We start from the raw sequence: 115,343 nt of genomic DNA, 5'->3' as shown, positions 1-115,343 counted from the left end.
ACAGTCATAATCGTTACTTTATCTAAATATTGAATATAAGGCTTTATAACATCTATAGGTGTTTCAGGATTAAGAACAACACCTACTTTTTTATTATGTTCATGAATTTTATTAATTATTCTATATGCTATACCGTTTATTACTTCTGCATGTACGCAAATATAGTCTGTTTCAATCTTTAATAATTCATCAACCCAAAAACTAGGGTTTGTTACCATGAGATGTACTGATATAGGAACATCAGATATTTTTTTCACTTGTTCTATAAACCAAGGTGACAATGTAATGTTTGGTACATAATGGCCATCCATAATATCGATATGGTATGAATCAACGTGATCGTTTAAAAATTTTATTTGTTCATTAAATTTATCTAAATCCATCGTCATTAAAGATGGTGAAAATTCAACATTATTCATTCTTTTATGCCTCCTAATATACTTTTATATCTCCTAACTCAATATCTTCTTCTTCAATTTCATCAACCATTTCTTCCGATTCATTTACAGGTTTTTTCAATATAACTAAAACAACTGCTGTTACAACTACGTTTGCAATAATTGCTAAAATGAATCCTATTGGTTGTGACATTGTTGGTAGTGCTAACATACCGCCAAATGGTACTTTTGAATCTGCATTAAGTACCATCGAAATAGCACCCCCAACAGCTCCCCCTATACCAGTTGCTATAACACATCTAATAATGTCATTAAGTACTATTGGTAGAACACCTTCCACAATTTCAATTATTCCCATTGGGAAAGCTGTCTTCAATGTTTCAACTTCAACTTTTTTGTATATATTTTTACGTAATAATCTTCCTACCCAATAAGCTAAAGCAAATCCTATAGGCGTTGCTGTATTTACAACAATTAATGCAGTAATTGGTTCATGAATACCCTGAGCTTGTAGCGTTAAGACGAATGCAAATACAGTTTTATTGATTGGTCCTCCGTAATCCACACTCGCTAGAACACCTATGATAATTCCATAAATTAATTTAGAAGTACCACTTAATGATTGAAGGTATTCAGTCAATATGTTTGTGAATTGTGTAATAGGTACGCCTATTACATAAACCATAATTAAACCACCTATTAATGATGCTAAAAATGGAATTACCAACATCGGCATAAGTCCTTTAGCCCAATTCGGCATTTTTATATACTTAATAGTTAAGACAACAAGATACCCTGCTAAAAATCCTCCTATTAAGCCACCAATAAAGCCAGCTCCAACAGCATTTGCTGTCAGTCCGATAATCAAACCAGGAGCAATCCCTGGCTTATCTGCTATTGAATACGCAATCCCAGTCGCTATAACAACTGGTAACATACCTAATCCTTCTCCACCAAGCGTTGCTAAAACATCCCAAAATGAATATCCCGGTTTAGTTAAATCAGTCGATGAATCTCCGCCAAGTGCCATACCAATAGCTATCATAAACCCAGCCCCACAAACTACTGGAATTAGATAAGAAATAGCAGTTAATAAATGGCCTTTCAAATTTAAACGATTGAAAAATGCTTTCATGTTATTGCCTCCTTTATCCTTCTGATAAAATAGATACAATTTCAGATTTATTTTTAGAATTTATTAATTGTTCAACCACTTCATCATTACTCAACCTTCTGGCTATTAACGATAATAATTTCAAATGCTCTGTAGAATTATTTTTTTCATCACCTACAGCAATTAAAATAACTACTTTTACTCCTCTATCATCTAAAGAAGGCCAATCAATTTCATTCTCCAAAACCGCAATTGAAAGACCAACTTTTTCAACACTTTCACTTTTTCCATGTGGTATAGCTACTAAGTTTCCTATTCCTGTAACCCCTTCTTTTTCTCTTTCATAAACTGCTTCTAAAAATTTATCTTTATCTTCTACATAATTTTCTTTAACTAATAATTCGGCTAATTTTTCTAAAGTTTCTTCGCGAGTCTGAACATTTACTTCTGACAAAATCGTATTAATGTCAACAACCTCATTTAATTCCATAAGATACCTCCTATTATTGCTCTGATATTTGTTCTAATTTTTCAACAAGTTTATTTGGTGATTTTATAGCTACATCTGTAGGAATTTCCACTACTTTTTTCCCTTCAAATCTTTCTTTGTCGCTTACTTTCACATCAACTGCTAATAATACAATGTCTGCATTATCTATATCAGCTTGTTTTAATTCATTTTCTACGCCGATAGTACCTTGTGTTTCTATTTTTATATTATGACCTTTCTTCTCTGCAGCTTTCTCCAATTTTTCTGCAGCAATATACGTATGAGCAATCCCCACTGTACAAGCACAAATACATACAATATTCATTTTCAATTCCTCCTATTTCATTAATCCTTCAATAAAATCTTCATCTGCTAAGTTTTGTATAAATGATTTAATTTCTAACAAATTATTTTTTGTTTCTGTTTCTCTTAAATTTATCAATATTATTAGTTTTATCGATTTATCATGCCAAATTATTCCAAAGTCTTTGTTTTTAATAATAAAAATTTGTGATTGCATTATATTATTACTCTGGATATGAGGTAATATAACACCTGGATATATTTCGATATTTCCGTTTTCTTCTCTTTCCATGACTTCAGATTTAAACTTATCTCCTGACTTTATAAATAAGTTTTCTTTTAAATAAAGACTTAATTCATCAATTACATCCTCGTAAATCTGTTTTTTTAAATAAATATTTTCAATAAATTTATTTCTCATTATAATCACCTAATAACTCAATCATCTTTCTAAGTTTAATTTGATCATTTTTATTAAACATTGCACTGATAACTACCACTGGGATTCCTTTAATATCAGGTATATTTACTGTAGATATAATTAGTTCAATATCTGTTAAGTCTTCATTTGATAGATCAAATGTAGATTTAACATCTTTAATCTCAATATCAGATACATTTCTAGAAATTTTTGTTTTTAGAAGTTCCGATGTTCCTATACCTGTTGTACAGGTTATAAGTGTTTGAATTTTCTTCGGATTTCTTTCTATTTCTTTTGCAAAATATAAAGTTAAATAGCCCACTTCATCTTCATTTATCGAGTTACTGTTTCTTTCATTTGTTATTTCACTCGAAATTTTCTTAATAGCTAAAAATATATCTGGGTATTCTTTCTTTATTTGCTCAATTAATGTGTTTTTTACAAATAATCCATGTTCAATACGGTTTAACATAGGTTTTATATGTTTCATTAATTGTTGTTCTAAATCTTTATTTTTAAAAGAATATCCTAATACATTACTAGCTCTATTAATATAATTTTTTGTTATAGAAATTACTTCATCTGAATATTTAATTTCTTGTTGTTCATTATCGACATTTTGAGATTCAAAACGTGAAGATATAAGGTATTCAAACAAATATATTTTTTCATTTTTAGGTAACTTGCTATGCAAGTAACGTTCAATATTAGATATAATCATGTCACTAGTTCTATAAAAAGATTGATATTCATTAATTAAATGATGCATTTCTTCTGTATAATGATTTTTATCTACACTAATTACACCTCTTTTTCTAAATCGCATAATTAATATATATAAATGTGAAAATATATTGACGTTGTAGGGATAAGGTATAATTATCCCTTGATAATTTTCTATAATATTAATTTGTTCTTGTACAAAAAAAGCATCTCTATCCTCTAATTGAGTCATATCATTATAAGATAATAAACTTGTTAATTTACTCTCTTCCATTAACTCTAATAATGCACGTCTTATATTGGTTTCATCACCTCTTATTGATAAATGTCTATTGCGTCGAACTAATTTCAAATTAAAATTTTTAAGCATTTCTTCAATTTTTCTCTCATCTGAATTTAGAACACTCTCAGAGACATAGAATCTCTCGATTATTTTAAATACTGATAGGCTCTTTGGAGAAATTAATAATAAATCTTTCGTAATAGTATTTCTTCTTTCTATGGGAGTAAGTAAATCGTTTTGATGTTGCATCTGCACTTCTTGTTTATCCAATAATTCTCTGTCGTCGATTCGATAACCTTTACCTTTTTCAGCAATTATCAAAGGTATTGAATACATTTCATTTATACGTTTTACTAGACGATAAATTGTTTTAGTTGAGACGTTTAAATTATTAGCTAATGTTTTAGAATCGACATAGGTATGTGCATTAAGCAAATAAGATATTAATTTATCTTCATTATCTACTTTCATCTTTTACGACCTCCCTATACTTATATGATAACTCTAATTAATGAAAGCGCTTTACTGAATCTTGTCCATTACAATGGACACTTAAAACTTAAATAATGACTATATTACTATTATTTAAAAATTTATGGAGAGATTATTAGAAGTGTTTATTTTTTTATATATTTATTAGAGAAATTAATTAATATCCAATTTAATTAAAATACACCTCAAAAGTCATGGCTTTGCGTAACTTTTGAGGTGTATTTTAATAAGAACTAGATTTGGGGCTTTATTATTTAAAACCATATTTTTTTATCTCATCGACAATAGTATTATATTTATTCGTTTTATATCTTGAGTTATTTGATACTATAAAGAAGTTTCTATATAAGTCTACTTCGCTTGTTTCTATATATTTTCTATCGGTTGATTTGATAGAGAAATTAGAGAGTATTGTATAGCCCATATTTTGTTTTACTAATTCTAGTATAAGTTGATTGTCATTAATGACGACTTTGCGTGACGGCAAATTCAGTTGTTGTAATAGTTTGTCTTGGTAATATCTAATTCCTGATCCTGTTTCTCTTACATAACATCTTAATTCATTTAAAGGTTTTTTATTTTGCTTATTTTTTATGATTAATAATCTATCTTCTGTTAATACTTCACTGTTAATTTTATCGTCGATTACAGGTTTTTCTATTATTCCTAAGTCAATCGTATAATCTTTCAAATGCGTAATAATATCTGCAGAGTTGTAAATATAAATATGTATGTTCAGATTTGGATATTTCGTTTGTAAGTATAGCGTAAGATCTAATAGTTTAGATTGTCCGAATGTATGGCTTGTACCTATAACAAATTTACCTTTTACTTCTTCTTTATTTGCGTTTATTCTCGTGTGTAATTGTTCATCTAATAACGCCAATTGACAGGCATAGTTATACAGTTCTTGCCCCTCTTCTGTCAATATGATTTCTTTTCGTGTATTTTCAAAAATTTTAATTTGGTATTTTTGTTCTAAATTTTTAATATCTCGACTTATGGATGGTTGTGATTTGTATAATTTATTTGCTGCATTAGTAAATCCGTCTTCTTCTACGATTGCTTTTAATATATTGAGTTTATCTTCCACAAAAGTACCTCCATAACATTTTTGTTATATTATATATTTAAAAATGGCATTTCACAAATAATCGTTCTCATCATAGAATGTATGTGAGGTGAAGACAGTGAGTATTAAATTAAATAAAGCATTTTTCCTAGGTGTCGGTTTTACGCTAGTTGTTGCAGTTGCCAGCATATTATTATCAAATTTACCAATTTTAAATAAAGTTGGCGCACTTGCGATAGCTATCATCACTGCGATTTTGTACAGACATTTCCTAGGATATCCAACAAGATACGTAACAGGTATCGAATTTTCTTCTAAAAAACTGCTACGTTTAGCTATAATTTTGTATGGGTTAAAATTGAACTTGTCTACAATTATTAATGAAGGCGGGACATTATTATTACTAGATGTCGGTGTAGTTGCTTTTTCAATATTCTTTATTATTTTCTTAAATAAAATTATTAAAGGAGATAAAAACTTAATTCTATTATTAGGCGTTGGTACAGGGGTATGTGGTGCTGCAGCGATAGCAGCTATTTCTCCTATTTTGAAATCTAAAGAAAGTGACGTTGGCATAAGTGTTGGATTAGTAGCAATAATGGGAACGATATTCTCATTAACATATACACTTCTATATGCTTTATTCCCTATGGATCCTGAACTTTATGGTATATGGTCTGGTGCTAGTTTACATGAAATAGCACATGTTGTATTAGCGGCAGATGCAGGTGGTAGTGAATCTCTAGCTATTGGTTTATTAGCTAAATTAGGCAGAGTATTTCTATTAATTCCTTTAAGTATTATTTTCTTAATAATCGTTAATAGAAAAAGAACAAATAAAGTTTCTCAAAAAATTGATTTTCCATACTTTTTACTTGGATTTTTAATTATGAGTGCGGTAAACACATTTGTAGCTATTCCAGAAGGTGTATTAAGTGTAATCAGTACAATTACTAACGTCATACTTATTATGGCAATGGTAGGATTAGGATTAAATGTTTCATTTAATGACTTAAAAACAAAAGCATTTAAGCCAATGGTTGCAATGGCAATAACTTCAGTAGTACTTTCAGTTATTGTATTTTTTGTCGCTACGATTTTATAAGATGATTAATGGGTATAACAAAGATATCATTTAATTTCGAGAAAGATTGTGATTAAACTATGTTATACCTTAAATTATATTTAGTGCTTCTCATGTCATTGTTTAATTATATCTTTATTCCTCATGACGAGCCTATAACTTATAAAGATACATTCACTAAAGCAACACATTCAGATTATAGTGATGCTTTTAAAATAGGTTCACAAATACCGAACGATTTATTAACGCTTAAACTATACAACACACATAGTAAAAACCACATTGAAGCAGTAGGTAAAATATCATCAGATGAAACTGGTAAATCAGGTAACGGAGCAACTGCCTTTGTTATAGATGATTATACAATTATTACCGCTTCACATGTAGCAAGTGATAAAGTTGGTAATAAAGAAACAAAGAAATTTTATTTCTATCCTTCAAAAGCAGATCAACGTGTACCTATTAAATTCAAAGTTAAAAATTTTCATAAGTCATCTGAAAGAGATGTGGCTGTACTCATCACTCAACAACGTTTGTCAGCAAAGATTAAGCCATTAAAAATTGCATCAGAACAAGAAATAAAGGATTTGAAACCTAAAGAACCGCTTTATATGTTAGGTTATCCAAATAAAAAACCATATAACGGACAATTCATGTATCAATCAAAAGGATATTACCTTAAATCAACTAAAGATTACATTGAGTATATCGGACATTTACACAGAACAACTGGCTTTTCAGGATCTCCAGTATTAAATGAACACAATCACGTGGTTGGTTTGCATGCTCATGGGATAAGTCCTGAAATTAATACGAAGCATCAATCCACACGAGACATATATACAGGCGGCCCATTAATAACAGGAAAAACACGTGATTTTATCAATCAGCATCGAGAGTAATACTATATTAGTATTTTCAGAACACTTATTCGTTGTAAATAAGAACTAAATAGCGTTTCTAACTCATCATAAAAACTTCGAGAATCAGACGAAATCTTGATTCTCGGAGTTTTTTATTTAGATACATAAGTACTCGTTTCTCTTTATTTGTAATTTGTTATATGTTCCCTTACAATAAACGGAGAGGTATCCGTTTATTTAATTTAAAATCCCTTCAGAGGTGAAACAATTGAGGAAAGATGCAATAGAAAATCGATTAAGAATTGAAAATACAGCTAAAGAATTATTTGAAATATATGGCGTTGAAAATACGAGCATGAATCGTATATCTAAAGAGCTAGGTATTGGAATGGGCACCTTATACCGTCATTTTGAAGATAAAAGTGCTCTTTGTTATAAATTAATCGAAAATGATTTTGATAGACTTTTCAAAGAGATGGATTATGCAGAACAAAATAACCATATAACGAATTATGAAAAATTTGGAATTTACTTAGAACTCTTTATTGATTTTAAATCGAAACATTTAGACACTTTAAATTGTGTAGAGAAAAAGGAGTTTCATGGCGACTTTAGAGATACGCCAACATTTCAGAAATTATCCGAGAAATTTTGGAACACTTTCGATAATGAAGAAAGTCCAGAATGGAAGACATTTAAAACTGATATGTTATTGAATGCTTTGTCCACTAAATCTTATCAATATCAAGTGGATAAGAGAGGATTAAATAATGAACAGTTAAAACAATTTTTACAGAACTTATTTAATATGACTGAGGATTTTTAATAAAAGTGTTTGAAACTGAAGCGATGCCTCAATAAAACTTAATATATTTTTATATATAATATTTACTTTTTATACAAAATTCTATTAATTAATCGGAGGTTTTATCATGAATAATAATAAAACAATTTTAGTAATCGGCGCATCAGGAAACCAAGGTAATGCAGTAGCTACAAATTTACTGTCTGATGGTTGGGCAGTACGTGCTATGACACGTAACCCGGAACAACCCTCTATACAAGCACTTAAAGAAAAAGGCGCTACTGTGGTTAAAGCGGATATGGATGATGAACAATCACTTTCAGATGTAATGAAAGGTGTTTACGGTGTGTATAGTGTGCAATCATTCGATAATAATGATCCTGAAAAAGAAATACGACAAGGAAAAAGAGTTGCTGACTTAGCTAAAAAAGCTAACGTTTCTCATTTTGTATATAGTTCAGCAGCAGGTGCAGAAAGATATGATGGAGCTCGAAATTTTGCAACAAAATGGCAAATAGAAGAGCACATCCGTTCTTTAGATTTACCTTCTACAATTTTAAGACCAACATTTTTCATGGATAATTTTGAAGGATTTGCAAAAGGACAAGATGGAAAGGTTGTCATCCAAGGGTTTATGGATCCTGAAATCAAATTACAAATGATAGCTGTACAAGATATCGGTGCTTTTGCTAATATTGCTTTTAAAAATCCAAAACAGCTTATAGGAGAATCTATCGAAATAGCTGGCGAAGAAAAAACATTAACTGAGATATCTGAAAAAATAAGTAAAGCATTTGATGCTCCTTGCGAAATTGTAGATTCACGAGAAAAGTTCCAAAAAATGATGAAGATGTTTGAATGGTTTGAATTCGGAGGTTATGAAGCCAACATTTCTAAATTACGTGAGATAAACCCTCAGCTTCTTGATTTTGATGCTTGGGTTAAACACTCTGGATGGAATCCTCTAAAATAATTTAAATGATTAAATATAATTTTTTAAATTTTTAATTAATATTTTTACCATTGCTAATTTAACAATATAATCTAGAATTGGTTATGTACTTATTTTAATGGATTAAGGAGGAATGGCATTGGACGAATATATTAACGAGCGCCTAACTCAATTACTAGAGCGCAACGAAGTCAGTGATTTTAGAGAAGGATTTTTACACTTGCACGCCTATGAGCAAAGTGAGTACTTCGATTCGCTTTCTACAGAAGAACAGAAAAAGGTTTTCGAACTTCTATCTCCTGATGAAGTAGCAAACTTCTGGAGTTACTTAGAATTAAGTCAAAAAGAAGAAAAATCAATGTTCGATGAAATGAATGCAAACTATGCAAGTGAAGTTCTTCAAAACATGTCAGATGACGATGCTGTTGACGTACTTAATCTATTAAGTAAAACGCAGCGCGTTAGCTTGTTAACGATTATGGATAAACATAAATCTGAGTCATTAAAATCATTACTTAATTACGAGGAAGATACTGCCGGCGGTATCATGACTACTGAATATGTTTCGTTAACGCCTGAAATGAGTGTAAGAGAAGCACTTATGCACGTTAAAGAGAAATCATCTTCAGCTCAAACAATTTATGCACTTTACGTTGTTAATGATCAAAAAAAATTAATAGCCGTTATGTCATTACGTGATTTAATTAACGCCGATATGGACGACCATGTTAAAAACGTAATGAACGAAAACTTTGTGAGCACAGACGTTGCAGAAGACCAAGAAATTGTTGCTCAAACAATTCAAGACTATGACATCATCGCCATTCCAGTTGTAGATTATCAACATCATTTACTAGGTATCATTACAGTTGATGATATCTTAGACGTAATGGAAGAAGAAGCTAGCGAAGACTATTCAAAATTAGCTGGTATTAATGATGTAAAAGAGACAAAAGAATCTGTTTTACAAACTGCAAAAAAACGTTTGCCGTGGCTTATCTTACTTACATTCTTAGGTATGATAACTGCTACAATATTAGGTTCATTTGAAGACACACTTGAACAAGTCGCACTACTCGCAGCGTTTATCCCTATTATTAGTGGTATGTCAGGTAATACAGGAACACAATCATTAGCCGTTTCCGTACGAAGCATTTCTACTGGTGATATGGAAAAAGAAAATAAAGTCAGACACGCATTACACGAGTCCGCGAGTGGTTTTATTTCTGGTTTAGTATGTAGTCTTATACTGTTTTCTATCATTGTAATACTATATGGCCAACCATTATTAGCAACTATCGTTGGGATAAGCTTAACAACAGCTATGACAGTTGGTACAACAATCGGATCACTTATCCCATTGTTTATGAACAAAATAGGCATTGACCCAGCAGTAGCAAGCGGTCCATTTATTACTACAATAAACGATATTGTCAGCATGTTAATCTACTTTAGCCTAGCAACTTCATTTATGAGTTATTTAACATAAATATTGCGATGAGCAAGCATGCACTTTTAAAATCAAATATATAAATAAAACTCCCGATTCCGACATTCAAAGTCTATCGAATTGGGAGTTTTTTTATAATGGATATTGATGTCTAATGCTATTTTTTATTTTGAGGTTTATCTTGTTGCTTCACTTTGGTATAGTCAGAGATTAAGTATATTAAACTTTAAAATTAAAATTATAGTATTGAAGGAATGGTTTTATGAATTTATCGGAAATAAACATTGAACTTTTTAGAATGTTTAATGATTTAGGGAAAGAAGTTATGTTTTTAAATCCAATCATGATATTTTTTGCTAAGTATATGAAATACTTTTTACTTTTCGGGATTATCATGTATTGGTTTACTAGGAAACGGGAAAATAGGATTATGATTATTAGCAGTATGTTTGCTTTTGTGGTCGCAGAAGTATTTGGAGCTATAGCGGGAGCGATTCATTCCAACAATCAGCCATTTGCTGAGTTAAGCAATGTTAATCAACTTATTGGTCACGCGATTGACAACTCGTTCCCGAGTGACCATGCAATAGAATTTTTCTCGATATGTATTACCTTTTTACTTTTCAAAAAGAATTTAAGATACGTATGGTTAGCAATAGCTATTCTAGTGAGTATTTCACGCGTCTGGGTAGGCGTTCATTATCCTGCAGATATATTAGTCGGAGCAATATTAGGTATAATAGGCGCTGCACTCTGTTATTGGATTATCCCTCAACTAAATGTCATTAAAAAACTATTAGACATCTATGAACTAGGCGAAGATTACGTCCTCTCCAAAGTCTCCAAGTAATTAAATTCTATATGAAAGTAACCATTGTTTCATTTTTCTATAAAGTGGTATTGATATGTATAGATATTATGAAAGGATGAATTGTATATGCCTTGGACAATGGACGATTATCCGCAAAGTTGGAAGAACTTCGAAAAATTAAAACGAAAAAAAGCAATTGATATCGGTAACGCTATGCTTAAAGATGGTTATAAAGAAGAAGATACAATCCCTATTGCAACTGAACAAGCGGAATCATGGTATAAAGATGCATCTAAAAAAGAACTCGATGAACTCAAAGACAAAAAAATTACTAAGCACGAAGAAGACGAGTCATCAAACCCTGAATTAAATGATCGAGATGTCCACGTTTATTATGAAGATGATAAATGGAAGATTAAAACAGACGGCGCTAAGCAAGCCAGTGACTCCTTTGATAAAAAAGAAGATGCACTGAAACGAGCAAGAAACATCACATCTAACCGTGGAACACAGATTATAGAACATAAAAAGAATGAAAATTAATTAAAATAGCAAAGAAACTTCTTTAATTCTAAAAGAAGTTTCTTTTTTTATATTCATTCAATTTTTGGAACTTTTAAAACAATCATCACTCAATTATTAAGTGAAAAAATAAAAGAAATATAACAAGCATCCAAATAACAATGCGACACTAACAAAATAAATAATCATCTTCTTTTTTTCAGAAAGATTTTTCTCTTCTTTAGATAACATCGAGTACACATCGCTATCTTTTCCCATAAGAATCGCTAAGGAATATAGAAGCATCAAGAAGGTCAAAATAATTAATATTATAAATGCTATAAACATATTTGATCTCCTTTCTTCATATATGAGACCTGTTATAGTTTCAATATAGCCAATATAAAGGTGCCAATTTATGATATATTTTAAACTTTATCAACGATCACTTTTCCATTTTCATCTAACAAGGGTGTAATTGAGCTTCCCGCGCTAGCAAACTGTAAATAATTCACGCCTGTTTCACTGTCAACTAACACAATTACTTTACCTAACGCACCTAAATTTTCATTAGATTTTATATAAAATCTTTTATCCTTTTTGGGATTATTTGTTTTACCAAACATATTTTCCACTCCTTATCATATATCATGTTACAATACTTGTTATTATAATCAAATCAGAAGGTGATAATATGGAAATCATTCAAAATTTCGATGAATTCAACACTATCATTCATTCGAATGATTTTGTATTAATTTATGTATCAAGTGAAAACTGCTCTGTATGTAAAGCAGACCACCCTATCGTTCAAGATATAGTAAATGAATATAATATACCCGCTTATGAAATTGTAGCAAATGACGTACCAGAAGCAGTAGGACAATTGAATTTGTTCACGTCTCCTGTTGTTATGCTTTTTTATAACGAAAAAGAAGTTCATAGACAAGCACGTATTTTAGACTTCAATGAACTACGTTATCGCATAGAACAAGTAGTAGGATAAAATATAAGTTTTTAGTGTTCTAAACTGCACCATCATATCTTTTTAAATATTGGTATGAAAAAGCTATTGCTATGCTTAATAACGTCGTAAGCAAGAATGATATTAAATAGAAATAATTATGAATATCAAATAATATACCCGATATTAAAATTCCTGCGGGCATCATAATTTGAGACATTGTTTGATGCAAAGCAAGATATTTTCCTTTAATATTTTCGGGTACATTTTTTTGAACATAAATATTGATTGGGATATTACTCAATATGATTCCTATACCCATAATAAACATGCTTACAAAATAAATAATGACTACAAGCTGGCTAGTTAAACCTATTGTTAAAGGCGTACATAATATAAGAAGACCTAAAGCTAGTATTATCATTGCGCATTGCATATTAAATATTAATGATTCTTTATTTTTAATTCGAGGATACACAACTCCAAATATAATTCCTGCTATTGGCATAGCGGTCTCAATTAACCCTAGTTGTTTAGAATTCATATTAAATAAAGTAACAAAACTCCCGGGTATGCCAACTGTTATAAACCCAAACATAAAATTAATAATAGCCCCTGATAAAATAATTATAAATAAATCTTTTTTCATCTTTAAAAAATTAAAAACTGTCTTATAACTATTAAAAAATGTATCTTTCATTTCTTCTATTTCATTTTCAACATTTAGTTTATTGAAACTAATAAATAATACGAACAATAAAGAAATTAATTCAGTTATCAACATAATAATCGTAAAAGTTTTTATATCAAAATATGCATAAATAATACCACCTAATACTGGTGCGCCAATTTGTATAATATTTTGTATGACATTTCTATACGAAACGGTCTTATCTAAATATTCTTCACTTACTAAAGTTAGAAGTCCACTATTAAAAGCCAAAGTCACCGCTATATCTGTGATGGTAAGTATGGTAACAATGATATATATGTATATAAGTTGATTAAGACTATTAGGAATTACATATATTCCAATAATTGAGATTACTGAAATACACTGCATTGATATAATAAAAAGTTTTTTATTAATTTTATCTATGTAATAACCCATAAGTGTACTACCTAGTATAAAAACAACAGAATAAATAATGACGATATTCGAGAAACTTTGAACACTTCCAGTAATATTTAAGACGTGAAAAGATAAAGCGAAAGTAAATAATTTACTTCCTATAATACTGAAAAAAGTAAATAAAATTATGAATAAGAAGTTTTTTTTCAAGAAAAATCACCACTTTAAGTTTTTATACATTATACATATAATACACTAAAGGTGCTATATTATATCTTCGTTTTATATTTATAAAAAGTTAGAATACTTGTGAATAAAATAAGCCCTATTAATAGAATAAGCCACACAACATCAAATTCCCCTGTTGTGAATTTTGTATATAAATTGTATATCACTAGCACAATTAAAAAATATGCTGTTGTCCATTTTGAAGCGATATAAAAATGCCGTTTCTCCATTTCGTCTTGCTTTTTCAATTTGATTCCTCCTAAAGTTATTTATGAAAACAATTCATCTACTGTTACATTAAATTCTTTAGCCAATTTGAATGCCAAAGCTAATGTAGGATCGTATTTGTCGTTTTCTATCGCATTTATTGTTTGTCTTGTTACTTTTACATTTTTACTTAATGTATCCTGTGAAACCCCTAATTTTTTACGATATTCCCTAATTCTGTTTTTCATTATTTTCCCGCTTTCAATTGTACTTTTTATTTACCATTATTACATTTATACAATAGTTAACAATTAATACAACTAAAAATACTATTTCAAGATTTTCCATAAATACATTATGAGCATCACCTTTAAGTCCTGATATTTTTAAGGCGATGTAGGACATAATGACAAGAAACATGAATCCAAATGTTCTTGATAATACTTCTAATCTCATTCTTAGCGCTCGTTCATCTAATCTTTTTTCTCTTCTAAATTCTTTAGTATCAATCGTAATGAATTTAAAATAAAATTGCCACATCACAAATGTGATTATAATAAAAGCTATCCACTTCAGTACGATCATAAATTACTACTCCTTAATGTCAAAAGTATTTTACATTTTTATGCTAACATTTCAGAGATATATGTCAAATACTTTTTACATTTATAATTTAAAAAAGCCTATCTCAAATTGAGATAGGCTTTTGCTATATGAGAGGTTTTGCTAATTATCCTAATACTTCTTTTGCTTTGTCATCTTTGACAATTAGAAATACTTTACCTTCGTCCATTTTTTCTTCGTTTTCTTCCGCTTGTTCTTTTGATAAACCAAGCTCTTGTAATTTAGCTCTTAATTCGTCACCTTGCTTGTCGAATTTTTGACCTAAGTCTTTGTTATTGTAGTCAATACCAGAATAATCTGTGTGTTCTACAATACGTGCCGTACGATCATCATCGTGTGATAATACAAAAACATTTGACGGATCAATATTCACATCTTTTAGTTTGTTAATGTCGTTCTGTAACGCTTCGTCATTATTATAAGTTTTTACTACTGTCATGAATAAAGCCTCCATTTCTATATTATATTATTAGTATTCCCACTGAAGAATTGTTCAAACATCATTTTGGCATATATTTCCTATTCAACGATTTTTTTGTTGTTAAAATTCAAAAGTAAATAAAACCTCTTGTATACATTTTAAGACTCTATTTATTCTTATTAAATTTTGATATTGTATCTATTTATCTTTTTACTATAAAAAACTGTATTTGATAAGGGTAATTTAATATTTTAATTATTCTTATAATACTACTCTATTTTCTCACCTTTTAATCCCGAATATACTTATCAGAATTACGTTGACACTAGCTTATTTAAAGTGGTAATCTTTAATGCATATTAAAACTATCGGATTAGAATGTTTAGGAGGATATTATGACAAAGAATACACACATCAAACTCGGACTTTTTTTAGCAGGATATGGTCATCATGTTGCAAGTTGGCGCCACGAAAACGTTAATGAAAAAGGACCCATGGATTTAAATCATTTAATTCGTACGGCTCAACTAGCAGAGAAAGGCTTATTTGATTTAGCTTTTCTTGCTGATAGCTTATTTGTCTCTGAGAGTTCACATCCAAATATCTTGAGTCGCTTTGAACCTCTAACTTTATTATCAGTATTATCAACACATACCACTAATATAGGATTAGCTGCTACAGCTTCTACTACATATAGCGAACCTTTTCATATCGCACGTCAATTTAGTTCTTTAGATCACATAAGTAATGGGAGAGCAGCATGGAATATCGTCACTTCTTCCATTCCATCTACCGCAGAGAATTTCAATGGAACTAAGTTAATGGAGCATGAATTACGATATGAACGTGCTAACGAATTTGTTGATGTAACAAATAAACTTTGGCATTCATGGGAAAAAGATACACTTATTAGAAATAAAGAAACAGGAAAGTTTATTGATGGTAAAAAACTGCACACTATTAACCATGAAGGTAAACATTTTAAAGTAAGAGGACCATTAAATATTGAACGTTCACCTCAAGGAAGACCATTATTAATTCAGGCAGGATCGTCACCTACTGGAACTGATTTAGCAGCAAAAGTAGCTGATGTTATATTCACTGCACAAAGCCAATTAACTGATGCAAAAGACTTTTACCAAAAGTTGAAAAATAAAGCGATTAATGAAAATAGAAATCCAAATGACATTTTTATTATGCCTGGTTTGTTCCCGATTTTAGGTGAAACAGTCGAAGAAGCTGAACAAAATTATCAAGAAATTCAAGACTTAATTTTGCCTCACGTAGGATTAAATATATTATCACCTTATGTGGGGAATATTGATTTATCTCAATACCCGTTAGACAAAAAATTTAGTGAATTAGATTTAACAGTTGGTGATGGTGTACAAAGTCGTTTTGAAGTCATTCATAAAGAAGCAATTGCTAAAGACTTAACGCTAGAAGAAGTTTATAAAAAAGTTGCTGGTTCTAGAGGTCACCATATATTTGTAGGAACACCTAATCAACTAGCCGATAAGATGGAGAAATGGTTTAACTCATCTGGAGCAGATGGTTTCAATATTATGCCTCCTATATTACCCTCTCAATTTGAGTTATTTATTGAAAAAGTTATACCAATTTTGCAAAAAAGAGGATTATACAAAACATCTTATAACAAGGGAACTTTAAGAGAAAAACTGGGATTGAATAATGAATAGAGGTGCAATATGGAACAAACTATTAGAAGAGCAAACAAAAAAGATACTAAGGCATTAAAAGAACTTATGTTTCTTGCATATGAACCTATACGCACTTTAGGTATTAATTTTCAATCTGCAAATCCGACAATAGAATCTATAACTAAAAATTTAGAAGAAAACTTATGTTATGTATTAGAAATAAACAATGAAATAGTGAGTACGATTTCATTACGCATGCCATGGAGTAATAATCCTGGACCTTATTACTTTCCACACATTTGGTGGTTTGCTACTTCACCTAAATATAAAAACAAACATTTTGGCTCAAAATTATTAACATATGTAGAACAAAACATTTTACTCAACGAATTAAACTCACCTGCTGTAACTTTAGGTACAGCTTCTAACCATCCTTGGCTAAGTAATATGTATTTAAATAAAGGTTATCAAAAATTCGGGAAACAGGATTTAAAAAAAGGGCACATTACACAATATTTTATAAAAATATTAAATAAACAGAAATTCAAAGGTGAACAAGAATTAAAGAAAAAGTTTACTCAAGTCAAATTTGAAGAAGGTGAAACAATTGAACTTTGACCCAATATATTTTTTTGAAACATTTCCAAAGCTTATGCCTTACTTACCTATAACTTTAATGTTAGCTATTGTTTCATTAATTCTATCTATAATTGGCGGTTTAATCATTGCGCTAATATTACGCGCAAAAATTCCTGTATTGAAAGAAATAGCCATTGTGTATATATCATTTTTTAGATCTATACCAAGTTTAGTACAACTATTTTTAATTTATTATGGATTACCACAACTTATACCCGGGATGCGTGTAATTGATGCTTTAACTGCCGCAATAATTGGCCTTAGTATTAAAAATGCTGCTTATTTAGCTGAAATCTTTAGAGCTGCAATTACTTCAGTTGATAAAGGACAATTCGAAGCCGCTCATTCAATTGGCCTTAGTAAAACACAAACTTATATAAAAATTGTATTACCTCAAGCTACACGAAACGCTATACCAGCATCAGGTAACATTTTTATTGGCTTAATTAAAGAAACATCACTCGTATTTACACTAGGAGTAACTGAAATTTTTGCGAAAAGTAAATTATTATCGTCCGCTTCGTATAAATATTTAGAAACATTCTTAGCGGTTGCTATTGTTTATTGGTTGATTACTATTATATATACGTATCTACAAAGTCTATTAGAGAAAAAATTAAACAAACCATATGAAAGTTAGGTGAAGGTTCTATGATTAAAATCGAAGGAATCAAGAAATCTTTCAACAAAACAACTGTTTTAAAAGGTATAGATATTGAGTTAAACAAAGGGGAAGTTTTGGCAATTATCGGACCTTCTGGATCAGGAAAGTCAACTTTATTACGATGTCTTAATTGGTTAGAAACACCAGATGCAGGTACTATATCAATTGACGATGTTTCAATAAATGCTGAAAGTTATAAGAAAAAACAAATACAACAACTCATTCAAAAATCAACAATGGTGTTTCAGCATTATAACCTATTCAAAAATAAATCAGTATTAGAAAATGTTACACAAGGATTGGTTACCACTCAAAAAATATCTAAACCAGAAGCAATTCAAATTGGAGAAAAATACTTAGAACAAGTTGGTTTATTAAAATTCAAAGATAAATATCCTGCCACATTATCAGGGGGCCAACAACAACGTGTAGGTATTGCTCGTGCACTGGCTATGAATCCACAATTATTATTATTCGATGAACCAACTTCAGCGTTAGATCCGGAGCTAGTATCAGGCGTATTAAAAATTATAAAAGACGTTGCATCTATGAAGAAAACAATGATACTCGTCACTCATGAAATGTCATTTGCTAAAGATGTTGCCGATAAAATAGTGTTTATGGAAGATGGCGAAATAGTTGAAAGTGGTACGACAGAAGAAATTTTCGACCCATCTTCTCACAATCGTACCCAGTCTTTCATTAAAAAAGTAGATACTCTTAATGATGAAGAGGTTATTCAATGACAAAGACTAAACAACTCATCAATACGATATACAATCGTTCTCAATATATTACACCCAAAGATCGCGATAATGGATTAACAGGCATTCTAGATTTTATTTCGACTTGTTTTGCTGCACAAAATAAAGAAGCAGTTCACTCACTTATACAATTTGCTATTAATGAAGATGGTAAAGGGAAATCCTCAATCATAGGCTACGAAGGTGAAGTAACTTCTTCTAATGCAGCGCTAATAAATGGATTTATTGCACATATTCTAGATTTTGATGATGTACATTCAAGTATGAGGGGGCACCCTAGCGCAATTATTTTACCTAGCTTACTATCAATATCAGAACACAATAACCAAACTTTTAATCATTTTATCGATAGTTATATTATAGGTGTTGAAATGGCGACACAAATAGGAGAAACAATAGGTTCTGAGCATTATGAAAATGGTTGGCATGCTAGTTCTACAATTGGTTTAATAAGTGCTACTGTAGCTTGTAGTTATTATCTAAACTTGGATACTAATGATTTTGCAAATGCAATCGGTATTGCTGTTACTCAAGCTAGTGGATTACGTGGGCAATTCGGTTCAGATATTAAAGCATTACATATTGGACTAGCTGCACAAAAAGCCTACTGGTCAACAAGAGTGGCACAGAAACAAATTTTAAAAGGTAACCAAAATATGCTAGATGATTTTTACGGTACTTTTGGAAATTCACAACACATGCCTGAAACACTAATAGAAAAATTCGGGAAAACATGGTCAATAACAAATCCTGGTTTATGGTTTAAACTCTATCCATGTTGCTCTGCTAATTATCATTTGATCGATGCTATTAATAGTATTAAAGCAACTAATGTCATTCCTATAGATAAAATTGAAACAATTGATATTATTTTCCCTTCAAATGGAGATGCAGCACTTAAATACACTCATCCAACAACTGGTCAAGAAGGAGCTTTTAGTGCAGAATATGTGTCCTCCTTATTACTATTAGGCAAGCATTTAAACCCTGAACAATTCTTAAACAATCCTATTCAGTCAGAAATACATGAATTAATGGCTAAGGTACATAGACTGTATGATGACACAATTGTTCCCAATAAATTTGCATTACCCAAAAATCGATTTACAATTGTAAAAATCAAAATGAATGATGGGACTATTTATAAGAAAAGAATAGATACACCTAAGGGCAGTCCATATAACCCATTAGCTCCAGAAGAACATTTAAATAAGTTAAAACATTCTTCTCCCATACATTGGGAGAATATCAAACAGTTTTACCAAATTATAAACACTGACGCTTTACACCAATTTATACACAAAGGAGTTTGCTGAATGAAAAAAATATTCACTTTATTAATCATTGGTTTAATTATACTAGCCGGTTGTTCAAATGATTCAAGTAAATCCGGTAAAGATAAAGGTACCATTGTTGCAGGTACAACAGGACAAAGTTACCCAAATTCTTATGAAAAAGACGGTAAATTAGTAGGTTATGATATAGAAGCTTTCGAAAAAGTTGCACATGAAGCAGGATATAAAGTTAAATGGGTAAAAGCTGATTTTTCAGGCATTATGGGTCAATTGGAATCAGGAAGAGTAGATACAGTAGCTAATGCTGTTGCAACTACTGATGAGCGCAAAGAAAAATATTTATTCTCTGATCCGTACTCATATATCGGCAGTCAAATTGTGACTTCTTCTAAAAATAAAGATATTAATAACTACGAAGACTTAAAAGGAAAAACAGTATCAGGTATATTAGGGTCAAATCACACAGAATCACTTGAAAACTTTAATAAAGAAAATAAATATGGCATCAAAACAAAAACATATGAAAATCGTGAAGGCGCCCTACTCGACTTAGAGAATAGAAGAATAGACGGTTACGTAAACTCAGACTCAGTATTATCTGCAGACAAAAACAAACGTGGAAAAGATATTAAGTTCGTAGGTAAACCATTTAATGTTGTTGGCACAAGTTTCCCATTCACAAAAGAAAATAAAGACTTGCGCGATGAGCTAAATAAAGAACTTAAAAAGCTCAAAGAAGACGGTACACTAGCCGATTTATCTGATAAATATTTTGGCACAGATACAACAACTAAAAAATAATAATTAAATACAGGCCGATAAAATTATCGGCCTGTATTTTGTATTTGCTGTTCGATAATTCCTTTTTATCGAACCGTAAATTCATCTCCAAGGCTTTTATTAGTAATCACACCTATATAAGGGTATAATTATACAAAAGTTTTATTTTCACATCTGTACTTTTATTTTGCTCTGCTTTGTCATACATGGCAAAGTTGATGTGACAAAGTTACATTTAGTATTCATTGTATATAGACTCGCTTCTCCGTAAGATAAAGGTACAAATACTTTTACGTAAAGGAAGGTGTGTTTTACATGGCAGAACAAACTGAAAAGAAAAAGGGTATAGGTCCGAAAGTCCAAGCCTTTGGTTCATTTTTAAGTAGTATGATTATGCCTAATATTGGTGCTTTTATTGCTTGGGGGCTCATAACTGCACTATTTATTGAAGATGGTTGGTTACCTAACGAAGAACTTGCAACTATGGTAGATCCAATGATCAAATATTTAATACCATTACTTATAGCATTTAGTGGTGGTCGTTTAGTACACGGTTTACGTGGTGGTGTCGTTGGTGCCACTGCTACAATGGGTGTTATTGCTGCATTCCCAGACACACCAATGTTAATTGGTGCAATGATTATGGGACCGCTTCTTGGTTGGTTAATGAAGAAAGTTGATGATTTCTTAGTACCAAGAACACCTCAAGGCTTTGAAATGTTATTTAACAACTTCTCAGCTGGTATTCTAGCATTCTTAATGGCAATTGTCGGTTTCAAAGGATTAGCGCCATTAGTTGAAGGTTTAATGAAATTACTTGGTATGGGCGTTGATTTCTTAGTATCTCATCACTTACTACCTTTAGTAAGTATCATCATCGAACCTGCCAAAACAGTATTCTTAAATAATGCGATTAACCATGGTGTGTTAACACCGTTAGCTTCTGAACAAGTTTCAGCAGCTGGTAAATCTATTTTGTATACTTTAGAATCTAATCCTGGTCCAGGTTTTGGTATATTACTTGCTTACATGGTATTCGGTAAAGGAACAGCTAAAGCAACTTCATATGGTGCTGGTATTATCCACTTCTTAGGTGGTATTCACGAAATTTACTTCCCATACGTATTAATGCGTCCTTTATTATTAGTAGCTGTTGTACTTGGTGGTATGACAGGTGTTGCAACATTTAGCATGTTTGGCTTTGGTACGACAGGTCCTGCCTCTCCAGGTTCTATAATTGCGTACTTCGCCATCACACCTAAAGGCAGTTATTTAGTCATGTTACTAGGCATATTTCTTGCTACACTCGTTTCATTTATCGTCGCATCGATTATCTTGAAATTCACTAAAGACCCTGAAGGCGACTTAGAATCTGCAACTGCAGATATGGAAGCTCGCAAAGGGAAAAAATCTTCAGTAAGCAGTGCTTTAACAGCTGATAACACAGGAACAGAAGATGAAGCAACTTCTGAAAATGAAGAAGAAAAAGATGAATCTGAGGAATTATTAGATAAATACGATACTGAAAACATAGATGCTCACGATTTCTCTAACGTTCAAAAAGTGATATTCGCTTGTGATGCTGGTATGGGCTCAAGTGCAATGGGTGCAGGTATGTTAAGAAATAAATTCAAAAAAGCTGACCTATCAGATATTGAAGTTACAAATACTGCAATCAACCAATTACCTGACGACGCAGATGTTGTTATTACTCAAAAAACATTAACAGATAGAGCGATTAAGAAAAATCCTAAAGCAATTCATATTTCAGTAGATAATTTCTTGAATTCTCCAAGATATGAAGAACTTATCAATGAATTAAAAAAATAATTTTAAACAAAGGAGTGAAGGTTAATGATGATAAGTAATCGGGAAAAAAGTGTTCTCAAGTTACTATCTGAACGCCTTCACTCTTTTTTAACGATTCATGACATTGCCCAAACTCTAGGTATTTCTTCAAGAACTGTTCATAGAGAAATGAAAAGAGTAGAAAAGACTTTAGAAAATTATCATTTATCTTTATCTAGAGTGCCTAAATTAGGTTTACGTATTGAGGGTGCCCCCGATGATATAGATCAATTTATGCAAGCACTCAATGAGCAAGATACAATCGATTTGTCAGATGAAGAAAGAAAAGTAATTATTCTATACAATTTAATACAGTCTAAAGATCCAGTTAAACTTTATAGTTTGGCTAACGAAATTGGTGCATCCACACGAACTTTAAATAAAATTTTAGAACAGTTAGAACCTGAATTAACACTTTATGATTTATCTATAGAAAGAAAACGTGGCGAAGGTTTATTGTTAATTGGTGAAGAAGTTAACAAGCGACAACTATTAGCTCGTATCATGTTAGAAAAATTAGATAGTGATAGTGTATATTCTGTTGTTGAAGACCACTTCGTCTATCACTCTTTAAACGAAACGCATTTACAAGGCATCGTAGATATAGATAGATTGTTTAACGTTGAGAGACTTCTAATGGACGAACTCGGTGTTCTACCCTATACGTTAACGGAAGCTAGTTATTTAACATTAACTATCCATATCGTTTTATCTATAGAACGCATTAAACAAGATGGTCATGTTGAAATTGAAAACGATATTTTAAACGAATTGATTTCAACTGAAGAGTTCAAAGTTTCAACTCGCTTAACTAATGTATTAAGTGACATTTACGATGTGACTTTTAACAGTTCAGAAATTGCTTTTATTACGATGCATTTAAGAGGCGCAAGAAGACGTCATGAAACAACTTATGAAAATAGCGAGATTCACGAACAACGTGTAACTAGATTAATTGATTTTGTAAAATCACGTGGTTTCTCTTTCAAAGATGAAACGTCTTTATTCAATGGTTTAAATTTACATTTAGAACCAGCTATTAATAGACTTGAAGCAAACATTGAAACCTACAATCCGCTTACCGAAATGATCGAAACTTATGATAAAGAACTTTTTGAAGCTGTTTCGTCAGGTTTAAAGATTGTACTCAGTGATTATCATTTTCCTAAAAGTGAAATTGCTTATATTGCATTACACTTTGGTGGCATGCTCAATGAAAAACAAAGTCCTTCACTTCATGTGTTAGTCGTCTGTAGTAGTGGTATAGGTACAAGTAGAATCTTATCTAATCGATTGAAACAACATTTTTCTGAAATAGCAGAGACAACAGAAGTTTCAGTAAGTGATTTAAAATCTATTGATTACTCTAAATATGACGGTATGATTTCAACAGTTTCTTTAGATACGAAATATCCACATATTACAGTTAATCCATTATTACCTGAACAAGATGCCGAAAGTGTTAAATACTTCCTAGATTTACAACAAAATATACATTACGCATTAAAAGATGATGTAGGTGAAAAGTCTCAGCTATCACATAAAGATTATGATCAAACAGTCAACTTTATAGAAGATAGTTTAACTTTGATTCAAAACATGATTTTCGAACAAAGAAAAGTAACCAATCTTACTCGATATCTAGTACAAACACTGACAAAACACCACGTCCTTGAAAATAGTAATGATTTTATTGAAAAGTTTGAACAAAGAACAGCGTTACAAGGATTTGCACTTACAGGGTATCCAGTAGCAATACCTCACCTATCAGACGAATCAATAAAGAAACCTCAGCTCATTATTACAGAATTAATAAAACCATTAAGCTTAAAGACGATAGAAAATAAAGAGCAAGAGGTTAATTGGTTAGTTTCAATGTTTATACCGGCTAATTCAGAACAAGGACAACTAATGAGCGAAGTATCATCTTTAATTACAGAACATTTAGATGACATTAATCATCTATTAAACGATCGTGTATTAATAGAAAATACACTTAAATCATTTTTCTTAAATAAACTAAAACAAAAATTAACGAAAACGGAGTGACTTATCATGACACAATTATTTAATCCAGAAAACATTATTATGAACTTATCAGTAAATTCACAAGAAGAAGCAATCGAAAAAGCAGGACAAGTATTAGTAGAAGATGGAGCAGTAACAGAGAAATACATCACTGCTATGAAAGAACGTGAACAAATTGTAACAACTTATATGGGTAATTTCTTAGCTATTCCACATGGCACAGACGAAGCTAAAAACGAAGTATTAAAATCAGGGTTAGTTTTACTACACATCCCAGAAGGCGTTGATTGGGACGGTAACGAAGCTAAAGTTATTGTAGGCATTGCTGGTAAAGATGGCGAACATTTAGACATCCTTTCACAAATCGCAATTACATTTAGTGAAGAAGAAAACGTTGAAAAAGTTATAAATGCTCAAACAAAAGAAGAAATTCTTGCAGTCTTTGAGGAGGTTGAGCTTTAATGAAAGCCATTCATTTTGGAGCCGGTAATATCGGCCGTGGTTTCATTGGCAAAGTTTTAAGTGATAATGGTTACGAAGTTACTTTCGTAGACGTAAACGCGGATGTTATCAATCAAATTAACGAAGAACAAGCTTATAACGTCATTATAGCTAATGAAGAAAATACTAAAGAACCTGTTTCAGGCGTCAAAGGTATTAATAGCATTTCAAATACAGAAGATTTAAAAGCAGCAATCCTTGAAGCAGATGTTATTACAACAGCTGTAGGTGTAAATATTTTACCTATCATTGCTAAATCTTTTGCAAACTTTTTAACAGAACGCGAACCTGGTAAAAAACTTAATATCGTTGCTTGTGAGAATGCAATCATGGCTACAGATCAGTTGAAAGAAGCAATATTAAATATAACTGGTCCACTATCAGAAGATATTTCATTCCCAAATTCAGCAGTCGACCGTATTGTTCCTCAAGGTCAAAAAGAAGGTTCATTAGACGTATTAGTGGAACCATTCTTTGAATGGGTTGTCGAAGCGTCAAAATGGCAAGGAACACAATTAGAAGATGTACATTACGTCGATGATTTAACGCCATATATCGAAAGAAAATTAATGACAGTAAACACTGGTCATGCTTACTTAGCGTATTATGGACAATACAAAGGTTACAATACAATTCTTGAAGCCATTCAAGATAAAGAAATTAAAGCCGGTTTACATGAAGTACTTAACGAAACAAGTGAGTACCTCATATCAACATTTGATGAATTCACTAAAGAAGACCAAGCTTATTATGTTGAAAAAATAATTGGTCGCTTTAATAATCCTTACCTATCAGATGATGTTACAAGAGTTGGTAGAGGTGTACTACGTAAAGTTGGACCAAATGATCGAATCGTTAAACCTTTAATCGAATTAGCAAAAAGAAATAAAAAGCATTCTGAACTTGTTAAAGCTGTTTGTTATTTACTAGAATACAAAGATGTAAATGACAAAGAAACTGTCGAAAAAGACACTTATATCAAAGAACATAGTGTGGCAGAATTCTTACAAAAATATGCAGAGTTAGATGCTGAAACAATTGAAGAAGTCATCATACAATACACAGAAATTGAAAAGTAGTTTTTGAAAAGCCGTATAATATACGGCTTTTTCTTTTCATTCTATAAATAATACAATTAATATCTCATCATTTCGTTATGTTTTATTTATTTTATTAGAAGAATTAATATTTTTTGCACACTTAAATTTCTTAACATTATATTATGTGTGACTTTCGTTTGTGACATTTATATTATTTGTATTAATATTTAATTAAATCCTACTCTTATTAGTTTACATATAGCTATATTTGAGCTAAAATAAGAAAATAATTGATTAACTAAAATCATAGTTTTGAAATACAAAAAGCTTTTTATTGAATGATACAAGGGGTTGTATTACTTTGTGTTTCTTCAAAATTTAAAAAACCATTATCTAGGGGGATTCAAAATGGCAATTTCTAAAATAGAAAATTGTTCGGATTTATTATCGCTTGTAACGTATGTGGACAAATTAAAGTCAATCATTAAAAAAGATTTTTCACTAAGCTTCGAAGAGTTTGCTGTACTTACTTACATTAATGACACGGATGAAGAAGAATATCATTTAAAGAAAATCATTAATAAACTCAACTATAAACAACCGCAAATTGTTAAAGCTGTAAAAAACTTATCACAACAAGACTATTTCACTAAGAGAAGAAATGAATATGACGAACGTACTGTATTAATTTTAGTTAATAAAAAACAACGCAAATCTATAGCTGACGTCATCGCAAAAATCGATAAAGAAATAGCTAATACTGATATAAATGATTAATTTTGCATCAAGCATTAAATATTCTTGATACAAATAAAAAGGTACACCAAAATTATTTGGTGTACCTTTTTATTGTATAAATTTATTAAGACATAATACTTATGATATTGATTGTTTCATAGAAGTGCATTGTTTTAAAAATTTAGTAACTACTTTTTTAAATTTTTCACTTTCTTCGATAAAAGGTGCATGTCCTGAATTTTCAAAGAGTTCTGTATGTGCATTTTTAATATGATTTGTTTCATCTTCATCTAAGAATGGATCATGTTTCCCTTTTATTATAAGTGTTGGGACTTTAATATCATCTGACTCAATATTAATACCATTAATTGTTCGCACTGATATAGCATCTTGTTCTTCTGTCATTCGATAATATTTTTTCACTTCTTGGTACCATTTGAACGTTGTATCAGTGTTATAAAAAATTTCATTAAACAAAATTAACATCGCTTCTTCTTTACTAAAGCCGGCAACTTTATCTCTATGTTTTGCAATTAATTTAATGAGAGGCTGTTTTCCTTTATTAGAAATAGATGATATTAAGATAAGTTTCTTAACACGTTTGGGTTGTTGTATCGTCAATTCTTGAGCGATTACACCACCCATATCGTGACCTACAATATATGCTGATTCAATGCCTTCAGCATCCATTAAATCAATGATGTCATTGATATGTTCTTGTATTGAAATTTCTGTTGGTTTATCTGATTTTCCATGTCCTCTGGAATCAATTGAATATATTTTAAAATCGTTTTTTAACTGTTCGACTGTAGAATGAAATGCTGCTAAATTCATACTCAATGCATGCAACATAATTAATGGAGTCCCGTTTCCATTTTTCTCAAAAGCGATTTGAGTACCATCCCTTGTTATTAGTTTACCCATAAGTAATCCTCCCAACTTTACAGTAATAATATACCCGATTAACACAATTTCACACTTTTATATATTTAATTTAATAAAATGAAAATGAATCAGGCTGAGACATAAAATAAATGTCTCAGCCTGATTTTAATATTATTTAGTTAAACGTATCTTCTTGTCGAATATCTCATTACGAAGAATAAAATAATCATCAATATAATTGCCCAACTAGCAATAGTCACGCTCATAATTATCGTTTCATTAGTTGTCACAGATGAGATTGTTTTTTGTAAAACAATAAATCCCATTGCAGCAACTTCTAATTTACGTAGGAAAATCGCGAGAATTAACAACATAAGGCCTATTACGAATATCGCTTGGAAAATGACTAACGGCAAAACATAAATGCCTAAGTTCAAATTAAAGATTTTTAATACACAAAGGATAAGGCCTATACCAAAAACAGTAATATTGGTAATCATCAATTTTCTATTGGGATACAAATAACTGTTCCGTTTTATTGTTAAATATACACCTAGTGATGTTGTTAATATAAAAATTACATATAATACATATAATCCTGTCACAGCACTAAATAAAACCAATTTCTTATCAAGTAAATATGCAAATAATAAGAAATTTAATGTATAAAAAAGAATAGGGTTATAGCTAACAATTGCTAAATTTCGTTGTATAATTTGAAGAATTTCAGCGTGTGATTTATGTCTGTATTCAGCATAATCAACTTCTTTTTCGTCTGATTTTTTCATATCTTTCTTTAATGAATGCTGAACTTTGTCTATTCGCTCAGGCAATACACCTACATGTTGTAAATAATCATTCACATTTTCAAGTAATACTGTATTGTTAGGACGCATTAACACACCACCTTATTCTCATATTGTATAAATTAATCCCCCATTATGCAATATGTATATTACAATAATAGGGGATTCGTTTAAGCTATTGAGCTATCAAGCTATTTAATATTGGCCTAAATCAATACGATACACTTTATAATCTTTACTGTCTGGTGTAGCTTTCGATAGTTGGAAATGCGCTTTATCATTATTCACGTAAGCATAACCGCCAGTATATTTATTATCTTGTACACGTTTAGTAGTATCTTCACCTAAAAGGTCTACTAACTGATTTAAATCTACATTAGTCAGTTGATCATAAATCATTGTAATACGTTTAACTGATTCATTCTGACCTTTGCCTGTTCCTGTAATAATCATATGACCATTTTTTGTGTCAAATTCATAATAGTTTTCTTTTTCATTACTGTCATCAGAGTATGAGTACATTAAATTAGGATATTTGTTTTTAATTTTTGAAACTTTATCTCCAATTTTAATATTCTCAATGGCTTGAGTACCCTCTTTATATGATTCTATATTCTTCTCATTTATATCTAAGTGGGTATCATTTGCTGCTTGTGCCTCAGTAAACGGTGAAAATGGTAAAACCATAAGTAACATCGCAATAGTTAAGAGACATTTTTTCATATGAGGTTCTCCTCCATTTATCTGTCTTTTTAATTATGCATCCAACCTGCGATTATTATAACATACTCATTACAATTTGACTACTTTTATTACAATCATGTAACAAAATGATTAATTTTGAGGAATTCCACTTAGAAATTCATTCATTTCACTAATGAATTTCTCTTTTTCTTCAACAAATGGTAGTTCTCCAGACTGCTCAAATAATATAAATTCACTATTTGGTAGCAGTTCGCTTATTTTTTGACCTTCACTATATAAGATTTTTCCATCATACTTTCCTGAAATGACAAGTGTTTTCACTTTAATTTCATGTAATAAAGCAAGAATATCAAAATCTTTGAATGAACGTTTTATTGTGATTTCTTCTTCCATTGTTTGTAATGCATGAGAAGGTATATGCGATTTTACAAACTTTTTAGCTTTTTTAATGTTTTTATATCTAAATTTCATTAAATATTTTTCTTTTTCTTCATCATTCATTGTTCTTATTTCATCTGCATGTCTATCGTAAATACGGTTTTCCGGGAAAGTTTTATGATTATCTGTAGGATTAATCAATATTAAACCTTCTACTAAATTTGGACTTTTATAAGCAAGCCCTAGTGCTACAGTTGAACCTAGTTCTAAACCAATAACAAAAGCTCGATTAATAAATAATCCATTTAGTAATTGCTGGATATCTGAAACGTAATCATCAACTCTACTATCAAATGGTGCATCGCTTAAACCATGCCCTCTCATATCTATAGATATCACTTGATACTGTTTACTCAAATTTTTGATAAGAGGTGCAAATACTTCCATATCTTGAAAAACACCGTGCAATAATATTATCGGGAAACCTTTTCCTTTTGTTTCATAATGTATTGCTACATTCTCTTTAGTTAAGAATAAATTCATGATTATTCACCTCTTTGAATTTGTTTACATATCTCTATTAAATCACTTAAATTTTCAATTGTATAATCTAATTCATTTTCTTCAGGTGTTCCTAATACCGAATTAGCAACCCAAGCATTTTTCATCCCCATCGCATAAGCGGGAGCAATATCATTGATTGGACAATCACCAACATATAATACTTGTTCTGGCTTAACACCTAAATGTTTCATATTATCTTCGAAAATAATAGGATCTGGTTTCATCGCACCTACATCTTCTGAAATTGAAATATAGTCGATGTATGGATCTATACCAATAGCGTTGATTACATGTGTAACTTTCTCGCTTTCACCATTTGCAATAACACCTAGTTTATATCCCATACTTTCCAATTTGTCTAAAGTAAACAATGTATCGTAAAACGGAAAGTGGTATCTATAATAATGCATTTTATAGTCATTATAAAACATCTTCCAAGTAATTTTTTCAATGTTTAATCTCTTAACGAGTTCTTGATAAACCCATTCTATATCCTCTAAACCGTAGGGATTTAACGTTAAATATACCTTTTCAAAATCACGTCTTTGGACTGTAACCATCAATTCATGAAATCTTTCAAATTGTTCTTCCAAAAATTTTAATCGTGACTTTTCACGATCTACAAGCGTATCTTCTAAATCAAAGATAATTGCTTGAATGTCACATGAATCCATGTCATCATCCCTTTCATAGAAATATTTTAAACTATTCTATTCAGAAAGCAACAACAATTTTATAGCTAAAAACACCAATTTGTTAGATAAACTACTAACAAATTGGTGTTTACTATATGAAATATTACAACATTAAAGGTTGCCTTTTTCTTTTTTGCGTTGTTCCGTTATCATTAGATACATCATAACGGGTATAGCGATAATTGACAATACAATACCTACTGGAATTTGTATCGGACTTATAATGACACGGCCTATGGTATCTGCTATTAATAACAACGATCCACCTATTAAAATATTAAGTATCATTTTAATGAACATAGGCACTCTATATACTCTCCTTACTACTTGGGGTACAATCATACCTATAAAGCCAATAATGCCTGTGAAACTTATTATAACGGCCGTCATAACTGCAGCTATTAATAAGCAGAACCATGATATAAATCTAACATTAACACCAAGCGTAATAACTTTATCTTCACCTAGTTGTATAAGCTTGATTACATGGCTCATACCTAATAATAAGACAATACATATAATAGTTACGACTCCAGTTATTTCGACGGTTATTCTCTCAGCTGAAGCAACACTTCCAAACATATATGAAACCATGTTATTAACTTTGTCTGGCTTTATTAACAGTAGTATATATAATGCTGCACTAAAAAATGCGCCAATAAATATACCCGATAAAATCATCGTAGCTACATGAAAAGTTTTTACCATTGTTTCCGTAACTAATACGATGATTATTAACGTTAACATGCTAAAAAATATTGAAAACAACGGCACAAACCAAATGGATACACCAAGAAATACTGCAAGTGCACTTCCAAATGTTGCGCCACTAGCAAGACCTAATGTAAAACTATCTGCTAATGGGTTATTTAATATTGTTTGATAAATATGACCACTCATTACTAGTCCCATACCAGCAATTAAAGCCAGTAATGTTCTCGGAACTCTTAATTTATAAAAAATCGTCCATTCTAGTTGATTATCAAATTTCCATGTTATACCTGTAGAACCTATAAACAAAGACACTGCAACAGATAACAACAGAACGAGAAACCAAATCAAAATATACTTAAAATGACTAGATTGATTAGTCGTATATTTTGTCTGCAAGCTCTTCTAATCCTTCAGCTAGTCTTGGACCTGGTCTTGATATTTTATCTGCGTTTAATGCGTAAACGCTGTCGTTTTTAACTGCATTTACTTGATCAAACCCGTCTCTATTGTTATTCAATTTTTTATATTCTTCTTCGCTTTGCCCGCTCGTTGTTATCATAACGTCTGGATTGCGTTTCAAAATACTTTCTTTATCTGTTTTAATCCAGCCTTCTTCATCATGAAATACATTTTTAGCTTTAATTGAAGTTAACATATCATCATAAAATGTGTTTTTACCTGATGTATAAATATCTGGTTGTGATGAAATTTCCATAAATACTTGTTTGCCTTGTTTATCTTCAGGTATATCTTTTTTCACCTTTTCGATATCGTTTTTCACTTTATCTACAAGCTTATTAGCTTCTTTTTCTTTACCTGTAACTTTACCGACTTGTTTAAATGTTTGGTACATTTCATTGATGGAATTAGCATCATCTATGTATACGACTTTAACGCCAGCATCAATTAATTTTTTCAAATCTTTTTCTTGTGTAGATTTATTAGATTCATGTGCCAATATTAAATCTGGTTTAGCTTTCATTAATGCTTCTGTATCTAATTTAAATGCATCAAATTGTTTTTTATCTTTCACATCTTTAGGATAATCATCCACTGTAGAAACCCCTACAACTTTATCACCAAGACCCAGTTCATATAATATTTCTGTATTACTTGGAATTAATGAAATAATTCGTTTGTATTCTACTTTCTCCTTTGATTCTTGTTTTGCTTCATTTTTTTCATTGTCTGTATTACTTTGACAGCCTGAAAGTACAATTATTGCTGCAAATAATAAATACACAACTCTAAATAATTTCATTTTATCTCTCTCCTATCTTTACTTAAAAAATGATACACAAAAAGGCGCAACTCAAATAAGCTTGAGCTGCACCTCAATTAAAACAATATATTAAATTACATTGATTCTGGGGCAGAAACACCAATTAGTTTTAAAGCGTTACGTAAAGTAATACGTGCTGCTTCGATTAAAGCTAAATGTGCTTTTGTCTTTTCTATATCATCTGTTAATACTTTTTCAGCGTTATAGAATTTATGGAATTGTGCAGCTAAATCTTGAATATAATTCGTCATACGATGTGGACTACGTGATTCTGCAGCTGATACAATCGTTGGTTCAAACTCAGCAATTTTCTTCAATAATTCAAAAGCTTTATCATGCGTAATTAAAGATAAATCAACATCTTTATCTAGCTTAATGCCTTTTTCTTCTGCTTGGCGAATAATAGATGATATTCTCGCATGAGCATATTGTGCATAATAAACTGGATTATCTTGAGATTCTTTCTTCGCAAGTTCCATATCAAAATCGAAATGAGTATCAGGACTACGCATAGTTAAGAAATAACGCGCTGCATCAACGCCAACTTCATCCATAATATCTCGTAAAGTAATAGCATTACCCGTACGTTTACTCATTTTAACTTCTACACCATCTTGTAATAATCTTACCATTTGCATAATTTGGATTTCAAGACGGTTTGAGTCAACGCCAAATGTTTCTAAAGATGCTTTAAGACGGTTTATATAACCGTGATGATCAGCACCGAATAAATTGATTAATTTATCAAATTTACGTTCTACTTTATCATAATGATATGCGATATCTGGTAAGAAGTAAGTGTACGTACCGTCTTGTTTAACAAGTACACGATCTTTATCGTCACCAAATTCAGTAGTTCTTAACCATGTTGCGCCGTCTTTCTCAAATGTATAACCAAGTTCAGTCATTTTATCAAGTACAGCTGTAATTTCATTTGCTTCATATAAAGATGTTTCACTAAACCAACTATCAAAATGTATATTAAAATCATTTAAATCATTTTTTAATTTAGCCATTTCATAATCTAAACCAAGTTTACGGAAAGTCTTAATTCTTTCTTCCTCTGGTTGGTCTTTAATTTCTGGATGTTTCTCAGCTAAATCTTTCCCTATTGAGATGATATCTTTGCCATAATAACCATCTTCGGGTAATTCAGTGTCGACACCCATTGCTTGATCGTAACGTGCTTCTATAGAATGTGCTAAGTTTTCAATTTGTTTACCTGCATCATTTATATAGTATTCTCTAGTTACATCATAGCCTGCTGCACTTAAAATATTAGATAGCGTATCACCAACTGCAGCATTACGAGCATGACCGATGTGTAAATCACCAGTTGGATTTGCAGATACATATTCTACTATAATACTTTCGTTCTTAGATTCATCCGCTTGACCAAAAGTTTCTCCTTTATTTAAAGCTGTTTCAATAACAGTTGTTAAATATTGTTGATCTAAGTAAAAATTAATAAATCCAGGCCCAGCGATATCTACTTTTTTTACATTTGCTTTTGTAGTATCTAAATTTTCTACAATTTGTGTAGCAATGTCACGTGGATTTTTACGCGCTATTTTTGTTAATACCATTGCAATGTTTGTTGAATAATCTCCGTTTGTTGAATCTTTAGGTGTTTCAATTTTAATCTCGGGTACTTCGTCTACAAGTTGAGCTTTTAATATACTCGCTTTAATTTCTTCTATTAATGTTTCTTTAACTTGATCAATTATATTCATACATTTATCTCCTTGTAATTTATTTGAAATTGATATGTTCCGAGTAAGCCTGATGGATCACTTAATTGATAGTGTATTTTTAATTTACCTTTTTCTTCATCTATAAAGTGTTTGATTGACAATGTTTTGACGTTCAAAGTCATACGACCCGCTTCAGTTTCATAATAGCTAACCGTATCCTTACCTTCTACAAAATGAAAAGTTGTATTAACTGTACCCGTACGGTGAATTTTAACGCCAGTTTTGTCTATTTTAAGCATGTTCTTAACAACTTGGTCATCTATTGTTTCTTCATACCTAATAATATCACTATTCCTTTTGTGATATGTACCTGTAGTATTAGTTTGAAATGTTGATTTATCGCCATTTTGTTTAACTACTTGTCTGACATTAACGCTGATATTTTCTTTCATCATATCTCACCTCACCGTTTTAGAACCGTTATAATTATAGCATATATGACAAATAAAATTAAAAAAAGCAGGGCTAAAAGCGCCTGCTTTCTTTAGTGTCCTAGCTATAGTAGCTATCAACTATTTTACTGATGAAATTCAGAAAAGACAATAGCAATTTACTTTTATTGCTATAATTCACAATTAAGTCACAAAATAGTCACAATTAGTCTGTCTCTAATGATGCCTTTAATTCATCGCTACTATTATTCCACATTTCCATGTTATGTTCTTGAAGGAATTTTTTGAGTACTTTACGATTTTCATCACCAATTTGGTCAATTTTAATTTGGTGTTTCATGGATTTATCCATCATATTAACATGTTCAGGCATACTCTTAAATCCACGTTTCTTCGGTTTATTTACTAATAAGTAACATCCCGTTAAACCTGCATAATATGGACCTTGTTCTCCACGTTCAGTCGTAACCCAACAAAGCCAATATTCTCTCGCGTCTTCGCCTTTGACTTCTTCCGTATCTTTAACCCACTTAACTCGCTTTTCAACTTCAGCTCTTGCATGCATTGCACCTACATCTATAAAAGCTGTTTGTTCAGTTACATCAACAAATACAGGGGCTACATTATCTAAGCTTATTGATCCTATATTCGTACCTTTATGTCCATCTAGTGGGTCATTTTTAATAATGTTAAATTGAAAGCCTTTCTTTTCAGCCATTATTTCACCTCATTTAATTCTTGTGTATATCATACTAGAGTTTAAGATTAATATTCAAGTTTGTAAATTATACCAATTCGTTTAATAAATTGATGATATCTCCCTTAATATCTTCATCTTCCATTTCTAAAATGAGTTCTTTCGGGTAATATAATTTATAATCTAGACGTTTAATTCCAGTAATACTATGAATAATTACTGACTGGCTGCTTATCTCTTTAATATGACCTGTCTTTTGTAATAAATGTATTGGTTGGCGATTTGAACCAGGACGATCATAGTCGTATGGCAAATCGGAAAATGAATCACAAACAAAGTAATATTCCGGATCGATGCCACCTTTTTCGAATAACTCAGTTAATTCACCTATTGTAATAATAGATCCATCGAAAGGTAAATATTTAAATAAGTCACGATTGACGAATCGTTTACTTAAATCACTTAATATATCATCGTCTTCTTCAGTCCATTCTTCTAAATAGTACATAACAACTGATTCATCTAAACGAATATAATCTTTAATTGTTACATCACCTTCGAAAAACGGTATTAAATATTTCGGTGCTTCTTTAAATGAGTATCCATTATCATAAAGCACTTTAGCACGTTTAAAACATCTATTTAATAACACTTCTCCACCACGGCTAACTGGATGAAAATAAATTTGCCAATACATTTGATATCGGCTCATTAAGAAGTTTTCAACTGCATGCATACCGCTTTCTTTAATCAGCACTTCATCTTTAGAAGGGCGCATCAAACGTAATACGCGTTCCATATCAAATTGACCGTAGCTCACACCCGTGAAATAAGCGTCTCGTTGTAAATAATCCATTCTATCGGCATCTATTTGTGAAGAAATCATAGAAATAACAAGTTTATTTTTATGGGTCTTATTAATTACATCCGCAACTTCAGTTGGAAAATCTGGAGATACTCTGCTCAGCACTTCATTTACTTCAGTATCACCTTTAATAATATCTTGCGTAAATTGTTCATGATCTGTTAAAAATATTTTCTCAAAACAATGAGAAAAAGGACCATGTCCTAAGTCATGTAGTAAAGCTGCACACAAAGCAAGTGGTCTATCTTTATTGTCCCACTGCGCTCTTCCAACAAATACTTCATCTATCATTCTTCTTACGATTTCATAAACACCTAAGGAGTGACCAAAGCGACTATGTTCAGCTGTATGGAAAGATAAATATAATGTTCCAAGTTGTTTGATTCTTCTTAAGCGTTGAAATTCTTTAGTTTTAATTAAATCCCAAATTAATTGATCGCTCACATGTATATAACGATGCACAGGATCTTTAAAAACTTTTTCTTCTGTTAATTTTTTCGTCCCATAATCTTCATAAGTCACTTAGTTTCCTCCTTTCGAAATTATTACTCAACTGTAAACTCAATGTTACCAACATTTTCATATTCTGCTTTATAAACCCCTTGAGTTAAAGGTTTAGGCAGTATAAATGTGCCGCTAGAAACAAACATACCTGGTTTCAATGAACGGTTATATTTTTTAATTTCAGAAATCAGCCATTTTACTGCTTTTGCTGGATGGCCTTCAACTTCTGTACTATTACCATAAGCAATTTCTTTACCATCTAAATATAAAGTCCCTTTAATATTATTAATATCTTCATATGATAATTGTTTAGGCTCACCATATACAACACCACCACTCACTGCACTGTCAGCTATAATTTCAGTGACACTCAAGTTAGGGAACCAATTACTAAATCTTGAATCTGGTATCTCTATGCCTGGTGCGATTAAGCACTTATTCATAATATCTTCTAGACTGTCTTGTTCGTTTAACTCTTCTTGAACGAGAAATATAAGTTCCATTTCAATAAGTGGTTCATTTAAGTCGTTTAACTGAACACGTTTACCGAAAATCGTTGTATCTCCCATCGCACCATATAAAGGGGTTGTAGAAGAAAATATATCTCGTGTTTCTTGGCTTGTTAAACTAATCTTATATCCTTTATGCAACTCAGTTTCTTCTTTACGCTGAAGAACACCTTCTTGAACATCATAAGCAGCGTTCTCTGTGATATTCGAAGGTAAAACACCATTAGGAATAATCGTCTTATTCTCATATGCTTCATAAAATTGTGCTACCCATTTATTAAGTGATTGTTCCATTATCCTCTACCTCCTAGAAAGTTTTTTTCATTAGCGTTGTATGCATCGTTTCTCCGAAAAGTAACTCTTCATATTCACGCACTACTTCGAATCCTTCTTTCTTATAGAAAGCAATGCCGATATCATTTTTGCCATCTACTTCTAAATATACTTCATGATATTCACCTTTATAACTATTCAAACCTTTATACAACAAGGCTTTACCATAACCATCTCGCTGAGCTTCTGGCAATACGTAGTGGGATGATAAATATAGCTCAGTACCTTTAATGAAATTAGCAAAGCCAATAATCTTTCCATCCTCTTCAGCAACATAGAAATCAGAATCATTAATGCGCTTCTCTATCATCTCTTTAGAATAAGAAGCGTTTAAAAATGCTGTTACAGTACTTGCTGTATAAATATTCGTATATGTGTCATACCAAGCTTTAGACGCTACATTTTTAATTCCAGAATAATCCCCTACTGTTGCTTTCCTTACCTTTGTCATAAATACCTCTCCTCTATCTACCATCCACGCCATTCACTGGCCTTTACTATATTAAACGAATGACAATTATTAAATTACTTTAAAATCCTATCTTTATTTATAATTATATCATTTATATACAAAAAACTATAATATTCAGAATACTTAATTATAACCGAAAAGCCTGTGGAAAGGTATTATTTGTTAAGAATGTTAACACATATTAATAACATTCGAATAAAATATTTAAAATTTAAAAACCTACGAACTAATTTTTTTAGCTCGTAGGTTTTCTTTTTACTTTTTCAATTTTTTATTAAGCTTTTCGTCTAATTCTTTTTGTCGACGTTTTCGTTCTTCGTTTCTAAGTCGTAATCTCTCTTCTTCTTCTGGATTACGTTTTTTCTGAAGTTGTTTATGGATTTTTTCCATTAGTTCATCTTCTGTTAAAGCGGCACACGGGCGGTTATTAACGAATGCGAATGTCTTTCTGCGACCTGGACCACAATATGATTGACATGCTACTTCAATTTCCGCATCTGGATCTAATTTTTTAATTTTCTTCATTAATGATGGAAGATTGACAGCTTGGCAGTCATCGCATAATTGAAATTTATTTCGCACTTGTTTCCCCACCTTTCATATTTTCTGTTTTAGCAATAAATTATTATACCACCTTCACAGATTTTTGAGAATGTCATTTTATTATTTTTGCATATTGCGTATCATTTTATTATTACGCTCTATCATGCGTTCGAAATATTTATCGTATAACGCCCATTCTTCTGTGGAAACTGGGTCCATATTTAAAGTTGCACCTAATGTTTTAAGGCTTCCTAATAATTTAAATAATATATCATTTGTCGTGTATTCTGTATTCAATAGTTCATTTATAGAAGCCATGCAATCAGGAATAATTGTAGGATAAATAAATTTTGTTTTTTCGTTTTTCAGAGCATGTTGGTAGAATTCCTTCATCATTTCAGCTCTTTCTGAACCTGATCCTTCAACACACAAATATATTTGCACTGCTATGCCACCGCGTACTCTTCTTTGTGATATGCCTGCAAATTTTTTGTTATCAATACTTAAGTCATAACTTCCTGGGCAATATGATGCTGTGATTTCTTTATTTACAATTTTATCTGTTTCATCTTTGAACATTTCACGTATAAGACGTAACATCACTTCATAGCCTGTATCAATTGATACATCATGTCTACCTTTAAATATTAAAGATATGTTCAGAACACCTTTATCCAACACAACTCCTAGACCTCCCGAATTTCTTACAATCGCGCTATATCCTTTAACGTCATTCAAGAATGCTATTCCGTCTTTTAAATATGGAAGTCTAGAATCATGTATGCCTAAAATAACAACATGATTGTGTATCCATGTGCGCACAACACTTGGACTATTGTCGTTACCTACTTGTTCACAAAATGTATCATCGAAACTAAAGGACTGCATAGGCTGCAGTCCTGAAGTGTGGTCAATGTATCGCCATTCTTGTGTAAAATAATCTTGCAAGTTTTCCATGATTATAGAGATTGAGCAGCTGTAATGATTGAAAGACTGTATACGTCTTCTGCTGAACAACCACGTGATAAATCATTAACTGGTGCGTTTAGGCCTTGTAATACAGGACCAACTGCATCGTATCCACCTAAACGTTGTGCAATTTTGTATCCAATGTTACCCGCTTCTAAGCTTGGGAAAATAAATACATTTGCATCACCTTGTATATCAGAATTTGGCGCTTTTTTAGCTGCCACTTCTGGAACGATTGCTGCATCAAATTGGAATTCTCCGTCTAATACAACATCTTTTAAGTCTGTTTCTTGTAAATTATTTTGAGCTATTTGTACAGCTTCTGATACTTTCTCAGTATCTGGAGATTTTGCTGAACCTTTAGTAGAGAAACTTAACATCGCTACTTTTGGAGACATGCCGAACGCTTGTGCAGTTTTAGCACTTTCGATTGCGATTTCAGCTAAATCTTGTGCGTTTAATTCAGGGTTAATTGCACAATCACCGAATACATATTGTTCTTCACCTTTTGTCATGAAGAATACACCTGATGTTTTTGTAACACCTGGTTTAGTTTTAATAATTTGTAATGCTGGACGCACAGTATCTGCAGTAGAATGCGCAGCACCACTTACTAAGCCATCAGCTTGATCTGTATAAACTAACATTGTACCGAAGTAGTTTACATTATTTAATAATTCTTCAGCTTGTTCTTGAGTCGCTTTACCTTTACGACGTTCAACGAATTTCTCAACTAAATCAGCTTTTAATTCGCTTGTTTCTGGGTTGATAATTGTTAAACCTTCTATTGATAAATTAGCACCGTCAGCTGTTTCTTTAATTTTATCTTCATTACCAAGTACGATTGGAGAAACCAAATCTGTAGTTTGTAATTTAACTGCTGCTGTTAAAACACGAGCATCGTCACCCTCTGGTAAAACGATACGTACATTCTTACCTGATAATTTGTCGCTTAAGACATTAAGTAATTTAGACATAATTGCCTCCTATATATTCTCACTATTATTTTTCCACTAATTATTATAACATTTTTTCATAAATTTTCACGTTTTCGAACTGTGAAATTATTTTAGGAAATTAAATAGAATCATGATTAATTTTTCGAAAGCAACTTTTTCCATTGTTTAACTAAATCATTCTCTTTAACTTCTGTAAACATGACATTCGGCTTTAAGTTTGGGTCTTTTCCATTATAATTTTTAGCAGCAAACCCCGTTGACAATGTCGTATCTTCATTATGTGTAAATTGATATGTATAAACTTTTCCATTGTCTGCAAATAAATATTTAGAGATAGGTTTACTCCTATCTGCTACACTTTTATATCCTTCGAGGTTTGTTAAATCCTGTGCTTGTTTATCGTACCCTTTTACATTATTACTGGAATGATATGTAGATATCCCTACCACATTATGTACTTTGAAAGCTTTTTCTCCTGGTTTATTATAATCTGATACTTGTAATTCTCCATCTTGTGTCATTGCATATCCATCACCAGCATTGTGTTCACTACCACTATAAAATCGATTAGATATTGCTAAACCTTTTTCTTTTCCATAACCATCAGCGATTTTTAATACTTTTCGTTTCAGTTCACTTTTCTTTTCATCAGAAAGTTGTTTTTGAGCAGCCTTTATTTGTTGTGTTTCTTTAACGTGTTCTGATTTACTATGATCTGAATTTTCATTATTACAACCACTTAAGATACAAATTAAGATGAGGCAAACACTTAAATATTTGAATTTTTGTTGCAAAGTAATCTCTCCTTTAATTTACAAATAGACGCCTCCATATCATAGTTCTTAAAGGAGACGTCTAGTATTCATATTTATTAAACTTTATAGATTATTTTAATTTTTCTTAATACCAAATTCATCAACTAATTTCACTTGTCGTTGCTCACCTTTACTAATATCTCCGTGTAATTGGTAAATTTTCACGACAAGTTCGTTACCTGATACATCATAAACTGAGAAGTTTTGATCTGATGAGTCACGGTTGTTTTCATGACTTTTATCGAATGCATCAGTTTTATGAGGTTGATCACCTAAAGCAAATAAACTATTATAGTGGTCTAATTGTTCTTGTGTTAAATCTTTTAATTCAGGTCTCACTTTTTTGATGTGTTCTAATGGGCGGTCATAAATGCTGTCGTAAGCTTTTGTTCCACCAGTATTAGGTAATACATAGACCGAACCTTTAGGATTATCATAATAGACTACGTTATTTTTGCCTCTAACTTGTCTAGCATCTTCTTTTTTAGCATTAACAAAACTATTTTTTGTTGAAGTGTGTAGAAGCGGCTTTGTACGTGAAAGCACGTGGTCATGACCTTGAAGTACTAAATCTACATCTAATTCATCGATTTGTTTCGTTAACTCTTCACGAATTTTAGCTACGTCTTTGTCTGATAATGCGTGATATGATTTAGAATACATAGGTTTGTGAAGACTTAAAATTACCCATTTAGAGCCATTTTTTCTCGCTTCTTTAATATCTTTCTTAATCCATTCCATTTGCTCTTTTCCAATAGCTTTTTCTTCTGGATTATCTTGAGATTTCTTATTATCATTTGTGTTAGCTACTACCATATGTGCACCATTATAATTAAATGAATAGTAAGAACCACCATTTACGTATCTCCATTAAAGTTAGTGATAATACGGTTAGGTTGGTTTTTCTTAGGTACAGGTGCTACTTGAGGCTTTTGCGCTGTCACTTTAATTACAGAATCATTCGAATTACTTGTTGATACAGATGTCTGAGCGCCAGGTTTACCAGCTCCACTAACCTCTACAGTTTGGTTTGCAGAAACGCCTAATAATAACATCAAACATGCAGTACCATTTAAGAATCTGCTTACTATTGACTGATTATACATGTTAATTTCTTCCTAAATAACCCTTGTAATTGTTGAATGCATTCTATAAAAAGTGGATCAATCATATTTTAACCCTATGTAAAGATAGTATGAATGCCATATAAAGATATATGAGTCTGAGGAGAATAATCATTAAAATAAAACTGAAAATTCCGTTAAATCAATTGTTAAATTTTGGATATCGCACTATAATATAGAAAAGATAAAGAAAAATTTATATAGAAAGGACGTTTATTATGGAAAATAAAGAAGTTGTAGAAACAGTAATTGAAACAGAATCTAATCCGCGTATAACAATTTCATGGTAGTATAAAACCTACTACATAAATCCAAGAAAAATTTTCTCTAAAGGTTAATCTTTTTTAATATACCTGTTATATCTAATGAGAAAATCCCTGTATTTGAAGTCATGATAGATAATAAGAAATTCAAATCTATAATAGACACTGGCTTTACTTATACATACTGTAATAATGAACAAAAATTAAAAAATTCATTTTCAGAATCAGATTTTGAAAAGAAAATTATACTTGGAATTAATGGAGTTACTTTTCAATATCACGACTTTAAAAAATATAAAACTGTTACTTTTTTAAATAAATATAATTTTCAAATCCCCAAATTATATATTGAAAAGAGTAAAAATGACAATATGTATTATGAGGTTTTACTTGGCAATGATTTTTTAAAAGACAAAATACTGACATTTAGCCATGAGTATCAGTATTTTAAATTAAGTATGGGGTGAACTTACATATGAATAAAAATATTTTCAAAATATTATCCATTACTTTTTGGGGGAATTTTTTTAGTAGTACTTTAATATTTATCATTGGATTATATATCCTGAAAGAATTTGAAAATATTATTTTGTTTGGATGGAGCCAAGCTATTGGCCCTATTGTAACACTGGTTTTAATGCCATTTTTAGGTCCAATAATAGATAAACTATCTAAAAAGAAAATATTAATTATTGGTCAATTCATTTCATTAACAGCTTTATCTTTATATTTTTTCACTTTCTCTCATCATAATCTTTATCTATTATTAATGATTATTGTCTTTCTAAAAATTACAGATAATATTGTCACAACCACTATTTCATCTACTATCATATTAATATCTGAAGAAGATGAAGTTCAACGCATAAAATCATTACAACAGGTATTGTTAGCATTAATAAATATTATGGCTCCATTACTAGGTGCCGTATTTTTCACTGTAATTAGCTTAAAAATTTTAGTATTTATCGAATTGATTTGCGAGATGATTTGTCTCTTATTAATTACGAGTTTGCATATTAAAAACAAAAAAATTACGGATAACACAGATGAAGAGCGAATTTTAAGTATGTTTTTAGATGGATTAAAATATTCATTTAAGCACAAGAAAATTATGTTCTCACTTTTTTTTGCGGGGATTGTGAATTTCATCCTATGTTCTTATCTAATTGGACTTCCATACATTCAAGTAAATGTATTAGATTTTAAAAATATAGAGTTCGGACTTACTGAGAGTATATTTTCTTTAGGTCTGATAGCATCAGGTATATTTTTATCAATTTTTAAAAGTTTAAAATATCCTTTGAAATTCTCATATTTTAGTGTAATCGGAATGAGTTTTTTAACAATTCTTTTAGGTTCATTATTAATGATTGAATTTAATCGATTTTTATATGTACTTTTATTCAGTGTATTTAACTTTATTATAGGAATTTTTATATCATTTGCGAGTATTCCAGTAACAAGTTGGTTAACGATCAATATTGAAAACTCATATCAAGGAAGAGTATTTAATTTATTAAATGTACTATCTCAAGTTCTTTTACCATTAGGAATACTATTCTATAGTCAAATATTCAATCATTTCAGTTACGCTACTATTTTTATTATCAGTGGCATTATACTTTTTATATTTAGTAGTCTCAGTACAAAAATATTTGCAATTGATTTAAATGATAATGAATTAAGTTAATTTATTAGAACAAAAAAGAAGCTCAACTCTAGCTTCTTTTTTGTATATTACTTTATTTTTTTAATAGTTCTTTTTTAAATGTTTCTGCTTGTTTTTCAACTGAGATTAAATCTCCGTAAATTGCTTCATTACTTGTGTAGTAAATAACGTTATTGTTTTTCACTGCTTTATTATTTTTCCATATTGTTGAATTTGTAAATTCATTATTTGATTTTTTACCGTCTAGTGTCGGAACAAATAAGTAGTCTCCTGAATAATCGTTAAATTTTTCTTGAGGTACTTTCATGAATTTTTCTTTTGGCATTGCTTTTTTAGCTTCTGGATCTTCTTTTAATTTGAAACCATCGAATAGTGCATCACTACCTCTACCGAATCTTGCACCGAACTGATAAATGTCTTTTGCTTGTACGTCCATAATTGAAGCTGTTTTATCTGCTCCGATATGTTTTTTAATTTCTTTACCGTCTTTTAGAAGTTTATCTGATAGTTCGTCTGCTTGTTTTTTAGCTTTTTCTTCTTTGTTCACTAATTTACCGTATTCGATATGTGTTTGTTTATAATCTGTGTCTTGAACTTTTAATGATACGGTTGGTGCTATTTTTGAAAGTTTATTATTATTTTTATTTTCTTTATACGTTACGATTAAATCTGGTTTAAGTTTTGCTGCCGCTTCAACATCTTCTGGATCTATTTTCTTAACGTCTTTCATATCTAAATATTTAGAATCAGGGAATACACTTGTAATCGCTACTGGTTCTACACCTAATTTTTTCAAGTTACCATAGTTAGCTGTCAGTAATAGAATACGCTTTGGACTTTTAGGGATTTTTACTTTATCTCCGCTTTCAGTAGTAAATGTTCGCTCTTTACTGTCACTTTTACTACTTGATGCTTCGTTCTTATTACCACATGCTGCTAACAATAACGCTAAACATAATACAAAACTTAATAATTTTTTCATTTCTACACCTCTTATTTTAAAACGATGGAATTAACGTATCTTCATGTTTTTCTTTTAGATATTTTTTAACTGCATCACTTTTCATAACTTTATGTAATTCTTTAATCTTTTCTGAGTCTTTATTATCTTCTCTTGCAACGAGTTGAATTGAGAATCGTGAATCAATATTTTTCTCTAAGAACAGCGCGTCAGCAGGTTTCAAGCCAATTTTAGAAATATAAGTTGGATAGTTATAGACAAGTGATACATCTTTTTCACTGTACGTTTCTGCTAAGTTCAGTAAATCTACTTTTAACCATTGGAAATCTTTTGGATTCTCTACAACATCTTTAGTTGTACCGTTAACGCCCACGCCGTCTTTTAATTTAATTAATCCTTGTTCTTCTAATATCGCTAAAGCTCGACCTTCATTTGAAATATCGTTAGGTATAGCGACTTTCGTTCCATTAGGGATATCTTTCACTTTTTTATATTTTTTAGAATAAAAACCTACTTTTGCGTCATATATAGGCTGTAGATCAACTAAATTCGCTTTTCTTTCTTTATTATATTTTTCCATAAAGGGTTTATGCTGTGCAAAGCTCGCGTCTGCTTCTTTACTACTTACCATATCATTATAAGCAACGTTATCATTTACTTGTACAAGCTTGATTTCCCAACCCTCTTTTTTCGCTTCTTTTGCTGCAACTTTTACAACATCTGTCATAGGTGGTGCTTGTGAAGCAACTTTAATCACTTTATCTTCGTTATCTTTTTTTGCTCCACAACCAGAGATAATGACACTAAACAACAATATAAAAATAAACCAAACTTTTTTCATGTCTACACTACTTTCTTTTATCTAATTTTCTAGAGATATTATTTCCTAACATTTGAATGATAAATACAGAAATAATAATGATGATAATTGCGAAATACATTATTTCAGTTTCATAACTTTGATAACCATAGCGAATAGCAAAATCTCCAATACCTCCGCCACCAACAATGCCCATCACTGTTGAATATGAGACCATGCTTACTATCGTTGTCGTATAAGCTAATATAATACCGCTACGTGATTCAACTAAAAGAAAATTCCATATATATTTTAATTTTGTTGCACCTAGCGACTCAGCTAAAACTTTTATTTCTATCGGTATATCTAATAAAACTTGTTCTACTAGTCTTGAAAAAATAGCAATACCTACAATACTTAAAGGTATTATCGATGGGTATGGACCAAAAGCGCTCCCTAAAATTAAACGAGTTAAGGGAATTAAACTGATGACAAATAATAAATATGGAAATGAACGAATAAAAGTAATTAAAAAATTAAAAGACCAATAATAATTTCTATTTAATTCTTTAATACCTGGATTGGATAAAAACAAAGCTATACCTAAAGGTAAACCAATTAGTAAAGTAATAATCATGGAAAATCCTAGCATGATGCAAGTTTCCTGCAAAGATTGAAGTAATTCTGGTAAGTAATAATTTATTTTTTCAAAGAAAGTCATCCTTCAATACTCCGTTTAACATTTTCTAAATAAGTACCTGTATTTTTTTCTATGCTTTTGTTTTTATTTTCAATAATATCTAGCAACTTTCCGTCCTCCATCACAAACACTTCTTCACACAATTGTTTAACAACACTCAATTCATGTGTAACAAAAATAATGGTAATACTATATTCTTTGTTAATTTTCTTAAGCATTTTTATGATTTCTTCTGTATTATTCTCATCTAAACTGCTAGTCGCTTCATCACATAGCAATATATCTGGGTTTCTAACTAAAGATCTCGCTAATGCTACACGTTGTTTCTCGCCTCCTGATAATTTAGAAGGATAATCGTTCATTTTATCTTCTAATCCAACAAATTGAATAAGTTCTTTCACTCTATCCTCATTCTCTGCATTTATGATTTTCAAAGGCAAAGCTATATTTTGATACACATTTAAGTTATTCAATAAATTATAATGTTGAAAGACCATACCTATTCTTTCCTTATACTTTCTAATCACTTTTTTTGATAACTTATTAATTTCTTGTTCATCAAAAATAATTTTACCTTCAGTTGGCTTTTCTATAAAATTAAGTAACTTTAATAACGTTGTTTTGCCAGAACCACTTTTACCAACAATACCAGTAATAGAACCAGATGCTACTGAAAAGGAAAGATTTTCAACAGCAAACTTCCCTCTATACTTTTTCGATACATTCTCTAATTTATACACTTTTTATACTCCTATATAATAAAATTTTCAGGCATCTAATTTAAAATATTTTTATAATATTTATTTAATTATTATCCACCAAACAAAAAAGATAATCAACAACATTAAAAATACAATTAAATATAAGTCAGTGCGTCATGTCCGAAGTACTTTTCTTCACAACACTGTAAAAGTTGAGTCCTCTATTCCTTTTCTAGTATGATAAACTTAGATAGAGAAAAGAATTAATCTAAAAGGAGCGAAATCATAATGAACGAAGCAGCAAAAACATTAGATGGTTGGTACAGCTTACATTTATTCTATGCAATAGATTGGACAAGCCTAAAAACTGTGCCAGAAGATGATAGAAATACGATAGTTGAAGAGTTTAAAAAATTCCTTGAAGGATTAGAAACTGTTCATAATAATAAAGAAGGCTCTCATGCTTTTTATAACATAACAGGTCAAAAAGCAGACTTAATGTTATGGTTCTTACGTCCTGATGTTAAGCAATTAAATGCTTTAGAAAATGAATTAAACAAATTAGATATTAGTGATTTCTTAATTCCAACATATTCTTATGTTTCAATAGTGGAATTATCTAACTATCTAGCTGGTGATTCAGATGAAGATCCATATGAAAACCCATATGTAAAAGCTAGATTATATCCTGAAGTACCACGTTCAGAATATGTTTGTTTCTATCCAATGGATAAAAGACGTGACGGTGAAGATAACTGGTACATGTTAGATATGGAACATAGACGTAGCTTAATGCGTTCACACGGTTTAATCGGACGCAGTTACGCTGGTAAAGTTAAACAATTCATTACCGGTTCAGTAGGATTGGACGACTACGAGTGGGGCGTAACTTTATTCAGTGACGATATGCTACAATTCAAAAAATTAATCTATGAAATGCGTTTCGATGAAGTATCAGCAAGATATGGTGACTTCGGAGCATTCTACGTAGGTAACATTTTAAATATTGACGAATTAAATGACTTCTTTAAACTAAACTAAGATTTCAAGATAAATATAGAGGCTGAAACATCTATTGGTGTTTCAGCCTCATTTTAATTTGTGGTTCGATATTTTTTATTTATCGACCTGTATTTCGCATTTGCGGTTCGATATTTTTATTTTATCAACCTGTATTTCGTGTTTGCGGTTCGATATTTTTATTTTATCGGACCGTATTTCATGTTTGTGGTTCGATATTTTTATTTTATCAACCTGTATTTCGTGTTTGCGGTTCGATATTTTTATTTTATCGGACCGTATTTCATGTTTGTGGTTCGATATTTTTATTTATCGACCTGTATTTCGCATTTGCGGTTCGATAATTTTTATTTATCGAACCGCATTTTAAATATTACTTTATAAAGCCCATATATAAATAAATTCTCCTAATCGAATGGATTAGGAGAATTATTTCGATGTACTATTATTAACTGAATACATTAATAAAGAACGTTACGATTGGTACGCCAAGTAAGTCTATTAAGAATGCACCTACGACTGGTACAACTAGATAAGCTTTTGGAGAGGCACCAAATTTCTTTGTAATAACGTCTAAGTTTGCCATTGCGTTTGGTGTTGCGCCTAACCCGTGACCAATAAATCCACCGATCATAACAGCTGCATCGTAGTTTTTCCCTAATGCGCGGAACACTACAAATACTGAGAACAGTACAATAAATACTATTTGTACTAATACTATAATTGTTAATGGTAACGCTAAATTATATATTTCTGTTAAGTTAATACTCATTAAAGCAATTGATAAGAACAAGCTCAATGATACATCACTAACTCGGTTTGTAATTTTCATATCTACAATGTTTAATTTTCCATAGTCCGAAATATTTCTGATAATAACAGCTATAAACATAGCGCCCACATAAATAGGAACATTAATACCCGTGTAGTCTGTAAATGTATCAGCTAAATATGTACCAATCGCCATACTAACAGTGATAATTGTAAATTGAACGATAAATACTGTAGTTGGATTCATTCTACTATGTAATTCTTTATTATAATCAACATCACTATAATCTAGAGCTGAAGCTTCTGCTTGCTCTGGTTTTAAATCGAATTTTTTAATTAAGAATCTAACAACTGGACCACCTATTAATCCGCCTGCAACTAATCCTAACGTAGCGGCAGCAAGCGCAGCAGTAACAGCTGAATCTACGCCTAAAGTTTCTAAAGTTTTACCATATGCTGCAGCGTTCCCATGTCCACCTTCCATTGACATAGAACCTGCTGTTAAACCTAGTAACGGAGGTATATTTAACACCTTTGAAAGTGAAACACCAATAATGTTTTGACATGTAGCCAAAATACCACAGAAAATAAAGTATACTATTAATACTTTACCGCCGAGTCGTAATAATTTTAAAGATGCTCCTAAACCTATTGTAGTAAAGAATGCTAACATAAAGAAATCTTGAATAAATTCAGATTCTAATTTTATTGTAACCACGTTTGTTGATTGTAAAATTGCTACTAAAATTGCAAAAATTAACCCACCTATTACTGGAGCAGGTATACATAATTTCATTAATATAGAAACATTATTTACAATTGCCTGCCCTAATAAAAGCAAGACACATGCTAGCGCCAACGTTGTAATAGCATCGAGCTCTAACATTTTACATTCCTCCTCAAACGACAATCCTGATTGTTTTCATGCTAAATGTCATTTATTTTTATTTTTAAGTAAGTGCTTACAAAGCCACGTTGAACATTATACATACTTTATTTAAATAAATCTAGCAAATATTTAATAGTGTAATATAACTCATTTCGTCATTAGTTGCATATTCGTTTATATGCATTATTGTTTATTCTTTATTATTATATTTAATGCTTCTCGTAGCCCTTATCATACTGATATTAACAATTACTTACATTTTTGTTACTGTAGTTATTGGATAAGTATCTTTATCAATATAATTAGCCATCAGCAATCTTTTTAAAAGTTCACTGTTTATATTGTTTCATTACTTAGCTATTTTCTCTAAAAATTCATTAATGGTTTAAAAAATCCATTCACATTCCTCGTTTATCGTGTATATTAAGTAATAGATAAATATTACTTACAAAATCTATTTTCAAGGAGTATTTATGAAAAATAATCAAGAACAATCACTACAAAAATCTATTGGTCTAATGACCGCAATTACTATTGTAATCGGTACAATTATCGGGTCAGGCGTATTTGTAAAACCTGCTGTTGTATTAACACATGCAGGTACAAGTAATCTTGCCATTTTGGCTTGGGTAGTAGGAGGCGTGCTTACATTAGCAGCAGGACTTACAATTGCTGAAGTAGGTGCTCAAATTCCAAAAACAGGCGGTTTATACGCATACATACGTGACATTTATGGTCCATTTTGGGGCTTTTTAACAGGATGGGTTCAAACGATCATTTATGGTCCTGCAATTATTGTTTCACTCGTGCTATTTTTTGGTATTTTAGTTACAAACTTTTTTAATATTAGTAACGATTTAAGTGTTTGGATTGGATTTATAGCACTAATATTTTTAACACTTGTAAATATATTAGGTACTAAATTTGGCGGACTTATGCAAAATATCACGACAATTGCAAAATTAATTCCTGTAATTGCTATTATTGTATTTGGTCTTTTATGGGGAGACGAAGGTATATTCGGTAAAGATGTTACATCTCTTATCAAAACAGACGGCGAAATCAATTTTGGTAGGGCTGTACTCGCTACATTATTCGCTTATGATGGCTGGATTATGTTAACGAATATGACCGGGGAAATGAAAAAACCTCAGAAAAACCTACCTCTAGCTATGTTAATTGGTTTATCTGTTGTAACTTTGGCATACGTATTAATTAACATTTCAGTATTTCACGTTATCCCAGCTGAAAAACTAGTTGGCTTAGGTAATACTGCAAGTGCCGAAGCAGCAAAAGCACTATTCGGAGATATCGGTTCAAAAATCGTGAATATTGGTGTCATTATTTCAATTTTCGGTTGTTTAAACGGAAAAATCATTACATTCCCACGCATACCATTTGCGATGGCTGAAGATGGATTATTACCATTACATAAATATGTCGGATATATTAGCCCTAAGTTAAAATCACCATTAGGCGCTTTAATGACTGTATTTGGAATATCTGTAATATTAATTATATTGACGATTTTATTCCCGAACACAGTTAACGCTGATTATTTATCTGAAGTTACGATTTTCATCATATATTTATTCTATATGATGGCATTTGTAGGCCTATTTATACTTAGAAAACAAAATAAAGGAACTAAAAGAGAATATTCGGTACCGCTATATCCATTTGTACCTTTACTAGCTCTTTTCGGTGGCGCATTCATTATCATTAACACTTTAATATCTGATTTTATGGGTTCATTATATTCATTAATCATTTTAGCTATTGGTGTACCAGTTTATATGTATTTAAATAAAAATAAACAACGTCGCTCATAACATAGACAACTAGATTTATTGAATAAAAAGCTCCTAATCCGTTACGTTTCTAACGGATTAGGAGCTTTATTTTTTGAGCAAGGACTTTATGTCCGAATTATTTAATTTTTCACTTCTGTTTTTGCTTCAAGCTCAATCATTTCTTCTTTTGATTTATCTAATACTAGATAATTTAATTCATCATTTGTCATTTTCTTAAGTGAAGGATATCTAACCATAAAGAATACTACACCTAAGATTAACCAAACAAATAATGCAATATAAGAAGGTAATGAAAGACTCGCTGGTGATCCTGGAATCAGTAATAGTCCTAAGAATATTAACGCAATAATCGCACCTATTAAAGCAAATGTTTTATATTTCGGATGATACATCATACTTCTCTTATCATATGAGAACAACTTAAATGCTGATAAACATGTGATAAAGTATGCGATTGAAACACCCGTTGAAGACATGTCTACAATCCATGTTAATGCTGTTCTACCTAACCAAGGCGCTACTAATGCTAAAACGAGTATAAATATAATACTAATATATGGCGTATTGTGTTTAGGATGTAATTTTTTGAACACGCTTGGCATAACTGCTGCTCTACCCATTGAGAATAACAATCTACTAGAACTCATAAAGAATCCATTTAATCCAGTAAATATCCCCATCATAATAGCAACGATTAACACTGCTAAACCTACAAATGAGAACCCTTCTTTTACAACTGAACCTGTTACCCATAAATTCCCTCCTATTGAAGAAGGATCTTTGAATAACCAACTTGTTAGCAGTATCATCATTACATAAGTTATTGCTGATGCTAATAAACTAAATACGATGAGTTTGAACGTCTTACTTGGCGCAAAGTTAAATTCTTCGGCTGTTTGTGGAATGTTGTCAAAGCCTACGTAAGCCCAAGGTGCTACAGCTAATATCAATAGTATCGAGCCTAGCCAACCTTCTTTCTCACTTATTGCAGGTTGTAAATTTGAAAATGAAAAGTCTTGTGTGAAAAATGAACCTGCAAATAGTAGAACGACAACAACTGCTAATATAACACAGAATATATACTGTAAATTTCCTGAAAAACTTGAACCTTTAATACTGATCCAAGCAAATATTAATAAAATTAATGAAGATAATATAATTTCAGTGATATAAACGTCCCATCCTGCAATAGTGTATAGCTTACCTTGTTCTAAAAACCCAGGCATTACAAATTTAAATAGCAAACTGAATGCTGACGCGTTTAAAGCAACAATACATATGTACCCAAAGGTTAAAAACCATGATGAAAAGAAGGACACATATTTCCCGAATCCCAAGTAACCAAATGCAAAAGCTCCACCTGATACAGGGAACTTCTCTACTAATGCGCCATAACTTATAGCTATAACAATCATTAATAGTGCACCTATAAAGATACCTATTGAAGCACCTATTGGACCTGCTTGGCCTATCCAATCTCCTGGAAGTATAAATGCTCCCCAACCTATGCTTGAGCCATAAGCTATGGCCCAAACAAATTTCTCAGATAAGTTCTGTTCTAAATTCCCTCTTGATAAATCTTTCTTTCGTCTTGCCATTGATGTTCCACCCTTATTTTTATTTTTCGTGAAACGCGACTAACTTTTATACCTTATAACTTCCAAACCGCGATTACAAGTAACAACCAACTAACTATGAATAACACGCCACCTATCGGCGTAATAGCACCTAATACTTTAATTTGTGTTAAAGCTAATATATATAAAGAACCACTAAAGAATACAATTCCGAATGTCATCAACCAACCTGCAATATTTAAATTTGCAGTTGTTGTGCCGGAAACAATACCAATGAGTATTAAGCCTAGTGCGTGATACATTTGATAAGTTGTTGCTTTTTCCCAAATATCTAAATATTTAGCTGATAATTTATTTTCTAAACCGTGAGCGCCAAAAGCACCTGCTGCAACAGCAATCATTGCATTTATTGCCCCAATAATGATAAATAATTTCATTTTCTTACTTCCTTTCTTTTATTAAAAATCAAAAATTGAATCTCCATTTCCTATACCATCATCAGTCGTTAAAGTATTTTCATTTTGTTTTACCGTTGATTTATCAGGTACTTTTCCACCCATTTTTCTAATTTCTTCATTAGATATTTGAGGATTTTCCTTTTTAATTGGCGTTGAAGAAGTTTTCATATAAGGTTGTTTCACTTCTATACCTTGGTTATTTCCCTCTTCTGCATCAATTAATCCACTTAAAGTGTGAATTGCATGCATATGTTTATTAAATGTTTCATTATTTGTCGCGTTATCTGCATGTACCAATTCATCTTCAATCGCTGATATTAATTGATCTCTGCTAATCATTTACCTCACCTCCACACCAATTGATCGGTTCTTTACCTTTTGATTTTAAAAACTGATTTGTTTCACTAAATGGTTTTGATCCAAAGAATCCTCTATGAGCTGACAATGGGCTTGGATGAACCGATTTAATAATATGATGTCTTTCTGTATCAATGAGTTTAATTTTCTCTTGTGCTGGTTTACCCCACAAAATAAAGACGACATCTTCAAGTTCACGTGAAATACTTTTAATGATTTCATTCGTGAAAATTTCCCAGCCGATATTTTTATGAGAATGTGCTTTATGTGCTTCCACAGTTAATACTGTGTTCAATAATAACACACCCTCTTTTGCCCAATCTTGTAAATGTGGACTAGTACGCTTACAACCAATATCCGACTCCAATTCCTTGTAGATGTTTCTTAAGGAAGGTGGAAACTTAGCATCAGGTTGTACTGAAAAAGCTAAACCGTGTGCTTGATTTGGCCCGTGATACGGATCTTGACCTAAAATGACGACTTTAACATTGTCTAACGGTGTTAAATCAAATGCTTGATAAACATTTTCTCTAGCTGGATACACCGTTGTATTTTGATAAGCTTCTTCTAAAAAAGCTTCCATTTCTGAAAAATCATGTTGCTCTTTTATATTGTGAAAGATTTCTTGCCAATCCATTTTTTTCACCTCTTTAAAAATGATAACATAGCCTTCATGAAATGGTCATAACTATTTTTTACAATTAAAAAACATGATATGATATCTTATATGAATATATTGGGAGGAATTACCGATGGCATTAAAAAAAGTCTTAACTATAGCAGGATCAGATACAAGTGCTGGTGCTGGAATGCAAGCTGATTTAAAAACATTTCAAGAACACAATACTTATGGAATGGTTGCATTAGCAGCTGTCGTTACAATGGACCCAAAAACTTGGGCACATGATGTGACGCCATTACCTCTTGATTTACTGGATAAGCAGTTAAATACAGCTATTTCTATCGGTCCAGATGCAATTAAAACTGGTATGTTAGGTTCTGAAGAAGTTATTAAACGTGCTCGCCAAGCATATGACGAGTCAGGTTCAGAAATCTTTGTTGTTGACCCAGTTATGGTTTGTAAAGGCGAAGATGAAGTACTTAACCCGGGAAATACTGAAGCAATGATTAAAGAATTATTACCTAAAGCAACAATTGTAACACCAAATTTATTTGAAGCGGGACAACTTTCTGGTTTAGGTAAATTAACATCTATCGAAGATATGAAAAAAGCTGCTGAAAAAATACATGAGCTTGGTTCACAATATGTCATCATTAAAGGTGGTAAAGCGCTAGAATCAGATAAAGCCTTTGACTTATTCTATGATGGTAAAAAACATATATTACTTTCTACTGATAAATTCCAATCTAGTTATAATCATGGTGCCGGCTGTACATTTGCTGCTGCAACTACTGCTAATTTAGCTAACGGTGAGTCTCCAGAAGATGCTGTAAAACACGCTAAAGCATTTGTTGCATCTGCAATAAAAAATGGCTGGAGAATGAATGAATTCGTCGGTCCAGTTGATCATGGTGCAGCAAACCGTATTGAAAAAATCGAAGTTTATACTGAAGAAGTATAAATAAAAACTACACGTTTAAAAAGTCTACAGAGTATCTCACTTTGTAGGCTTTTTTACGTGTAGCCTTTTCATTATTGTCCAATGCCAAATTCTGCTTTTATTTTGGCAATCACTTTTTGTTTTTTAAATAGTTTCATTTCATATTCATAAAGCGTCATATTATCTACTTTACTTTCATTAAGACACACGATTTCAGCTTCATAATTTTCTAAAGTCATAATACGTTCAGTTTGTTCAAATTCGGTTTTAATTTGTTTTAGTTTTACGTTACTGCCCATATAAGGCTTAAAACTATCAAATTCACGAAGAACACTTAATAAATATTGAACTGGCACTTCTTCATAATACTGATATCCCATGATATTACAATAATTTAAAACCGCTTCATCATTAAATGAAATACGCTTTCTTTCCACTATTTTCACCCGCCGTTTCTTAAGGCTCATTCTTTGTAGTAGTAATTGTACTTTAAACGATATCATCTATCAAGTTAATATTTACATATGTACTTTAAGATTCTTTATTACTATAAGCACTATTATCTACAATGATTTCTACATTCGGGTGATTGTACAATGCTGAAGCTGGAAGATCAGTCGTAATTTCACCTGACAACAACTTTTGAATCGCTTCTGCTTTTTTTGGTCCAAAAGCTAATAATATGATGCGTTTAGCTTTTAAAATAGATTGAATCCCCATTGAAATTGCTTGTTTAGGTACTTCTTCTTTCGTTTCAAAATATCTACTGTTAGCTTCTATTGTTGATTCTGTTAAATCAACTACACTTGTTAAACTATCAAATGATGTTCCTGGCTCATTAAAACCGATATGACCATTTTCACCAATTCCTAATATTTGTATGTCCATTGGACCTTCTTTATCTATTAGATTCTCATAGCGTTCTACTTCGCTATTTAAATCATTTGCTGATCCATGTGGTAAATGTATTTTTTCTTCGTTCCAACTAGATAAATGGTTAAATAATATATCGTGCATATATGTGTAATAACTCTCTGGATGATTAGAGTCGATTCCTATATACTCATCTAAATTAAAGGTTGTAATATTACTTAAATCCAATTTATTTATTTTAATTAAATTAACTAATTGTTCATATACGCCGACCATTGTACCACCAGTAGCTAAACCTAACACACTCTTATTGTCAGTTATGATTTGCTTTAATAACTCATTTGCAACATAATGACAAGCTTCTTTTTCAGTACCTAAATTTATAAATTTCATGATTATCCCTCTATTTCTTTAATAAATCGTTTTGTAATTTCTAAAGGTCTTGTGATTGCGCCTCCAACAACTGTGCAATGAACACCTAAATCCGTTACACGCTTCAACATTTCAGGTGTTACAACGTTTCCTTCTGCTATCACTTTAGCTTCGACTTTATTTAATACATCTTTTAAAAATTGAAAGTCATTTTCGTATAATACATGACCTTTAGTATATGATGTATAACCTCTTAATGTTGTACCAACATAGTCAAACCCAAGCTTATCAGCATTGATTGCTTCGTCTAAATCTGATATATCAGCCATAATTTCTACATTTGGTGCGTTATCTCTAATATACTGAACAATTTCTTCAAGTGATTCTTTTGGTCTTTCTTGTTTAGTCGCATCTAGAGCAATTACCTCACATCCACTTTCAATCAACTCATCGACTTCTTTCGTAGTAGCTGTGATAAATACGTTGGAATCTTCGTAATCTCTTTTTACTATACCGATGACTGGTAAGTCGACTTCTTTTTTTATTGCGATGATGTCTTCTTTCGTATTTGCTCTAATTCCTTTAGCACCACCTTGATAAGCAGCTAATGCCATTTTACTCATAATAAATGAAGAATATAATGGCTCTTCTGGTAATGCTTGACATGAAACTATTAATCCTTGCGGTAACATTTAAAATGCACTCCTTATTTTTCTTCTAATGCTTCTTCAACTTCATTTTTAATTGTTGTTACATGAGGACCATATATAATTTGTACACCTGTACCTTTTTGAACAATACCTCGTGATTCAGTTGATTTAATCAAATCTTCATCAATCTGTTCACCATCTTTAACGGTCACTCTTAATCTTGTTGCACAACAATCTACAGCATCAATGTTTTCCTTGCCACCCAAACCTTTAATAATTGTTTGCGCGCGTTCACTTGCTTTAACAGTTTCAACCGCCGCTTCATCTTCACGGCCAGGCGTCTTAAAGTTAAATTTAGTAATTAAAAATCTAAATGTAACGTAATACAGTAAGAACCAGACTATACCAATTGGAATCACTAGTAAATAATTTGTCTTACTATTACCTTGTAACACACCGAACAGTATATAATCAATAAAACCACCACTAAAAGTTTGTCCAACTGTAATATTAAATATATCAGCCATCATAAAGGCTAATCCATCAAATATAGCATGGATAACATATAAAACTGGCGCAATAAATAAGAAACTGAATTCTAAAGGCTCAGTTATACCTGTTAAGAATGACGTAAGCCCCGCTGAAAGCATTAAACCACCTACGACTTTTTTCTTTTCAGGCTTTGCAGTATGGTAGATAGCTAATGCAGCACCTAACAAGCCAAACATCATTGTTATAAATCTACCAGACATATAACGTGAAATGCCCGAATAATAATGTGTTAAATTAGCATCGCCTAACTGAGCGAAAAATATATTTTGTGTTCCTTGAACAATTTTACCGTTGATTTCCATTGTACCACCTAAAGCTGTTTGCCAGAATGGTAAATAGAATATATGATGCAGTCCAAATGGTCCAAGCATACGTAATACAAATCCATAAATGAACGTTCCTATAACGCCTGTCTTATTTACAAGTCCACCTGCACCAAATATCCAACCTTGGATGGTCGGCCATACAAAGTACAATACAACACCTAATACTATAGAAGCTACAGAGGTTATAATAGGTACGAATCTAGAACCACCAAAGAACCCTAAAAATGGTGGCAATGTAATCTTGTTATATTTATTATGTAAAAATGACGTCAAAATACCGACGATAATACCACCAAATACACCTGTTTCAACTGTTTGGATTCCTAACATCATTCCTTGCCCTGCTTTAGCAAGTGAATCTTGAGATGCAATATTGTCAGTAATCGTCAATAACGCGTTCATAGTTGCATTCATAATTAGAAAGCCTAACATCGCTGCTAGACCAGCTGTACCTTTATCACTTCTCGCTAATCCAATCGCTACACCTATAGCAAATATTACTGGTAAATTAGCAAAAACAATATCCCCTGCTGAAGACATTAATATAAAGATATATTGTAATAAATCCACATCTAAGATTGGATAAGCTTTTATTGTATTTGGGTTACTCAACGCACCTCCAATACCCAGAAGCAAACCCGCTGCTGGTAATATAGCGATGGGTAACATAAATGATTTCCCGAATTGTTGTGCCTTATCAAAAATTTTACTCATGGACACACCTCCTATTGAAACTAAATATAACACCATGAAAAGATTAGTCAATAATATTCATTGTTTTGAAAAACTTTTTCAAATATAATACACATATTATAGAAAACAGGAGTGTTAACCATGAATTTTGAAAATCGTATTCAACAATTTTCATATCTTTTCACAAAAACAGACGAAAAAATTGCACAGTATATTACTACTCATCCGAAAGGCGACCATTTTTCAACAATTACAGCATTAGCTTATGCTATTAATGTTTCACCTTCTAGTATTTCTCGTTTCAGTCATAAACTTAATTATCAGCATTTCCAAGATATGAAATTTAATATTCAACAATCTTATAATGGCACAGATATTCAAAACGTACCTCTCATACAACGGATATATGAATATCATCAATCTATCATTCAACAATCAGGTGAATTTATTTCTAATAAAAAAATAAATCAATTGATCGAAGTATTAATAGAAAGTGAACATGCGTTATTTGCAGGGTTAGGTAGCTCAGGTTTAACAGCCACTGAGTTCTATTACAGAACAATGCGCATGGGTATTAAAGGAAATTCAGCGACAGATGTGCATCAAATAAAAATTGGTGCTTCTTTGCTCACTGAGCGAGATACATTTATTGCCTTGTCTAATAGTGGAGAAACAAAAGAATTGGTTAACGCTGTTAAAATCGCTAAAGATCATAGTGCCACAATTATTGCGATTACTAACTATGCTGGTAGCCCTCTTTCCGCACTCTCAGACATAACGATTATGACGATAGATCAAACTAGAATAAATGATCATCAATTTATTAACACTCAAATTTCAGCTCATTTTCTAATAGATGTTGTCAGTTACATGCTTTTGTCACACGAAAGTCATTTAACACAATACGAGCATACTAAAGAAGTTATTTTAAAGGATAATAATTCCTGAGTTGTGAGCAGAATGTATATAAATTTACTCGAGAATTTAGTAGAATAGTAAAGTATATACTATGAGGAGTGAAAGGCATGGAATTAATTCAAATAGATCAAGTTCAAACCTTAATATCAGAATATGAAAATAAGCCAGTTTATCTTCATGTAGAGACAACAAATGGTGCATATGCGAATCACTTTGATCAAAAAGTGTTCAACGCTGGTACATTTTTAAGAAATATTCAAGTTACATTTACCCATGCCCATTTAACAGGTGGCGTTAAAGAGCCTTTCCGTGTGGGCCTTAAATTAGACAACAATGGCTGGGTTTATGTACAAGGTTTGACGCATTATGAAGTAACGGAAAATAAAGAATTATTATTAGCGGGATTAAATCATGAAGGGCAACTTGCTGCTAGTTTAGAAATTAGTAGTAAACCGTTTAAGGAATAAGAGGTGACGACAATGGATAAAGAAAGACAAGTGTTAGTTATATTCCCACATCCAGATGATGAAGCGTTTGGAACTTCGGGTACATTAAGCAAATTTATAGATAGCGGTGTCCCAGTTACTTATGCATGCTTAACTTTAGGTCAAATGGGTCGTAATCTCGGCAACCCTCCTTTTGCAACAAGAGAGTCTTTACCGTTTATTAGAGAACGTGAATTAGAAGCAGCTGCTGAAGCAATCGGTATTACTGATTTACGTAAAATGGGTTATAGAGATAAAACTGTTGAATTTGAACCGAAAGATGAAATAGATAATATGGTAAAATCATTAATAGATGAATTAAATCCATCACTAATAATATCATTCTATCCAGGCTATTCTGTACATCCAGACCATGAAGCAACTGCAGAAGCAGTGATAAGAACAGTAAGCCGTATGGAAAAATCGGAACGTCCTAAATTACATTTAGTAGCATTTAGCAATGACACGTATAGCGATCTCGGAGAGCCCGATGTAAATATAGATATAACTGGTTATGAGGAACGTAAAATGAAAGTACTTCAAGCTCATGCATCTCAAACCGGACCAATGTTACAAAACCTCGCTTCAAATACACAAGAGAGTGAAGCGGCTAAAGATATGTGGTTGAAGTCAGAACATTTCTGGACATATCATATTGAATAGATAGTTGGAGGCAATGTTAATGAAACAAATCGATTTATCAACACGTGAAGCGCGATGGAAATATTTTGGTTCAGTAGATCCAATCAAAGGAACGAAACCTACTGAAAAAGAAAAAATGCCTGATTTACAAAGTTCTAAAAAAGATTTCCTATTCGAAATTGAGCATGTTGGTATTAAAAATTTAGTTTATCCTGTTAAAATAGATGGTTTTCAATCAATTGGTAATTTTGAGTTTTCAACAAGTTTAAATCAAGATGAAAAAGGTATTAATATGAGCCGTATCATCGAAAGTGTTGAAAAACATTACGATAACGGTGTGCCTTTAGGTTTTGATTCTTTAAAATCATTACTCAATACACTTGAAAGTGCAATGTTCCAAAATACAGCTTCTGTAGACGTATCAGCTAAATGGTTCTTTAACCGATACAGTCCCATTACTCAACAAAAAGCTGTTGGAAACGCTGATATACGTTACATTTTATCAGTATCAGATGACAAACTTACTAAAAAATCGTTAGGTATCGAAGTACCGGTTACAACACTATGTCCTTGTTCTAAAGAAATTAGTGAATACTCTGCTCATAACCAGCGCGGTATTATTACAGTCCTAATTGATTTAGACACTGAGACTGATTTACCGGATAATTATAAAGAATTGATTTTAGACGGTATGGAAGCAAATGCAAGCTCTATGCTTTATCCAATACTAAAACGTACAGATGAAAAAGCAGTTACAGAGCGTGCATATGAAAATCCTCGCTTCGTAGAGGACTTAATTAGATTAGTAGCAGCAGATTTAGTCGAATTAGAATGGATTAATGGCTTCGAAATAGAATGCCGTAATGAGGAATCAATACATCAACATGATGCATTCGCAAGATTAAAATACTCAAAATAATCATATATAACTAAAAAAACAGCCAAAATTCTTATTTAAAAAAGAATTTTGGCTGTTTTTCATTTTTATTTAACCCTAGTAACCACTCGTTACTTTCCTTAATTACAAATTCACTTCTTCTTCAGTTTCAACCCATGGATTGTTCTGAATTAATTTAATGATTTGCTCTGTAAATAGTTTAACGCGTAATTTAATATCATCTACATCCACATAGTAAGTGCCGTCTTCTGTTTTTCCGTAATCTGCATCTTGTGTAGAGATTTGGACAGGCACAGCAATTCCTAACAAGTTTCTCATGATGATTCTTAAGTGTGATAATGGTTCCGTACTACGCATGCCACCACTATTGCAAATTAATCCAACCGGTTTCATTTTGAATTCGTCCATCGTTAAATGATCTAATGCATTTTTTACTACGCCTGAATATGAACCGTGATAATTTGGTGTACCAATTATAATAGCATCTGCTTCTTCAGCTAGTTCTCGTAATTCATTAACATTTGCTTTAATACGTTCATCATTTAAGTGTCGGCCAGATACATCTAAGAACGGAACTGGCTTATCATATAAATCAAACAATGTTACCTCTGCATCTTGTTCTTCTAAGTTACCGCGAACAAATTGCGCCAGTGCATGTGTATGAGAGTATTGTTTAGCGCTACCTACAATAAGTAATACTTTCACTGTTGTCACCTCAAAATTATGATATTTATTATACCTCACAGTATAACATACTGAATAACTAAGAGTTTATACTCAGTTAAAAATCAGTCTAATGGACTATTAACAATTACTCTTCGCTTTTCAATGCTTGTATGATGGCTTTACCAACACCACTATTTTCGTTTGTATCTGTTATATAATCCGCCATTTCTTTAACTTCAGGTGCACCATTTTCCATTGCAACTGCATATCCTGCTTTTTCTAACATAGAAATGTCATTTAAATTATCACCTATCGCCATAACATCTGACATTGGTATTTTGAGTTGTTCAGCGATTGCTTCTAATGCGATTCCCTTTTGTGCATCAGAATGTGTAATTTCTATATTCCCTCTTGAAGAAGAAGATACAGCTAAACTTTGAGACTCAGAAATTTCTGCTTTAGCTCTATCGATTTTTTCTAAATCACTCGCAAATGCTAAGATTTTCAAAATAATTTCGCCTGGACGTTTACTAATTTCGTCATAGCTATCAACTTGTTTCAAAGTCCCATTATCTATACGATTTTGTATATTAGCTCTAATTTTCTTAACATCCGCTTTTTGGCCAGCTTTTTCTGCTATATCCACATAGATTTCTAAGTCTTTCTCTGGGTCTTCTGTATAAATACCAAAGTTCGTATACACTTGGTAATAAATATCTTCACTATTTAAGACACCTGTAATTTTATCAATTAATGGACGTGTTAATTTAGATGTATGAATAATGTTAAATTCTTCATCCCTTAATTCAGCCCCGTTTAAACAAATATAAGGTAAAGTCAAATCTGTTGGTGCAATTGGTCCATTCGCTTCATAAAAAGCTCTTCCCGTAGCAATAACTACCGTAATACCCTTAGATTGAGCATATTTTATTGCTTCATAGTTCTCATTAGAAATTTCGTGTGCTGCATTTAGTAAAGTACCATCCATATCTGTTGCGATTAACTTTATCATTAGAGAGACCTCTTTTCTTTATATTCAACATAAATTCTAACAAATTATCTGTACAAACTCTATGAATCTGAACTCTTCTCTTTGTTTTGCTTCTTTTTCGCTCTTTTTTCTTTAAAAAACGTACGAAGCATCTCTCCGCACTCTTCTGCTAATATTCCTCTTTCTACTGTAGAACGATGGTTAAACCTTGTATCTTCTATTAAATTCATTAAACTACCACTACATCCACCTTTAGGATCACTTGCGCCGTATACAACATGAGGTATTCTACTCATTACTATAGCGCCCGAGCACATAACACAAGGTTCTAACGTTACATATAAAGTAGTATCTTCTAAACGCCATGAATTTAAATATTCAGATGCTTCTTGTATTGCCAGCATCTCAGCATGTGCAGAAGGACTTTGTTCATTTTCTCTTAAATTATGCCCTCGTCCAATTATTTCCCCTTTATACACAACAATTGCACCAATTGGTACTTCGTCCATTTTCCATGCTTTTTTCGCTTCTTCAATAGCAAGTTTCATATAATTTTCATTCACGTTTTATTTCACTCCGTTTAATTTGTGATAGAATAGGTATGTCTATTTTAACACCTGGAGAGATAAATATGAAAAAAACCTTTATTGCAATTGAAGGACCTATAGGAGTCGGGAAAAGTTCTTTAACTAAAAAGCTTGCTAAAGCTTTGAATTATAAAGAAGAATTTGAAATTGTAGATGAAAATCCATTTCTAAGTGATTTTTATGATGACATTTCAAAATGGAGTTTTCAAACTGAAATGTTCTTCTTATGTCATCGCTATAAACAATTAACAGATTTACAAAATGTGCAAGGCATCGTAAGTGATTATCACATATTTAAAAATAAAATTTTCGCTAAAAACACTTTAAACGATTTTGAATATGATAAATTCAGTAGAATCTACGATATCTTAACTGAAGATATTCGCATGCCAGATCAAATAATCTTCCTCGATGCTTCCTTAGATGTTCTTCAAGAACGCATTGCCAATAGGAATAGATCCTATGAGGCTCAAATAGAAGACGACTACTTAGCACAATTAAAACACGACTATAATCAGTTTTATAAAGAAGTAAAAAATGAAATTGATGCAATACAAATAGATACTTCAAATTTAGATTTCGTTCATAACACCTCAGATTATCAACACGTTTTACATTTATTACAACCATTGATTGGAGAGATTAAACATGACCAATAAAGTCATTCCCAGTAATGCGATTATAACGATTGCTGGTACTGTTGGGGTAGGAAAGTCATCATTAACAACAGCTCTAAGTGAGCGCTTAAACTTTAAAACATCTTTTGAAAAAGTAGATAACAACCCATATTTAGAAAAATTCTATCACGACTTTGAACGCTGGAGTTTCCACCTTCAAATATACTTTTTAGCAGAACGCTTTAAAGAACAAAAAAGAATGTTCGAGTACGGCGGTGGATTTATACAAGACCGTTCCATTTACGAAGACGTTGATATTTTCGCAAAAATGCATGAAGAACAAGGAACAATGACACAAGAAGACTACGCAACTTATAGAGAACTATTTGAAGCAATGGTTATGACCCCATACTTCCCTAAACCAGATGCATTAATTTATTTAGAATGCGACTATGAAGATGTTATACAACGCATCAAAAATAGAGGACGACAAATGGAAATCGAAACAGACGAACAATATTGGAAAAAACTTTTCGCACGCTATGATAATTGGATTAACAACTTTACAGAGTGTCCAGTTGTTCGTGTAAATATAAATGATTATGACTTATACGAAGACCCAGAATCAATCAACAAAGTCATCGACAAAGTAGCACACGTCATTGAAACACATCGCGCTATCGATACAAGAGTGAAGTAGGAAATATATAGGTTCGGGTTAATATTATCAACTCATATGATCTAAAAAACATTTTTAACTTAAATAACTCCCCTGAAAGTTTTTATACGTCATGCTTTCAGGGGAGTATTTTATTATAATTTTTCAATGAGTTTATAATCTTTAATTTGTATGATTTTAGTAGCTAATTTTCTTGATATATCTTCTTGATGAGATGTAAAAATAATGATTTTCTCACTTTTCTGTTCACTCAGCTTCCTAGTTATAAATTCAAGTGATTCTTTATCTATGCCAGAGAAAGGTTCATCTAACAATATAATATCCGTATCACGAAAGAAAATAGTAGCAATCTCAAGTTTCCTCCTCATACCGTGTGAATAGTTTGCAATTTTCTCGTTTATATATTCTTTTAGATTAAGTCCAGACAATATTTTATCAACTTCTTCGTCTGTTGTTTTAAGATAGAATATATCCTTTATAAACTTCAAATATTCTTGTCCTGATAAATGTTCATACAAGTAAGTTTTGTCAGCTAAATAACTTATACTTTTATCGAATGAAGTTAACATTCCTTCATATTTATAATAGCGATTCGTTAATAATTTTAGGAGTGTACTTTTACCTTGTCCATTGGGACCTAGTAAATAGTAAATGTTATTCAATTGAAAGCTAATATTAACCTCTTTGAATATCGTTTTATTTTTAAATTTAAAACTAAAATTCTCTAATATCATAACGTCACCTTTCAAACAATTTATAATCACTTATTTTAATTAACAACATTTTTAAAATCATAAGCAAAAGTAAATTTAATCCTAAAATTATAATTGGCATTAATATTCCTTGGAGCAATATATAGATACTGGCATCTATAAGATTCACCATTCTAAAAAATAATGGAAGACACATGAATACGGGTAAGCCAATATTATTAACATATTGTACAACTGTTAATATTTGATCTCTTCCTACAACTTCTTTCAGTTCATTAATATTTGAATGATAAAACTTCGAAGTAAAGATAGAAGGTAGCATTGTCGTTACACCAACTATTGAAACCAATACCAAGGTATTAATAGAAATTAAAAATAAGCTAGTTAAATGACCAAAATTTAATATTAAAGTTGTTACTAAAAATAATAGAAATGAAACCATCAACAAAATTTTATACTTATATAAAAATAAGTTAAACAATCCCCATTTTGTTTGTAAAAAAATTTTGTCATATTGCCCTTGCGAATCAAATTCATATAAAATAACGCTTTCATATATTGATGAGAAATAATACATTACTGGAAGGAATATAACTGGGTATATTAAAAAATAAAAAGCAATAGAACTTCCATCAATGTTTGCATAAAGATTATTAACCCCGATTATTAAAAACCAAAATGTAGGAGTTCCCATTATTTTATAAACATTAATCCTAGTAAAATCATGTTGCAATAAAATAAAGCTATTCCATATATTATGATTAAACAAATACCTTAATAACATAAATAAAATTGTTAGTATTATGCATACTTTTAATATCATCAAAAGATTATTTTCAAGAAATATCATTATATTGAAATTATGTATAACTTTTAACATTTCATTATTTAAGCTTTCTAATTTCCAAGAGTAATCATAAAATACTTGCTTTAATTCTTTTACAGATTTTAAATTATTCAGTTGAGACAAAGAAGGTAGTATTGCATTTGAAATTAAAATTGCACCGAAAGATGCACCAAGGCTTAATACATACCATAATATTATTTTACCTTCTAAAAATATATTGGATTTGGTCTGTAGTAAAGATAAATATCTCCACGAAACCCCTACAAAATATAAAAAAACAGACAATATAAGAATCCAACCTATTTTCACATCACTAAAACTAACTATTAAAAAATAAATAGGTATGATAGTCATGGTTATAGTAAAACAGCTCCATATGAACTCAAAAGAAATAAATAAAATATATATTTTTGTAGCTGATGCATTTACATTAAGTAGAAACCATTCTTTATCCTCGGAATAATACATCCATTTTGCTGATTTTCCTCCATAGAAAAATAGAACTATCATCAGTATACAAATGATAGTTACCAATAAAATATACTTAAAATTTGTAAAATAATTTAAAATATATTGAAAATAACCAGAATTAATCAGATTAACTAAAAATATGCATAAAATCAATTCACTTAAAACACTATAAAAAAATAAAATATAACCATTCATTTTAAAATTAAGTGGTAACCGTATATCTTTTAAAATATCATTTAATCTAATTTTCGATTTCCAAATAATAAACTTTGTAAAAGAAAAATTTTTCATAAACCATATCCTTTAAAATGAGATCCAATTCAATTTCCTATTAAATATAGTATATACAATTTATTCCATAAAAGGTATCATTCAATTATTTGAAGTATTATTTACTGAATCATCTACCATTCCATTCTGTTTCTTTTTCATAAAATTCATTTATGTCTTTGTATATATAATCCGCTTCTTCCAAGTCTGATTTTTCGCCTGTACCGCTTAGTACACCGACTACTACACCGAAATGTGAATTTCGTCCCATTTGTATATCTGTTGGGGTATCACCTATTATTGCTATTTCTTCTGGTACAACGTTCCATTTTGCATAAAAGTCTTCTACCATTTTAGGGTCTGGCTTTTGATAACCGTTAATAGTAGCGGTAATTGTATCGTCTATTAAATGACTGACGCCTGCATCTTTGATAAAGCGTTTTGTTCCGTCTTGATCGTCGCTCGTTATAATCGCTATTTGATATCCTTTATCTTTGAAATGTTTTAATGTATTTTGCATGTCGTCTATTACGACCGTTTCTGGATTATATTCTGCAATTAAATCTTTGCTTAATTGTACTGTCCAGTCTTCTACTTCTTTATTATTTTCGTGATTAGCGTATTTTTGAAATTTTTTTACGATATCAGATAATGTTCCTGAAGCTAAAATACCACTTGCTAAAAATTTCCCGTCTACATATCCTAATTCTTCTTGTAATGATTGTTCTTCTTCAACTTGATATTGTTCTATAAATTTATTGATCATCACAAGAGAGATTTCAGACCATGTTTCATCAAACTTTAGTAATGTTCCGTCTTTATCAAATAGTAGCCAATTAATCATATATGTATTCTCCTTTAAAAAATCAGGCTGGGACAAATAGATGTCTCAGCCTGATTTATTTTAAATATCTTTATACTGTCTCAATACGGCTTTCTTGTCCTACTACTACTCTCCAACCATGTTTATCTTCTTTCTTACCTGTTTGGATTGCTGTGTACTCATCAAATAAATGATTTGTGATAGGACCCGTCTTATTATCATTAATTGTAATTTCAACTTCATCATATTTTAAGAAGCCAACTGGTGAAATAACAGCTGCAGTTCCTGTGCCGAATATTTCTGTTAAACGACCATCATGATGTGCATTGACTACTTCATCGATTGAAATTCGTTTTTCTTCAGTTTCATAACCCAATTCTTGGGCTAACTCGAGCACAGTTTTTCTTGTAATACCTGGTAAAATACTACCATTTAATTCAGGTGTTACTACTTTACCATCGATTACAAAGAAGATATTCATACTACCTACTTCTTCGATATATTTTTGTTCTACACCGTCTAACCAAAGAACTTGATCAAAGCCTAATTCATTAGCACGTGTTTGTGCAATTAAACTAGCAGCATAGTTTCCACCACATTTAGCAAAACCTACTCCACCTCTAACAGCACGAACAAACTCATCTTCGACATATATACTTGTTGGTTTTAATTGTTCATCACCATAATATGCACCTACAGGAGAAAGAATCACTAGAAATTCATAATCTGTTGACGAACGTACACCTAAGTAAGGTTCAGTTGCATATACAAATGGTCTCACATATAAAGATTGGCCTTCACCATTAGGCACCCAATCACGTTCTATATCAATTAGCTGTAATAAACCTTCTAATACTTTGTCTTCGTCGATTTGTGGCATTTCCAAACGTTTTAACGATAAATTGATTCTTTTGAAATTTTGGTCAGGTCTGAATAACGTTACTTCATCTCCGTCTTTATATGCTTTCATGCCTTCAAATACTGTTTGACCATAATGAAGCCCTTGTGCACTTGGCGATAAAGTAATTGGCCCATATGGAATAATTTTAGGCTCTGACCAGCCTTCACCTTGTTTATAAGACATAGATAGCATATAATCTGTAAAGATTTCGCCGAACGCTAACTTTTGAAAATCCGGTTTTTCTTTCAGCTGCTCACGCTGTTCTACGTAAAATGTTTCTGACATAATGATTCCTCCTAGGCTAATTAATAATTAATGTTATCAAGTATATCAGTCATAGAGGGGTTATTCAATAAGTTTTTAGAAAATTTAAAAAATACTCATAATATATTTAACTTTTTGCTAATTGGTCTTTTTCTTTAATTGCTTTCAACATTAGTTTTGTCATGCTATCTAAATCATATTGTGGATTGAATCCCCATTCTTCCTTAGCACAACTTGTATCGATTGAATTTGGCCAAGTATCTGCAATTGCTTGACGGTCAGGATCAACATCATAACCAAGCTCAAATTCAGGCAATATTTTTTGTATTGAAGCTTTAACTGTTTCTGGTTCTACGCTCATAGCACTTACGTTATATGCGTTACGATGAACCAATCTTTCCCCGTCTGCTTCCATCAATTGAATAATCGCATTAATAGCATCATCCATAAACATCATATCCATATATGTCCCTTTAGCGATATAACTATTGTATTTACCTTCTCGTATCGCTTTAAAGTATATTTCCACAGCGTAATCTGTTGTACCTCCGCCTGGTTCTTTTACATAAGAAATTAACCCAGGGAAACGTACACTTCTTGTATCTACGCCAAATTTCGTATAATAGTAGTCACATAATAATTCTCCTGCTACTTTATTCACGCCATACATTGAAGTCGGTCTTTGTATCGTTTCTTGTGGCGTCATATCTTTTGGTGTATTAGGCCCGAAAGCACCTATAGAACTTGGTGTAAAGAATTGCATGTTGTATTCTCTTGCCGCTTCTAAAGCATTTACAAGCCCACCCATATTTAAATTCCATGCAAATAAAGGATTTTTTTCAGCAGTTGCAGATAATAAAGCAGCCATATGCATAATTGTATCTGCTTTAAATGTTTCAACTAGCTCAAACAATCTGTCTTTATCCGCTACATCTAGTATTTCGAATGGTCCATTTAATATAACGCTGTCACTTTCTGGTCTTTTTATATCTGTAGCTAGAACTTGATCGTTGCCAAATTTTTCTCTTAATTTTATTACTAATTCTGTCCCGATTTGACCTAGCGCACCAGTTATGATGACTTTTTTCATAATAAAAATCCTCCTGTACTATTGAAATGTTCAATTGTCTTTTTAGAACGTACAAAAACGCTTTCTTTATAGTTATTTTAACTTATTTAAGCCGATTTGTATACTTGAGAAACACATTTCTATAATAAAAAGGGCACTTATTACATAAAAACAGGGAGTATATCATAAAAACAGGGAGTATATCATAAAAACAGGGAGTATATCATAAAAACAGGGAGTATATCATAAATAAGGCTGAGACATTTATTTATGTCTCAGCCTGTCACTTCACATTATTTACAGCAATCCAAGTTCTTTACCAATTTTTTCGTAAGTTTCAATTGCTTGATCTAATTGTTCTTTCGTATGTGCTGCAGTTGGCATATTTCTTACACGACCTGTACCTCTAGGCACAGTCGGGAATACTATAGCTTTTGCATATACACCTTCGTCCATTAGTCGTTTACTAAATGTTTGAGCCTTTTTCTCTTCACCAATAATTACTGGTGTAATTGGTGTTTCTGAATGTCCAATATCGAACCCTTTAGCTTTTAAGCCTTCTTTTAAGTAGTTCGCATTATCCCATAATTTATCGTGTAATTCAGTTGAAGCCATTAATTTTTTAACTGATTCAGTAATTGCTTTAGTATCTCCAGGTGCTAAAGAAGTTGAGAATAAGAAAGGTCTTGAAGCAACTTTTAACCAATCTATTAAATCTTTCGTACCTGCTACGTATCCGCCTACTACACCTATTGCTTTAGATAACGTTCCAATTTGGAAATCAATTTTATCTTGTAAACCGAAATGTTTTACTGTGCCTGCTCCTTTACCCATAACACCTGAGCCGTGAGCGTCATCAACATAAGTGATTAAGCCAAATTCTTCAGCGATTTCTACGATTTCTGGTAATTTAGCTACATCACCATCCATAGAGAATACGCCGTCAGTAATATACATTACTTTGTTATATTGACCTGACTCTACTGCTTCTTTTGCTTTTGCTCTTAAATCTTCCATATCAGAATGATTCACTCGAATGATTTTCGCTTTAGATAAACGACAGCCATCTATAATAGAAGCATGGTTTAATTCATCAGAAAGAATTGCATCATTCTTATTCATAACTGCTGAAATTGCTGCCATGTTACAGTTGAATCCAGATTGATAAGCAATTGCACTTTCAGTCCCTTTAAATTGAGCTAAAGTCTCTTCTAATTCTCTATGCAAATCTAGTGTCCCATTAATAGTACGTACTGCACCAGCGCCAACACCATGAGTATCGATTGCGTCTTTAGCAGCTTTTTTCAAATCTTCGTCTGTTGCTAATCCAAGGTAATTGTTTGAAGATAAATTGATATATGATTTTCCACCAATATTAATTTCAGCACCATTTGCGCCTTCAACAATATCAATTTCATTATACAAACCATTATCCTTCAATTCATTTAAATTTGTTGTTAAAAATGTTTCTAATGTTTGTACCATTTGCACTTTCTCCTTTAGCACTTTTTATTTATCATAACATACTAAAATCAAAGAATTAAGCGTTATCACAGTAAATTGAATTGTTTAAATTTTCTATAAATTTTGCTACAATAGTCGTATTATATTTCGAAAGAATTGAAAGAAGGTTTAGCAATGGTCAATTGGAAAAAAGAAATCGAAGAAAAATTTGATCGTCTCGTAGAAATAAGACGATATATGCATATGAATCCAGAATTATCATATCATGAGGATAAAACTCATGATTTTATTTTATCTGAACTCAAAAAGTTAGATAAGTTACAAATAAGAGAACGTGTTGGTCAAAATGGTATAGTAGCAAAACTTAAAGGAAATGAACCAGGTCAGACTATTGCATTTCGTGCTGATTTTGATGCATTGCCTATTCAAGATGAAAAAGACGTTCCATATAAATCTACTGTAGATGGTGTGATGCATGCTTGTGGACACGACGGGCATACAGCTACACTACTCACTTTATGTGAATTACTACATGAACATCAATCACAATTGAAAGGTAATGTCGTTTTTATATTCCAATACGCGGAAGAATTAAGTCCAGGTGGCGCTAAACCAATGGTTGATGATGGTGCTTTAGATGGCGTAGATAAAATATACGGCAATCACTTTTGGAGTGGACATTCAACATCAGAAATTAAAACTAAGCGTAGTGCAGTGATGGCTTCTCCTGATTATTTTAAAATCACAATTCAAGGTAAAGGTGGTCATGGTGCTAAACCACACACTTCCATTGATCCTATCGTCATTGTTTCAGAGTATATTTCTAGTTTACAAAAAATCATTTCAAGAAATTTAGATCCTATCGACCAAGGTGTTATTACTGTAGGAAAAATTGACGCAGGTAACACCTTTAATGTTATTAGCGACACAGCGACTATTGAAGGCACTGTCAGAACGTTTAATCCCAAAGTGAAGGATTTAATCGAAGAAGAACTAGAACGCCTTTTAAAGGGTATCTGTATCGCAAATAACGCAAGTTACGATTTCGATTATAGAAGAGGCTATCCTACCGTCATTAATCATGATGAACAATACAATGTTGTTAAAGAAGCAGCTACAGATTTAGACCTTACTTATGAAGATATCGAACCAATGATGATTGGTGAAGACTTTTCTTACTATCTTTTAGAACGTCCAGGATGCTTCTTCCTAACTGGTAGTGGTAATGAAGAAAAATCTTCAACAGCCCCTCACCATCACCCAATGTTTGATTTAGATGAAGATGCAATGAAAACGACAACAGAAATGTTTTTAAAAATTCTTGAAGTTGAAGGAGTAATATAATAAATGAAAGATATTTTATTTCAAAAAGTTGAAGATTATTATGATGAGATGATAGAAATCAGAAGGCATTTACATATGAATCCTGAACTTTCATTTGAAGAAGTACAAACTCCAGCCTATATTGCAAATTACCTTCGTAATCTAGACATAGATGTTAGAGAAGGTGTTGGTGACAGAGGTGTAGTTGGAACATTAAACAAAGATAAACCAGGCCCTACCCTAGCAATTAGAGCTGATTTTGATGCATTACCTATACAAGACGAAAAAGAAGTACCTTATAAATCTACTGTAGATGGAGTCATGCATGCTTGTGGACATGATGCGCATACTGCTGTCTTACTCATGACTGCAAAAATTTTATCTGAACATCGTGATGATATTAATGGTCGTGTTGTTTTTATTCACCAACATGCTGAAGAAGTAGACCCTGGCGGCGCGATACAAATGATTGCAGACGGATGCCTAACAGGTGTGGACGCTATCATTGGCCAACATGTATCAAGTACTATAGATGTTGGTAAAGTCGGTTATAAATACGGGACAACAACAGGCATTCCAGATGACTTCTGGATTACGTTAAAAGGTAGAGGTGGTCACGCAGCTCATCCCGACCAATTAATAGATCCATTAGCAGCCGGAATTCAACTATGTAATGACTTACAATATATTGTTTCACGTAAAACAAGTGCTTTATCACCTGCCGTTCTTTCTATCACAATGTTTAATGCTGGTGAAACAAATAACGTTATACCAGATACATGTAAAATTGGCGGGACGATAAGAACATTTGATTCAGAGACTCAAGCAAGCGTTGTAGAAGGTTTCAAAAAAGTACTTGAAGGCTTAACAACTTCAACAGATGTTACTTACGATTTAAAATATAGTAAAGGCTATCCTCCTGTCATTAATACAGAACGTGAGACTGACCTCATTCTTGAAGCCACTCAAGAAGTTGATAGCGTTTATGAACTGGTAGAATTAGAAGCAAGTTTAAGTGGTGAAGACTTCTCTTATTACCAACAAAGAGTGCCCGGTGCTTTCTTCTATACTGGAACTAGAAATGAGCATTTTAAAGCAGATTTTCCCCATCATCATCCAAAATTCGATATCGATGAAAAAGGGTTAATCAATGCTGTACGCATCTTTTTATTAACAACATTTAAGTTTATGGAAGGAGATTATAAAAATGACCTTAACGCATGAAGTTGAAAAGCATATGGATGAATTAATCGAAATTAGAAGGCATTTACATCAACATCCTGAATTATCTTTTCAAGAAGAAAATACTAAAAAGTATATCTCAGATTATCTTGAAAATTTAGGTATTGAAGTAAAAAAAGATGTCGGAGGTAACGGACTTTTAGGCTATATTAAAGGCGGGAAAGAAGGTCCTACTATTGCTTTAAGAGCAGACTTTGATGCTTTGCCTATCAACGATGAAAAGGAAGTGCCTTATAAGTCTACAGTAGAGGGCGTTATGCATGCTTGTGGACATGACGCTCATACAGCAAGCTTATTAATAACAGCTAAAATATTAAAAGAACATTCAGATGCTATCCATGGTAATGTCGTACTTATTCATCAACATGCTGAAGAAGTCCTTCCAGGTGGCGCTAGAGCTATGATAGAAGCTGGTGCATTAGATGGTGTTGATTATGTATTCGGTACCCATACAGCGAGCCATATAGACGCAAATAAAGTCGGATTTTGTGCTGGACCTGCTTATGCAGCTGCAGATTCATTTGAAATTGAAATCCAAGGGCTTGGTGGGCATGGCGCAATGCCTCAATTCGCAAAAGACCCAATTGTCGCAGCTTCATCATTAATTGTTCAGGCGCAAAGTATTGTATCAAGAACTATTGACCCACTTGAATCAGCAGTTGTCACATTTGGAACATTTAAAGGTGGTAACGCCTTTAATGTTATAGCGGACAAAGTAAAATTAACAGGAACAATAAGAAGTTATTTACCTAGCGTTAAAGAACAAATCAAAGATCGTTTAAATGGGATTTTAAACGGTATAGAGTCAAGTTATGGTGTGAAATGTCACTTAGACTATACAGACGGATATCCACCAGTAGTAAACCATGAAAAGGAAACAAAATGGGCTAAAAATCTAGCAAGTAATATTGATACTATCGAAGAAGCTTTTGATTTTCCGCCTTCACTCGGTGGAGAAGATGTTGGTTACTTCTTACAGCATGTACCAGGAACTTATTTCTTTACAGGTGTAGGCAATGAAGCATTAAAAGCAACTTACCCTCATCATCACCCTAAATTCGATTTAGATGAACAATCATTACAAAATAGCGTTAAACTCTTCCTATCCATTATTGAACATAGTGAAGAATTAGAAAAATAAATTCTATATATTAATGAACATAAAAAACAGGGGAAATTCTTAAGTTAATAAGAATTTCCCCTGCTCTATTTAAATCTAGTAAAATATGCTAGATATTATACGTTTGGTTAAGTCTGTACGAAATCGAATTAAGCTTCGATTACAGTAACAACACCTGATCCAACTGTACGTCCACCTTCACGGATTGAGAAACGAGTACCGTCTTCAATAGCGATAGGTGAAATTAATTCAACGTCCATTTCAACGTTGTCGCCAGGCATAACCATTTCAGTACCTTCTGGTAAGTTTACAACACCAGTTACGTCAGTAGTACGGAAATAGAATTGTGGGCGGTAGTTAGTGAAGAATGGAGTATGACGTCCACCTTCATCTTTTGATAATACATAAACTTCAGCTTTGAATTTAGTGTGAGGTGTGATTGAACCTGGTTTAGCTAATACTTGACCACGGTTAACGTCTTCACGAGCAACACCACGTAATAATGCACCGATGTTATCTCCAGCTTCAGCGAAGTCTAATAATTTACGGAACATTTCAACACCAGTTACAGTTGTTTTAGACGATTCTTCAGTTAAACCGATAATTTCGATTTCTTCACCAACTTTGATTTGACCACGTTCAACACGGCCTGTAGCAACAGTACCACGACCAGTGATTGAGAATACGTCCTCAACTGGCATCATGAATGGTTTGTCAGAATCACGTTCTGGAGTTGGAATGAAAGTATCTACAGCTTCCATTAATTCAACAATTTTTTCTTCGTAAGCTTCGTCGCCTTCTAAAGCTTTTAATGCTGAACCAGCAATTACTGGAGTGTCATCGCCAGGGAAGTCATATTCTGTTAATAAGTCACGAACTTCCATTTCAACTAATTCTAATAATTCTTCGTCGTCAACCATGTCAACTTTGTTTAAGAATACTACTAATGCAGGAACACCTACGTTACGTGATAAAAGAATGTGCTCACGAGTTTGAGGCATTGGGCCGTCAGCAGCAGATACTACTAAGATACCGCCGTCCATTTGAGCAGCACCAGTGATCATGTTTTTAACATAGTCAGCGTGTCCTGGGCAGTCAACGTGCGCATAGTGACGAGTAGCTGTTTCATATTCGATGTGTGAAGTATTAATTGTAATACCACGTTCTTTTTCTTCTGGAGCGTTGTCGATTTGAGCGTATGAACGAGCTTCTCCGTCACCAGAACGTTTTGCTAATACAGTTGCAATAGCAGCTGTTAAAGTAGTTTTACCATGGTCAACGTGACCGATAGTACCAATATTGGCATGTGTTTTTGAGCGATCAAATTTTTCTTTAGCCATTATGAAATCTCTCCTATTCATATTAAAAATTATATTTTTTTATTAAGCCTCATGATGGTTACTCACCATCATGAGGATAACCTATAGTTAATTTATAAATCATTTTGAGAAAAAAATCAATTTATTAAAGCGTTTTGATTAAGCGCCTGTATTTTTCTTGATAATTTCTTCAGAAATTGATTTTGGTACTTCTTCGTAGTGATCAAATACCATAGTATAAGTACCACGACCTTGAGTGTTAGAACGTAAGTTTGTAGCGTAACCGAACATTTCTGAAAGTGGAACGAATGCACGAACAACTTGAGCGTTACCGCGTGCTTCCATACCTTCAACACGTCCACGACGACTTGTTACGTCACCCATAATGTCACCCATGTACTCTTCAGGCATAACGATTTCAACTTTCATCATTGGCTCTAAGATTACTGGATCACATTTTTTAGCTGCTTCTTTAAGTGCTAATGAAGCTGCAATTTTGAAGGCCATTTCAGATGAATCGACATCATGGTATGAACCATCATATAATTTAGCTTTAACATCAACTAATGGATAACCAGCTAATACACCGTTTTCCATAGCGTCTTTAAGACCAGCTTCAACTGAAGGAATATATTCACGAGGAACTACCCCACCAACAATAGCGTTTTCGAATTCGAAACCTGCGCCTTGTTCGTTAGGTGTAAATTCAATGTGAACATCACCAAATTGTCCACGTCCACCTGATTGACGAGCAAATTTACCTTGTACTTGTGCAGGCGTTTTGAACGTTTCACGGTAAGATACCATTGGCGCACCAACAGCACACTCAACTTTGAATTCACGTTTCATACGGTCTACTAAAATATCAAGGTGTAATTCACCCATACCACCGATGATAACTTGTCCAGTTTCATGGTCAGTATGTGCATGGAATGTTGGGTCTTCTTCTTGTAATTTAACTAATGCGTTAGTCATTTTATCTTGGTCAGCTTTTGATTTAGGCTCAACTGATAAGTGAATAACTGGCTCTGGGAATTCCATTGCTTCTAAGATGATGTCATCTTTTTCGTCACATAGAGTATCACCTGTACCAGTATCTTTAAGACCTACCGCACCAGCAATATCACCAGAATATACAGTAGAAATCTCTTGACGAGAGTTAGCGTGCATTTGTAGGATACGACCTACACGTTCACGTTTCCCTTTAGTTGAGTTTTTAATGTATGATCCTGATTCCATAGTACCAGAATAAACACGGAAGAATGTTAATTTACCTACATAAGGGTCAGTCATTACTTTAAACGCTAATGCAGCGAAAGGTGCTGAATCATCAGGTTTAGCAATTACTTCTTCTTCACTTTCGAATCTATGTCCGACAATAGGTTTAACATCTAATGGTGATGGTAAGTAGTCAATAACTGCGTTCAACATTAATTGAACACCTTTGTTTTTGAATGCTGTACCACATAATACTGGGTAGAATTCAACATCACAAGTAGCTTGACGAATAGCTTTTTTAAGCTCATCAATTGTGATTTCTTCTCCACCTAAGTATTTTTCCATTAATTCGTCATTTGATTCTGCAACAGCTTCAATTAAAGATTCACGAGTTTCTTCAGCTTTTTGCTTGTGAGACTCAGGAATTTCAATTTCTTCAATTTCAGTACCTAAATCGTTATTGTATTGGAAACATTTCATTTCTACTAAATCAATAATAGCGCTGAAATCATCTTCCGCACCGATTGGTAATTGAATTGGGTGAGCATTAGCTTGTAAGCGCTCATGTAATGTACCAACTGAATATTCAAAGTTCGCACCCATTTTATCCATTTTATTAATGAATACAATACGTGGAACACCGTATGTTGTTGCTTGACGCCAAACTGTTTCAGTTTGAGGTTCAACCCCTGATTGAGCATCAAGTACTGTAACGGCACCATCAAGTACACGTAAAGAACGTTCAACTTCAACTGTGAAGTCTACGTGTCCAGGTGTATCGATGATATTTACACGGTGGCCTTCCCATTCTGCAGTTGTAGCAGCAGAAGTGATTGTGATACCACGTTCTTGCTCTTGTGACATCCAGTCCATTTGTGAAGCACCTTCGTGTGTTTCACCAATTTTATGAATACGGCCTGTGTAATAAAGAATACGTTCAGTAGTCGTTGTTTTACCAGCATCGATGTGAGCCATGATACCGATATTACGAGTGTTTTTCAAAGAGAAATCTCTTGCCATAGTATTCTTACTCCTTCCAAAATATTGGATATTTGGTTTTTTTATTACAATAGATACGCAGATACCCTAAGTGTTTAAAAAACTAGAGATAACCCATTAAAAGGAATCTTTATCATTTTAACGCTTAGGGTCCTAGGTTCTATTTTACCAACGATAATGAGCAAACGCTTTGTTAGCTTCTGCCATTTTATGAACGTCTTCACGTTTCTTAACTGCGCCACCAGTATTGTTAGCAGCATCTAAGATTTCGTTAGCTAAACGCTCTTCCATAGTTTTTTCACCACGAAGACGAGCATAGTTAACTAACCAACGTAAACCTAAAGTTGTACGACGATCTGGACGTACTTCTACAGGTACTTGATAGTTTGAACCACCTACACGGCGAGCTTTAACTTCAAGTACAGGCATGATGTTGTTGATAGCTTCATCGAATACTTCAATTGCATCTTTACCTGAACGTTCTTGAACAAGTTCGAATGCTGAGTAAAGAATTCTTTGAGCAGTACCACGCTTACCATCAAGCATGATTTTATTGATTAATTTTGTTACTAATTTTGAGTTGTGAATTGGATCTGGTAATACATCTCTTTTTGGAACTGGACCTTTACGAGGCATAATCGAAATCCTCCTTCCTTAATTATAAAATTTATTTAGTTTATCGTCACATAAAAATCTGTTAAACACAGAAATTTAATATTAGATTATTTCTTAGCAGCTTTAGGTTTTTTAGCACCATAAAGTGAACGACTTTGCATACGTCCTTCAACACCAGAAGTGTCTAAAGCACCACGTACTACGTGATAACGTACACCAGGTAAGTCTTTAACACGTCCACCACGAATAAGTACAACACTGTGTTCTTGTAAGTTGTGGCCTATACCAGGGATATACGCGTTTACTTCGATGTTGTTTGATAAACGAACACGAGCATATTTACGTAACGCTGAGTTAGGTTTTTTAGGTGTCATTGTTCCTACACGTGTACAAACACCGCGTTTTTGTGGAGAATATACAGTAGTCACTTTTTTCTTCATGCTATTGTATCCTTTATTTAATGCAGGTGCTGTAGAGTGTGATGATTTACTTGTACGTGGTTTACGTACTAATTGGTTAATAGTAGGCATCTTTAATGTCCTCCTCTCTAGTTTTCTTAATTCCACACATCCAGGTGGTTCATTTTAAGGCAAATAAAAATAGTAAGCACAGCTTACACATTTATTTAAGCAATGCAACTACTGTCGCATTTACTTCTATTCCATAGTGCGATCCTAACTTTTGTCTTGTTGGACTATAATCTATCGGAACGCCTGTCTCAAATGCTAAATTCAACACTTTAGACAAAATATGAATATTTACATCTTGAGCAATGATTACTTTACGTACATCATGCTTCTTCAATGCTTTAGTGGTTTGTTTTAAACCAATGACATAATTGTCTTGATTTAAGCTTAAGGCTTTTTCATTAGACATTTGATATCCTCCAAAGCGTCTGCTTGCATCAACCTTAACAATAATAACATCCTACTTTGATAAAGTCAATAATTTTTGGAGTGTTTTTATAATAAAATATAAGCTGTTCTAGACCCCCTAGAACAGCTCATATCTGTTAATCAGTTACTACTGTTTCTTCAGGTGATACTTCTTTTTCAACTTTTTCGAAATCTACACCAGTATATCTTCTCATACCTGTACCAGCAGGGATTAATTTACCGATGATAACATTTTCTTTAAGTCCAAGTAAGTTATCACGTTTACCTTTGATTGCAGCATCTGTAAGAACTCTAGTTGTTTCTTGGAATGACGCCGCTGATAAGAAGCTTTCAGTTTCAAGAGAAGCTTTTGTAATACCAAGTAATACAGGTTTAGCAGTTGCTGGGCGCTTACGCGTAGCAAATACTTCTCTGTTTGCATCAGTAAATGTATGAATATCTACTAAAGCACCTGGTAATAGTTTCGTATCTCCTGCTTCAATAATTCTTACTTTACGAAGCATTTGTCTAACCATAACTTCAACGTGTTTATCTGAAATTTCAACACCTTGCATACGGTAAACTTTTTGAACTTCTTTAAGCAAGTATTTTTGAGTAGCATTTAATCCAGCTACAGCTAGTAGTCCTTTAGGCTCAATTGAACCTTCAGTCATTACTTCGCCACGTTCAACGTATTGTCCTTCTTCAACTTTAAGTCTTGCAGTACCTGAAGCAAGGTAAGTTCTAATTTCATTTTCGCCTTTAACTTTAATTTCTTGTTGACGATCTTTAACGATAGTAATCTCTGTTACTTCACCGTTAATTTCTGAAATAACTGCTTGACCTTTAGGATTACGCGCTTCAAATAACTCTTGAATACGTGGTAAACCTTGTGTGATATCTGCTCCGGCTACACCACCAGTATGGAAGGTACGCATTGTAAGCTGTGTACCTGGTTCACCGATTGATTGGGCAGCAATTGTACCAACTGCTTCACCAACTTCAACTTGTTCACCAGTTGCTAAGTTCTTACCGTAACATTTTTCACATACACCATGACGAGTGTTACATGTAAATGCAGAACGGATGTGCATTTCAGTAATACCAGCATCTAGTATTTGTTTAGCAATTTCTGGCGTTATTAGTTCGTTAACTTTGATAATTACTTCATCAGTTTTTGGATGACGTAATGTTTCTTTAGAATAACGACCTTCTATACGCTCAATAAATGGCTCAATTAATTCTGATCCTTCTCTAATATCAGATACTAATAAACCTCTATCAGTTCCACAGTCTTCTTCTCTGACAATAACATCTTGTGCTACGTCAACAAGACGACGAGTTAAGTAACCTGAATCGGCAGTTTTCAGCGCTGTATCGGCTAGACCTTTACGAGCACCGTGAGTTGATATGAAGTATTCAAGTACTGTTAAACCTTCACGGAATGAAGATTTAATCGGTAACTCAATAATTTTACCAGATGGGTTAGCCATCAGACCACGCATACCAGCTAATTGAGTAAAGTTAGATGCGTTACCACGAGCACCTGAATCACTCATCATAAATATTGGGTTAAGATTATCTAATGACATCATTAATTTAGCTTGAATATCATCTTTAGCTTTTGTCCAAATTTCGATAACTGCTGCATAACGTTCGCCTTCAGTGATTAAACCACGGCTAAATTGTTTTTGAACTTTTTCAACTTTAACTTCTGCTTCATCGATGATTTCTTGTTTCTCTGAAAGAACCACGATATCAGATACACCAACAGTAATACCAGCACGAGATGAATATTTAAATCCTAAATCTTTCATCTTATCTAGCATCATTGAAGTATCAGTTATATGGAATTTGTTGAATATCTCAGCAATGATTTTACCTAAGAATACTTTGTTAAATGGTTTAACAAGCTCAACGTCTTCAAGATATTCTACTAGTCCACCTTCTGGTAAATCTGTAGGTGAAACAAAGTATTTATCAGGAGTTGATTTTTCTAAATTGAAATTAGTCGGTTCATTAATATATGGGAATGAATTAGGCATAATTTCATTAAAGATAACTTTACCAACAGAAGTAATTAATAATTTTTTATTTTGTTCTGCTGTAAACGTTGGGTTCTTAAGTGATCTTGCATGTAAAGCTATACGTGAATGTAAGTGTACATGACCATTTGCATAAGCTTTAATAACTTCGTCAGTTTCATTGAAGATGTCACCAGCACCGATTGCACCTTTTCTTTCTAATGTAAGGTAATAGTTACCTAATACCATATCTTGTGAAGGCGTAACAACTGGTTTACCATCTTTAGGGTTCAAGATGTTTTGAGCTGCAAGCATTAACATACGTGCTTCTGCTTGTGCTTCTTTAGATAATGGTACGTGAACCGCCATTTGGTCACCATCAAAGTCAGCGTTATAAGCTGTTGTAACAAGTGGGTGAAGTCTAATCGCACGACCTTCAACTAGAGTAGGTTCAAACGCTTGAATACCTAGTCTGTGTAATGTAGGTGCACGGTTTAATAGTACTGGGTGTTCTTTAATAACATCTTCAAGTACATCCCATACTTCTTCTTCCATTCTTTCAATTTTGCCTTTTGCATTTTTGATGTTTGTAGCAATTTCACGTTCTACTAATTCTTTCATAATGAATGGTTTAAATAATTCTAAAGCCATTTCTTTCGGTAAACCACATTGGTACATTTTCAGACTAGGACCAACAACGATAACTGAACGTCCTGAGTAGTCAACACGCTTACCAAGTAAGTTTTGACGGAAACGACCTTGTTTACCTTTTAACATGTGTGAAAGTGATTTTAACGGACGGTTACCTGGACCAGTTACTGGACGACCACGACGACCGTTATCGATTAACGCATCTACAGCTTCTTGTAGCATACGTTTTTCGTTTTGAACGATAATGCCAGGAGCACCCAAGTCTAATAAACGTTTCAAACGATTATTACGGTTGATAACACGACGGTATAAATCATTTAAGTCACTTGTTGCGAAGCGACCACCATCTAATTGAACCATTGGACGGATTTCAGGTGGAATAATTGGTAATACATCTAAAATCATCCATGAAGGTTCATTACCAGAGTGACGGAATGATTCAACTACTTCTAGACGTTTAATTGCTCTTGTCAATCTTTGGCCAGTAGCTGATTCTAATTCTTCACGAAGTTGTTTTAATTCTTTTTCTAAATCTATATCACTTAATAGATCACGGATTGCTTCCGCACCCATTTTCGCACTGAATTTACCTGGGAATTTATCATAATATTCTCGGTATTCACCTTCAGTTAATAATTGTTTCTTTTCTAATCCAGTTGGACCTGGATCAATTACTGTGTAAGAAGCAAAATAAATTACTTCTTCTAGCGCACGTGGAGACATATCTAATAATAGTCCCATGCGACTAGGTATACCTTTAAAGTACCAAATATGTGATACAGGTGCTGCTAATTCAATGTGTCCCATTCTTTCACGACGCACTTTAGATTTAGTGACTTCAACGCCACATCTATCACAGACCATACCTTTATAGCGTACTCGTTTGTATTTACCACAACTACATTCCCAGTCCTTAGTTGGACCGAAAATTTTCTCACAGAATAAACCATCTCTTTCAGGTTTTAGCGTACGGTAGTTAATTGTTTCTGGTTTTTTAACTTCACCAAATGACCAAGAACGAATCTTTTCAGGTGAAGCAAGTCCTATTTTCATGTAATGGAAATTATTTACATCAATCAAGGAGCCTACCTCCTTCAAATTAAATTAGTTGTGCCGGTTGATTGATAATGTGTAACAAATGAAAGCGCAAATGTATTACCAAATGCGCTTGATTAACTTTTACTCAGTTACTTGTTGTCCTTCTACTGCTGCATCTTGTGAAACACCTAAATCAACTTTTTTGTCCATCATATCTTCATCCTCTAAATCGCGCATCTCGATTTCATTATCATGTTCGTCCATGACTTTAACATCAAGTCCTAAACTCTGTAATTCTTTCATTAATACGCGGAATGATTCAGGGACACCCGGTTTAGGGATATTGTCGCCTTTTACGATAGCTTCATAAGTTTTTACACGACCTACAGTATCATCAGATTTATAAGTTAAAATCTCTTGTAATGTGTACGCAGCACCATATGCTTCAAGTGCCCATACCTCCATTTCACCGAAACGTTGTCCACCGAATTGAGCTTTACCACCCAATGGTTGTTGCGTTACAAGTGAGTATGGACCAGTAGAACGTGCGTGTAATTTATCATCGACCATGTGTGCAAGTTTAAGCATATACATAACACCTACAGATACACGGTTATCAAATGGTTCACCAGTACGACCATCGTATAAGACAGTTTTACCGTCACGAGCCATACCTGCTTCTTCAATAGTTGACCAAACATCATCATCGTTAGCACCATCAAATACTGGTGAAGCAACATGAATACCTAGATTCTTAGCTGCCATACCTAGATGAAGTTCTAAAACTTGTCCGATATTCATACGAGAAGGTACACCTAATGGGTTTAACATAAGGTCAATTGGTGTTCCATCTGGTAAGTAAGGCATATCTTCTTCAGGTAAAATACGTGAAATTACACCTTTGTTACCATGACGACCACACATTTTATCCCCTTCGTGTATTTTACGTTTTTGAACGATATAAACACGAACTAATTGGTTAACACCTGGAGATAATGAATCATCGCCTTCTTCTCTATTAAAGACTTTAACGTCTAATACGATACCGCCAGCACCATGAGGTACGCGTAATGATGTATCACGTACTTCGCGTGCTTTCTCACCAAATATCGCATGTAATAATCTTTCTTCAGCTGTTAGTTCAGTCACACCTTTAGGCGTTACTTTACCTACTAAAATGTCACCATCTTTAACTTCAGCACCAACATAAACAATACCGCGATCGTCTAAGTTTTTAAGTGCATTATCAGAAACGTTTGGAATATCACGTGTGATTTCTTCAGGTCCTAATTTAGTGTCACGAGCCTCTGATTCATATTCTTCAACATGAATAGAAGTATATACGTCATCTTTAACAAGACGTTCACTCATGATAACAGCATCCTCGTAGTTATAACCATCCCAAGTCATAAATCCAACTACTAAGTTTCTACCTAGTGCCATTTCACCAAGTTCCATTGAAGGTCCATCAGCTAAAATTTCACCTTTAGAAACAATGTCACCATATGCAACGATTGGACGTTGGTTATAACATGTTCCAGAGTTACTACGTTTAAATTTAGATAAAGGATAACGGTCTAATTCCGTTTCGATTTCTTTACCATTTTCTTCTACAATTCTTCTAACAAGAATTTCTTTCGATTCAACATGTTCAACTCTACCTTTATATTTAGCAACAATAGCTGCTCCTGAGTCACGTGCTGTAACATGTTCCATACCCGTTCCAACAAATGGTGCTTCAGGGTTCATTAAAGGTACTGCTTGACGTTGCATGTTCGCACCCATAAGTGCACGGTTAGAGTCATCGTTTTCAAGGAAAGGAATACATGCTGTTGCTGCAGAAACAACTTGTTTAGGAGATACATCCATGTAATCCATACGTTCTTTAGGTTTAGTAGTGTTGTCACCACGGAAACGACAAAGAACTTCATCGTCGACGAATCTACCAGTTTCATCTAATACTGAGTTTGCTTGTGCAACAACATAACTATCTTCTTCATCAGCAGTTAGATAATCAATTCTGTCTGTTACTTGGTTAGTTTCGATATTAACTTTACGATATGGTGTTTCAATAAAGCCAAACTCGTTAACTCTAGCATAACTTGAAAGTGAGTTGATTAAACCAATGTTTGGTCCCTCTGGTGTCTCAATCGGACACATACGACCATAGTGAGAGTAGTGAACGTCACGTACTTCCATACCAGCACGTTCACGAGTTAAACCGCCGGGTCCAAGCGCTGATAGACGACGTTTATGCGTTAACTCAGCTAATGGGTTAGCTTGGTCCATGAATTGAGACAATTGTGAACTACCAAAGAATTCTTTAATTGAAGCAATAACTGGACGTATATTTATAAGTTGTTGTGGTGTGATTGAATCAGTATCTTGAATTGACATACGTTCACGTACAACACGTTCCATACGTGATAAACCAATTCTAAATTGGTTTTGTAGCAATTCACCTACTGAACGTAGACGACGGTTACCTAAATGGTCAATGTCATCTGTATAACCTACACCATGTAATAAGTTGAAGAAATATGATAATGATGAAACGATATCTGCTGGCGTAATACATTTAACTGCTTCATCAGGAAATGCATTACCAATCACTGTTGTCGTACGGTTTTCTTCATCACCAGGGATATAAATCTTAACAGATTGAATTTCAACTGGTTCATCTAATACGCTACTATTTAATTCATAAACTTGAATGTTAGCATTAGATTCTAATACATCGATAATTTTATCTAAATTACGACGGTCTAAAACCGTTCCTTCTTCTGCTGCAATTTCACCTGTTTCAACATCAACAATAGGTTCAGCTAATGTTTGATTGAACAAACGATGTTTAAGATGTAACTTTTTGTTCATTTTATAACGACCGACACTCGCTAAATCATAACGTTTTGGGTCGAAGAAGCGTGAGTAAATTAAACTCTTCGCGTTTTCTACTGTTGGTGGTTCTCCCGGACGCAAACGCTCATAAATCTCAAGCAATGCTTGATCAGTAGTTTCAGTATTATCCTTATCTAAAGCGTTTCTAAGATATTCATTGTCTCCAAGTAAATCTAAAATTTCTTGGTCCGTTGAGAATCCTAAAGCGCGGACTAATACTGTAATTGGCAACTTACGCGTTCTATCAATTCTTACGTAAGGAACGTCTTTAGCGTCTGTTTCATATTCTAACCATGCACCACGGTTAGGAATCACAGTTGTTCCATAACTAATTTTACCGTTTTTATCAACTTTTTCGTTGAAGTATACGGATGGTGAACGTACAAGTTGTGATACAATTACACGTTCTGCACCATTAATAACGAAAGTACCAGTGTCAGTCATTAATGGGAAATCACCCATAAATACTTCTTGATCTTTCACTTCGCCTGTTTCTTTATTAATTAAACGAACTTTAACGCGTAATGGCGCGGAATAAGTCGCATCACGGTTTTTAGATTCTTCTAAATCATACTTTGATTCACCTAAACGATAATCTACGAATTCTAAAGATAAGTTACCTGTAAAATCGTCGATTGGCGAAATGTCGCGAAACATTTCAAGTAAACCTTCTTTAAGAAACCATTCATATGATTTCGTTTGAATCTCGATTAAATTAGGTAATTCTAAAGATTCGGAAATTCTCGCATAACTTCTACGAACACGATGTCTTCCATACTGGATAAGTTGACCTGTCAACAGATTCACCCCTCAAATATTGTGAATATAACTTTGCGTCTTACAAAACAAAGATAATAAGACAAAAAGAAAACGGAAAGTCAATGATTCCATTTTCTATTTCGTACGACTTATTTCTAACATTCAATTAAGGGCGACGCAAAAGTACACACTTATTGAATATAATTTTTAACATTCTATTACTATATCAGAACAAAATAGCAAAATCAAGCTTTTACACTTTTTAAAATGTAATAACCCTTGCTTTTTTCTATAATTTCTGCATTGCCAAAAATATTTTGCATTTTTTCTTTTGCAGAAGGCATACCTTGTTTCTTTTGAATGACTACCCAAAGTTCTCCTCCGTGCGTTAAAACTTGATCACTTTGTTCAAATATTCGATGTACAACATTTTTACCAGCTCTAATCGGCGGATTAGTTAGTACGAAATCAAATTGTAAATCTAAAACACCATCTATACAATCGCTTTGTTGTATTTCGGCATTATTAATTTGATTTGAGTTTCGATTATCTTTCGCCAATTCTAATGCCCTTTCATTTACATCCACCATCGTTACTTCACTATGTGGTAGCACTTTAGCACAAGTTAATCCAATAGGTCCGTATCCACAGCCTACGTCTAATATTTTCTTTTTAGGTCCTGGGGGATTTAAATTTAAAAATGTAGTAATCAATAAATCAGATCCAAAATCAATTTTTCCTTTTGAAAAAACGCCATGATCTGTCTGAAGAGAGAGTTTGATGTCACGATAGCGATAATCGAAAGGTTTTCTTTCCGATTTCACATTTGGATCATTATCATAATAATGACTCATTATGCCACCTCTTTAATACATTTAATGAGTAAAGAAAAACCCGTTATCATGATAATAACGGGTTTTTGATTTAATACAGAAATTATTTTAATTCTACAGATGCGCCAAGTTCTTCTAATTTTTCTTTTAGAGCTTCAGCGTCTTCTTTAGATAATCCTTCTTTAACAACTTTAGGAGCGTTATCTACGATTTCTTTAGCTTCTTTTAAGCCTAAACCAGTTACTTCTTTAACTGCTTTAACAACTTTAATTTTTGAATCTCCAGCTGCAGTTAATTCAACGTTGAATTCAGTTTGTTCAGCTTCTGCTTCTCCACCAGCTGCGCCAGCTGCTGCTACAGGAGCTGCTGCTGTTACACCAAATTCTTCTTCAATAGCTTTAACTAAGTCGTTTAATTCTAATACTGACATTTCTTTAATTGATTCGATAATTTTTTCATTAGACATGATATATTTCCTCCAATAATTAATTTTTATTTTGTACTGATATTATTCAGCACTTTCTTCTTTTTGTTCTCCAACAGCTTTAACTGCGTAAGCAAAGTTACGAACTGGAGCTTGTAATACAGATAGTAACATAGATACAAGACCGTCTTTTGATGGTAATGAACCGATAGTGTTAACTTGTTCTGCACTTACTACGCTTCCTTCAATAACACCTGCTTTGATTTCTAATGCTTCGTTTTGTTTAGCGAAGTCAGCAAGAATTTTTGCTGGTGCAACAACTTCTTCATTTGAGAAAGCAATTGCGTTAGGACCAGTTAAGAATTCTTCTAAACCTTCGATTCCAGCAGCTTCAGCAGCACGACGAACTAAAGTGTTTTTGTATACTTTATATTCAAGACCAGCTTCACGTAATTGTTGACGTAACTCTGTAACTTGCGCAACTGATAAACCACGGTAATCTACAATAATTGTTGAAACTGAGTTTTTTAATTGTTCAGCAATAGCATCAACTTTTTGTTGTTTGATTTCAACGATTTTTGAATTAGACATCTCTACACCTCCATAGTATTTATATCGTGCTTTTATGATGAGGTATCTCAACAAAAAAGCACTTTTTACCCACGGCAAAAAGTGCTTGAAATTTATACGTTCAAGTCAATTTAAGCCTCGGTAGGATAGCCTTTTAAGTTCCAAAAACGAACTCCTACTGTCTTAGGTTAAATATTACACATTCAAAACTATAACGCGTTTCAGATGTGAAGTCAATATATTTTTATTATTATAATTTAAAGTTTGAAGTATCTACTTTGATACCAGGGCCCATTGTTGTTGTTACAGCAACAGACTTGAAATAAGTACCTTTAGAAGATGATGGTTTAGCTTTTGTTAATGTATCTTGGATAGTTTTGAAGTTATCAACTAACTTCTGCTCATCGAATGATACTTTACCAATAGAAGCATGAACAATACCAGATTTTTCAGCACGGTATTCTACTTTACCTGCTTTAATTTCTTCGACTGCTTTTTTGATATCCATTGTAACTGTACCAGTTTTAGGGTTTGGCATTAAACCTTTAGGTCCTAATACGCGACCAAGTTTACCAACTTCACCCATCATGTCAGGTGTTGCAACAATAACATCAAATTCAAACCAACCATCGTTGATTTTGCTGATGTATTCTTCACCTACATAGTCTGCTCCAGCTTCTTCTGCTTCTTTGATTTTATCGCCTTTAGCGAATACTAATACTCGTTGTGTTTTACCAGTTCCGTGTGGTAATACTACTGCTCCACGGATTTGTTGGTCGTTTTTACGAGTATCAATGCCTAAACGAAATGCAACTTCTACAGAAGCATCAAAGTTTACAGTGCTTGTTTCTTTTGCTAATTTCATAGCTTCTTCTACTGAGTATAATGAAGAACGATCAACTTTAGCAATTGCTTCTTGATACTTTTTACCTTTTTTAGCCATTTTGTTTTCCTCCTTTAGTGGTTTTAGCGGAATGTTACCTCCCACGTGCATCGTCTATTAGACAATGCAATAGCAGACAGCGAATTAGCCGCCTGCTTAAACTTTAAAATCTCAATTATTCTACGACAATTCCCATGCTGCGTGCAGTACCTTCAACGATACGGATTGCTGCTTCTTCAGATGCTGCGTTTAAGTCAGGCATTTTAGTGTTAGCAATTTCACGTACTTGGTCTTGAGTTACTGTAGCAACTTTAGATTTGTTAGGTTCACCAGAACCTTTTTCTACTTTAGCTGCTTTTTTAAGTAATACTGCTGCAGGTGGTGTCTTAGTGATGAAAGTAAATGAACGATCTTCAAATACTGTAATTTCAACTGGAATGATTAAACCTGCTTGCTCTTGTGTACGAGCGTTGAATTCTTTACAGAATCCCATAATATTCACACCGGCTTGACCTAATGCAGGACCAACTGGTGGTGCTGGATTTGCTTTACCTGCAGGTATTTGCAATTTAACTACTTTGATTACTTTTTTAGCCACGATGTGCACCTCCTTGATATCGTGATGTGGTCATGGGGTAATGATATTTTACCCTCCCACTCTTCATTTCCTAATGAAATGGTTGCGCATAGTCCGAGCGCGACCTTTAAATAATAACATTGAAATAATTAATTTTCAAGTGTTTTTTTACAACTTTTCAATTTGGTCAAATTCTACTTCAACAGGTGTTTCTCTGCCGAACATGTCAACAAGTACTGTTAATTTATACTTTTCAACATCTATCTCTTTTATTTCACCAATTTGGTTCGTAAATGGTCCACTTGTAACGCGAACTTGTTCTCCTAATTCTACTTCTACGTCGACGGTTTTTTCAGACATACCCATCTGTTTCAAAATGAATTTAGCTTCATCTGGTAATAAAGGATTTGGCTTAGAACCTGCGCCAGCTGACCCAACAAAGCCAGTTACACCCGGCGTATTTCTGACAATATACCAAGATTCGTCGGTCATAATTAATTCTACTAATACATAACCAGGGAATGTTTTCTTAAGTTGTGTCTTAGCTTTACCATCTTTAATTGATGTTTCTTCTTCTTCAGGGATTACAACTCTAAAGATCTGTTCTTCCATGTTCATTGTTTCGACACGTTTCTCAAGGTTTGTTTTCACTTTATTTTCGTAACCTGAATAAGTGTGCACTGCGTACCAACGTTTAGCGCCTATATCTTCTGACATTTTGCCACTCCTTACTATTTAATCAAATTAATTAACTCTGTAATTCCTAAATCTAATGCGTAGAAAAAGATTAAGAAGAAGATTACAGTACATACTACTACTGTTGTATATTTAACAAGTTCTTTGCCAGTCGGCCAACTTGTTTTTTGCATTTCTGATTTTACGCCTTGAAAGAAGTTTTCTTTTTTAGCCATTGATTTTCCTCCTTTATATGGATTCTTTATGCAATGTATGCGTATTACAAGTTTTACAAAACTTTTTTAGCTCTAATCGTTTATCTGTTTCTTTTTTAGGGACTGTATAATTTCTCGCTCCGCATTTTTCGCAATTTAAAGGGACTTTTCTCATATTCTCACCTTATTCATTCTAATCCTAGATTAATATACAAAACAAAACACCTAGTTGTCAAACAACACAGAAACGATTTCTTGCTTATTTAATTTCTTTTTTAGCCGGTATTGTGCATTGTATATGTGTTTGATAGGTACATTAAGCTCTTTCGATATTTCTTTTTTACTTTTCCCTTGCATCGTACAGTTTACAATCCGAGATTCAAAAGCATTTAACCCTATTTCTTTTATAAATGACGAACAAAAATGATTAAATACTATCATATCTTCAAATGAGTGATGTTTATTATCTACAACTTTATCAATTAAATAATCTGTTTCGTATTTATTTGAGCTATCAATTGTGAGCATTTTTGTATAAAACTGTTCCTTTTCACTTGTAGCTTTACGTATAAAATCTATTTTAGCATTTTTAATAATGACGTTAACACAATGAGAAAAAGGTTGTGGTTGCTCTATATCATAAGTTAGCACTTGTTTGTACAATTTATATCTCACTATCTGTGCGATATCTTCACAATCTTCTTTAGATATATTAAGCATTTTAATTCGTTTCATTATATCTTGATCATAAACTTCCAATAATTGATTAAAGCAATCGACTTGGCCTCTTTGAATTGTTTGAATCCAGTTTAAAGTTTGATTCTCTTTAATTGTATCATGCATGTTGTTCATTCCTTGTTCATAAGTATTGAACACATTTTACAGATTCAATTATTATTAAATCAAACTGCATTTTTTAATATTACTTATTGTTTCTACGCCATTTTTCGAATTGTTGTAGTACTTCATCAGGCAAATGTAATCTATTTCTAGGTGTCTTTGTTTCTATATCTGATAAATGTTTCGTTACCACAGATTCTTGCCTCGCTATTGTTGACCACATTTCTCTCGATGATATCCGATAAGCGCCTGTCCCAAAAATAGCGTGTTGCTCACTCATATCACTCGTTACAACTGTAATATGTGTAATATGCTTTCTATACAAATCATAAGTTAATCTTTCAATATAACTATCTGCCGTTTCTTTCCCTTTTGTATATACTATTTTGACACCGTGTTTTATTTCTATTGTTTCTGTTCCTTCAACACCATAAGCGTCAAAGACAACAATCATCTCTCCGTCATGTTGTGTATTATAGTTAATAAGTGTGATTAACAATTTGTCCCTTGCTTCTTCTAATGAGACTTTCGCAGTCTCGGATAATTCTTTTGATTGTCCTATCAAATTATAACCATCAATAATCAAATAGATATCTTTCATTATTCTTGTCCTATCGGGTGCCTTTTTCTATATACTTCATACATAAGAAGACTGGCTGCAACGGACGCATTAAGGCTATTAACATGCCCAACCATAGGCAATTTAATATAGAAGTCACACTTATCTTTAACTAACCTACTCATACCTTCTCCCTCACTACCTATCACAATAACTAATGGCATATTAACATCCATTTGTCGATAATCCGTTGCATGTTTAGCATCAGTACCAGCTATCCAATAACCAACTTCTTGTAAACGCTCCATTGTACTCGGTAGATTCGTAACACGAATAACAGGTACATGCTCAATAGCACCTGTTGAAGCCTTAGCTACAGTAGCATTTAATTGAACGGACCTTCTTTTAGGAATAATAATTCCATCGATACCTATTGCATCAGCAGTTCTCATAATTGAACCTAAATTATGAGGATCTTCTAATCCATCCAACATTAACAGACAGGGTTGATGTTCAATGTCTTTTGTTTCAGATATAAAATCTTCTAATTCTTTATAAGGATAAGGTGCTATTTGTGCAGCTATACCTTGGTGTGGGACGTCTGTAAGGTAGTCTATTTTTGATTTCGGTACTGTTTGAACAACGATTTTCTCTGATTTTGCAATCTTTAAAATATCGTTAATTTGTTTTTTGTTGATACCTTCTTGGATTAACACTTTGTTAATTGTATGGCCAGAAGTAATCGCTTCTTTCACAGCATGTCTCCCGACAATTATTGAATCATCCATTTGTATTCACCCTTTCTTCTGTAATTTCTATCATTTTATTAATTAACAATTCTAAACGCTCTGTCTCATCATTTAAATATAAATAACCGATAACCGCTTCTATCGCAGAACTTTTACGATATGTTTGTATATCCGTATTCTTTGCTTTTGTATAACTTTTTGCATTACGCCCACGTTTAATAATAGCTAACTCTTCCTCATCGAAAAAATCTTCTTCTAACAAAACGTTTAAAACATACGCTTGCCCTTTTGCGGATACATATTGTTTAGATAGTTGATGTAGACGGTTAGGCTTCCCTTTAATTTTCAGGATAATATACTTTCTTACATAAGTATCTAGTATAGAATCTCCCATATATGCTAATGACAAGGGGTTTAACATTTTTATTGATTGCTTATCCACGTTTAAACCTCACACCTTGAGGCGTATCTTCAAGGATAATGTTTTGTTCTTTTAACATATCTCGAATTTCATCAGCACGTTGGAAGTTTTTAGATTTTCTAGCTTCGTTTCGTTCTTCAATTAGTTGTTCGATTTCTTCATCTAATAATTCAGCATGTTCTTTACCATATAAAGGTACACCTAAAACATCACTAAATATTTGGTAAACTTCTTTAAAGTATTCAATCGTTCTAACTGATGTCGCATTCTCTAATAAATACTTGTTTGCAAGTTTGTTTAAATCATACCAAGCCGTCATCGCGTTAGCTGTATTAAAGTCATCGTCCATATACATTTCAAAATCTTTCAACGCTTGGTCGATACCTTCGATATATTGATTCGTTTCGTCTTCTTTAAGCAAAGCATGTTCTTCTCTATCCACTAAAGATTTGTAACTATTTCTGATTCTTTCTAAACCTTTTTTAGCTGCCTGTACTAAATCTAAATCATAGTTAACTGGACTTCTATAATGTGCACCAACCATAAAGAATCGTAAAACATCTGGATCAATTTCCTTAATAATATCATGCACTAAAATAAAGTTACCAAGAGACTTACTCATTTTTTCATTATTAATATTTACAAATCCGTTATGCATCCAGTAGTTAGCAAATGTTGTATCACTATGTGCTTCAGATTGCGCAATTTCGTTTTCATGGTGAGGGAACTGAAGGTCTGTTCCTCCTGCGTGTATATCAATTGTATCACCTAAATGTACATGAGCCATGACAGAACATTCTATATGCCAACCAGGGCGTCCTGGTCCCCATGGGCTGTCCCACTTAATTTCACCAGGTTTAGCTTTTTTCCAAAGTGTGAAATCTAGTTCATCTTCTTTTTGTTCACCTGTTTCAATTCTAGCTCCAACTTTCAAGTCATCAATAGATTGGTGACTCAACTTGCCATACCCTTCAAAACGACGTGTACGATAATAAACATCTCCGCCACTTTCATAAGCATAACCTTTATCGACTAATACTTTTATAAACTCGATAATGTCATCCATATGGTCCATAACTCTTGGATTTGAAGTACCTCTCTTACAATTTAATGCCCCAGTATCTTCGTAAAATGCTTGAATAAAACGATCTGCTATTTCTGGAACTGTTTGACCCAATTCATTAGCTGTTCTAATTAATTTATCATCAACATCAGTAAAGTTAGATACATAATCTACTTCATAACCTTTATATTCTAAATAGCGTCTAACAACGTCAAAGGCTACTGTCGACCTTGCATTTCCAATATGAATATAATTGTAAACAGTAGGGCCACATACATACATCTTAACTTTGCCCTCTTCAATTGGTATAAATTCTTCCTTTTGTCTTGTTAGCGTATTATATAACGTAATCATCAACAATCTCTCCATTCTTCGTCTTTTCAAGTTGACGTTCTAATTCTTTTAATTGTTCATAAATTGGATCTGGTAAGTTAGTATGATTGAAGTTTTTACCAACTTTCATACCATCTTGCTTAACAATCCTGCCTGGGATACCTACTACTGTTGAGTAATCAGGAACATCTTTTAACACAACTGAATTGGCACCAATGTTTACGTTGCTGCCAACTTCTATATTGCCCAGTACTTTAGCACCAGCAGCAATCAATACATTATCACCTATATCTGGGTGTCTTTTTCCGCGCTCTTTACCTGTACCTCCGAGGGTAACGCCTTGGTAAATTGTCACATTGTTACCAATTCGACATGTTTCACCAATCACAATACCCATTCCATGGTCTATAAATAATCTCTTTCCTATCGTAGCACCAGGATGAATTTCCACTCCAGTAAAAAATCGTGAAATTTGTGAAATTGATCGAGCTATAAAATACATTTTTTTCTTAAAAAACCAATTAGCAATCAAATAACTCCATATTGCATGTAGCCCTGAGTAAGTCATAACAACTTCAAATGAAGATCTTGCAGCAGGGTCCTGATCAAACACCATTTGAATATCATCTTTGACTCTTTTAAACATCTCTTTCCCCCCTCAGATATCAAAAAGGCACCTCTAACAATTTTTGCTAGAGGTGCCTTTTGCACGGTTCCACTCTTGTTTAGCATATATCTATGCTCACTCATTTAAATATATAAAATTTCATTCAATAAAGGTGCATTCATTTATAAATGTGGCACATTTTCACCAACCATGTGCTCTCTTATTTCACATTTATTAAATTACTTGGCCTTTAAGTATTTAATATCATAGTTTTTTATTTACAAAAAATCAAATAATACGTTTTAATCTACTTAACACTTTATCTCTACCTAATAATGCTATTGTATTAGGTAATTCAGGCCCATGTGTTTGTCCAGTTACCGCTACACGAATAGGCATGAATAACTGTTTACCTTTAACACCTGTTTCTTTTTGAACTGCTTTAATTGATTTTTTAATTTCAGCTGGTTCATCAAAAGGCTCTAAACTTTCAAATTGTTTAATAAGCTCAGTCATGACAGTAGGAACTTGTTCACCGTTTAAGACTTCTTTAGCTTCATCAGAGAAATCTAAATGTTCTCTGAAGAACAACTCAGATAGCGGTACAATTTCACCTGCGTAGCTCATTTGCTCTTGATATAAACCAACCAAGTCTCTAGCCCAAGTCAATTCTGCTTCTGATGGACTTTCTGGTAATAATCCTGCTTTCACCATGTGAGGGATTGTCATTTCAAATACAGTTTCAGAATCTTTTTCCTTCATGTATTGGTTATTGATCCACTCTAATTTTTTCTTATCAAAGAATGCTGGAGATTTAGATAGTCGTTTTTCATCGAAGATTTTAATGAATTCTTCTTTAGAGAAAATTTCTTCTTCGCCTTCTGGAGACCAACCTAACAATCCAATGAAATTGAATAAGGCTTCAGGTAAGTAACCTAAATCTTTATATTGTTCGATAAATTGTAAAATTTGTCCATCACGTTTACTTAATTTTTTACGTTCTTCGTTAACAATCAATGTCATATGAGCAAATTTTGGCGTTTCAAATCCAAATGCCTCAAAAATCATAAGTTGTTTAGGTGTGTTTGAAATGTGGTCGTCCCCGCGTATTACGTGAGAAATTTCCATATAATGATCATCAATAGCAACAGCAAAGTTATATGTTGGAATACCGTCTTTCTTAACGATAACCCAGTCACCTATACCGTTTGAATCAAATGATACTTCACCTTTAACGATATCATTAAATGTATATGTTTTATTTTGAGGTACTCTAAAACGAATACTAGGTTGTCTACCTTCCGCTTCGAAAGCTTTCTGTTCTTCTAGAGTTAAGTGTGCGTGTTTACCACCATAACGTGGCATTTCACCTCTAGCTATTTGTTCTTCACGTTCTGCTTCTAATTCTTCCTGTGTCATGTAACATTTATAAGCTTTATCTTCAGCTAGTAATTTATCAATAAGTGGTTTATAGATATGGCCACGTTCTGATTGACGATAAGGGCCGTATCCTCCGTCTTTATTGACAGATTCGTCCCAATTTAAACCTAACCATTCAAGGTTTGAAAATTGTGAAGACTCTCCGTCCTCTAAGTTTCTGGCTATATCTGTATCTTCAATACGTATAACAAAGTCCCCATCATAATGTTTAGCGAATAAATAATTAAATAATGCGGTTCTTGCGTTACCGATGTGTAAGTAACCAGTTGGACTTGGCGCATATCTTACTCTTACTTTGTTACTCATCGTCTCACTCCTGTTTTTAATCTTTATTTGTTAATAATACCACAGCTTGTGCTTGTATGCCCTCTTCTCTTCCTAGAAATCCTAATTTTTCATTTGTTGTCGCTTTCACATTAACATCTTCTATTGATACTTCGAAAATTGTAGCAATCTTATCTCTCATGTTATCAATATGTGGTCTAAATTTAGGTTTCTCAGCAATTATAGTAGCATCCACATTTCCTAGTTGGTATCCCTTTTTTAAAACTTGTTGATAAGCCTCTTTTAATAATATTTTCGAGTCTGCATCTTTAAATGTTTGATCGGTATCTGGAAACAACTTACCAATGTCACCTAAACTTGCAGCACCTAAAATAGCATCTGTAATAGCGTGTAACAATACATCTGCATCGCTGTGTCCTTTGAGTCCTTTAGTATGTTCTATTTCAATTCCACCGATAATAAGCGGTCTATTTTCATCGAATTCATGTACATCATATCCATAACCTATTCTAAACATCATGAATACCTCGTCTTTCTATTATTGAATCTGCTATCACTAAGTCTTCAGTTGTTGTTATTTTAATATTATCGTAATCTCCACTGAGGACGTGGACTTTAAAACCAGCTCTTTCAACTAAAGATGCGTCATCTGTACCTACAAAAGATTCCGAATCCGCTAATTGATATGCTTTTAAGATGATTTCCCTTTTAAAAGATTGAGGTGTTTGGACTTGCCATACCGTTTCGCGTTGATAAGTTTCTTCTACAATACCATTTATCACTTTTTTGATTGTATCTTTAGCTTGAACCGCTAAAATAACAGCTTCATGCTCTAAAGTATCTTCGTATAGTTGTTCTACTTTTTCTTCTGTTACAAAAGGTCTAGCTCCATCATGTACAATAACAACTTCAGTATTTACTAATACTTTTAACACTTCATAAATACTATGCTGTCGTTCTTTACCTCCTGGTATAATACCAGCCACTTTTTGAAAGTCTTTTAAATGTTTTTCCATTATATTGACCTCTTCAGGGTGGGCAGCAATAAAGATTTGTTCACATGACTTCATATTTTCAAAAACTGAAACTGTTCTTCTTATAATCGTTTCACCTTTGATTTTTAAAAATAATTTATTAATATTCTTACCCATTCTCTTCCCTTGACCAGCAGCTGGTATTATAACTGTAAAACCCACGCTAAGACACCTTCTTCGCAAAAATAATTCTTCCAGATGACGTTTGTAATAGACTCATTACTTCTACAACTATTGTTTTACCGATATATTCTCTACCTTTTTCAATAACAACCATTGTACCGTCGTCTAAATATCCAACACCTTGGCCATCTTCTTTTCCTATTTTAGTAATAAGTAATTCGAACTGATCGCCTTGATGCACAATTGGTTTAATTGCTTCAGACAAATCATTAACATTTAAAACTTTAATACCTTGTACAGAACACACTTTATTTAAATTATAATCTGTCGTAATAATACTTGCGTTATATTTTTTAGCTAAAACAATCAATAGTGCATCTACATCTTTATGGGTAGAATTAGGTTCAATGATAGAAATAGGAAAATCAGTATCCTTCAATGAATTTAACATATCTAAACCACGTTGTCCTTTATCTCTTTTCAAACTATCTTTTGCATCAGCAATAACTTGTAGTTCTTCAATTACGCCTTGAGGGACTAATATTTCACCGTCTAAAAATTGGCATTTCACGACATCAAGTATACGTCCATCAATAATGGCACTAGTGTCTAACAATTTAGCGTTTCTCGCAGTAGTTTGTCTTGTCAATGAGTTCGAAATATTCTCTGGGAATAACCTAAGAATTTCTTCACGCTTTTGTAACCCGATTTGAAAGCCTAAATAACATAAAAAAGCAGCAATAATAATAGGTAATATATGTTTCAATACGGGAGCGCCAATCATTTCCAATATAAACGAAACCATTACAGCAATCATTAGACCAATCATAACACCAATAGTTGCGAAAAATATTTCTAAAATACTTCTCTTTAACAAATATTTTTCACCTTGATCAGCCATATACACAATTTTATCGATTAAAAAACCAAACAGCAGAAATATAACGACTGCCCCGATTAGACCATCAATATATGGGTTAGTAAGTACCTCTTTAGGTTGTATACTAAAAGCGTTAATCAACTCAGGAATAACTAGAATACCGACCGAGGATCCTATAACTAAATAACATAGAATGATGAGGGCTTTTAAAATTTTCATACGTCAACCTCCTAATGGTTTCTATGCATTAAAGGCAATTTTCAATGCTTCTCTTGTTGTAGAAACACCAATAACTTGTGTGCCTTCTGGGAACTCTAAACCTTTTAAATTATTTTTCGGTACGATGATGCGTTTAAAACCTAGTTTAGCCGCTTCCTGAACACGTTGGTCAATTCTAGCAACCCTTCTTACTTCTCCAGTTAAGCCGACTTCACCAACAAAACAATCGTCTCCTTTTGTTGGTTTATCCTGAAAACTAGATGCTATTGCTATTATAATACTTAAGTCAACTGCTGGCTCACTTAATTTAACACCACCAGCGATTTTAATATATGCATCTTGTTGCTGTAGTAAGAAATTTTCTTTCTTTTCAAGTACTGCCATCAACAAGCTCAATCTATTATGGTCTATACCAGTAGCCATCCTTCTTGGATTATGAAAAGTTGTTGGCGTTACTAATGCCTGTACTTCAACTAATATCGGTCTCGTTCCTTCCATAGTCGCAACAATAGTCGAGCCAGCCACATGTTTTGTTCTTTCTTCTAGGAACATTTCTGAAGGATTTTTCACTTCGTTTAAGCCAGTTTGTTTCATTTCAAATATACCCATTTCATTTGTTGAACCAAAACGGTTTTTAACTGCTCTTAATATTCGATAAGCGTGATGTGTGTCCCCTTCAAAATATAATACGGTATCCACCATGTGTTCTAGCAATCTAGGACCTGCAATTTGTCCATCTTTCGTAACATGTCCAACGATGAATGTTGCTATATTCATTTGCTTAGCAATATGCATTAAATTCTGTGTACATTCTCTCACTTGAGATACTGAACCAGGAGCCGACGTAACTTCTGGATGGTATATAGTTTGTATTGAATCTATAACTAATACATCTGGTTTTTCTTTTTGAACCATACTATGAATAATTTCTAAGTTTGTTTCAGCGTATACATTTAGTTCGCCTGAATCTTCAACGAGTCTTTCTGCTCTTAATTTAGTTTGTCTTACCGATTCCTCACCAGAGACGTAAAGTACGTTTTTCTGTTGTGATAGAGCGGCACAAATTTGTAATAATAGTGTCGATTTACCGATACCCGGATCTCCACCTATTAATACAAGCGACCCTTCTACTACTCCGCCGCCTAATACGCGGTTAAATTCATTAATTTTCGTTAAAATTCTAGGTGTGTCTTCATCTTTAATGTCTTTTAATTTTTCTATTTTTTGTGCTGGTACATCTGATTTAAATGTATTTTTAGGCCCTTTTGTTTCTTTATGTTCTATTGTTTCTTCCATTTGATTCCATGCGCCACAATTAGGACATTTGCCCATCCATTTTGGCGATTGGTACCCACAGGCTAAACATTCAAATATTACTTTCTTTTTCGCCATTCATGATACCTCCGTGTTAATTGAATAGTTATATTTTAAACTTGGCAGACTTGAAAAACAAATTTATATACTTTTTTCTAACAATAAAAGTCCGCAAACCTTTATTATATATGGTTTGCGGACTCATTATATTATTTAAGTTAAAATTTTCTATTTTATACTTTTGAAGTTTCTTCTTCTGACTCATCTTCTTTATGATCTGATAAATCAAATTTAAATTCGTCATCGCGATAATCTACTACAACGTCTTTACCAACTAAATCTTGGCCAGACAAGATTAATTCACTTAGATTATCTTCAATATTTTTTTGGATTGAACGTGTTAATGGTCTAGCACCATATTCAGGGTCAAATCCTTCGTCTGCTATTTTCTCTTGAGCTGAGTCAGTTAAGCTAATATGAATACCTTGTTCTGATAAACGTTTAGTTAAATCGCTAGCCATCTTAGAAACAATTTCTTTAAGATGTCGTTTTTCTAGTTTGTGGAATACAATGATGTCATCTACACGGTTTAAGAACTCTGGTCTAAATTGTTGTTTTAATTCGTCCATCATTGTTTTTCTAATCGTTTCATAGTCTGGACCACTATCTTTAGCAGCGCCAAAGCCAACGAATTTAGCATTTTGAAGTTCTTGTGCACCTACGTTTGATGTCATTATGATAACTGTATTTCTGAAGTCCACTTTACGTCCTTTAGAATCTGTTAAGTGACCGTCATCTAATACTTGTAACAAGATATTAAATACATCTGGGTGAGCTTTTTCAATTTCATCGAATAATATAACTGAATATGGTTTACGTCTTACATTTTCAGTTAATTGTCCACCATCATCATGACCAACATAGCCTGGAGGAGAACCAACTAAACGACTGACAGAGTGTTTTTCCATAAACTCACTCATATCTACTCTAATCATTGCGTCTTCTTCACCAAACATTGCATCCGCTAATGTACGTGCAAGTTCCGTTTTACCTACACCAGTAGGTCCTAAGAAGATAAAGCTACCAATTGGTCTTTTCGGATCTTTCAATCCAGCTCTCGCACGTCTAACTGCTTTAGAGATAGATTGTACCGCATCATTTTGACCAATTACACGATTATGAAGAATAGATTCTAGGTTTAGTAATCTTTCTGATTCAGTTTCATTTAATTTCGTAATTGGAACACCTGTCCAATTTGCTACTACAACTGCAATATCTTCAGCTGTTACGCAAGTGTTTTTCTCGCCTTGGACTTTTTTCCATTCATTTTTAGTCTCTTCTAATTGTTTTTCAAGTTTTGTTTGTTTATCTCTTAAATTAGCTGCATTTTCAAATTCTTGAGAGTGTACAGCTGCATCTTTTTCTTTTTTAACTGTTTCTAATTCCGCTTCAAGTTCTTTGAGACTTGGTGGTGTTGTATAATTTCTAAGTCTTACTTTTGAACTTGCTTCATCAATTAAATCAATTGCTTTGTCTGGTAAGAAACGGTCTGAGATATAACGGTCACTCATAGTTACTGACGCTTCAATTGCTTCATCTGAAATATTGATGCGGTGATGTGCTTCATAACGATCTCTTAAACCTTTCAAGATTGCAATTGAATCTTCATTAGTAGGTTCGTCAACAGTAACTGGTTGGAAACGTCTTTCTAATGCTGCATCTTTTTCAATATATTTACGATATTCATCTAAAGTTGTCGCGCCAATACATTGTAATTCACCGCGTGCTAGAGCAGGTTTTAATATATTAGAAGCGTCTATAGCGCCTTCTGCTCCTCCAGCGCCAATTAACGTGTGTAACTCATCGATAAATAGCACAACGTTGCCCGCTTGGTGAATTTCTTCCATTACTTTTTTCAGTCTTTCTTCGAATTCACCACGATATTTTGTTCCGGCAACAACTGTACCCATATCTAATGACATGACACGTTTACCTTTTAATGTTTCTGGTACTTCGTTCTGTATGATTGCTTGCGCTAAACCTTCTACAATCGCAGTTTTACCTACACCAGGTTCACCGATTAGTACAGGGTTGTTTTTAGTTCTTCTACTTAATACTTCTATTACTCTTGTAATTTCATCTGAACGGCCAATTACTGGATCTAATGTACCGTCTTCTGCAATTACAGTTAAATCTCTAGCTAAACCATCTAATGTTGGTGTTGCTTGATTTTTAGTAGCTTGAGCGTTTTTAGAGCCTTGTTCAGGACTACCTAGTGATTTCACTACTTGTGCTCTTGCTTTTGTAATATTTAAATCTAAATTAGCAAATACACGAGCTGCAACGCCTTCATTTTCTCTAATAAGACCTAATAATAAGTGCTCTGTACCTACGAATGTGTGATTTAATTTTCTTGCTTCATCCATAGATAGTTCGATCACTTTTTTAGCTCTAGGTGTATAATGAATTGCGCCAACTTGCTCTTGTCCTTGGCCAATTAAATTTTCTACTTCTTTTGTTACTTTTTCTTCAGTAATACCAAAAGCATCTAATACTTTTGCTGCGATACCTTCAGGCTCTTTCATTAAACCTAAAAGTAAATGCTCTGTGCCTATATTTGAATGATTTAATCTCATTGCTTCTTCTTGTGCATGTGCTAAAACACGTTGTGCACGTTCTGTTAATCTACCAAATAGCATAAACTAACCTCCTATTTATTTATATGTTTTCTCTTAAAAATGTTGCCCGTTTTTCGTTTACTGAAACGTCTTCTTCTTCATTTTCAAAGAATGGTGTCTGTATTGTAACCATTAAATGATCAAAATTAAAGTTTTCCCTCTCGATATGACCTAAATCAATACCAAGTTTCATTTCACTTAAGCGAAGTGACGCTTCTTCAACCGACATTAATTGTGCTGATTGGAGTATACCTTTTGCTCGATGTACTCTATCTTTTGTTTCCATATGATTAAAGCGATTAAGTCTATTTCTAATTTGTTCTTCTTCGTGTATGATTTGTTCTACAATTTGCGTCAAATCTTCTATTATTTCTTGTTCGGTTTTACCTAAAGTTAATTGATTAGAAATTTGATATACATGGCCTAAAGCACCTGTACCTTCACCATATATACCACGAATTGTATAACCAAATCGATTAATCGCTTGGCCAATTCTTTTCATTCGCTTCATTATACTCAAACCAGGTAAATGCAACATTACACTTGCTCTCAAACCTGTTCCGATGTTCGTAGGACAAGTTGTTAGAAAACCGTGTTGTTCGTCATATGAAATTGTTAAATGCTTGTCTAACTCATCATCAAGTTTAGACGCTGTTTCATATAGTTCATTTAATACAAGATTGTTACCCATCACTTGGATTCTTACGTGATCTTCTTCATTTATCATCACGCTTGTCGATTCATCTTCGTTTAATAGAACAGCAGCACCGTATTCTTGTTTCGTTAATGCTGGACTAATAAGATGTTTAAAAACCAATTTGTTTTGTTCAAGTTCAGATAAATCTGATAAACGAACTAATTTTAAGTCTGATAAAGCTTTGCTCACTTTATCAATTACCCTATTGCCTATTTTGTCATCTTCAAATTTGAGCGGATGAACTTCATCTTGAAGGTTTCGAGCAAGTCTAATACGAGAGCTCATGATGATTGGTGAATTTGTCTTCTCTTTCATCCAATCACTAATATGCTCATTTATATGTTCTTCCATTCTACTTGACCTCGCCTTCTGCTTTCAAAGCTTTAATTTCATCTCTAACAACTGCTGCGTCTTCAAAAGCTTGTTCTTCTATTAAACCTTGTAAGACTTTTTCTTTTTCAGCTATTTGTTGTTTAAGTTGTATTTTACTTCTTGATGAAACTGGTATTTTACCTGTATGCTCGCCGCTACCAGCTTGAACTCTTCGGATGATTTGAGGAACATCATCTTTAAACGTCTCATAGCAATCATGACAACCGAATTTTCCGACTTTAGCTATATCCGTTAAAGTCATACTACAAGTTGGACAGCGCTTCTCTTCTTGAGGCTCAACCTTTTTAAAGTTTATACCGTGCTTACCTACAAGATATTGTAAAAATTGATTCACAACAAATTCTTGGTCTAAATTTTGATCATTTACGTGGTCGTCTTGAAAATAAAAATGTTCTGAAGCACAACTTTTACATATCCATTGCTCTGTTTTATGCTTCTTTCCTGCCGATGTTAATTGAATTGTTGCTTCTTCTTTACCACAAATTTCACAAAGCATACTGTCACTCCTTTTTAATTATAATGTATGACTGCCAATATTCGTTTCAATATATTTGCTCGAATAATATCTCTAAATGGTATTTCTATTTGTAAAGTATCTCTGTGTATACTTTGTATAATCATTTTCTTTTCTCTATCTGTTATTAATTTGTTTTCGTACAAACCATCAACGATTCTAAATGCATTTGCTTGAGAGATTTCATCGCCTACTAAATCTATTAAATGTCTAATGAACGCTGACTGACTATTTGTCTCGACTTTGGATATACGAATATATCCACCGCCACCTCTTTTACTTTCTATGGCGTAACCATGTTCATTAGTAAACCGTGTTTTAATGACATAGTTTAATTGCGAAGGTACACAATCAAACTTCTCAGCAATATGTGCACGTTTGATTTCGACGACCTCACCTTGAGCTTCTTCAAGCAACTGCTTTAAGTATTGCTCAATGATATCCGACATATTGTGCATTAATCATCACCTCTTTTGACCTTCTTTGACTATATTATATGTTCTGCTGTTTATTATTTCAATTAATTTGTTTCTTAAAAAAATTATTATTTTTGTGTACCGCTTTCATAAAAAATAAGTTATGATATAAGATAGGTTATTAAAGAGAATAATTCTTGGGAAAGGTGTGTGTGTTATGCATTTTATTATCGGGATTATCGGAATATTAGTATTCCTATTTCTAGCATGGGTAGTAAGTTCTGATAAGATGAAAGTAAGATGGCAATACATAGGATTAATGATTGTAATCCAATTTTTATTTGCATTCTTACTATTAAAAACAACAGGTGGATTAACTGTTATCGGTGGTATATCGAACGGCTTTAGTTATATCATTGACAAAGCAATGGAGGGTATTAACTTCGTCTTTGAAGGCGTCGCAAATATCGATCCAAAAACGAACAAACCTGTTTCAGTATATTTCCTTAACGTACTGATGCCGATTGTATTCGTTTCAGCGCTAATTGGTATCTTACAATATATTAAAGTTTTACCACTTATTATTAAATACTTAGGGTTCGTTATTTCTAAAATTAACGGCATGGGTAAACTAGAATCATATAACGCAGTTGCCTCTGCAATTTTAGGACAATCTGAAGTATTTATATCAATTAAAAAACAACTTCCTTTAATTCCTAAACACCGTATGTATACTTTAACTGCTTCAGCAATGTCGACAGTTTCAGCATCTATTATCGGTGCATATTTTACAATGGTTGAGCCTAGATATGTGGTTACAGCTATCGTCTTAAACTTATTTGGCGGTTTTATAATCGCTTCAATCGTCAATCCTTATACAGTAGATGATAAAGAAGACGACATAATGATAGAAGAGTCTGGAGAAAAACAATCATTCTTTGAAATGCTTGGAGAATATATTTTAGACGGATTTAAAGTAGCAGTTATTGTTGCAGCAATGTTAATCGGGTATGTAGCCATGATTGGTTTATTAAACGGTGTTACTGCTAATATCTTCTCATTTGTATCTGGCGGATCAATTTCTTGGGACTTCCAAACATTAATTGGATTCGTATTTGCGCCATTTGCATTCTTAGCTGGTATCCCGTGGGCTGATGCAGTCCAATCTGGTAGTATTATGGCAACAAAAGTACTTTCAAACGAGTTTGTTGCGATGGGTATTTTACCAAAAGCTGAAATTTCTGAAAGAGCAAACGGTATTATTTCAGTATTCCTAGTTTCATTTGCGAACTTTGGTTCTATCGGTATCATCGCTGGTGCTGTTAAATCATTAAATGATGAACAAGGTAATAACGTTGCACGTTTCGGATTAAAACTATTATACGGTGCGACATTAGTATCGTTCTTATCAGCAACTATCGCTGGATTTTTCTTATAATATAATGAAACAGGGTGAGACTTTTATTAATGTCTCACCCTGTTTTTATTTTATTACTTGCGCATGATATTGAACGACAATTTCTTCAATAAAATATTTCATAATTTTATAATCATCTGTTAATTCCGGATGGAAAGAAATACCTAAGTATTGATTTTGTCTTACAGCTACAATTTTATCTTCAACAGTCGATAGAATATCTACATCCTCATGTACTGATTGAATATGAGGTGCTCTTATAAATACAGCATTCACTGTCTCATCAATACCTTTAACTTCCAAGTATTCTTCAAAACTATCTACTTGTCGACCGAAGGAATTTCTTTCTACTGTTACATCTAATTTATTTAAATGGCTTTCTTGCCCTATTACTTCAGTAGCCAATAAAATAAGTCCTGCACATGTACCATACATAGGCAAATCACTTTTTCTTAAGGCTTCTGTAAAGCCATATAAATCCATCAACCTTCTCATTGTAGTAGATTCCCCACCTGGCAATACAAGTCCATCTAAACCACTTAATTGATCAACAGTCTTAACAGTAATGCCTTCATGTCCAGATTGTTCAATATGTTTTAAATGCTCTCTAACAGCGCCTTGTAAACCTAATACACCTATTTTCATCTTACCAACCACGCTCTTGCATACGTTCTTCTAAAGATAATTGATTAATATCCAACCCTTGCATAGCTGGTCCTAATTCTTTAGAAAGTTCCGCAATCAATTGATAGTCTTGATAATGAGTAGTTGCTTGAACAATTGCTTTTGCAAATTTTTCTGGTGCTTCTGATTTAAAAATACCTGAACCGACGAATACACCATCAGCACCTAGTTCCATCATTAATGCTGCATCAGCAGGTGTTGCTACACCGCCAGCTGCAAAGTTTACAACAGGTAAACGGCCTAAATCTTTAATTTCTTTTAATATTTCATATGGTGCGCCAATGTTTTTAGCTTCAGTCATGATTTCATCATCGTTCATAACAACTAATTTACGCACTTCAGCATTTACTTGTCTCATATGACGAACCGCTTCAACAATATTCCCTGTACCTGGCTCCCCTTTTGTACGTAACATTGCTGCACCTTCACCAATTCTTCTAGCAGCTTCACCTAAATTACGACAACCACATACAAACGGAACTGTAAATTCATCTTTTTTCAAATGATACTCTTCATCTGCTGGTGTTAATACTTCTGATTCATCTATATAGTCTACACCCATCGATTCTAATACACGCGCTTCTGTAATATGACCAATTCTTCCTTTAGCCATTACCGGAATCGATACAGCATTCATTACTTCTTCCACAATTCGGGGATCAGCCATTCTTGCTACACCGCCTGCAGCTCTGATATCAGAAGGCACGCGTTCAAGTGCCATAACTGCGACAGCTCCTGCTTCTTCAGCTAATTTAGCTTGCTCAGCATTAACAACATCCATAATAACGCCACCCTTTTGCATTTCTGCCATACCTCTTTTAACTTTATCTGAACCTGTAATCTTAGACATTTATTACTTCCTCCTTTTAAATCGCTTATTTGTAGGTTATACTAAATTCTGAACTGGTAAAAGTGTCAGATTTACAAAAATATAAGTGGTCAGAATGAGGGGTTCTTATGGAAATGCTAATGTTTAATATAAATCGCAATATCGATGTACCTATTTATCAACAACTTTATGAAAACATTAAACAAAATATTATTAATAATGTTATGCAACATAATGAAAAATTACCTTCAAAAAGACAGCTCAGTCATTACTTATCTGTTAGCCAAACTACAATAGAACATGCATATCAACTTTTAAGCGATGAAGGGTATATACATAGTAAAAATCGTTCAGGATTTTACATAAACGATATTGTAAACTTGCCAGTAACATATAAAACAAAAATTACAGACGAAGATATTCAAACTGAAAAAACATACAAATATTCATTCAAATTAGGTGCTATTGATAAAGAACATTTTCCATTAGATCAATTCAGGAAATTTTCTAAAGAGGCATTTGATTATTCACAACTTTCATTATTGGACAGTGGGCATAAGCAAGGAGATTATGAATTAAGAAAAGAAATCAGGCACTATATCTTCCATAGTAGAGGGGTTAATTGTTCACCCCAACAAATTATTGTAGGTTCATCAACTGAGCAATTACTCTCTATCATCACAGATCTTATTTCAAACTCTACTTACATGATAGAAGATCCACTTTATAAACAAGTAAGAGATTTATTGAAAAGAAAACACGTACCTTTCGAATTTATATCAATCACTGAAAACGGTATTGATATTGAACAAATTAAAAAATTAAACAAAGAAGTCGTATATATTACGCCAAGTCATCAGTTCCCTACAGGCGTCATTATGGATTTAAAGAGGCGCACACAACTCATAAAATGGGCGTCTGAAAAGCAGACACGATATATTATCGAAGATGACTATGACTCAGAATTTAGATATAGTGGACGTCCTGTGCCTGCATTACAAAGCTTAGACAACACAGATAGCGTCATTTATGTCAGTACGTTCTCAAAGTCGATTTCCCCTTCTCTAAGAGTTGCATATGCAGTCTTACCTAAGAAACTTATGCAACAGTATCAAAATAAAACAAATATAGAAGGTGGCACTGTACCTAGGCATACACAATATATATTGAGCCGATTTATGAGTGAAGGTTTTTTTGAAAGACACCTAAATCGCATGAGAAAAATATATAGAAGTAAACGAGATATTATATTAAATGAACTCATGAAATATCCAAATGATTTTAAAGTGTCAGGAGAATTAACAGGCATGCATTTTATATTGACGGTAGTTAATGGCTTAACATTAGAAGAATGCTTACACCGTATAAAAAAATGTGATATAGATATTAAACCTTTAACACACTATCGATTTAAACAAAGTGATCATACTCCTCATTTCGTATTAGGCTTTGGAGGGATTAAGATAGACGAAGCTAAAGAACATATTGAAGCATTAATAAAGTGTTTGATGGAAGTATAATAAAAAAGGAGCGGGACAGAAATCTCATTTTAATAAAAAGATTTCGTAGTCCCACCCCGGCAAGGATGACTAGGGTTGAAAAAAGCTTGATATAAGCGCATTTTCAATCCAGTCAGCTACTGCCATTATAATGAAAGAGAGGCTGAGACATGTATTTATGTCTCGGCTTTATAACCTATTAAATTTTGTAATTTCATGAGTTCATTTCTTATGCTTTGGAATTCTTTTAATTTTGGAAGTTCTATAATATCGTATCTGACATTAAACTCTACTTTTTTGCATATATTCTCATAAGTTGTTAAATAAAGGCCGATTTCTTCATCTGTTAAGGTGCTTAAATTACCTCTTCTATAGGCTTGCTCGAGGGTAAATGCTAAGTGTTCAACTGTGAAAATAATTGGATAAACATACTCAATTTTTTTAACATCATTATCTATTTCATTTAGTGCTGCTTGATACATTGCTTTTGTATTCATAATCTCTGTTTGCATTTCTCTAATGAGTAAAGTATCTATTAAATTAATATGATATTTATTTGATGAAAATAGTGTATGTAATAATTGTGATTGTATTCTTAATGTATTAATTATTGTTTTAGGTAGCTTTTTGGAAGCTTGCTTTCTACCTACTATTAACACTCCTATCAAACCAATAGCAGAACCAATCATAACATCAGTTATTCTCGGCAAGATAAGATAAGTATCAAAGTGTTTAGTAATCGCTGCTGACATTAATAATACGTTTGGTGTGATGAATGTGACAGCTATTGTATAATTCACTGCAATGAGCAATTCTGCTGCTGCCATAAGAATAGCCATTAAAATAACAATTGGCCATGTACTTGGTTCAAAATACAATATAACAACAGCTACTAATGTACCTATAATTGTGCCAAGTGTTCTTTGAAATGCCCTTTGTATCGTAGATAAAGAAGACGTACCTAATAAGACTGAGCAACATGATACCGGAATCCAATAAGCACGTTCAAATCCTATCCCAAATGCTATAATAACAGATACGAACAAGATAATACCATACTGTATAGATTGCATTAGAACTAAAGAGTCTTTAGAAAAATTTTCTTTAATTGTTTTAGAATACATAGGTTTATGATGAATAATTTTCTTACCTATTTGAAGCTCATTTTCATTTAACAAAGCTTCAGCATCATAGATAAGCTTAACTAGTTCATTAATATAAGGGTCATCCCCGTTATAATACTTAATATCATAATTTAAATCTGATTTTCCTTCTAATCTTTCGCATATGTAATTAAGTGCTACGCTTATTTCATTAGGTAAACTTTCATAACCTCTTGATGATAATTCTAAGCATTCTGACCAAATTTCATCAGCTTTTTCTTTTAGTAACAATAAGCGATTATAATCTCTTTTATTATTCCAAAATGCTTTAGCAGTAGTTAAAGTTAGCGTGGCTTGATTAATTGTATTAAGTGTTTTACTTCTTGCTTTATTAAATCGCTCACCATTAAAATTCTCCACTAAATAAGATAAGTTTTTATAAATATTTAGTACACTTTCAGTTTCAGGTTTTTTATGATTAAAAAATGCATCGACCATTACTACTAAGGCACTCACTAAACCACCACATAAAACTAATGAACCTCGTAACAAGAAGTCTTCAGGGGCTATGGGCATAATAGAAGCTATACTATAAGTTAATATAAAGAATAACGATGATGGCCCTGGAACTTGTAAAGATTTAAGAATAAAATGCGCACTCATGCCTATTAAACCTAATATAAAAGCATATAAGAAAGGCGTTGTAATAGTAATGCTCCCTAGCATTAAACAGATACTTAACATTATAGATACAGTAATAACCTTTCTTATTCTAGATGGGTATGAACCATTTATAATATATATATGACTAAATGAGCCTAAAAGAGCCGTTAAACCTAAATCAAATCGACCGACAATAACACTCGTAGACAAGATGGTAAAAACAATTATAGCTTGCATAATTGCCTTTTTAATTGCTATATTTTGCATATTTACTTTGAACATCACTTCGAAATATTTCTTCACTTATAACAACTCCTATCTTTTAAGTTTTAAGTCAAAAAAAAGAGACCTAACAGGTCTCGAGTGCGGCTCATCGCATCCATTTTATAAATATTTGCCCGGCAACGTCCTACTCTCGCGGAACGTAAGCCCAACTACCATCGGCGCTAAAGAGCTTAACTTCTGTGTTCGGCATGGGAACAGGTGTGACCTCTTTGCTATCGTCACCAGACAAATAGTAAAAACTTATTAAGAATGTATTGCACATTCAAAACTAGATAGTAAGCAGATTTTACGGCGCAAAACCGATTTTAAAAATTTGATTAAGTCTTCGATCGATTAGTATTCGTCAGCTACACACATTACTGCGCTTACACCCCGAACCTATTAACCTCATCATCTTTGAGGGATCTTATAACCGAAGTTGGGAAATCTCATCTTGAGGGGGGCTTCATGCTTAGATGCTTTCAGCACTTATCCCGTCCATACATAGCTACCCAGCTATGCCGTTGGCACGACAACTGGTACAC

Annotated in this window: 121 protein-coding genes, 2 rRNA genes, 1 pseudogene and 1 other annotated feature (1 of these 125 running past the window's edge); of the genes and pseudogenes, 35 read left to right on the top strand and 89 right to left on the bottom strand. The window is 32.7% G+C overall.

What is annotated here, in order from left to right; all coding sequences use genetic code 11:
• From alsE to ACO6VN_RS00590, 7 genes are all read right to left on the bottom strand, one after another.
• Nucleotides 1–419, bottom strand: partial view of a D-allulose 6-phosphate 3-epimerase gene (gene alsE, locus ACO6VN_RS00620; protein WP_422404091.1) — the 5' portion only. It extends 265 nt beyond the left edge of the window; the window shows 419 of its 684 coding nt (coding positions 1–419); it begins with the start codon at nucleotides 417–419; its stop codon lies beyond the left edge, outside the window.
• Between the two features lie 13 nt (nucleotides 420–432).
• Nucleotides 433–1,533, bottom strand: a complete 1,101-nt coding sequence (locus tag ACO6VN_RS00615) for a PTS fructose transporter subunit IIC (protein ID WP_135022063.1) — start codon at nucleotides 1,531–1,533, stop codon at nucleotides 433–435.
• Between the two features lie 13 nt (nucleotides 1,534–1,546).
• Nucleotides 1,547–2,002 carry a PTS sugar transporter subunit IIA gene (locus ACO6VN_RS00610; RefSeq protein ID WP_239706286.1) on the bottom strand — a complete coding sequence of 152 codons (456 nt, stop codon included), beginning with the start codon at nucleotides 2,000–2,002 and terminating at the stop codon, nucleotides 1,547–1,549.
• 13 nt (nucleotides 2,003–2,015) lie between these two features.
• Nucleotides 2,016–2,327, bottom strand: coding sequence for a PTS fructose transporter subunit IIB (locus ACO6VN_RS00605; protein WP_315294043.1), 312 nt, complete (start codon nucleotides 2,325–2,327; stop codon nucleotides 2,016–2,018).
• Nucleotides 2,328–2,339: 12 nt separating this feature from the next.
• Nucleotides 2,340–2,726 carry a PTS sugar transporter subunit IIA gene (locus ACO6VN_RS00600; RefSeq protein ID WP_315294046.1) on the bottom strand — a complete coding sequence of 129 codons (387 nt, stop codon included), beginning with the start codon at nucleotides 2,724–2,726 and terminating at the stop codon, nucleotides 2,340–2,342.
• Complete coding sequence (locus ACO6VN_RS00595; RefSeq protein ID WP_422404090.1) at nucleotides 2,716–4,203, bottom strand: BglG family transcription antiterminator; 1,488 nt, start codon at nucleotides 4,201–4,203, stop codon at nucleotides 2,716–2,718. Before ACO6VN_RS00595 ends, ACO6VN_RS00600 begins: the two co-directional genes overlap by 11 nt.
• 271 nt (nucleotides 4,204–4,474) lie before the next feature.
• Nucleotides 4,475–5,317 carry a LysR family transcriptional regulator gene (locus ACO6VN_RS00590; RefSeq protein ID WP_016999500.1) on the bottom strand — a complete coding sequence of 281 codons (843 nt, stop codon included), beginning with the start codon at nucleotides 5,315–5,317 and terminating at the stop codon, nucleotides 4,475–4,477.
• A 97-nt stretch (nucleotides 5,318–5,414) separates the two neighbouring features.
• Between ACO6VN_RS00590 and ACO6VN_RS00585 the strand changes: the two genes are divergently transcribed.
• From ACO6VN_RS00585 to ACO6VN_RS00555, 7 genes are all read left to right on the top strand, one after another.
• Nucleotides 5,415–6,401, top strand: a complete 987-nt coding sequence (locus tag ACO6VN_RS00585) for a YeiH family protein (RefSeq protein ID WP_016999499.1) — start codon at nucleotides 5,415–5,417, stop codon at nucleotides 6,399–6,401.
• 92 nt (nucleotides 6,402–6,493) lie between these two features.
• A complete protein-coding gene (locus ACO6VN_RS00580) occupies nucleotides 6,494–7,282 on the top strand; it encodes a trypsin-like serine peptidase (RefSeq protein WP_194200123.1) in 789 nt (262 codons plus the stop codon).
• Between the two features lie 229 nt (nucleotides 7,283–7,511).
• On the top strand, nucleotides 7,512–8,069 hold the full coding sequence (locus ACO6VN_RS00575) for a TetR/AcrR family transcriptional regulator (protein ID WP_194200122.1): 558 nt from the start codon (nucleotides 7,512–7,514) through the stop codon (nucleotides 8,067–8,069).
• Between the two features lie 106 nt (nucleotides 8,070–8,175).
• On the top strand, nucleotides 8,176–9,021 hold the full coding sequence (locus tag ACO6VN_RS00570; protein ID WP_422404089.1) for an NmrA/HSCARG family protein: 846 nt from the start codon (nucleotides 8,176–8,178) through the stop codon (nucleotides 9,019–9,021).
• Nucleotides 9,022–9,139: 118 nt separating this feature from the next.
• The gene (gene mgtE / locus ACO6VN_RS00565) at nucleotides 9,140–10,489 is read left to right on the top strand and encodes a magnesium transporter (protein WP_103268696.1); all 1,350 of its coding nucleotides are present in this window, start codon (nucleotides 9,140–9,142) and stop codon (nucleotides 10,487–10,489) included.
• 223 nt (nucleotides 10,490–10,712) lie between these two features.
• Nucleotides 10,713–11,300 carry an undecaprenyl-diphosphatase gene (locus ACO6VN_RS00560; RefSeq protein WP_194200120.1) on the top strand — a complete coding sequence of 196 codons (588 nt, stop codon included), beginning with the start codon at nucleotides 10,713–10,715 and terminating at the stop codon, nucleotides 11,298–11,300.
• An 87-nt stretch (nucleotides 11,301–11,387) separates the two neighbouring features.
• A complete protein-coding gene (locus tag ACO6VN_RS00555; protein ID WP_064204212.1) occupies nucleotides 11,388–11,804 on the top strand; it encodes a DUF2188 domain-containing protein in 417 nt (138 codons plus the stop codon).
• Between the two features lie 386 nt (nucleotides 11,805–12,190).
• Here ACO6VN_RS00555 and ACO6VN_RS00550 read toward each other — a convergent pair whose 3' ends face one another.
• On the bottom strand, nucleotides 12,191–12,388 hold the full coding sequence (locus tag ACO6VN_RS00550) for a DUF6440 family protein (protein WP_194200119.1): 198 nt from the start codon (nucleotides 12,386–12,388) through the stop codon (nucleotides 12,191–12,193).
• A 68-nt stretch (nucleotides 12,389–12,456) separates the two neighbouring features.
• On the opposite strand from ACO6VN_RS00550, the gene ACO6VN_RS00545 reads away from it, so the two are divergent.
• The gene (locus ACO6VN_RS00545; protein WP_016999490.1) at nucleotides 12,457–12,768 is read left to right on the top strand and encodes a thioredoxin family protein; all 312 of its coding nucleotides are present in this window, start codon (nucleotides 12,457–12,459) and stop codon (nucleotides 12,766–12,768) included.
• 19 nt (nucleotides 12,769–12,787) lie between these two features.
• Here ACO6VN_RS00545 and ACO6VN_RS00540 read toward each other — a convergent pair whose 3' ends face one another.
• The 5 genes from ACO6VN_RS00540 to ACO6VN_RS00520 all read right to left on the bottom strand — a co-directional run bounded on the left by ACO6VN_RS00540 (nucleotide 12,788) and on the right by ACO6VN_RS00520 (nucleotide 15,296).
• Complete coding sequence (locus ACO6VN_RS00540) at nucleotides 12,788–14,008, bottom strand: MFS transporter (RefSeq protein ID WP_422404088.1); 1,221 nt, start codon at nucleotides 14,006–14,008, stop codon at nucleotides 12,788–12,790.
• Between the two features lie 59 nt (nucleotides 14,009–14,067).
• Complete coding sequence (locus tag ACO6VN_RS00535; RefSeq protein ID WP_422404087.1) at nucleotides 14,068–14,274, bottom strand: hypothetical protein; 207 nt, start codon at nucleotides 14,272–14,274, stop codon at nucleotides 14,068–14,070.
• Nucleotides 14,275–14,295: 21 nt separating this feature from the next.
• Entirely contained in the window at nucleotides 14,296–14,481 is a 186-nt protein-coding gene (locus ACO6VN_RS00530; RefSeq protein ID WP_194200117.1) for a helix-turn-helix transcriptional regulator, read from the bottom strand.
• A gap of 13 nt (nucleotides 14,482–14,494) precedes the next feature.
• On the bottom strand, nucleotides 14,495–14,818 hold the full coding sequence (locus ACO6VN_RS00525; RefSeq protein WP_422404086.1) for a hypothetical protein: 324 nt from the start codon (nucleotides 14,816–14,818) through the stop codon (nucleotides 14,495–14,497).
• A 145-nt stretch (nucleotides 14,819–14,963) separates the two neighbouring features.
• Nucleotides 14,964–15,296: a general stress protein gene (locus ACO6VN_RS00520; protein WP_016999485.1), complete on the bottom strand. Its 333-nt coding sequence runs from the start codon at nucleotides 15,294–15,296 to the stop codon at nucleotides 14,964–14,966.
• Nucleotides 15,297–15,670: 374 nt separating this feature from the next.
• On the opposite strand from ACO6VN_RS00520, the gene ACO6VN_RS00515 reads away from it, so the two are divergent.
• From ACO6VN_RS00515 to sarA, 11 genes are all read left to right on the top strand, one after another.
• On the top strand, nucleotides 15,671–16,978 hold the full coding sequence (locus ACO6VN_RS00515) for an LLM class flavin-dependent oxidoreductase (RefSeq protein WP_422404397.1): 1,308 nt from the start codon (nucleotides 15,671–15,673) through the stop codon (nucleotides 16,976–16,978).
• Between the two features lie 9 nt (nucleotides 16,979–16,987).
• Nucleotides 16,988–17,557: a GNAT family N-acetyltransferase gene (locus tag ACO6VN_RS00510; RefSeq protein WP_103268688.1), complete on the top strand. Its 570-nt coding sequence runs from the start codon at nucleotides 16,988–16,990 to the stop codon at nucleotides 17,555–17,557.
• A gap of 34 nt (nucleotides 17,558–17,591) precedes the next feature.
• Nucleotides 17,592–18,218, top strand: a complete 627-nt coding sequence (locus ACO6VN_RS00505) for an amino acid ABC transporter permease (protein WP_050988897.1) — start codon at nucleotides 17,592–17,594, stop codon at nucleotides 18,216–18,218.
• Between the two features lie 11 nt (nucleotides 18,219–18,229).
• Complete coding sequence (locus ACO6VN_RS00500; protein WP_016999481.1) at nucleotides 18,230–18,988, top strand: amino acid ABC transporter ATP-binding protein; 759 nt, start codon at nucleotides 18,230–18,232, stop codon at nucleotides 18,986–18,988.
• Nucleotides 18,985–20,322 (top strand): MmgE/PrpD family protein, encoded by a 1,338-nt coding sequence (locus ACO6VN_RS00495; protein ID WP_016999480.1) that lies wholly within the window; start codon nucleotides 18,985–18,987, stop codon nucleotides 20,320–20,322. The genes ACO6VN_RS00500 and ACO6VN_RS00495 overlap by 4 nt, the downstream gene beginning before the upstream one ends.
• On the top strand, nucleotides 20,323–21,102 hold the full coding sequence (locus tag ACO6VN_RS00490; RefSeq protein WP_194200111.1) for a transporter substrate-binding domain-containing protein: 780 nt from the start codon (nucleotides 20,323–20,325) through the stop codon (nucleotides 21,100–21,102). It abuts the gene before it with no gap.
• A gap of 294 nt (nucleotides 21,103–21,396) precedes the next feature.
• The gene (locus tag ACO6VN_RS00485; protein WP_194200110.1) at nucleotides 21,397–22,911 is read left to right on the top strand and encodes a PTS mannitol transporter subunit IICB; all 1,515 of its coding nucleotides are present in this window, start codon (nucleotides 21,397–21,399) and stop codon (nucleotides 22,909–22,911) included.
• Nucleotides 22,912–22,935: 24 nt separating this feature from the next.
• Nucleotides 22,936–24,978: a BglG family transcription antiterminator gene (locus ACO6VN_RS00480; protein WP_422404085.1), complete on the top strand. Its 2,043-nt coding sequence runs from the start codon at nucleotides 22,936–22,938 to the stop codon at nucleotides 24,976–24,978.
• A gap of 6 nt (nucleotides 24,979–24,984) precedes the next feature.
• Entirely contained in the window at nucleotides 24,985–25,419 is a 435-nt protein-coding gene (locus tag ACO6VN_RS00475) for a PTS sugar transporter subunit IIA (RefSeq protein WP_016999476.1), read from the top strand.
• On the top strand, nucleotides 25,419–26,537 hold the full coding sequence (locus tag ACO6VN_RS00470) for a mannitol-1-phosphate 5-dehydrogenase (RefSeq protein ID WP_016999475.1): 1,119 nt from the start codon (nucleotides 25,419–25,421) through the stop codon (nucleotides 26,535–26,537). Before ACO6VN_RS00475 ends, ACO6VN_RS00470 begins: the two co-directional genes overlap by 1 nt.
• 369 nt (nucleotides 26,538–26,906) lie before the next feature.
• On the top strand, nucleotides 26,907–27,275 hold the full coding sequence (gene sarA / locus ACO6VN_RS00465; RefSeq protein WP_016999474.1) for a global transcriptional regulator SarA: 369 nt from the start codon (nucleotides 26,907–26,909) through the stop codon (nucleotides 27,273–27,275).
• A 99-nt stretch (nucleotides 27,276–27,374) separates the two neighbouring features.
• Here the strand turns inward: sarA and ACO6VN_RS00460 are convergent, their stop codons facing one another.
• The 19 genes and pseudogenes from ACO6VN_RS00460 to ACO6VN_RS00370 all read right to left on the bottom strand — a co-directional run bounded on the left by ACO6VN_RS00460 (nucleotide 27,375) and on the right by ACO6VN_RS00370 (nucleotide 43,183).
• Nucleotides 27,375–28,160, bottom strand: a complete 786-nt coding sequence (locus ACO6VN_RS00460) for an alpha/beta fold hydrolase (protein WP_064204218.1) — start codon at nucleotides 28,158–28,160, stop codon at nucleotides 27,375–27,377.
• 140 nt (nucleotides 28,161–28,300) lie between these two features.
• Nucleotides 28,301–29,017 carry a hypothetical protein gene (locus ACO6VN_RS00455; RefSeq protein ID WP_016999472.1) on the bottom strand — a complete coding sequence of 239 codons (717 nt, stop codon included), beginning with the start codon at nucleotides 29,015–29,017 and terminating at the stop codon, nucleotides 28,301–28,303.
• A gap of 105 nt (nucleotides 29,018–29,122) precedes the next feature.
• Entirely contained in the window at nucleotides 29,123–29,650 is a 528-nt protein-coding gene (locus tag ACO6VN_RS00450; protein ID WP_194200106.1) for an SA0570 family protein, read from the bottom strand.
• A 111-nt stretch (nucleotides 29,651–29,761) separates the two neighbouring features.
• Nucleotides 29,762–30,553 (bottom strand): alpha/beta fold hydrolase, encoded by a 792-nt coding sequence (locus tag ACO6VN_RS00445; protein WP_422404084.1) that lies wholly within the window; start codon nucleotides 30,551–30,553, stop codon nucleotides 29,762–29,764.
• Between the two features lie 2 nt (nucleotides 30,554–30,555).
• Complete coding sequence (locus ACO6VN_RS00440; RefSeq protein WP_016999469.1) at nucleotides 30,556–31,248, bottom strand: HAD family hydrolase; 693 nt, start codon at nucleotides 31,246–31,248, stop codon at nucleotides 30,556–30,558.
• A 132-nt stretch (nucleotides 31,249–31,380) separates the two neighbouring features.
• Nucleotides 31,381–32,379 (bottom strand): FecCD family ABC transporter permease, encoded by a 999-nt coding sequence (locus ACO6VN_RS00435; protein ID WP_016999468.1) that lies wholly within the window; start codon nucleotides 32,377–32,379, stop codon nucleotides 31,381–31,383.
• Nucleotides 32,357–33,244: an ABC transporter substrate-binding protein gene (locus ACO6VN_RS00430; protein ID WP_422404083.1), complete on the bottom strand. Its 888-nt coding sequence runs from the start codon at nucleotides 33,242–33,244 to the stop codon at nucleotides 32,357–32,359. The genes ACO6VN_RS00435 and ACO6VN_RS00430 overlap by 23 nt, the downstream gene beginning before the upstream one ends.
• 95 nt (nucleotides 33,245–33,339) lie before the next feature.
• Entirely contained in the window at nucleotides 33,340–34,998 is a 1,659-nt protein-coding gene (argS, locus tag ACO6VN_RS00425; RefSeq protein ID WP_422404082.1) for an arginine--tRNA ligase, read from the bottom strand.
• Nucleotides 34,995–35,414, bottom strand: coding sequence for a DUF1934 domain-containing protein (locus tag ACO6VN_RS00420; protein ID WP_231055916.1), 420 nt, complete (start codon nucleotides 35,412–35,414; stop codon nucleotides 34,995–34,997). The genes argS and ACO6VN_RS00420 overlap by 4 nt, the downstream gene beginning before the upstream one ends.
• 202 nt (nucleotides 35,415–35,616) lie before the next feature.
• The gene (locus tag ACO6VN_RS00415; protein WP_064204224.1) at nucleotides 35,617–36,129 is read right to left on the bottom strand and encodes a YwhD family protein; all 513 of its coding nucleotides are present in this window, start codon (nucleotides 36,127–36,129) and stop codon (nucleotides 35,617–35,619) included.
• A gap of 67 nt (nucleotides 36,130–36,196) precedes the next feature.
• Nucleotides 36,197–37,495 (bottom strand): HD domain-containing protein, encoded by a 1,299-nt coding sequence (locus tag ACO6VN_RS00410; protein ID WP_016999463.1) that lies wholly within the window; start codon nucleotides 37,493–37,495, stop codon nucleotides 36,197–36,199.
• Nucleotides 37,496–37,518: 23 nt separating this feature from the next.
• Nucleotides 37,519–38,280 carry a 2-keto-4-pentenoate hydratase gene (locus ACO6VN_RS00405; protein ID WP_323710743.1) on the bottom strand — a complete coding sequence of 254 codons (762 nt, stop codon included), beginning with the start codon at nucleotides 38,278–38,280 and terminating at the stop codon, nucleotides 37,519–37,521.
• Nucleotides 38,281–38,293: 13 nt separating this feature from the next.
• Nucleotides 38,294–38,770 carry a GNAT family N-acetyltransferase gene (locus tag ACO6VN_RS00400; protein WP_016999461.1) on the bottom strand — a complete coding sequence of 159 codons (477 nt, stop codon included), beginning with the start codon at nucleotides 38,768–38,770 and terminating at the stop codon, nucleotides 38,294–38,296.
• A 276-nt stretch (nucleotides 38,771–39,046) separates the two neighbouring features.
• Nucleotides 39,047–39,373: a DUF1450 domain-containing protein gene (locus ACO6VN_RS00395; protein WP_016999460.1), complete on the bottom strand. Its 327-nt coding sequence runs from the start codon at nucleotides 39,371–39,373 to the stop codon at nucleotides 39,047–39,049.
• A gap of 81 nt (nucleotides 39,374–39,454) precedes the next feature.
• Complete coding sequence (locus tag ACO6VN_RS00390; RefSeq protein WP_194200101.1) at nucleotides 39,455–40,291, bottom strand: lipoate--protein ligase family protein; 837 nt, start codon at nucleotides 40,289–40,291, stop codon at nucleotides 39,455–39,457.
• 2 nt (nucleotides 40,292–40,293) lie between these two features.
• Nucleotides 40,294–41,280, bottom strand: a complete 987-nt coding sequence (gene pta / locus ACO6VN_RS00385) for a phosphate acetyltransferase (RefSeq protein ID WP_016999458.1) — start codon at nucleotides 41,278–41,280, stop codon at nucleotides 40,294–40,296.
• 116 nt (nucleotides 41,281–41,396) lie between these two features.
• Entirely contained in the window at nucleotides 41,397–42,056 is a 660-nt protein-coding gene (locus ACO6VN_RS00380; protein WP_194200100.1) for a hypothetical protein, read from the bottom strand.
• Between the two features lie 96 nt (nucleotides 42,057–42,152).
• Nucleotides 42,153–42,938 (bottom strand): annotated as a pseudogene (locus ACO6VN_RS00375) (metallophosphoesterase); the annotation flags it as partial.
• Entirely contained in the window at nucleotides 42,935–43,183 is a 249-nt protein-coding gene (locus ACO6VN_RS00370; protein WP_422404081.1) for a hypothetical protein, read from the bottom strand. The pseudogene ACO6VN_RS00375 and the gene ACO6VN_RS00370, both read right to left, overlap by 4 nt.
• Before the next feature lie 355 nt (nucleotides 43,184–43,538).
• Here ACO6VN_RS00370 and ACO6VN_RS00365 point away from each other — a divergent pair, with 355 nt between their 5' ends.
• Nucleotides 43,539–43,931 carry a hypothetical protein gene (locus tag ACO6VN_RS00365; protein WP_422404396.1) on the top strand — a complete coding sequence of 131 codons (393 nt, stop codon included), beginning with the start codon at nucleotides 43,539–43,541 and terminating at the stop codon, nucleotides 43,929–43,931.
• Nucleotides 43,932–43,939: 8 nt separating this feature from the next.
• Nucleotides 43,940–45,157, top strand: a complete 1,218-nt coding sequence (locus ACO6VN_RS00360) for an MFS transporter (protein ID WP_422404080.1) — start codon at nucleotides 43,940–43,942, stop codon at nucleotides 45,155–45,157.
• 52 nt (nucleotides 45,158–45,209) lie between these two features.
• On the opposite strand, the gene ACO6VN_RS00355 is transcribed toward ACO6VN_RS00360, so the two are convergent.
• The 4 genes from ACO6VN_RS00355 to ACO6VN_RS00340 are packed head-to-tail and all read right to left on the bottom strand — an operon-like array spanning nucleotide 45,210 to nucleotide 48,336.
• Nucleotides 45,210–46,118 (bottom strand): ABC transporter substrate-binding protein, encoded by a 909-nt coding sequence (locus tag ACO6VN_RS00355; RefSeq protein WP_194200095.1) that lies wholly within the window; start codon nucleotides 46,116–46,118, stop codon nucleotides 45,210–45,212.
• A gap of 16 nt (nucleotides 46,119–46,134) precedes the next feature.
• Nucleotides 46,135–46,938, bottom strand: a complete 804-nt coding sequence (locus tag ACO6VN_RS00350; protein WP_194200094.1) for a MetQ/NlpA family ABC transporter substrate-binding protein — start codon at nucleotides 46,936–46,938, stop codon at nucleotides 46,135–46,137.
• Nucleotides 46,939–46,945: 7 nt separating this feature from the next.
• Nucleotides 46,946–47,617 carry a methionine ABC transporter permease gene (locus tag ACO6VN_RS00345; protein WP_194200093.1) on the bottom strand — a complete coding sequence of 224 codons (672 nt, stop codon included), beginning with the start codon at nucleotides 47,615–47,617 and terminating at the stop codon, nucleotides 46,946–46,948.
• Nucleotides 47,614–48,336 (bottom strand): methionine ABC transporter ATP-binding protein, encoded by a 723-nt coding sequence (locus tag ACO6VN_RS00340; protein WP_135032413.1) that lies wholly within the window; start codon nucleotides 48,334–48,336, stop codon nucleotides 47,614–47,616. Before ACO6VN_RS00340 ends, ACO6VN_RS00345 begins: the two co-directional genes overlap by 4 nt.
• A gap of 249 nt (nucleotides 48,337–48,585) precedes the next feature.
• Between ACO6VN_RS00340 and hemQ the strand changes: the two genes are divergently transcribed.
• Complete coding sequence (gene hemQ / locus ACO6VN_RS00335; protein ID WP_016999454.1) at nucleotides 48,586–49,338, top strand: hydrogen peroxide-dependent heme synthase; 753 nt, start codon at nucleotides 48,586–48,588, stop codon at nucleotides 49,336–49,338.
• Nucleotides 49,339–49,765: 427 nt separating this feature from the next.
• Here hemQ and gltS read toward each other — a convergent pair whose 3' ends face one another.
• Complete coding sequence (gene gltS / locus ACO6VN_RS00330) at nucleotides 49,766–50,974, bottom strand: sodium/glutamate symporter (RefSeq protein ID WP_016999453.1); 1,209 nt, start codon at nucleotides 50,972–50,974, stop codon at nucleotides 49,766–49,768.
• A 476-nt stretch (nucleotides 50,975–51,450) separates the two neighbouring features.
• Here gltS and ACO6VN_RS00325 point away from each other — a divergent pair, with 476 nt between their 5' ends.
• Complete coding sequence (locus tag ACO6VN_RS00325; protein ID WP_016999452.1) at nucleotides 51,451–52,809, top strand: APC family permease; 1,359 nt, start codon at nucleotides 51,451–51,453, stop codon at nucleotides 52,807–52,809.
• 101 nt (nucleotides 52,810–52,910) lie between these two features.
• Here the strand turns inward: ACO6VN_RS00325 and ACO6VN_RS00320 are convergent, their stop codons facing one another.
• The 4 genes from ACO6VN_RS00320 to ACO6VN_RS00305 are packed head-to-tail and all read right to left on the bottom strand — an operon-like array spanning nucleotide 52,911 to nucleotide 55,829.
• Nucleotides 52,911–54,389: an APC family permease gene (locus ACO6VN_RS00320; protein WP_194200092.1), complete on the bottom strand. Its 1,479-nt coding sequence runs from the start codon at nucleotides 54,387–54,389 to the stop codon at nucleotides 52,911–52,913.
• Between the two features lie 53 nt (nucleotides 54,390–54,442).
• A complete protein-coding gene (locus ACO6VN_RS00315; RefSeq protein WP_016999450.1) occupies nucleotides 54,443–54,805 on the bottom strand; it encodes a DUF423 domain-containing protein in 363 nt (120 codons plus the stop codon).
• Between the two features lie 21 nt (nucleotides 54,806–54,826).
• Nucleotides 54,827–55,165 carry a DUF5327 family protein gene (locus ACO6VN_RS00310; RefSeq protein WP_064204232.1) on the bottom strand — a complete coding sequence of 113 codons (339 nt, stop codon included), beginning with the start codon at nucleotides 55,163–55,165 and terminating at the stop codon, nucleotides 54,827–54,829.
• Nucleotides 55,158–55,829: a uracil-DNA glycosylase gene (locus ACO6VN_RS00305; protein ID WP_257504544.1), complete on the bottom strand. Its 672-nt coding sequence runs from the start codon at nucleotides 55,827–55,829 to the stop codon at nucleotides 55,158–55,160. Before ACO6VN_RS00305 ends, ACO6VN_RS00310 begins: the two co-directional genes overlap by 8 nt.
• Nucleotides 55,830–55,935: 106 nt before the next feature.
• On the opposite strand from ACO6VN_RS00305, the gene thiD reads away from it, so the two are divergent.
• Nucleotides 55,936–56,766 (top strand): bifunctional hydroxymethylpyrimidine kinase/phosphomethylpyrimidine kinase, encoded by an 831-nt coding sequence (thiD, locus tag ACO6VN_RS00300; RefSeq protein ID WP_194200091.1) that lies wholly within the window; start codon nucleotides 55,936–55,938, stop codon nucleotides 56,764–56,766.
• A 71-nt stretch (nucleotides 56,767–56,837) separates the two neighbouring features.
• Here thiD and ACO6VN_RS00295 read toward each other — a convergent pair whose 3' ends face one another.
• From ACO6VN_RS00295 to ACO6VN_RS00280, 4 genes are all read right to left on the bottom strand, one after another.
• Nucleotides 56,838–57,182, bottom strand: a complete 345-nt coding sequence (locus tag ACO6VN_RS00295) for a hypothetical protein (RefSeq protein WP_194200090.1) — start codon at nucleotides 57,180–57,182, stop codon at nucleotides 56,838–56,840.
• 94 nt (nucleotides 57,183–57,276) lie between these two features.
• Entirely contained in the window at nucleotides 57,277–58,011 is a 735-nt protein-coding gene (gene nagB, locus ACO6VN_RS00290; RefSeq protein WP_194200089.1) for a glucosamine-6-phosphate deaminase, read from the bottom strand.
• Between the two features lie 2 nt (nucleotides 58,012–58,013).
• Nucleotides 58,014–58,682 (bottom strand): N-acetylmannosamine-6-phosphate 2-epimerase, encoded by a 669-nt coding sequence (locus ACO6VN_RS00285; protein WP_422404079.1) that lies wholly within the window; start codon nucleotides 58,680–58,682, stop codon nucleotides 58,014–58,016.
• Between the two features lie 14 nt (nucleotides 58,683–58,696).
• A complete protein-coding gene (locus ACO6VN_RS00280; protein WP_016999443.1) occupies nucleotides 58,697–60,232 on the bottom strand; it encodes a PTS transporter subunit EIIC in 1,536 nt (511 codons plus the stop codon).
• A gap of 120 nt (nucleotides 60,233–60,352) precedes the next feature.
• Between ACO6VN_RS00280 and ACO6VN_RS00275 the strand changes: the two genes are divergently transcribed.
• The 4 genes from ACO6VN_RS00275 (at nucleotide 60,353) to folE2 (ending at nucleotide 63,175) form a co-directional block, all read left to right on the top strand.
• A complete protein-coding gene (locus tag ACO6VN_RS00275) occupies nucleotides 60,353–61,159 on the top strand; it encodes a MurR/RpiR family transcriptional regulator (protein WP_422404078.1) in 807 nt (268 codons plus the stop codon).
• A gap of 77 nt (nucleotides 61,160–61,236) precedes the next feature.
• Complete coding sequence (locus tag ACO6VN_RS00270; RefSeq protein WP_016999441.1) at nucleotides 61,237–61,596, top strand: YojF family protein; 360 nt, start codon at nucleotides 61,237–61,239, stop codon at nucleotides 61,594–61,596.
• Between the two features lie 12 nt (nucleotides 61,597–61,608).
• Complete coding sequence (gene bshB2 / locus ACO6VN_RS00265; RefSeq protein WP_064211524.1) at nucleotides 61,609–62,277, top strand: bacillithiol biosynthesis deacetylase BshB2; 669 nt, start codon at nucleotides 61,609–61,611, stop codon at nucleotides 62,275–62,277.
• A gap of 19 nt (nucleotides 62,278–62,296) precedes the next feature.
• The gene (gene folE2 / locus ACO6VN_RS00260) at nucleotides 62,297–63,175 is read left to right on the top strand and encodes a GTP cyclohydrolase FolE2 (RefSeq protein ID WP_064211525.1); all 879 of its coding nucleotides are present in this window, start codon (nucleotides 62,297–62,299) and stop codon (nucleotides 63,173–63,175) included.
• 102 nt (nucleotides 63,176–63,277) lie between these two features.
• On the opposite strand, the gene ACO6VN_RS00255 is transcribed toward folE2, so the two are convergent.
• From ACO6VN_RS00255 to tadA, 3 genes are all read right to left on the bottom strand, one after another.
• The gene (locus ACO6VN_RS00255) at nucleotides 63,278–63,859 is read right to left on the bottom strand and encodes an NADPH-dependent FMN reductase (RefSeq protein WP_194200086.1); all 582 of its coding nucleotides are present in this window, start codon (nucleotides 63,857–63,859) and stop codon (nucleotides 63,278–63,280) included.
• Nucleotides 63,860–63,965: 106 nt separating this feature from the next.
• Complete coding sequence (locus tag ACO6VN_RS00250; RefSeq protein ID WP_016999438.1) at nucleotides 63,966–64,832, bottom strand: Cof-type HAD-IIB family hydrolase; 867 nt, start codon at nucleotides 64,830–64,832, stop codon at nucleotides 63,966–63,968.
• A gap of 59 nt (nucleotides 64,833–64,891) precedes the next feature.
• Nucleotides 64,892–65,359 (bottom strand): tRNA adenosine(34) deaminase TadA, encoded by a 468-nt coding sequence (gene tadA / locus ACO6VN_RS00245; protein WP_194200150.1) that lies wholly within the window; start codon nucleotides 65,357–65,359, stop codon nucleotides 64,892–64,894.
• A gap of 83 nt (nucleotides 65,360–65,442) precedes the next feature.
• On the opposite strand from tadA, the gene ACO6VN_RS00240 reads away from it, so the two are divergent.
• Nucleotides 65,443–66,057 carry a deoxynucleoside kinase gene (locus tag ACO6VN_RS00240; protein ID WP_064204238.1) on the top strand — a complete coding sequence of 205 codons (615 nt, stop codon included), beginning with the start codon at nucleotides 65,443–65,445 and terminating at the stop codon, nucleotides 66,055–66,057.
• A complete protein-coding gene (locus ACO6VN_RS00235) occupies nucleotides 66,047–66,715 on the top strand; it encodes a deoxynucleoside kinase (RefSeq protein WP_016999435.1) in 669 nt (222 codons plus the stop codon). The genes ACO6VN_RS00240 and ACO6VN_RS00235 overlap by 11 nt, the downstream gene beginning before the upstream one ends.
• Nucleotides 66,716–66,828: 113 nt before the next feature.
• Here ACO6VN_RS00235 and ACO6VN_RS00230 read toward each other — a convergent pair whose 3' ends face one another.
• From ACO6VN_RS00230 to ACO6VN_RS00205, 6 genes are all read right to left on the bottom strand, one after another.
• Nucleotides 66,829–67,428 (bottom strand): ATP-binding cassette domain-containing protein, encoded by a 600-nt coding sequence (locus tag ACO6VN_RS00230; protein WP_422404077.1) that lies wholly within the window; start codon nucleotides 67,426–67,428, stop codon nucleotides 66,829–66,831.
• Between the two features lie 4 nt (nucleotides 67,429–67,432).
• Complete coding sequence (locus ACO6VN_RS00225; RefSeq protein WP_422404076.1) at nucleotides 67,433–69,016, bottom strand: hypothetical protein; 1,584 nt, start codon at nucleotides 69,014–69,016, stop codon at nucleotides 67,433–67,435.
• A 109-nt stretch (nucleotides 69,017–69,125) separates the two neighbouring features.
• A complete protein-coding gene (locus ACO6VN_RS00220) occupies nucleotides 69,126–69,839 on the bottom strand; it encodes an HAD family hydrolase (RefSeq protein WP_135021736.1) in 714 nt (237 codons plus the stop codon).
• A gap of 70 nt (nucleotides 69,840–69,909) precedes the next feature.
• On the bottom strand, nucleotides 69,910–71,004 hold the full coding sequence (locus ACO6VN_RS00215; protein WP_016999433.1) for a branched-chain amino acid aminotransferase: 1,095 nt from the start codon (nucleotides 71,002–71,004) through the stop codon (nucleotides 69,910–69,912).
• Between the two features lie 106 nt (nucleotides 71,005–71,110).
• A complete protein-coding gene (locus tag ACO6VN_RS00210; protein WP_422404075.1) occupies nucleotides 71,111–72,073 on the bottom strand; it encodes an L-threonine 3-dehydrogenase in 963 nt (320 codons plus the stop codon).
• A 276-nt stretch (nucleotides 72,074–72,349) separates the two neighbouring features.
• Complete coding sequence (locus ACO6VN_RS00205) at nucleotides 72,350–73,537, bottom strand: glycine C-acetyltransferase (RefSeq protein ID WP_016999431.1); 1,188 nt, start codon at nucleotides 73,535–73,537, stop codon at nucleotides 72,350–72,352.
• Nucleotides 73,538–73,690: 153 nt separating this feature from the next.
• On the opposite strand from ACO6VN_RS00205, the gene ACO6VN_RS00200 reads away from it, so the two are divergent.
• The 3 genes from ACO6VN_RS00200 to ACO6VN_RS00190 are packed head-to-tail and all read left to right on the top strand — an operon-like array spanning nucleotide 73,691 to nucleotide 77,222.
• On the top strand, nucleotides 73,691–74,860 hold the full coding sequence (locus ACO6VN_RS00200) for an amidohydrolase (RefSeq protein ID WP_194200082.1): 1,170 nt from the start codon (nucleotides 73,691–73,693) through the stop codon (nucleotides 74,858–74,860).
• A gap of 3 nt (nucleotides 74,861–74,863) precedes the next feature.
• On the top strand, nucleotides 74,864–76,063 hold the full coding sequence (locus tag ACO6VN_RS00195) for an amidohydrolase (protein ID WP_194200081.1): 1,200 nt from the start codon (nucleotides 74,864–74,866) through the stop codon (nucleotides 76,061–76,063).
• Complete coding sequence (locus ACO6VN_RS00190) at nucleotides 76,047–77,222, top strand: M20 metallopeptidase family protein (protein ID WP_422404074.1); 1,176 nt, start codon at nucleotides 76,047–76,049, stop codon at nucleotides 77,220–77,222. Before ACO6VN_RS00195 ends, ACO6VN_RS00190 begins: the two co-directional genes overlap by 17 nt.
• Before the next feature lie 128 nt (nucleotides 77,223–77,350).
• Here ACO6VN_RS00190 and tuf read toward each other — a convergent pair whose 3' ends face one another.
• The 30 genes from tuf to ACO6VN_RS00040 all read right to left on the bottom strand — a co-directional run bounded on the left by tuf (nucleotide 77,351) and on the right by ACO6VN_RS00040 (nucleotide 108,381).
• On the bottom strand, nucleotides 77,351–78,541 hold the full coding sequence (gene tuf / locus ACO6VN_RS00185; protein ID WP_016999427.1) for an elongation factor Tu: 1,191 nt from the start codon (nucleotides 78,539–78,541) through the stop codon (nucleotides 77,351–77,353).
• Nucleotides 78,542–78,679: 138 nt separating this feature from the next.
• Complete coding sequence (fusA, locus tag ACO6VN_RS00180) at nucleotides 78,680–80,758, bottom strand: elongation factor G (RefSeq protein ID WP_016999426.1); 2,079 nt, start codon at nucleotides 80,756–80,758, stop codon at nucleotides 78,680–78,682.
• A 144-nt stretch (nucleotides 80,759–80,902) separates the two neighbouring features.
• Nucleotides 80,903–81,373: a 30S ribosomal protein S7 gene (gene rpsG / locus ACO6VN_RS00175; RefSeq protein ID WP_016999425.1), complete on the bottom strand. Its 471-nt coding sequence runs from the start codon at nucleotides 81,371–81,373 to the stop codon at nucleotides 80,903–80,905.
• An 86-nt stretch (nucleotides 81,374–81,459) separates the two neighbouring features.
• Complete coding sequence (gene rpsL / locus ACO6VN_RS00170; RefSeq protein ID WP_016999424.1) at nucleotides 81,460–81,882, bottom strand: 30S ribosomal protein S12; 423 nt, start codon at nucleotides 81,880–81,882, stop codon at nucleotides 81,460–81,462.
• A 91-nt stretch (nucleotides 81,883–81,973) separates the two neighbouring features.
• Nucleotides 81,974–82,228: a ribosomal L7Ae/L30e/S12e/Gadd45 family protein gene (locus ACO6VN_RS00165; protein WP_064204243.1), complete on the bottom strand. Its 255-nt coding sequence runs from the start codon at nucleotides 82,226–82,228 to the stop codon at nucleotides 81,974–81,976.
• Between the two features lie 136 nt (nucleotides 82,229–82,364).
• Nucleotides 82,365–85,982, bottom strand: a complete 3,618-nt coding sequence (gene rpoC / locus ACO6VN_RS00160; protein ID WP_016999422.1) for a DNA-directed RNA polymerase subunit beta' — start codon at nucleotides 85,980–85,982, stop codon at nucleotides 82,365–82,367.
• 99 nt (nucleotides 85,983–86,081) lie between these two features.
• Complete coding sequence (gene rpoB, locus ACO6VN_RS00155; RefSeq protein WP_016999421.1) at nucleotides 86,082–89,636, bottom strand: DNA-directed RNA polymerase subunit beta; 3,555 nt, start codon at nucleotides 89,634–89,636, stop codon at nucleotides 86,082–86,084.
• 206 nt (nucleotides 89,637–89,842) lie between these two features.
• The gene (locus tag ACO6VN_RS00150) at nucleotides 89,843–90,451 is read right to left on the bottom strand and encodes a class I SAM-dependent methyltransferase (RefSeq protein WP_016999420.1); all 609 of its coding nucleotides are present in this window, start codon (nucleotides 90,449–90,451) and stop codon (nucleotides 89,843–89,845) included.
• Nucleotides 90,452–90,533: 82 nt separating this feature from the next.
• Nucleotides 90,534–90,896: a 50S ribosomal protein L7/L12 gene (gene rplL / locus ACO6VN_RS00145; protein WP_016999419.1), complete on the bottom strand. Its 363-nt coding sequence runs from the start codon at nucleotides 90,894–90,896 to the stop codon at nucleotides 90,534–90,536.
• A 42-nt stretch (nucleotides 90,897–90,938) separates the two neighbouring features.
• Nucleotides 90,939–91,445, bottom strand: a complete 507-nt coding sequence (gene rplJ / locus ACO6VN_RS00140) for a 50S ribosomal protein L10 (protein ID WP_016999418.1) — start codon at nucleotides 91,443–91,445, stop codon at nucleotides 90,939–90,941.
• A 43-nt stretch (nucleotides 91,446–91,488) separates the two neighbouring features.
• Nucleotides 91,489–91,630, bottom strand: a sequence feature (ribosomal protein L10 leader region).
• Nucleotides 91,631–91,674: 44 nt separating this feature from the next.
• Nucleotides 91,675–92,367 (bottom strand): 50S ribosomal protein L1, encoded by a 693-nt coding sequence (gene rplA, locus ACO6VN_RS00135; RefSeq protein WP_016999417.1) that lies wholly within the window; start codon nucleotides 92,365–92,367, stop codon nucleotides 91,675–91,677.
• Nucleotides 92,368–92,482: 115 nt separating this feature from the next.
• The gene (gene rplK / locus ACO6VN_RS00130) at nucleotides 92,483–92,905 is read right to left on the bottom strand and encodes a 50S ribosomal protein L11 (protein WP_016999416.1); all 423 of its coding nucleotides are present in this window, start codon (nucleotides 92,903–92,905) and stop codon (nucleotides 92,483–92,485) included.
• Nucleotides 92,906–93,052: 147 nt separating this feature from the next.
• A complete protein-coding gene (gene nusG, locus ACO6VN_RS00125) occupies nucleotides 93,053–93,601 on the bottom strand; it encodes a transcription termination/antitermination protein NusG (protein ID WP_016999415.1) in 549 nt (182 codons plus the stop codon).
• Between the two features lie 14 nt (nucleotides 93,602–93,615).
• Nucleotides 93,616–93,795, bottom strand: a complete 180-nt coding sequence (gene secE / locus ACO6VN_RS00120) for a preprotein translocase subunit SecE (protein WP_016999414.1) — start codon at nucleotides 93,793–93,795, stop codon at nucleotides 93,616–93,618.
• Nucleotides 93,796–93,808: 13 nt separating this feature from the next.
• The gene (rpmG, locus tag ACO6VN_RS00115) at nucleotides 93,809–93,949 is read right to left on the bottom strand and encodes a 50S ribosomal protein L33 (RefSeq protein WP_081501334.1); all 141 of its coding nucleotides are present in this window, start codon (nucleotides 93,947–93,949) and stop codon (nucleotides 93,809–93,811) included.
• Between the two features lie 50 nt (nucleotides 93,950–93,999).
• Nucleotides 94,000–94,617 carry a sigma-70 family RNA polymerase sigma factor gene (locus tag ACO6VN_RS00110; RefSeq protein WP_216683234.1) on the bottom strand — a complete coding sequence of 206 codons (618 nt, stop codon included), beginning with the start codon at nucleotides 94,615–94,617 and terminating at the stop codon, nucleotides 94,000–94,002.
• 79 nt (nucleotides 94,618–94,696) lie between these two features.
• Complete coding sequence (locus ACO6VN_RS00105; RefSeq protein WP_016999412.1) at nucleotides 94,697–95,215, bottom strand: NYN domain-containing protein; 519 nt, start codon at nucleotides 95,213–95,215, stop codon at nucleotides 94,697–94,699.
• Nucleotides 95,215–95,961 (bottom strand): 23S rRNA (guanosine(2251)-2'-O)-methyltransferase RlmB, encoded by a 747-nt coding sequence (rlmB, locus tag ACO6VN_RS00100; RefSeq protein ID WP_016999411.1) that lies wholly within the window; start codon nucleotides 95,959–95,961, stop codon nucleotides 95,215–95,217. Before rlmB ends, ACO6VN_RS00105 begins: the two co-directional genes overlap by 1 nt.
• Nucleotides 95,954–96,343 carry a Mini-ribonuclease 3 gene (locus ACO6VN_RS00095; RefSeq protein WP_037539268.1) on the bottom strand — a complete coding sequence of 130 codons (390 nt, stop codon included), beginning with the start codon at nucleotides 96,341–96,343 and terminating at the stop codon, nucleotides 95,954–95,956. Before ACO6VN_RS00095 ends, rlmB begins: the two co-directional genes overlap by 8 nt.
• A gap of 13 nt (nucleotides 96,344–96,356) precedes the next feature.
• Complete coding sequence (cysS, locus tag ACO6VN_RS00090; protein WP_064204247.1) at nucleotides 96,357–97,760, bottom strand: cysteine--tRNA ligase; 1,404 nt, start codon at nucleotides 97,758–97,760, stop codon at nucleotides 96,357–96,359.
• Nucleotides 97,744–98,385, bottom strand: coding sequence for a serine O-acetyltransferase (gene cysE / locus ACO6VN_RS00085; RefSeq protein WP_016999408.1), 642 nt, complete (start codon nucleotides 98,383–98,385; stop codon nucleotides 97,744–97,746). The genes cysS and cysE overlap by 17 nt, the downstream gene beginning before the upstream one ends.
• 249 nt (nucleotides 98,386–98,634) lie before the next feature.
• Nucleotides 98,635–100,092 (bottom strand): glutamate--tRNA ligase, encoded by a 1,458-nt coding sequence (gltX, locus tag ACO6VN_RS00080; protein ID WP_135021740.1) that lies wholly within the window; start codon nucleotides 100,090–100,092, stop codon nucleotides 98,635–98,637.
• 16 nt (nucleotides 100,093–100,108) lie between these two features.
• Entirely contained in the window at nucleotides 100,109–100,588 is a 480-nt protein-coding gene (ispF, locus tag ACO6VN_RS00075) for a 2-C-methyl-D-erythritol 2,4-cyclodiphosphate synthase (protein WP_016999406.1), read from the bottom strand.
• Complete coding sequence (gene ispD / locus ACO6VN_RS00070) at nucleotides 100,581–101,267, bottom strand: 2-C-methyl-D-erythritol 4-phosphate cytidylyltransferase (RefSeq protein WP_194200078.1); 687 nt, start codon at nucleotides 101,265–101,267, stop codon at nucleotides 100,581–100,583. Before ispD ends, ispF begins: the two co-directional genes overlap by 8 nt.
• Before the next feature lies 1 nt (nucleotide 101,268).
• A complete protein-coding gene (locus ACO6VN_RS00065; protein ID WP_016999404.1) occupies nucleotides 101,269–102,327 on the bottom strand; it encodes a PIN/TRAM domain-containing protein in 1,059 nt (352 codons plus the stop codon).
• 21 nt (nucleotides 102,328–102,348) lie between these two features.
• On the bottom strand, nucleotides 102,349–103,719 hold the full coding sequence (radA, locus tag ACO6VN_RS00060; protein ID WP_016999403.1) for a DNA repair protein RadA: 1,371 nt from the start codon (nucleotides 103,717–103,719) through the stop codon (nucleotides 102,349–102,351).
• Between the two features lie 155 nt (nucleotides 103,720–103,874).
• Nucleotides 103,875–106,340, bottom strand: a complete 2,466-nt coding sequence (locus ACO6VN_RS00055; protein ID WP_422404073.1) for an ATP-dependent Clp protease ATP-binding subunit — start codon at nucleotides 106,338–106,340, stop codon at nucleotides 103,875–103,877.
• 19 nt (nucleotides 106,341–106,359) lie between these two features.
• Nucleotides 106,360–107,367 carry a protein arginine kinase gene (locus ACO6VN_RS00050; RefSeq protein ID WP_016999401.1) on the bottom strand — a complete coding sequence of 336 codons (1,008 nt, stop codon included), beginning with the start codon at nucleotides 107,365–107,367 and terminating at the stop codon, nucleotides 106,360–106,362.
• 1 nt (nucleotide 107,368) lies between these two features.
• Nucleotides 107,369–107,905, bottom strand: a complete 537-nt coding sequence (locus ACO6VN_RS00045) for a UvrB/UvrC motif-containing protein (RefSeq protein ID WP_016999400.1) — start codon at nucleotides 107,903–107,905, stop codon at nucleotides 107,369–107,371.
• A 14-nt stretch (nucleotides 107,906–107,919) separates the two neighbouring features.
• Nucleotides 107,920–108,381 (bottom strand): CtsR family transcriptional regulator, encoded by a 462-nt coding sequence (locus ACO6VN_RS00040; protein WP_016999399.1) that lies wholly within the window; start codon nucleotides 108,379–108,381, stop codon nucleotides 107,920–107,922.
• Between the two features lie 175 nt (nucleotides 108,382–108,556).
• Here ACO6VN_RS00040 and ACO6VN_RS00035 point away from each other — a divergent pair, with 175 nt between their 5' ends.
• Nucleotides 108,557–109,777 carry a NupC/NupG family nucleoside CNT transporter gene (locus ACO6VN_RS00035; RefSeq protein ID WP_016999398.1) on the top strand — a complete coding sequence of 407 codons (1,221 nt, stop codon included), beginning with the start codon at nucleotides 108,557–108,559 and terminating at the stop codon, nucleotides 109,775–109,777.
• 45 nt (nucleotides 109,778–109,822) lie between these two features.
• On the opposite strand, the gene pdxT is transcribed toward ACO6VN_RS00035, so the two are convergent.
• Together pdxT and pdxS are read right to left on the bottom strand one after the other, a co-directional pair.
• Nucleotides 109,823–110,401: a pyridoxal 5'-phosphate synthase glutaminase subunit PdxT gene (pdxT, locus tag ACO6VN_RS00030; protein ID WP_016999397.1), complete on the bottom strand. Its 579-nt coding sequence runs from the start codon at nucleotides 110,399–110,401 to the stop codon at nucleotides 109,823–109,825.
• A 1-nt stretch (nucleotide 110,402) separates the two neighbouring features.
• A complete protein-coding gene (gene pdxS / locus ACO6VN_RS00025) occupies nucleotides 110,403–111,290 on the bottom strand; it encodes a pyridoxal 5'-phosphate synthase lyase subunit PdxS (protein ID WP_016999396.1) in 888 nt (295 codons plus the stop codon).
• A gap of 107 nt (nucleotides 111,291–111,397) precedes the next feature.
• Here pdxS and ACO6VN_RS00020 point away from each other — a divergent pair, with 107 nt between their 5' ends.
• Nucleotides 111,398–112,789: a PLP-dependent aminotransferase family protein gene (locus ACO6VN_RS00020; RefSeq protein WP_422404072.1), complete on the top strand. Its 1,392-nt coding sequence runs from the start codon at nucleotides 111,398–111,400 to the stop codon at nucleotides 112,787–112,789.
• A 155-nt stretch (nucleotides 112,790–112,944) separates the two neighbouring features.
• Here ACO6VN_RS00020 and ACO6VN_RS00015 read toward each other — a convergent pair whose 3' ends face one another.
• From ACO6VN_RS00015 to ACO6VN_RS00005, 3 genes are all read right to left on the bottom strand, one after another.
• Nucleotides 112,945–114,837: an FUSC family protein gene (locus tag ACO6VN_RS00015; protein ID WP_422404071.1), complete on the bottom strand. Its 1,893-nt coding sequence runs from the start codon at nucleotides 114,835–114,837 to the stop codon at nucleotides 112,945–112,947.
• A 93-nt stretch (nucleotides 114,838–114,930) separates the two neighbouring features.
• A 5S ribosomal RNA gene (rrf, locus tag ACO6VN_RS00010) occupies nucleotides 114,931–115,045 on the bottom strand.
• Between the two features lie 87 nt (nucleotides 115,046–115,132).
• Nucleotides 115,133–115,343: ribosomal RNA gene (locus ACO6VN_RS00005) — 23S ribosomal RNA — on the bottom strand; the annotation flags it as partial.

Source organism: Mammaliicoccus sp. JADD-157 (genome assembly GCF_049310805.1).
GTDB classification, from domain to species: domain Bacteria; phylum Bacillota; class Bacilli; order Staphylococcales; family Staphylococcaceae; genus Mammaliicoccus; species Mammaliicoccus lentus.
The sequence above is the reverse complement of the archived record's forward strand: the minus strand, read 5'-3'. Positions and strand labels throughout refer to the sequence as shown.

What these genes read in the sequence shown, in the direction of transcription:
- ACO6VN_RS00050 (WP_016999401.1), bottom strand. Translation starts at nt 107,367, where the DNA reads ATGGAAGAACATATAAATGAGCATATTAGTGATTGGATGAAAGAGAAG.
- ACO6VN_RS00325 (WP_016999452.1), top strand. Translation starts at nt 51,451, where the DNA reads ATGAAAAATAATCAAGAACAATCACTACAAAAATCTATTGGTCTAATG.
- rplJ (WP_016999418.1), bottom strand. Translation starts at nt 91,445, where the DNA reads ATGTCTAATTCAAAAATCGTTGAAATCAAACAACAAAAAGTTGATGCT.
- ACO6VN_RS00405 (WP_323710743.1), bottom strand. Translation starts at nt 38,280, where the DNA reads ATGGAACAATCACTTAATAAATGGGTAGCACAATTTTATGAAGCATAT.
- ACO6VN_RS00390 (WP_194200101.1), bottom strand. Translation starts at nt 40,291, where the DNA reads ATGGAAAACTTGCAAGATTATTTTACACAAGAATGGCGATACATTGAC.
- ACO6VN_RS00525 (WP_422404086.1), bottom strand. Translation starts at nt 14,818, where the DNA reads ATGATCGTACTGAAGTGGATAGCTTTTATTATAATCACATTTGTGATG.
- ACO6VN_RS00600 (WP_315294046.1), bottom strand. Translation starts at nt 2,726, where the DNA reads ATGAGAAATAAATTTATTGAAAATATTTATTTAAAAAAACAGATTTAC.
- pdxS (WP_016999396.1), bottom strand. Translation starts at nt 111,290, where the DNA reads ATGTCTAAGATTACAGGTTCAGATAAAGTTAAAAGAGGTATGGCAGAA.
- ACO6VN_RS00285 (WP_422404079.1), bottom strand. Translation starts at nt 58,682, where the DNA reads ATGTTACCGCAAGGATTAATAGTTTCATGTCAAGCATTACCAGAAGAG.
- ACO6VN_RS00195 (WP_194200081.1), top strand. Translation starts at nt 74,864, where the DNA reads ATGAAAGATATTTTATTTCAAAAAGTTGAAGATTATTATGATGAGATG.
- ACO6VN_RS00455 (WP_016999472.1), bottom strand. Translation starts at nt 29,017, where the DNA reads ATGCGTCCTAACAATACAGTATTACTTGAAAATGTGAATGATTATTTA.
- rlmB (WP_016999411.1), bottom strand. Translation starts at nt 95,961, where the DNA reads ATGGATGATTCAATAATTGTCGGGAGACATGCTGTGAAAGAAGCGATT.
- ACO6VN_RS00320 (WP_194200092.1), bottom strand. Translation starts at nt 54,389, where the DNA reads ATGGCAAGACGAAAGAAAGATTTATCAAGAGGGAATTTAGAACAGAAC.
- ACO6VN_RS00310 (WP_064204232.1), bottom strand. Translation starts at nt 55,165, where the DNA reads ATGATTAGCAGAGATCAATTAATATCAGCGATTGAAGATGAATTGGTA.
- ACO6VN_RS00095 (WP_037539268.1), bottom strand. Translation starts at nt 96,343, where the DNA reads ATGTTAAACCCCTTGTCATTAGCATATATGGGAGATTCTATACTAGAT.
- ACO6VN_RS00355 (WP_194200095.1), bottom strand. Translation starts at nt 46,118, where the DNA reads ATGAAAAAATTATTAAGTTTTGTATTATGTTTAGCGTTATTGTTAGCA.
- ACO6VN_RS00235 (WP_016999435.1), top strand. Translation starts at nt 66,047, where the DNA reads ATGACCAATAAAGTCATTCCCAGTAATGCGATTATAACGATTGCTGGT.
- ispF (WP_016999406.1), bottom strand. Translation starts at nt 100,588, where the DNA reads ATGTTTAGAATAGGTTATGGATATGATGTACATGAATTCGATGAAAAT.
- ACO6VN_RS00610 (WP_239706286.1), bottom strand. Translation starts at nt 2,002, where the DNA reads ATGGAATTAAATGAGGTTGTTGACATTAATACGATTTTGTCAGAAGTA.
- ACO6VN_RS00570 (WP_422404089.1), top strand. Translation starts at nt 8,176, where the DNA reads ATGAATAATAATAAAACAATTTTAGTAATCGGCGCATCAGGAAACCAA.
- nusG (WP_016999415.1), bottom strand. Translation starts at nt 93,601, where the DNA reads ATGTCAGAAGATATAGGCGCTAAACGTTGGTACGCAGTGCACACTTAT.
- ACO6VN_RS00165 (WP_064204243.1), bottom strand. Translation starts at nt 82,228, where the DNA reads ATGTCTAATGAAAAAGCCTTAAGCTTAAATCAAGACAATTATGTCATT.
- ACO6VN_RS00035 (WP_016999398.1), top strand. Translation starts at nt 108,557, where the DNA reads ATGCATTTTATTATCGGGATTATCGGAATATTAGTATTCCTATTTCTA.
- ACO6VN_RS00450 (WP_194200106.1), bottom strand. Translation starts at nt 29,650, where the DNA reads ATGAAAAAATGTCTCTTAACTATTGCGATGTTACTTATGGTTTTACCA.
- ACO6VN_RS00415 (WP_064204224.1), bottom strand. Translation starts at nt 36,129, where the DNA reads ATGGCTGAAAAGAAAGGCTTTCAATTTAACATTATTAAAAATGACCCA.
- ACO6VN_RS00225 (WP_422404076.1), bottom strand. Translation starts at nt 69,016, where the DNA reads ATGAAAAATTTTTCTTTTACAAAGTTTATTATTTGGAAATCGAAAATT.
- ACO6VN_RS00210 (WP_422404075.1), bottom strand. Translation starts at nt 72,073, where the DNA reads ATGAAAAAAGTCATCATAACTGGTGCGCTAGGTCAAATCGGGACAGAA.
- ACO6VN_RS00440 (WP_016999469.1), bottom strand. Translation starts at nt 31,248, where the DNA reads ATGGATTCATGTGACATTCAAGCAATTATCTTTGATTTAGAAGATACG.
- ACO6VN_RS00420 (WP_231055916.1), bottom strand. Translation starts at nt 35,414, where the DNA reads ATGATGAAAGAAAATATCAGCGTTAATGTCAGACAAGTAGTTAAACAA.
- ACO6VN_RS00275 (WP_422404078.1), top strand. Translation starts at nt 60,353, where the DNA reads ATGAATTTTGAAAATCGTATTCAACAATTTTCATATCTTTTCACAAAA.
- pdxT (WP_016999397.1), bottom strand. Translation starts at nt 110,401, where the DNA reads ATGAAAATAGGTGTATTAGGTTTACAAGGCGCTGTTAGAGAGCATTTA.
- thiD (WP_194200091.1), top strand. Translation starts at nt 55,936, where the DNA reads ATGGCATTAAAAAAAGTCTTAACTATAGCAGGATCAGATACAAGTGCT.
- radA (WP_016999403.1), bottom strand. Translation starts at nt 103,719, where the DNA reads ATGGCGAAAAAGAAAGTAATATTTGAATGTTTAGCCTGTGGGTACCAA.
- ACO6VN_RS00430 (WP_422404083.1), bottom strand. Translation starts at nt 33,244, where the DNA reads ATGAAATTATTTAGAGTTGTGTATTTATTATTTGCAGCAATAATTGTA.
- ACO6VN_RS00065 (WP_016999404.1), bottom strand. Translation starts at nt 102,327, where the DNA reads ATGAAAATTTTAAAAGCCCTCATCATTCTATGTTATTTAGTTATAGGA.
- gltX (WP_135021740.1), bottom strand. Translation starts at nt 100,092, where the DNA reads ATGAGTAACAAAGTAAGAGTAAGATATGCGCCAAGTCCAACTGGTTAC.
- rplL (WP_016999419.1), bottom strand. Translation starts at nt 90,896, where the DNA reads ATGTCTAATGAAAAAATTATCGAATCAATTAAAGAAATGTCAGTATTA.
- ACO6VN_RS00045 (WP_016999400.1), bottom strand. Translation starts at nt 107,905, where the DNA reads ATGCTTTGTGAAATTTGTGGTAAAGAAGAAGCAACAATTCAATTAACA.
- ACO6VN_RS00230 (WP_422404077.1), bottom strand. Translation starts at nt 67,428, where the DNA reads ATGATATTAGAGAATTTTAGTTTTAAATTTAAAAATAAAACGATATTC.
- ACO6VN_RS00460 (WP_064204218.1), bottom strand. Translation starts at nt 28,160, where the DNA reads ATGGGTAAACTAATAACAAGGGATGGTACTCAAATCGCTTTTGAGAAA.
- ACO6VN_RS00200 (WP_194200082.1), top strand. Translation starts at nt 73,691, where the DNA reads ATGGTCAATTGGAAAAAAGAAATCGAAGAAAAATTTGATCGTCTCGTA.
- ACO6VN_RS00240 (WP_064204238.1), top strand. Translation starts at nt 65,443, where the DNA reads ATGAAAAAAACCTTTATTGCAATTGAAGGACCTATAGGAGTCGGGAAA.
- ACO6VN_RS00220 (WP_135021736.1), bottom strand. Translation starts at nt 69,839, where the DNA reads ATGATTAATTGGCTACTATTTGATAAAGACGGAACATTACTAAAGTTT.
- ACO6VN_RS00110 (WP_216683234.1), bottom strand. Translation starts at nt 94,617, where the DNA reads ATGCATGATACAATTAAAGAGAATCAAACTTTAAACTGGATTCAAACA.
- ACO6VN_RS00350 (WP_194200094.1), bottom strand. Translation starts at nt 46,938, where the DNA reads ATGAAAAAAGTTTGGTTTATTTTTATATTGTTGTTTAGTGTCATTATC.
- ACO6VN_RS00345 (WP_194200093.1), bottom strand. Translation starts at nt 47,617, where the DNA reads ATGACTTTCTTTGAAAAAATAAATTATTACTTACCAGAATTACTTCAA.
- nagB (WP_194200089.1), bottom strand. Translation starts at nt 58,011, where the DNA reads ATGAAATTTATAAATTTAGGTACTGAAAAAGAAGCTTGTCATTATGTT.
- ACO6VN_RS00530 (WP_194200117.1), bottom strand. Translation starts at nt 14,481, where the DNA reads ATGAAAAACAGAATTAGGGAATATCGTAAAAAATTAGGGGTTTCACAG.
- ACO6VN_RS00495 (WP_016999480.1), top strand. Translation starts at nt 18,985, where the DNA reads ATGACAAAGACTAAACAACTCATCAATACGATATACAATCGTTCTCAA.
- ACO6VN_RS00280 (WP_016999443.1), bottom strand. Translation starts at nt 60,232, where the DNA reads ATGAGTAAAATTTTTGATAAGGCACAACAATTCGGGAAATCATTTATG.
- ACO6VN_RS00360 (WP_422404080.1), top strand. Translation starts at nt 43,940, where the DNA reads ATGAATAAAAATATTTTCAAAATATTATCCATTACTTTTTGGGGGAAT.
- ACO6VN_RS00550 (WP_194200119.1), bottom strand. Translation starts at nt 12,388, where the DNA reads ATGTTTGGTAAAACAAATAATCCCAAAAAGGATAAAAGATTTTATATA.
- ACO6VN_RS00555 (WP_064204212.1), top strand. Translation starts at nt 11,388, where the DNA reads ATGCCTTGGACAATGGACGATTATCCGCAAAGTTGGAAGAACTTCGAA.
- ACO6VN_RS00215 (WP_016999433.1), bottom strand. Translation starts at nt 71,004, where the DNA reads ATGTCAGAAACATTTTACGTAGAACAGCGTGAGCAGCTGAAAGAAAAA.
- ACO6VN_RS00020 (WP_422404072.1), top strand. Translation starts at nt 111,398, where the DNA reads ATGGAAATGCTAATGTTTAATATAAATCGCAATATCGATGTACCTATT.
- fusA (WP_016999426.1), bottom strand. Translation starts at nt 80,758, where the DNA reads ATGGCAAGAGATTTCTCTTTGAAAAACACTCGTAATATCGGTATCATG.
- gltS (WP_016999453.1), bottom strand. Translation starts at nt 50,974, where the DNA reads ATGTTAGAGCTCGATGCTATTACAACGTTGGCGCTAGCATGTGTCTTG.
- rpsG (WP_016999425.1), bottom strand. Translation starts at nt 81,373, where the DNA reads ATGCCTCGTAAAGGTCCAGTTCCAAAAAGAGATGTATTACCAGATCCA.
- rpsL (WP_016999424.1), bottom strand. Translation starts at nt 81,882, where the DNA reads ATGCCTACTATTAACCAATTAGTACGTAAACCACGTACAAGTAAATCA.
- ACO6VN_RS00205 (WP_016999431.1), bottom strand. Translation starts at nt 73,537, where the DNA reads ATGGTACAAACATTAGAAACATTTTTAACAACAAATTTAAATGAATTG.
- ACO6VN_RS00580 (WP_194200123.1), top strand. Translation starts at nt 6,494, where the DNA reads ATGTCATTGTTTAATTATATCTTTATTCCTCATGACGAGCCTATAACT.
- tadA (WP_194200150.1), bottom strand. Translation starts at nt 65,359, where the DNA reads ATGAAACTTGCTATTGAAGAAGCGAAAAAAGCATGGAAAATGGACGAA.
- ACO6VN_RS00560 (WP_194200120.1), top strand. Translation starts at nt 10,713, where the DNA reads ATGAATTTATCGGAAATAAACATTGAACTTTTTAGAATGTTTAATGAT.
- sarA (WP_016999474.1), top strand. Translation starts at nt 26,907, where the DNA reads ATGGCAATTTCTAAAATAGAAAATTGTTCGGATTTATTATCGCTTGTA.
- ACO6VN_RS00190 (WP_422404074.1), top strand. Translation starts at nt 76,047, where the DNA reads ATGACCTTAACGCATGAAGTTGAAAAGCATATGGATGAATTAATCGAA.
- ACO6VN_RS00485 (WP_194200110.1), top strand. Translation starts at nt 21,397, where the DNA reads ATGGCAGAACAAACTGAAAAGAAAAAGGGTATAGGTCCGAAAGTCCAA.
- folE2 (WP_064211525.1), top strand. Translation starts at nt 62,297, where the DNA reads ATGAAACAAATCGATTTATCAACACGTGAAGCGCGATGGAAATATTTT.
- ACO6VN_RS00510 (WP_103268688.1), top strand. Translation starts at nt 16,988, where the DNA reads ATGGAACAAACTATTAGAAGAGCAAACAAAAAAGATACTAAGGCATTA.
- hemQ (WP_016999454.1), top strand. Translation starts at nt 48,586, where the DNA reads ATGAACGAAGCAGCAAAAACATTAGATGGTTGGTACAGCTTACATTTA.
- rpmG (WP_081501334.1), bottom strand. Translation starts at nt 93,949, where the DNA reads ATGAGAAAAGTCCCTTTAAATTGCGAAAAATGCGGAGCGAGAAATTAT.
- ACO6VN_RS00400 (WP_016999461.1), bottom strand. Translation starts at nt 38,770, where the DNA reads ATGACAAAGGTAAGGAAAGCAACAGTAGGGGATTATTCTGGAATTAAA.
- ACO6VN_RS00040 (WP_016999399.1), bottom strand. Translation starts at nt 108,381, where the DNA reads ATGCACAATATGTCGGATATCATTGAGCAATACTTAAAGCAGTTGCTT.
- ACO6VN_RS00370 (WP_422404081.1), bottom strand. Translation starts at nt 43,183, where the DNA reads ATGTATAATCAGTCAATAGTAAGCAGATTCTTAAATGGTACTGCATGT.
- ACO6VN_RS00055 (WP_422404073.1), bottom strand. Translation starts at nt 106,340, where the DNA reads ATGCTATTTGGTAGATTAACAGAACGTGCACAACGTGTTTTAGCACAT.
- ACO6VN_RS00475 (WP_016999476.1), top strand. Translation starts at nt 24,985, where the DNA reads ATGACACAATTATTTAATCCAGAAAACATTATTATGAACTTATCAGTA.
- cysS (WP_064204247.1), bottom strand. Translation starts at nt 97,760, where the DNA reads ATGATTACGTTATATAATACGCTAACAAGACAAAAGGAAGAATTTATA.
- bshB2 (WP_064211524.1), top strand. Translation starts at nt 61,609, where the DNA reads ATGGATAAAGAAAGACAAGTGTTAGTTATATTCCCACATCCAGATGAT.
- pta (WP_016999458.1), bottom strand. Translation starts at nt 41,280, where the DNA reads ATGTCTAAATTACTTAATGTCTTAAGCGACAAATTATCAGGTAAGAAT.
- ACO6VN_RS00545 (WP_016999490.1), top strand. Translation starts at nt 12,457, where the DNA reads ATGGAAATCATTCAAAATTTCGATGAATTCAACACTATCATTCATTCG.
- ACO6VN_RS00595 (WP_422404090.1), bottom strand. Translation starts at nt 4,203, where the DNA reads ATGAAAGTAGATAATGAAGATAAATTAATATCTTATTTGCTTAATGCA.
- ACO6VN_RS00505 (WP_050988897.1), top strand. Translation starts at nt 17,592, where the DNA reads ATGCCTTACTTACCTATAACTTTAATGTTAGCTATTGTTTCATTAATT.
- ACO6VN_RS00250 (WP_016999438.1), bottom strand. Translation starts at nt 64,832, where the DNA reads ATGATAAAGTTAATCGCAACAGATATGGATGGTACTTTACTAAATGCA.
- ACO6VN_RS00490 (WP_194200111.1), top strand. Translation starts at nt 20,323, where the DNA reads ATGAAAAAAATATTCACTTTATTAATCATTGGTTTAATTATACTAGCC.
- ACO6VN_RS00480 (WP_422404085.1), top strand. Translation starts at nt 22,936, where the DNA reads ATGATGATAAGTAATCGGGAAAAAAGTGTTCTCAAGTTACTATCTGAA.
- ACO6VN_RS00605 (WP_315294043.1), bottom strand. Translation starts at nt 2,327, where the DNA reads ATGAATATTGTATGTATTTGTGCTTGTACAGTGGGGATTGCTCATACG.
- ACO6VN_RS00470 (WP_016999475.1), top strand. Translation starts at nt 25,419, where the DNA reads ATGAAAGCCATTCATTTTGGAGCCGGTAATATCGGCCGTGGTTTCATT.
- ACO6VN_RS00500 (WP_016999481.1), top strand. Translation starts at nt 18,230, where the DNA reads ATGATTAAAATCGAAGGAATCAAGAAATCTTTCAACAAAACAACTGTT.
- secE (WP_016999414.1), bottom strand. Translation starts at nt 93,795, where the DNA reads ATGGCTAAAAAAGAAAACTTCTTTCAAGGCGTAAAATCAGAAATGCAA.
- ACO6VN_RS00105 (WP_016999412.1), bottom strand. Translation starts at nt 95,215, where the DNA reads ATGAAAGATATCTATTTGATTATTGATGGTTATAATTTGATAGGACAA.
- rplA (WP_016999417.1), bottom strand. Translation starts at nt 92,367, where the DNA reads ATGGCTAAAAAAGGTAAAAAGTATCAAGAAGCAATTGCTAAAGTTGAT.
- ACO6VN_RS00445 (WP_422404084.1), bottom strand. Translation starts at nt 30,553, where the DNA reads ATGAATTTATTCTTAACTAAAGAGAATGTAGCAATACATTATGAAACA.
- ACO6VN_RS00270 (WP_016999441.1), top strand. Translation starts at nt 61,237, where the DNA reads ATGGAATTAATTCAAATAGATCAAGTTCAAACCTTAATATCAGAATAT.
- tuf (WP_016999427.1), bottom strand. Translation starts at nt 78,541, where the DNA reads ATGGCTAAAGAAAAATTTGATCGCTCAAAAACACATGCCAATATTGGT.
- ACO6VN_RS00150 (WP_016999420.1), bottom strand. Translation starts at nt 90,451, where the DNA reads ATGAGTCATTATTATGATAATGATCCAAATGTGAAATCGGAAAGAAAA.
- cysE (WP_016999408.1), bottom strand. Translation starts at nt 98,385, where the DNA reads ATGTTTAAAAGAGTCAAAGATGATATTCAAATGGTGTTTGATCAGGAC.
- ACO6VN_RS00520 (WP_016999485.1), bottom strand. Translation starts at nt 15,296, where the DNA reads ATGACAGTAGTAAAAACTTATAATAATGACGAAGCGTTACAGAACGAC.
- ACO6VN_RS00315 (WP_016999450.1), bottom strand. Translation starts at nt 54,805, where the DNA reads ATGAAATTATTTATCATTATTGGGGCAATAAATGCAATGATTGCTGTT.
- argS (WP_422404082.1), bottom strand. Translation starts at nt 34,998, where the DNA reads ATGAATATAATTGATCAAGTTAAAGAAACATTAATAGAAGAAATTAAA.
- ACO6VN_RS00615 (WP_135022063.1), bottom strand. Translation starts at nt 1,533, where the DNA reads ATGAAAGCATTTTTCAATCGTTTAAATTTGAAAGGCCATTTATTAACT.